General features: G+C 33.6%; 113 protein-coding genes and 1 pseudogene (2 of these 114 running past the window's edge). 42 read left to right on the top strand and 72 right to left on the bottom strand.

Annotated features, from left to right (window positions below; all coding sequences use genetic code 11):
• The 16 genes from MLC52_RS05510 to MLC52_RS05435 all read right to left on the bottom strand — a co-directional run.
• Positions 1-526: the start of a tyrosine-type recombinase/integrase gene (locus MLC52_RS05510; protein ID WP_434581571.1), read on the bottom strand. It extends 629 nt beyond the left edge of the window; 526 of the gene's 1,155 nt are visible here — the first part of the coding sequence; its start codon is at positions 524-526; its stop codon lies beyond the left edge, outside the window.
• 243 nt (positions 527-769) lie between these two features.
• Positions 770-1,048 carry a nucleotidyltransferase domain-containing protein gene (locus tag MLC52_RS05505; protein ID WP_434581570.1) on the bottom strand — a complete coding sequence of 93 codons (279 nt, stop codon included), beginning with the start codon at positions 1,046-1,048 and terminating at the stop codon, positions 770-772.
• A complete protein-coding gene (locus MLC52_RS05500) occupies positions 1,023-1,487 on the bottom strand; it encodes a Cthe_2314 family HEPN domain-containing protein (protein WP_434581569.1) in 465 nt (154 codons plus the stop codon). Before MLC52_RS05500 ends, MLC52_RS05505 begins: the two co-directional genes overlap by 26 nt.
• Before the next feature lie 85 nt (positions 1,488-1,572).
• Complete coding sequence (locus MLC52_RS05495) at positions 1,573-3,663, bottom strand: plasmid pRiA4b ORF-3 family protein (RefSeq protein ID WP_434581568.1); 2,091 nt, start codon at positions 3,661-3,663, stop codon at positions 1,573-1,575.
• Positions 3,650-4,009 (bottom strand): hypothetical protein, encoded by a 360-nt coding sequence (locus MLC52_RS05490; protein ID WP_434581567.1) that lies wholly within the window; start codon positions 4,007-4,009, stop codon positions 3,650-3,652. The genes MLC52_RS05495 and MLC52_RS05490 overlap by 14 nt, the downstream gene beginning before the upstream one ends.
• Positions 4,006-4,200, bottom strand: coding sequence for a hypothetical protein (locus MLC52_RS05485; RefSeq protein WP_434581566.1), 195 nt, complete (start codon positions 4,198-4,200; stop codon positions 4,006-4,008). Before MLC52_RS05485 ends, MLC52_RS05490 begins: the two co-directional genes overlap by 4 nt.
• 299 nt (positions 4,201-4,499) lie before the next feature.
• The gene (locus tag MLC52_RS05480) at positions 4,500-5,693 is read right to left on the bottom strand and encodes an ATP-binding protein (protein ID WP_434581565.1); all 1,194 of its coding nucleotides are present in this window, start codon (positions 5,691-5,693) and stop codon (positions 4,500-4,502) included.
• Positions 5,694-5,797: 104 nt separating this feature from the next.
• Complete coding sequence (locus MLC52_RS05475; RefSeq protein ID WP_434581564.1) at positions 5,798-6,730, bottom strand: helix-turn-helix transcriptional regulator; 933 nt, start codon at positions 6,728-6,730, stop codon at positions 5,798-5,800.
• Between the two features lie 2 nt (positions 6,731-6,732).
• Positions 6,733-7,662, bottom strand: a complete 930-nt coding sequence (locus MLC52_RS05470) for a 5'-nucleotidase (RefSeq protein ID WP_434581563.1) — start codon at positions 7,660-7,662, stop codon at positions 6,733-6,735.
• A 55-nt stretch (positions 7,663-7,717) separates the two neighbouring features.
• Positions 7,718-8,542 (bottom strand): SIR2 family NAD-dependent protein deacylase, encoded by an 825-nt coding sequence (locus MLC52_RS05465; RefSeq protein ID WP_434581562.1) that lies wholly within the window; start codon positions 8,540-8,542, stop codon positions 7,718-7,720.
• A 34-nt stretch (positions 8,543-8,576) separates the two neighbouring features.
• A complete protein-coding gene (locus tag MLC52_RS05460; protein ID WP_434581561.1) occupies positions 8,577-8,888 on the bottom strand; it encodes a hypothetical protein in 312 nt (103 codons plus the stop codon).
• Positions 8,889-9,213: 325 nt separating this feature from the next.
• The gene (locus MLC52_RS05455; RefSeq protein WP_434581560.1) at positions 9,214-10,479 is read right to left on the bottom strand and encodes a PD-(D/E)XK nuclease family protein; all 1,266 of its coding nucleotides are present in this window, start codon (positions 10,477-10,479) and stop codon (positions 9,214-9,216) included.
• A 386-nt stretch (positions 10,480-10,865) separates the two neighbouring features.
• The gene (locus MLC52_RS05450) at positions 10,866-11,189 is read right to left on the bottom strand and encodes a hypothetical protein (RefSeq protein WP_434581559.1); all 324 of its coding nucleotides are present in this window, start codon (positions 11,187-11,189) and stop codon (positions 10,866-10,868) included.
• 119 nt (positions 11,190-11,308) lie between these two features.
• A complete protein-coding gene (locus tag MLC52_RS05445; RefSeq protein ID WP_434581558.1) occupies positions 11,309-12,067 on the bottom strand; it encodes a hypothetical protein in 759 nt (252 codons plus the stop codon).
• Positions 12,068-12,488: 421 nt separating this feature from the next.
• On the bottom strand, positions 12,489-13,673 hold the full coding sequence (locus MLC52_RS05440; RefSeq protein ID WP_434579643.1) for an IS3 family transposase: 1,185 nt from the start codon (positions 13,671-13,673) through the stop codon (positions 12,489-12,491).
• Positions 13,674-13,738: 65 nt separating this feature from the next.
• Entirely contained in the window at positions 13,739-13,963 is a 225-nt protein-coding gene (locus tag MLC52_RS05435) for a hypothetical protein (protein WP_434581557.1), read from the bottom strand.
• Between the two features lie 234 nt (positions 13,964-14,197).
• On the opposite strand from MLC52_RS05435, the gene istA reads away from it, so the two are divergent.
• Both istA and istB read left to right on the top strand, forming a co-directional pair.
• Positions 14,198-15,739 (top strand): IS21 family transposase, encoded by a 1,542-nt coding sequence (gene istA / locus MLC52_RS05430; RefSeq protein WP_434579769.1) that lies wholly within the window; start codon positions 14,198-14,200, stop codon positions 15,737-15,739.
• Between the two features lie 41 nt (positions 15,740-15,780).
• A complete protein-coding gene (gene istB / locus MLC52_RS05425) occupies positions 15,781-16,533 on the top strand; it encodes an IS21-like element helper ATPase IstB (RefSeq protein ID WP_434579771.1) in 753 nt (250 codons plus the stop codon).
• A 96-nt stretch (positions 16,534-16,629) separates the two neighbouring features.
• On the opposite strand, the gene MLC52_RS05420 is transcribed toward istB, so the two are convergent.
• The 10 genes from MLC52_RS05420 to MLC52_RS05375 form a co-directional block, all read right to left on the bottom strand.
• The gene (locus MLC52_RS05420; RefSeq protein WP_434581556.1) at positions 16,630-16,932 is read right to left on the bottom strand and encodes a cyclic-phosphate processing receiver domain-containing protein; all 303 of its coding nucleotides are present in this window, start codon (positions 16,930-16,932) and stop codon (positions 16,630-16,632) included.
• A 16-nt stretch (positions 16,933-16,948) separates the two neighbouring features.
• The gene (locus MLC52_RS05415) at positions 16,949-17,428 is read right to left on the bottom strand and encodes a hypothetical protein (protein WP_434581555.1); all 480 of its coding nucleotides are present in this window, start codon (positions 17,426-17,428) and stop codon (positions 16,949-16,951) included.
• A gap of 27 nt (positions 17,429-17,455) precedes the next feature.
• On the bottom strand, positions 17,456-17,899 hold the full coding sequence (locus tag MLC52_RS05410) for a gamma-glutamylcyclotransferase family protein (RefSeq protein WP_434581554.1): 444 nt from the start codon (positions 17,897-17,899) through the stop codon (positions 17,456-17,458).
• A gap of 152 nt (positions 17,900-18,051) precedes the next feature.
• Entirely contained in the window at positions 18,052-19,479 is a 1,428-nt protein-coding gene (locus tag MLC52_RS05405; protein WP_434581553.1) for a PcfJ domain-containing protein, read from the bottom strand.
• Between the two features lie 62 nt (positions 19,480-19,541).
• On the bottom strand, positions 19,542-21,017 hold the full coding sequence (locus tag MLC52_RS05400) for a DUF2779 domain-containing protein (protein ID WP_434581552.1): 1,476 nt from the start codon (positions 21,015-21,017) through the stop codon (positions 19,542-19,544).
• Positions 21,004-22,410 (bottom strand): McrC family protein, encoded by a 1,407-nt coding sequence (locus MLC52_RS05395; RefSeq protein WP_434581551.1) that lies wholly within the window; start codon positions 22,408-22,410, stop codon positions 21,004-21,006. Before MLC52_RS05395 ends, MLC52_RS05400 begins: the two co-directional genes overlap by 14 nt.
• Position 22,411: 1 nt before the next feature.
• Positions 22,412-24,226 carry an McrB family protein gene (locus MLC52_RS05390; protein ID WP_434581550.1) on the bottom strand — a complete coding sequence of 605 codons (1,815 nt, stop codon included), beginning with the start codon at positions 24,224-24,226 and terminating at the stop codon, positions 22,412-22,414.
• 83 nt (positions 24,227-24,309) lie between these two features.
• On the bottom strand, positions 24,310-24,771 hold the full coding sequence (locus tag MLC52_RS05385) for a hypothetical protein (protein WP_434581549.1): 462 nt from the start codon (positions 24,769-24,771) through the stop codon (positions 24,310-24,312).
• 103 nt (positions 24,772-24,874) lie between these two features.
• Complete coding sequence (locus MLC52_RS05380; RefSeq protein WP_434581548.1) at positions 24,875-25,582, bottom strand: SIR2 family NAD-dependent protein deacylase; 708 nt, start codon at positions 25,580-25,582, stop codon at positions 24,875-24,877.
• Between the two features lie 180 nt (positions 25,583-25,762).
• Positions 25,763-27,904, bottom strand: a complete 2,142-nt coding sequence (locus MLC52_RS05375; RefSeq protein ID WP_434581547.1) for an AAA family ATPase — start codon at positions 27,902-27,904, stop codon at positions 25,763-25,765.
• 180 nt (positions 27,905-28,084) lie between these two features.
• Here MLC52_RS05375 and MLC52_RS05370 point away from each other — a divergent pair, with 180 nt between their 5' ends.
• The 3 genes from MLC52_RS05370 to MLC52_RS05360 all read left to right on the top strand — a co-directional run bounded on the left by MLC52_RS05370 (position 28,085) and on the right by MLC52_RS05360 (position 29,993).
• A complete protein-coding gene (locus tag MLC52_RS05370; RefSeq protein ID WP_434581622.1) occupies positions 28,085-28,414 on the top strand; it encodes a transposase-like zinc-binding domain-containing protein in 330 nt (109 codons plus the stop codon).
• 26 nt (positions 28,415-28,440) lie between these two features.
• The gene (locus tag MLC52_RS05365) at positions 28,441-28,743 is read left to right on the top strand and encodes a hypothetical protein (RefSeq protein ID WP_434581546.1); all 303 of its coding nucleotides are present in this window, start codon (positions 28,441-28,443) and stop codon (positions 28,741-28,743) included.
• A gap of 65 nt (positions 28,744-28,808) precedes the next feature.
• Complete coding sequence (locus MLC52_RS05360; protein WP_434579643.1) at positions 28,809-29,993, top strand: IS3 family transposase; 1,185 nt, start codon at positions 28,809-28,811, stop codon at positions 29,991-29,993.
• Between the two features lie 20 nt (positions 29,994-30,013).
• On the opposite strand, the gene MLC52_RS05355 is transcribed toward MLC52_RS05360, so the two are convergent.
• The 5 genes and pseudogenes from MLC52_RS05355 to MLC52_RS05335 form a co-directional block, all read right to left on the bottom strand.
• Positions 30,014-30,505 (bottom strand): hypothetical protein, encoded by a 492-nt coding sequence (locus tag MLC52_RS05355; RefSeq protein ID WP_434581545.1) that lies wholly within the window; start codon positions 30,503-30,505, stop codon positions 30,014-30,016.
• A 602-nt stretch (positions 30,506-31,107) separates the two neighbouring features.
• Positions 31,108-32,253, bottom strand: a complete 1,146-nt coding sequence (locus MLC52_RS05350; protein ID WP_434581544.1) for a Fic family protein — start codon at positions 32,251-32,253, stop codon at positions 31,108-31,110.
• Positions 32,254-32,418: 165 nt separating this feature from the next.
• Positions 32,419-32,682 (bottom strand): hypothetical protein, encoded by a 264-nt coding sequence (locus MLC52_RS05345; protein ID WP_434581543.1) that lies wholly within the window; start codon positions 32,680-32,682, stop codon positions 32,419-32,421.
• 113 nt (positions 32,683-32,795) lie between these two features.
• Positions 32,796-33,227, bottom strand: coding sequence for a hypothetical protein (locus MLC52_RS05340; RefSeq protein ID WP_434581542.1), 432 nt, complete (start codon positions 33,225-33,227; stop codon positions 32,796-32,798).
• Between the two features lie 482 nt (positions 33,228-33,709).
• A pseudogene (locus tag MLC52_RS05335) lies at positions 33,710-33,754 on the bottom strand (hypothetical protein); the annotation flags it as partial.
• Positions 33,755-33,909: 155 nt separating this feature from the next.
• Here MLC52_RS05335 and MLC52_RS05330 point away from each other — a divergent pair.
• Together MLC52_RS05330 and MLC52_RS05325 are read left to right on the top strand one after the other, a co-directional pair.
• The gene (locus MLC52_RS05330; protein ID WP_434581541.1) at positions 33,910-34,161 is read left to right on the top strand and encodes a helix-turn-helix domain-containing protein; all 252 of its coding nucleotides are present in this window, start codon (positions 33,910-33,912) and stop codon (positions 34,159-34,161) included.
• 2 nt (positions 34,162-34,163) lie between these two features.
• Entirely contained in the window at positions 34,164-35,669 is a 1,506-nt protein-coding gene (locus MLC52_RS05325; protein ID WP_434581540.1) for a HipA domain-containing protein, read from the top strand.
• Positions 35,670-35,869: 200 nt separating this feature from the next.
• Here MLC52_RS05325 and MLC52_RS05320 read toward each other — a convergent pair whose 3' ends face one another.
• The 10 genes from MLC52_RS05320 to MLC52_RS05275 form a co-directional block, all read right to left on the bottom strand.
• Positions 35,870-36,610 carry a zeta toxin family protein gene (locus tag MLC52_RS05320; RefSeq protein ID WP_434581539.1) on the bottom strand — a complete coding sequence of 247 codons (741 nt, stop codon included), beginning with the start codon at positions 36,608-36,610 and terminating at the stop codon, positions 35,870-35,872.
• 63 nt (positions 36,611-36,673) lie between these two features.
• Positions 36,674-36,883: a helix-turn-helix domain-containing protein gene (locus MLC52_RS05315; protein WP_434581538.1), complete on the bottom strand. Its 210-nt coding sequence runs from the start codon at positions 36,881-36,883 to the stop codon at positions 36,674-36,676.
• A 643-nt stretch (positions 36,884-37,526) separates the two neighbouring features.
• The gene (locus MLC52_RS05310) at positions 37,527-37,898 is read right to left on the bottom strand and encodes a hypothetical protein (RefSeq protein WP_434581537.1); all 372 of its coding nucleotides are present in this window, start codon (positions 37,896-37,898) and stop codon (positions 37,527-37,529) included.
• Between the two features lie 215 nt (positions 37,899-38,113).
• Complete coding sequence (locus MLC52_RS05305; protein WP_434581536.1) at positions 38,114-38,545, bottom strand: hypothetical protein; 432 nt, start codon at positions 38,543-38,545, stop codon at positions 38,114-38,116.
• Positions 38,546-38,560: 15 nt separating this feature from the next.
• Positions 38,561-38,941: a hypothetical protein gene (locus MLC52_RS05300; protein WP_434581535.1), complete on the bottom strand. Its 381-nt coding sequence runs from the start codon at positions 38,939-38,941 to the stop codon at positions 38,561-38,563.
• Positions 38,942-39,116: 175 nt separating this feature from the next.
• The gene (locus tag MLC52_RS05295; protein WP_434581534.1) at positions 39,117-39,707 is read right to left on the bottom strand and encodes a hypothetical protein; all 591 of its coding nucleotides are present in this window, start codon (positions 39,705-39,707) and stop codon (positions 39,117-39,119) included.
• Positions 39,708-39,881: a hypothetical protein gene (locus MLC52_RS05290; RefSeq protein WP_434581533.1), complete on the bottom strand. Its 174-nt coding sequence runs from the start codon at positions 39,879-39,881 to the stop codon at positions 39,708-39,710.
• A 70-nt stretch (positions 39,882-39,951) separates the two neighbouring features.
• Positions 39,952-40,323, bottom strand: a complete 372-nt coding sequence (locus tag MLC52_RS05285) for a hypothetical protein (RefSeq protein ID WP_434581532.1) — start codon at positions 40,321-40,323, stop codon at positions 39,952-39,954.
• Positions 40,324-40,557: 234 nt separating this feature from the next.
• Positions 40,558-41,394, bottom strand: a complete 837-nt coding sequence (locus MLC52_RS05280) for a metallophosphoesterase (RefSeq protein ID WP_434581531.1) — start codon at positions 41,392-41,394, stop codon at positions 40,558-40,560.
• The gene (locus tag MLC52_RS05275) at positions 41,384-42,196 is read right to left on the bottom strand and encodes a hypothetical protein (RefSeq protein ID WP_434581530.1); all 813 of its coding nucleotides are present in this window, start codon (positions 42,194-42,196) and stop codon (positions 41,384-41,386) included. Before MLC52_RS05275 ends, MLC52_RS05280 begins: the two co-directional genes overlap by 11 nt.
• A gap of 176 nt (positions 42,197-42,372) precedes the next feature.
• Here MLC52_RS05275 and MLC52_RS05270 point away from each other — a divergent pair, with 176 nt between their 5' ends.
• Positions 42,373-43,668, top strand: a complete 1,296-nt coding sequence (locus MLC52_RS05270; RefSeq protein WP_434581529.1) for an ATP-binding protein — start codon at positions 42,373-42,375, stop codon at positions 43,666-43,668.
• 135 nt (positions 43,669-43,803) lie between these two features.
• Here the strand turns inward: MLC52_RS05270 and MLC52_RS05265 are convergent, their stop codons facing one another.
• Genes MLC52_RS05265 through MLC52_RS05250 form a run of 4 tightly spaced genes read right to left on the bottom strand, consistent with a single transcriptional unit; the run spans position 43,804 to position 46,452 of the window.
• Entirely contained in the window at positions 43,804-44,334 is a 531-nt protein-coding gene (locus MLC52_RS05265; RefSeq protein ID WP_434581528.1) for a hypothetical protein, read from the bottom strand.
• 31 nt (positions 44,335-44,365) lie between these two features.
• Positions 44,366-44,683 (bottom strand): hypothetical protein, encoded by a 318-nt coding sequence (locus MLC52_RS05260; protein WP_434581527.1) that lies wholly within the window; start codon positions 44,681-44,683, stop codon positions 44,366-44,368.
• Entirely contained in the window at positions 44,652-44,894 is a 243-nt protein-coding gene (locus MLC52_RS05255) for a hypothetical protein (protein ID WP_434581526.1), read from the bottom strand. The genes MLC52_RS05260 and MLC52_RS05255 overlap by 32 nt, the downstream gene beginning before the upstream one ends.
• A 40-nt stretch (positions 44,895-44,934) precedes the next feature.
• Complete coding sequence (locus MLC52_RS05250; RefSeq protein WP_434581525.1) at positions 44,935-46,452, bottom strand: type IV secretory system conjugative DNA transfer family protein; 1,518 nt, start codon at positions 46,450-46,452, stop codon at positions 44,935-44,937.
• A 236-nt stretch (positions 46,453-46,688) separates the two neighbouring features.
• Between MLC52_RS05250 and MLC52_RS05245 the strand changes: the two genes are divergently transcribed.
• From MLC52_RS05245 to MLC52_RS05220, 6 genes are all read left to right on the top strand, one after another.
• Positions 46,689-47,702, top strand: a complete 1,014-nt coding sequence (locus tag MLC52_RS05245; RefSeq protein ID WP_434581524.1) for a GSU2403 family nucleotidyltransferase fold protein — start codon at positions 46,689-46,691, stop codon at positions 47,700-47,702.
• Between the two features lie 102 nt (positions 47,703-47,804).
• Positions 47,805-48,767: a hypothetical protein gene (locus MLC52_RS05240; RefSeq protein ID WP_434581523.1), complete on the top strand. Its 963-nt coding sequence runs from the start codon at positions 47,805-47,807 to the stop codon at positions 48,765-48,767.
• 63 nt (positions 48,768-48,830) lie between these two features.
• The gene (locus MLC52_RS05235; RefSeq protein WP_434581522.1) at positions 48,831-50,186 is read left to right on the top strand and encodes an ATP-binding protein; all 1,356 of its coding nucleotides are present in this window, start codon (positions 48,831-48,833) and stop codon (positions 50,184-50,186) included.
• Positions 50,187-50,267: 81 nt separating this feature from the next.
• Positions 50,268-51,338, top strand: coding sequence for an AAA family ATPase (locus MLC52_RS05230; protein ID WP_434581521.1), 1,071 nt, complete (start codon positions 50,268-50,270; stop codon positions 51,336-51,338).
• 21 nt (positions 51,339-51,359) lie between these two features.
• The gene (locus tag MLC52_RS05225) at positions 51,360-53,168 is read left to right on the top strand and encodes a hypothetical protein (RefSeq protein WP_434581520.1); all 1,809 of its coding nucleotides are present in this window, start codon (positions 51,360-51,362) and stop codon (positions 53,166-53,168) included.
• A 1-nt stretch (position 53,169) separates the two neighbouring features.
• A complete protein-coding gene (locus MLC52_RS05220) occupies positions 53,170-53,535 on the top strand; it encodes a hypothetical protein (protein ID WP_434581519.1) in 366 nt (121 codons plus the stop codon).
• Between the two features lie 7 nt (positions 53,536-53,542).
• Here MLC52_RS05220 and MLC52_RS05215 read toward each other — a convergent pair whose 3' ends face one another.
• The 3 genes from MLC52_RS05215 to MLC52_RS05205 are packed head-to-tail and all read right to left on the bottom strand — an operon-like array spanning position 53,543 to position 59,840.
• Entirely contained in the window at positions 53,543-55,486 is a 1,944-nt protein-coding gene (locus MLC52_RS05215) for a hypothetical protein (RefSeq protein ID WP_434581518.1), read from the bottom strand.
• Positions 55,483-58,941 (bottom strand): hypothetical protein, encoded by a 3,459-nt coding sequence (locus MLC52_RS05210; RefSeq protein WP_434581517.1) that lies wholly within the window; start codon positions 58,939-58,941, stop codon positions 55,483-55,485. The genes MLC52_RS05215 and MLC52_RS05210 overlap by 4 nt, the downstream gene beginning before the upstream one ends.
• Positions 58,941-59,840: a WYL domain-containing protein gene (locus MLC52_RS05205; RefSeq protein ID WP_434581516.1), complete on the bottom strand. Its 900-nt coding sequence runs from the start codon at positions 59,838-59,840 to the stop codon at positions 58,941-58,943. The genes MLC52_RS05210 and MLC52_RS05205 overlap by 1 nt, the downstream gene beginning before the upstream one ends.
• Positions 59,841-59,973: 133 nt before the next feature.
• Between MLC52_RS05205 and MLC52_RS05200 the strand changes: the two genes are divergently transcribed.
• Together MLC52_RS05200 and MLC52_RS05195 are read left to right on the top strand one after the other, a co-directional pair.
• Positions 59,974-61,194, top strand: a complete 1,221-nt coding sequence (locus MLC52_RS05200) for an exonuclease SbcCD subunit D C-terminal domain-containing protein (RefSeq protein WP_434581515.1) — start codon at positions 59,974-59,976, stop codon at positions 61,192-61,194.
• A complete protein-coding gene (locus MLC52_RS05195; RefSeq protein WP_434581514.1) occupies positions 61,191-64,787 on the top strand; it encodes an AAA family ATPase in 3,597 nt (1,198 codons plus the stop codon). Before MLC52_RS05200 ends, MLC52_RS05195 begins: the two co-directional genes overlap by 4 nt.
• Positions 64,788-64,905: 118 nt before the next feature.
• Here the strand turns inward: MLC52_RS05195 and MLC52_RS05190 are convergent, their stop codons facing one another.
• Positions 64,906-65,547 (bottom strand): hypothetical protein, encoded by a 642-nt coding sequence (locus MLC52_RS05190; protein ID WP_434581513.1) that lies wholly within the window; start codon positions 65,545-65,547, stop codon positions 64,906-64,908.
• A 403-nt stretch (positions 65,548-65,950) separates the two neighbouring features.
• Here MLC52_RS05190 and MLC52_RS05185 point away from each other — a divergent pair, with 403 nt between their 5' ends.
• The 3 genes from MLC52_RS05185 to MLC52_RS05175 all read left to right on the top strand — a co-directional run bounded on the left by MLC52_RS05185 (position 65,951) and on the right by MLC52_RS05175 (position 69,405).
• Positions 65,951-66,253 (top strand): hypothetical protein, encoded by a 303-nt coding sequence (locus tag MLC52_RS05185; protein ID WP_434581512.1) that lies wholly within the window; start codon positions 65,951-65,953, stop codon positions 66,251-66,253.
• Positions 66,254-66,536: 283 nt separating this feature from the next.
• Positions 66,537-66,725, top strand: a complete 189-nt coding sequence (locus MLC52_RS05180; protein ID WP_434581511.1) for a hypothetical protein — start codon at positions 66,537-66,539, stop codon at positions 66,723-66,725.
• A 991-nt stretch (positions 66,726-67,716) separates the two neighbouring features.
• Positions 67,717-69,405: a protein adenylyltransferase SelO gene (locus tag MLC52_RS05175; RefSeq protein WP_434581510.1), complete on the top strand. Its 1,689-nt coding sequence runs from the start codon at positions 67,717-67,719 to the stop codon at positions 69,403-69,405.
• On the opposite strand, the gene MLC52_RS05170 is transcribed toward MLC52_RS05175, so the two are convergent.
• Positions 69,402-69,863 (bottom strand): hypothetical protein, encoded by a 462-nt coding sequence (locus MLC52_RS05170; protein WP_418641325.1) that lies wholly within the window; start codon positions 69,861-69,863, stop codon positions 69,402-69,404. The genes MLC52_RS05175 and MLC52_RS05170 overlap by 4 nt on opposite strands.
• A gap of 118 nt (positions 69,864-69,981) precedes the next feature.
• Between MLC52_RS05170 and MLC52_RS05165 the strand changes: the two genes are divergently transcribed.
• The gene (locus tag MLC52_RS05165; RefSeq protein WP_151900501.1) at positions 69,982-70,302 is read left to right on the top strand and encodes a hypothetical protein; all 321 of its coding nucleotides are present in this window, start codon (positions 69,982-69,984) and stop codon (positions 70,300-70,302) included.
• Positions 70,303-70,305: 3 nt separating this feature from the next.
• Here the strand turns inward: MLC52_RS05165 and MLC52_RS05160 are convergent, their stop codons facing one another.
• The 16 genes from MLC52_RS05160 to MLC52_RS05085 form a co-directional block, all read right to left on the bottom strand.
• Positions 70,306-70,731 (bottom strand): bacteriohemerythrin, encoded by a 426-nt coding sequence (locus tag MLC52_RS05160; protein ID WP_151900502.1) that lies wholly within the window; start codon positions 70,729-70,731, stop codon positions 70,306-70,308.
• Positions 70,732-70,786: 55 nt separating this feature from the next.
• Complete coding sequence (locus tag MLC52_RS05155) at positions 70,787-71,866, bottom strand: ABC transporter permease (protein ID WP_346388675.1); 1,080 nt, start codon at positions 71,864-71,866, stop codon at positions 70,787-70,789.
• Entirely contained in the window at positions 71,866-72,987 is a 1,122-nt protein-coding gene (locus MLC52_RS05150) for an ABC transporter permease (RefSeq protein ID WP_434581509.1), read from the bottom strand. Before MLC52_RS05150 ends, MLC52_RS05155 begins: the two co-directional genes overlap by 1 nt.
• A complete protein-coding gene (locus tag MLC52_RS05145) occupies positions 72,984-74,606 on the bottom strand; it encodes an ATP-binding cassette domain-containing protein (protein ID WP_418641323.1) in 1,623 nt (540 codons plus the stop codon). The genes MLC52_RS05150 and MLC52_RS05145 overlap by 4 nt, the downstream gene beginning before the upstream one ends.
• 6 nt (positions 74,607-74,612) lie before the next feature.
• Positions 74,613-75,770 (bottom strand): HlyD family secretion protein, encoded by a 1,158-nt coding sequence (locus tag MLC52_RS05140; RefSeq protein ID WP_434581508.1) that lies wholly within the window; start codon positions 75,768-75,770, stop codon positions 74,613-74,615.
• Between the two features lie 10 nt (positions 75,771-75,780).
• Positions 75,781-78,831, bottom strand: coding sequence for an efflux RND transporter permease subunit (locus MLC52_RS05135; RefSeq protein ID WP_434581507.1), 3,051 nt, complete (start codon positions 78,829-78,831; stop codon positions 75,781-75,783).
• Positions 78,832-78,833: 2 nt separating this feature from the next.
• On the bottom strand, positions 78,834-79,541 hold the full coding sequence (locus MLC52_RS05130) for an efflux RND transporter periplasmic adaptor subunit (RefSeq protein ID WP_434581506.1): 708 nt from the start codon (positions 79,539-79,541) through the stop codon (positions 78,834-78,836).
• Positions 79,538-80,776, bottom strand: a complete 1,239-nt coding sequence (locus MLC52_RS05125) for a TolC family protein (RefSeq protein ID WP_434581505.1) — start codon at positions 80,774-80,776, stop codon at positions 79,538-79,540. The genes MLC52_RS05130 and MLC52_RS05125 overlap by 4 nt, the downstream gene beginning before the upstream one ends.
• An 18-nt stretch (positions 80,777-80,794) precedes the next feature.
• On the bottom strand, positions 80,795-81,364 hold the full coding sequence (locus MLC52_RS05120; protein ID WP_434581504.1) for a TetR/AcrR family transcriptional regulator: 570 nt from the start codon (positions 81,362-81,364) through the stop codon (positions 80,795-80,797).
• 100 nt (positions 81,365-81,464) lie between these two features.
• Positions 81,465-83,042, bottom strand: coding sequence for a sensor domain-containing diguanylate cyclase (locus tag MLC52_RS05115; RefSeq protein WP_434581503.1), 1,578 nt, complete (start codon positions 83,040-83,042; stop codon positions 81,465-81,467).
• A 7-nt stretch (positions 83,043-83,049) separates the two neighbouring features.
• Entirely contained in the window at positions 83,050-83,763 is a 714-nt protein-coding gene (locus MLC52_RS05110) for an ABC transporter ATP-binding protein (protein WP_151900512.1), read from the bottom strand.
• Position 83,764: 1 nt separating this feature from the next.
• A complete protein-coding gene (locus tag MLC52_RS05105; protein ID WP_434581502.1) occupies positions 83,765-84,910 on the bottom strand; it encodes an ABC transporter permease in 1,146 nt (381 codons plus the stop codon).
• Complete coding sequence (locus MLC52_RS05100; RefSeq protein ID WP_434581501.1) at positions 84,907-86,049, bottom strand: efflux RND transporter periplasmic adaptor subunit; 1,143 nt, start codon at positions 86,047-86,049, stop codon at positions 84,907-84,909. The genes MLC52_RS05105 and MLC52_RS05100 overlap by 4 nt, the downstream gene beginning before the upstream one ends.
• Entirely contained in the window at positions 86,046-87,299 is a 1,254-nt protein-coding gene (locus tag MLC52_RS05095) for a TolC family protein (RefSeq protein ID WP_434581500.1), read from the bottom strand. The genes MLC52_RS05100 and MLC52_RS05095 overlap by 4 nt, the downstream gene beginning before the upstream one ends.
• A 48-nt stretch (positions 87,300-87,347) precedes the next feature.
• Positions 87,348-88,646 carry an APC family permease gene (locus MLC52_RS05090; protein WP_434581499.1) on the bottom strand — a complete coding sequence of 433 codons (1,299 nt, stop codon included), beginning with the start codon at positions 88,644-88,646 and terminating at the stop codon, positions 87,348-87,350.
• Positions 88,647-90,617 carry a thioredoxin domain-containing protein gene (locus MLC52_RS05085; RefSeq protein ID WP_434581498.1) on the bottom strand — a complete coding sequence of 657 codons (1,971 nt, stop codon included), beginning with the start codon at positions 90,615-90,617 and terminating at the stop codon, positions 88,647-88,649.
• Between the two features lie 270 nt (positions 90,618-90,887).
• Here MLC52_RS05085 and MLC52_RS05080 point away from each other — a divergent pair, with 270 nt between their 5' ends.
• The 7 genes from MLC52_RS05080 (at position 90,888) to MLC52_RS05050 (ending at position 94,589) form a co-directional block, all read left to right on the top strand.
• Positions 90,888-91,241, top strand: coding sequence for a NifU family protein (locus tag MLC52_RS05080; RefSeq protein WP_151900518.1), 354 nt, complete (start codon positions 90,888-90,890; stop codon positions 91,239-91,241).
• A 1-nt stretch (position 91,242) separates the two neighbouring features.
• Positions 91,243-91,839, top strand: coding sequence for a flavin reductase family protein (locus MLC52_RS05075; RefSeq protein WP_434581497.1), 597 nt, complete (start codon positions 91,243-91,245; stop codon positions 91,837-91,839).
• Positions 91,840-92,583 carry a sulfite exporter TauE/SafE family protein gene (locus MLC52_RS05070; protein ID WP_434581496.1) on the top strand — a complete coding sequence of 248 codons (744 nt, stop codon included), beginning with the start codon at positions 91,840-91,842 and terminating at the stop codon, positions 92,581-92,583.
• A gap of 111 nt (positions 92,584-92,694) precedes the next feature.
• Positions 92,695-93,087: a c-type cytochrome gene (locus tag MLC52_RS05065; RefSeq protein ID WP_151900521.1), complete on the top strand. Its 393-nt coding sequence runs from the start codon at positions 92,695-92,697 to the stop codon at positions 93,085-93,087.
• The gene (locus tag MLC52_RS05060; protein ID WP_434581495.1) at positions 93,087-93,683 is read left to right on the top strand and encodes a hypothetical protein; all 597 of its coding nucleotides are present in this window, start codon (positions 93,087-93,089) and stop codon (positions 93,681-93,683) included. Before MLC52_RS05065 ends, MLC52_RS05060 begins: the two co-directional genes overlap by 1 nt.
• The gene (locus MLC52_RS05055; protein ID WP_434581494.1) at positions 93,683-94,132 is read left to right on the top strand and encodes a hypothetical protein; all 450 of its coding nucleotides are present in this window, start codon (positions 93,683-93,685) and stop codon (positions 94,130-94,132) included. Before MLC52_RS05060 ends, MLC52_RS05055 begins: the two co-directional genes overlap by 1 nt.
• A 16-nt stretch (positions 94,133-94,148) precedes the next feature.
• On the top strand, positions 94,149-94,589 hold the full coding sequence (locus MLC52_RS05050) for a heme-binding domain-containing protein (RefSeq protein ID WP_434581493.1): 441 nt from the start codon (positions 94,149-94,151) through the stop codon (positions 94,587-94,589).
• 205 nt (positions 94,590-94,794) lie between these two features.
• Here MLC52_RS05050 and MLC52_RS05045 read toward each other — a convergent pair whose 3' ends face one another.
• Positions 94,795-94,959, bottom strand: a complete 165-nt coding sequence (locus MLC52_RS05045; RefSeq protein WP_188109956.1) for a hypothetical protein — start codon at positions 94,957-94,959, stop codon at positions 94,795-94,797.
• Positions 94,960-95,114: 155 nt separating this feature from the next.
• Here MLC52_RS05045 and MLC52_RS05040 point away from each other — a divergent pair, with 155 nt between their 5' ends.
• Positions 95,115-95,399, top strand: a complete 285-nt coding sequence (locus MLC52_RS05040; protein WP_346388655.1) for a hypothetical protein — start codon at positions 95,115-95,117, stop codon at positions 95,397-95,399.
• Here the strand turns inward: MLC52_RS05040 and MLC52_RS05035 are convergent.
• The gene (locus tag MLC52_RS05035) at positions 95,380-96,366 is read right to left on the bottom strand and encodes an ABC transporter substrate-binding protein (protein ID WP_151900528.1); all 987 of its coding nucleotides are present in this window, start codon (positions 96,364-96,366) and stop codon (positions 95,380-95,382) included. The genes MLC52_RS05040 and MLC52_RS05035 overlap by 20 nt on opposite strands.
• Positions 96,367-96,508: 142 nt before the next feature.
• Between MLC52_RS05035 and MLC52_RS05030 the strand changes: the two genes are divergently transcribed.
• Genes MLC52_RS05030 through MLC52_RS05020 form a run of 3 tightly spaced genes read left to right on the top strand, consistent with a single transcriptional unit; the run spans position 96,509 to position 99,266 of the window.
• Entirely contained in the window at positions 96,509-97,291 is a 783-nt protein-coding gene (locus tag MLC52_RS05030) for an ABC transporter permease (RefSeq protein ID WP_151900529.1), read from the top strand.
• Positions 97,279-98,025: an ABC transporter ATP-binding protein gene (locus MLC52_RS05025; RefSeq protein ID WP_434581492.1), complete on the top strand. Its 747-nt coding sequence runs from the start codon at positions 97,279-97,281 to the stop codon at positions 98,023-98,025. The genes MLC52_RS05030 and MLC52_RS05025 overlap by 13 nt, the downstream gene beginning before the upstream one ends.
• On the top strand, positions 98,025-99,266 hold the full coding sequence (locus tag MLC52_RS05020; RefSeq protein ID WP_346388652.1) for an NnrS family protein: 1,242 nt from the start codon (positions 98,025-98,027) through the stop codon (positions 99,264-99,266). The genes MLC52_RS05025 and MLC52_RS05020 overlap by 1 nt, the downstream gene beginning before the upstream one ends.
• A gap of 93 nt (positions 99,267-99,359) precedes the next feature.
• Here MLC52_RS05020 and MLC52_RS05015 read toward each other — a convergent pair whose 3' ends face one another.
• From MLC52_RS05015 to MLC52_RS05005, 3 genes are all read right to left on the bottom strand, one after another.
• Entirely contained in the window at positions 99,360-99,647 is a 288-nt protein-coding gene (locus MLC52_RS05015) for a DUF134 domain-containing protein (RefSeq protein ID WP_434581491.1), read from the bottom strand.
• Between the two features lie 9 nt (positions 99,648-99,656).
• A complete protein-coding gene (locus tag MLC52_RS05010; protein ID WP_151900533.1) occupies positions 99,657-100,031 on the bottom strand; it encodes a NifB/NifX family molybdenum-iron cluster-binding protein in 375 nt (124 codons plus the stop codon).
• Positions 100,032-100,093: 62 nt separating this feature from the next.
• On the bottom strand, positions 100,094-100,792 hold the full coding sequence (locus MLC52_RS05005) for a c-type cytochrome (protein WP_434581490.1): 699 nt from the start codon (positions 100,790-100,792) through the stop codon (positions 100,094-100,096).
• 178 nt (positions 100,793-100,970) lie between these two features.
• On the opposite strand from MLC52_RS05005, the gene MLC52_RS05000 reads away from it, so the two are divergent.
• Genes MLC52_RS05000 through MLC52_RS04985 form a run of 4 tightly spaced genes read left to right on the top strand, consistent with a single transcriptional unit; the run spans position 100,971 to position 106,400 of the window.
• Positions 100,971-102,335, top strand: a complete 1,365-nt coding sequence (locus MLC52_RS05000; RefSeq protein ID WP_434581489.1) for a TolC family protein — start codon at positions 100,971-100,973, stop codon at positions 102,333-102,335.
• A gap of 1 nt (position 102,336) precedes the next feature.
• Positions 102,337-103,083: an efflux RND transporter periplasmic adaptor subunit gene (locus MLC52_RS04995; RefSeq protein ID WP_346388647.1), complete on the top strand. Its 747-nt coding sequence runs from the start codon at positions 102,337-102,339 to the stop codon at positions 103,081-103,083.
• 12 nt (positions 103,084-103,095) lie between these two features.
• Complete coding sequence (locus MLC52_RS04990; RefSeq protein WP_151900537.1) at positions 103,096-104,685, top strand: efflux RND transporter permease subunit; 1,590 nt, start codon at positions 103,096-103,098, stop codon at positions 104,683-104,685.
• Entirely contained in the window at positions 104,685-106,400 is a 1,716-nt protein-coding gene (locus MLC52_RS04985) for an efflux RND transporter permease subunit (protein ID WP_434581488.1), read from the top strand. Before MLC52_RS04990 ends, MLC52_RS04985 begins: the two co-directional genes overlap by 1 nt.
• On the opposite strand, the gene MLC52_RS04980 is transcribed toward MLC52_RS04985, so the two are convergent.
• A complete protein-coding gene (locus MLC52_RS04980; protein WP_434581487.1) occupies positions 106,397-107,026 on the bottom strand; it encodes a class I SAM-dependent methyltransferase in 630 nt (209 codons plus the stop codon). The two genes, MLC52_RS04985 and MLC52_RS04980, sit on opposite strands and share 4 nt — an antisense overlap.
• Before the next feature lie 279 nt (positions 107,027-107,305).
• Here MLC52_RS04980 and pgsA point away from each other — a divergent pair, with 279 nt between their 5' ends.
• From pgsA to rhuM, 7 genes are all read left to right on the top strand, one after another.
• Positions 107,306-107,860, top strand: a complete 555-nt coding sequence (pgsA, locus tag MLC52_RS04975) for a CDP-diacylglycerol--glycerol-3-phosphate 3-phosphatidyltransferase (protein ID WP_434581486.1) — start codon at positions 107,306-107,308, stop codon at positions 107,858-107,860.
• Positions 107,857-108,909 (top strand): RIP metalloprotease RseP, encoded by a 1,053-nt coding sequence (rseP, locus tag MLC52_RS04970; protein ID WP_434581485.1) that lies wholly within the window; start codon positions 107,857-107,859, stop codon positions 108,907-108,909. Before pgsA ends, rseP begins: the two co-directional genes overlap by 4 nt.
• 109 nt (positions 108,910-109,018) lie before the next feature.
• The gene (locus MLC52_RS04965; protein ID WP_434581484.1) at positions 109,019-109,645 is read left to right on the top strand and encodes a DUF1819 family protein; all 627 of its coding nucleotides are present in this window, start codon (positions 109,019-109,021) and stop codon (positions 109,643-109,645) included.
• Positions 109,642-110,223 (top strand): DUF1788 domain-containing protein, encoded by a 582-nt coding sequence (locus MLC52_RS04960; protein ID WP_434581483.1) that lies wholly within the window; start codon positions 109,642-109,644, stop codon positions 110,221-110,223. Before MLC52_RS04965 ends, MLC52_RS04960 begins: the two co-directional genes overlap by 4 nt.
• A gap of 11 nt (positions 110,224-110,234) precedes the next feature.
• On the top strand, positions 110,235-113,717 hold the full coding sequence (gene brxC, locus MLC52_RS04955; protein WP_434581482.1) for a BREX system P-loop protein BrxC: 3,483 nt from the start codon (positions 110,235-110,237) through the stop codon (positions 113,715-113,717).
• A gap of 9 nt (positions 113,718-113,726) precedes the next feature.
• Positions 113,727-115,316: an Eco57I restriction-modification methylase domain-containing protein gene (locus MLC52_RS04950; protein ID WP_434581481.1), complete on the top strand. Its 1,590-nt coding sequence runs from the start codon at positions 113,727-113,729 to the stop codon at positions 115,314-115,316.
• Positions 115,317-115,343, top strand: partial view of a RhuM family protein gene (gene rhuM, locus MLC52_RS04945; protein WP_434581480.1) — the 5' portion only. 804 nt of this gene lie beyond the right edge of the window; only the first 27 of its 831 coding nucleotides appear in the window; its start codon is at positions 115,317-115,319; its stop codon lies off the right edge, out of view. It abuts the gene before it with no gap.

Below are 115,343 nucleotides of genomic sequence, written 5' to 3'. Positions count from 1 at the left end.
CTATCTCATCTTTACTAAAAGGAGTGATCTCTTTATATTCTGCTTTTGGTATTTTAATATTATCAAATGGATTTTTTTTAATATACTCCTCTTCTAAAGCATCTACAAAAATTTGCCTAAAAATATTCCTATATTTTTTTAAAGATGATGCACTTGTTTTATCAACAATTTTATTTTGCCACTCTCGTAAATCAGTTGGAGTAATTTGAGATAATAATCTATTTCCAAAATCAGGAAGTATATGTTTTTCAAAATTAAGTTTATAAGCCCTCGTTACTTCTTGCTCTCTTTCATGTCTATGTAATTCAAGTGATTTATAGCCAAATTCTTTAATTGTAGGTACTATTTTCTTTTTTTCAGGATCAAACTCACCCTTTGCTATTGCTGCTTGAATTTGCGGTGCTATATCTCTCTGTACAAGCTTTCTATTTGCAGGAGTATCTTCAAGCTTTGTACTTCTTCTATATCGCCTACTATTAACTACAAAATCAAGCCATATTATATTTTTTCTTATATACAATCTCATACATAAAGTTTATCATCTTGTTACTTAGATTCTTTATATTGTAGGTGCATATCACCCCCTATTACTCGTAATAAATCATCTACTAAACAAAATATTGTTATTATATTCTCTTCCATAAGAATTCCTCTGCCAGGAGATTTTCTTATGGATAAAGCAATTTTCAAACCCTATTTTAACTAGCAATTTGGGTTAATGTAATCTTTAAAGATAATTGCATCTTTGCTACTTTTATACAGAAAATAATCAAATCCCTATCCCTCGTAATGCTTCTTGTTCTATAATCCTATCAAAATTTTTATGTAAAACTATGTCTACAGGTTTATGTAAAACCCTTTTTAATTTGGCAAGAGTTTTTAGTTTCTTTTCTAAAAGATTATGTTCATTTGAGATAATAAACAAATCAATATCTCCACCTCTTTTACTATCATCTAGTCTGCTTCCAAAAAGGTAAACTTGAGCATTGCCAAATTCATTAAAAATAGTATCTTTTATAATACTAATCTCTTTTTCGTTCAATCTCATAAAAACTTCGCTCCATTTTTTGTGCTATATTTACCAATACTGTACTTCTATTTATAAAAAGATTGATACTTTCTACCATTTCATCTAATTCTTCTGGATAGTTATGAGCTATTTTATTTCTAAGCTCTCGCAACTCTCCCCAAGTATCAATATCAACAATACCCTCCTTTTCTATTTCCCTGAGTATCTCGAAATAACTAATACCCTGTGTATTAAAACCATTATACTCAAGATATGTTCTAAAAACTTTAGCACCTAGTAGATCTTGAAGTTTTGAGAAGCGAAAAATAAGAGCATTTAAGGCAAATCTCTGGAGTTGATTGAGTTCTGCATAATCTTTTACAGGCAATAATGGAGTTAAAACATCTAAAGATTCAATGATAAGTGCAATATGTTTATTTGCTTCAATAAAGTATGTTTTTAATTTTATTTGTATCATTTTGCAACCTTATTTGACACTCTTTACAAGTATTTTATCATAATATGTTTGGATGATACATATTATCATCCAAAACACTAATGGTTTATAATTTTGTGTTGATTAGATCAATACTGCACTCATTTGGATCATAATCTCTATCATACCACTCTTTCATCTCTAAATATTCAGGATGATTTTTGTCACTCATTGTCTTTTTAAAATCCTCAAACCCCCATACGCCACCAACATCTTCAGGTGGTGTATTTCCCTGCGCATCGATACAGGCAGGATACTGCTGCCCTGCTTCTGGTGGAAAACTTTTTTTCAATACTATCTCATGTTCCCAATGATCTCCAAAATCATAGATATAAATAGCTTTTTGAGATTTTCTTTTAAACTCATCTTCAAGAAGAATATCTCTTGCCGATAAAATATTTTCCTCCCCAAACTCATCCTCATGATCTGCTATGAGTTTTTTCTTGATTATAAATTCAAAAAGATGTGCATCATCCCAGTTAAAAGCGTTTTGTATAACGAGGTGTAGATCATAAAAAGTAAAATTACTTGGTACTTGGATAGTTCTATATATCGTAGGATTATCAATACCCAGTAGTGTTATTTTAAACTCAAATATCTTCTCTGAAAATCCATCATTTTTTGGAGTTGGTAGTTTTTCATCATTTTGCATCATTGCGTTTTCAAGTTTGTAAGTGTAGAGTGAAAAAATTGCCAAGATATAAGAGCGGACAGTATCTTGAATTAGTTGTTTAAAATCTTTTGTAGTGCGTTTGAGTTTTTTAGACTCTTTTTGTAGCGCACTCAAATGCCCAAAAACCATCTCAATATCCTCAGCAACCTCTTTATTGAAATGTTGCTCAATTATTTCATCCGGATTACCCTTTGTGATATCTACACCATACTCTTTGGAGAGAAGCTCTAATAAAAAGAGGGGAATAGCCTCAAACTCTTTATAGATTAAAAATGGCTTTTTATTGCTATCTACTAAAAGAGTTACTGCTTCGATAAACTCTTGAAACTGCTTCATAAGTTGTTCTTTGTGTGAAGCGGTTGCATATTGGGTAAAAAGTAATACAGCAGTTTTTAAACCTTCATAGAGTGTTGTATAAAGTTTTGTTTGGTTTTCAGCCTGTGTGCCTATTATCATCTTTTGTTTTATAATATCTTCTACTACAAGAGATGTTGGTGGAAATGGATGGTTTGCTAAAGTGCTCATAAGATATACAAAATCATGAAATAGAGTGTTTATATCTAGATTTTTGTCTTGAATATCTTTTTTGAGTGTATGTACCAATTTTTTGGTAAGAAGATGATCTGTATTTGCAAGTTCCTCTATCTTAAGAAATTTCTCTAAGAGGGAAGATTTTTGTGCTTCGTATGGTTCAGATTCTTTTTTCTCTTTGTTAAATCTATCTCCTCTCTCTTCAAGTAACCCAAAGAGTGCGAAGAATCGTTTAAACAATCGAATCTCAACATAATGGACAAGTTCTCTTTTTGTAACTTTTTGCATCATCTCTTGAGAATCTAAAAGCTCACCATCTTGAAGTCTGATGTTTGTACTTTTTAAAAGTTCTAGGAGTACTGACATCTCTAATTGAGGATATTTACTAAAAAAAAGATCATTATAGCTTGCAGTACTGCGATATTCTTTTTTCTCTTGCGCAATAGCATTCAGGTAAAGCGGTGCTAACTCATTTAACAAATCAAAATTATCCATCCCATCAAAGTAGCCAAGATTAAGTGATAAAAAGCTATCAAACAGAACAATAAACTTTTCACTCGCTTTAAGTGCTTGATATGCTTTTGCCTTTGGGGTAAGAAAGAGTCTGTTTTTAGAAGTTTTTATAAGTTTTAGATTTTTTGCTAAAACTCTAGCTCTTTGTGCACTTATCGATTCATCTTCAATAAAGCGTTTAATGAACTTTAAAAATCTTTGATCCTCATAAGATGGATTAACCAAACTAATCTCTTGTACCAAAGCTGTCGGAAACTTTCCTTTGGTAGTTAATTTTAAACCCTTCTCATCTATACCATTTAAAAAAGTATCCATTTGATCAAGAATTGGTACTTGCAACTCTTTCTTATCTATATTTGTAAACTCTTCTTTAACTACAAGACCACCCAAATTTTTCTCTCTTAATGAACTAATAATTTTTTGTATATCAAACTTGTTCATTTTTCTCTCTCCTATTATCATCTCTAAATTGCTCAATTGTTTGTAGATTGTTTTGTATATATTGAAATTTTTCACTTGAAAGAAACTCTAAGTCTTTTAGAGAAATAAGATCTTCTAAGAGAAAAGTTATAAAATTATCTAGCATAATGGAGTATCTGTAATCATATTTAGCGTCAAACTCTTTTGCTGCGAGATTTAACATATCTCTTAATTTCCAAACATCCGTAGGGTCTTTTAGTTCTGTATTTCTAATACGATCTATTAAACGACTGTAATCATTCTCTTTGGCTTTTTCAAAGAGTGCTTTTGTTGCTTCTTTTTCTTTTTTTGAAAAAGTTATACTCATAGTTGTTCGTACCACTCTAGTACATCTGATTTTTTATCATAAGTATTGAGTGTAGCTCCTTTATCTTTTTTAGCATTTTCCCACTCAAAAAGAATTCCATTTTCAGTATAAACTCTCTTTATCCATGTTGTTTGAGTAATCTCTAATAATCTTCTGGTATCATCTTTTAAAAACTGCATTAATTCATTCATGACAAAGTTCTCCTTTTCCTAGTAGACTATTTTACCTTTTAAATACATCTCAAAAATTTCTTCGCCAATTCTAATATCAAGTGCAATATTTTAAGAAGATTATAACCAATTGGAGATTAAATCAAAAAGATTTTTACACTCAATTAATTGCAACTTATAAAATAAACTTCTGAAGCTAGTCCTGAAACAATATAAAAATATATACAAAATCAAGGCTAAAGATGATTGGGATTTCAGCTATTTGGATATTTAAATTCACTCATCTTCAAATATCCTTTAAAAAATTATAAATTATTTCATCAATACAAAAACCCAAACAACCAAAGGGGTATTTTATTCCCACTGCCTATCCCAGTATCATCTGCCAGCACAAAACTCTCAGAAATATCTTTAATCTGCTTAAAAGTTTTACTTTTACTACCTATTTCAAAGAGATACTTTGCATCAACTAAAAAATCACCCTGTTTTGCAATGTTAAGACGATTTTTTAATGAAACTTGATTTGCAAAAAAAGTCTCTCTAATTGTACCTAATTCACAATTATCACAATAAGCAAAAAGTAAATTTGTATTGTTAAGATAAATCTTGGCTGGCTTATTTGTTTTTTTAATTCCCTTCACATATTCATCTACAAGAATTAGCATCTGTCCATCGTTTAAAAACTCAATATAATCATAAAGTTTTGCTCTGCTAATCTCTGCTGCAGCAGCAATTTTTGTGTAGTTTACTTCAAATGACTTACTTTCGCAAACAACCTCCAAAAGCTTTTTGAGTTTATAGGTATATTTTTGTTCTATTAAACCCAAAGAGGTTAAATCTATGTCTATAGTTAAGTTGATTGTATTAAGTAAATTCTGATAATAAGATGTCTGCTTATCAAAATAAAAAGGATAATAACCTGTTTTAAGGTATGCCTTAAAATCATTGAGAATATCACTATTACTGCGGAGAATAAATTTACTCATATCTATATGATTTTTTATAATATCTTCTACTGTTGTTGCCTCATAAGTAGTTTTATATTTAATCTCAAGATATTCTCTAAAGGAAAATCCATTGAGATTATAGAGTGTTACACGCCTGCTTAGATCACTTTTGGCATTTAAAATGGATGTAGCACTACTCCCTGTAAAAATTACTTTTATTTCATAAAGATCATAAATACTTTTTAAGTACGAACTAAAATCATTATATCTATGTATCTCATCAAGAAGGAGATACTCTCCTCCATCCTCTACAAATTCTTCAACTATTTCAATAAGATCAACACCTGAGAGAAATGGATAGTCCATAGAGATATAAAGTGCTTTTTTGTTCTCTTCTTCTAGCTCTTTAAGGTACTGAAATAGTAGTGTAGTCTTACCAACACCTCGTGCGCCAAAAACCGCAACCATTTTATCATCAAAATTTATCTCACTGTAAAGATACCTTTTGTAAGTAATAGTATGTGCTCTTTTTAATCTGTTTTGATAGGTGAAAAGTTTTTTTAGCATCTTGAGCTCCAAAGTGTAGTTGTCTATAGTCGTTAATAATTATATCAAAAAATTCAATATTTGTATATGGCTATAGACAATTACAATATTTAAGTTTTAAAAGTCTACCTTAGTAAATTACTACTATTTGTCAAATATATTGCCAAATCCTCATGCATTATTTCTTTTACCCATTCTGGTTCCAAGATATGAAGATGTGGTATCCAATATTTTACTAAAGGAAGTATCTCCATCTCATGAGTAATTTTAACACTAAACTCCATTGTTCCATCTTCACTTAGCGATTCTATCTTTTGAGTTGGAAGTGGTCTTCGTTGGAAGTATTTTGTGGCAGCTTTATCTGCATAGAGTTTTACTTCAAATGGCTCAACATCTTCTTGAAACCAGATACTGATTGAATTTTCCAGTAAAGACTCTATCTTACTATCTGTTGTAAATGTTCTTTCAAGAATCTTTGGAGTAGATATATTTTTGAGATAGTACTTTTTTAGAGTATCTCCTCTGAGTGCTATAAGATACCAAAAGCCCTCAAAATTCACTATTTTTAAGGGCTTGAGAACAGTTTTATATTTTGGATGTCTTTCATCATCATACCAGCACTCTACCTCCCTCTTCTCTTTTATAGCACCCTCTAATACCTGAATATCTGCAAGTCTATCGCTGATATCTTCAATATTGAGTTTAGTGTAGATTGGATTAAAATCTTCATTTTTTATTTTTGAGAGAAGCTTGTGTGCTTTTGTGGAGAATTTACCACCAATACCCTCTGTTATCTTCTCAATAATATCTAGGACTATTTCATCTTCGAGTGATTTAGTTTTCTCAACTCGAAAGCCATCTTGCATCTTCCATTTTTTCTTCTCTTGATAGATAGGAAAAGAGACTAGTCGTTCATTAAAATCTCGCTGTATTGTTCTCTCACTTGTATTGAACTCTTTTGCAAGCTCTTTGACTGAGAGAGCCTCTCCATCATTGAGTTTTGAGAGGATGATGGTGAGTCTTGTGAGTATTTTATCGTAGTCGTGTTTGTATGCCATAGCTACACTCCTACTTTTTTAGTTTTTTCTTCTATGCTCTTGTGAATTACTTTTGCACTAGGGACGACAGTTTTAGATTTATCAAGATGAACATCTTGATCATCAAAGAATATATCTGCACCAAATGCTTCAAGTATCTCACTTTTTTCACTACCACCGAGAAAAAAGGCTTCATCTACTCTTACTCCCCATACATTTAGTGTTTGAATCACTCGTTCATGAGTTGGTGCTGATCTTGCTGTTACTAATGCGGTTCGTATAGGAGAAGTTTCATCTGGAAATTTCTCTTGAATTTTAGCGATAGTCAGGAGGAGTTTTGCAAAGGGTCCTCTTTTTAAAGGGTTGTCTTTATTTTTTATCTCATGCTCTATAAAAGCCTCTAAGCCTTTTTCTTTGTAGATAAGTTCAGACTCTTCACTAAAAAGCACTGCATCACCATCAAAAGCGATGCGAACTTGATCTCCCAGTGAGCTATGTATATCTTGGTGGGCTGGGAGGATTTTTGCAGCAGCTACACCGTTTTGAATGGCATTGATTACATCTGAATCATTAGCAGATAGAAAAAGATCTACTTTAAAAGCTTTGAGGTAGTGGGAGATATCTCTTCCACTTGTCCAGCCTGAACGGAGTATCTCAAGGTTATATTTCTCTATTGATTTTGTTATACGAAGAGAGATGGAGGCATTGTTTTTAGAGAGAATGATCACTTCTACTTGTTTCTCCTCTTCACTAAAGTGTTTGTTTATTTTAAGGAGATTTTCTACAAGGCGAAAGGCTGTACCTTTTTCTAAAAGAACATTTTCATTTTCAAGTTGATACTTATAGTAGGCATCAACACCAGATTTTTGGAAAATATCGTTCTCTTTTTCTAAATTAAAAAGTGCTCTTGAACTTATTGCTACTACGAGTTTGTTTTGGAGATTGTATGACATCTATTTTGCTTTTCCATAATAATTATTAAATTGCTGATAAAGTATACCATATTGTTTATTCGTTGATAATGATTTTTTTAATACCATCAAGTCCACCCTCTTTAATGCTATATCCCAAGTAGGGGTTTAAATAATCATCTCTTGGATTGATTCTTATAAGTGTTGCATTTTTATATTTTTTTGCAAGCATCTCTCCATGATTTCTTATGGTTGGGATTGCTATTCCTGCACCTATCTCTATAATTACAATTTTTTCCTGTTTATCTATTACTTCTTCTCGCCATTTGTAGTAACTATCTTCTTGCTTATCGCTTCTTGTGCCAATCCAGTTCCAATCTCCAAACATCAAGATATTTGGTCGTGCAACTGCACCACAATTTGGACATTTTGGGATAGTATGTGCATTAAAAAGTTCCATGTCAATATCTATATTTGCTAAAGGTGCTTCCCATATCTCTTGAGTACAGTTTTTTGAACATTGAAAGTGTTGAATAGATCCATGAACTTCTACAATTTTTTTCTTATCAAATCCAGCTTTTTGAAACTGTCCATCTACATTGGAAGTAAAGACAAAATAGTTATCATTTTTCTTTTTGACCAAATCTAATAACATAGAGAAACCCTCATGAGGAGTAGTCTCTCTATAGAGATTTAATCTATGTCCATAAAAAGCCCAAGCAAGTTGTGGATTAGTATCAAACCATTTAGGGTTTGCCATATCTTCAAAACTCTCTCCTAGCTTTTTTATAGCTGGATATGCTCTCCAAAAACCTTCATTTCCCCTAAAGTCAGGCAATCCACTATCAACGCCCATTCCTGCACCTGCTGTTATGAGTATTGCATCTGTGTTTTTTACTAATTCTATAATTTTGTTTTGCATATTATTTACTCCAGTATTTCACATACATTTATTTTTAATGTTGTACCGTTATACATTCCAATTCTTTATTTTTACTTTTCATGTATATTTGCCAAAATTCATCTTTTGACAACAAAGCTGACTTATCATGTTCATAATCATCCAGTCTTAATATTAAAGCTACATCTTCTTGTTCGGCTTCGCAATCTGTAAAAATTTCTGCATGAATAATATCACGATATATGTGCAAAATGTGAATGTAACTTTTTTTATTGACACTATAATCACATTCCTGCATCAATATATTTAATTCTTCCTCTGTAAAAATTTTTAATAATTTTGGATGATATTTAATTTTTAAACTCATTTTAAAAGACCTTCTATTTTGGCTATCAAAAATCTCTTTGTGTCTTCTATAGATACTTTACTCATTATAAATTCCTCTTTAAGTTTTTAAAATTATAAGTTTTTAAAAAGACAACTTTATGTCTGTTTTTTAAAAAATAGATTCAATATGGGTGTGTAAGTAAAGCTAAAATAATAAAGCTAAATAATTGAGTCCAATCAAAAATTAACTATTAGTTGGAATTAAACACATGAGGTTAGAGATAATAAATGATTTGAAGCTATAACATTGAAAGTTTTATCAGTCACAATGTAAAGTGTGAATTAATACTGTTTTGATAAAAAATTTATTTGGAATTTTTTACTTTTAATATTTCTTCTGCTTTTAAATTAATATTATCAAAAGAAGCTTCATACACTTCTTCAAAGTTAGTTTTTATTTTTTTGAAAGTTATGAAAATATGGTTTGCTACTCTATCTGGTTTTAAATCTAATTCAACTAAGTAATTATCTAAATTTTTGTATATCGTATTATTTCTATTATCTCTAAAATAATCCCACTGCAAAGATGTACTAGTCTTTGGTTTAATATTTTTTAGTTTTGGGAAAATATTTCTTATGTCTTCTAAATTTATATTATTATCATCTTTTAAAAATGCCCAATAAAAACTATTCATATTCTTTTTTTCAAATCTAGCAACAAATTTAATTTTCCAATCATTTTTAAAAATTTCTAATCTTCCATCATAACTATTATTTAAATTGCCAACTACTTGTATTATCCAAGATTCTTTTTTTAAATCAGAATCATTCGTAAAAAGTTCTATTAGTTTTTCAGTTAATATATTTTTAAAAAAATCCTCTTTAATTCTTTTTTTTTGCATCCAAAAATCTTTTGTTAATATTTCTAATATTTCAAAAGTATTTTCATCTCCATCTTTTTTTAAATATTCTCTTAAAGTCATAAGTTTACTCTCATATTGATTTGTAATTTGTTCTATTATATCTTTATATTGAGATAATAAAATTGATAAATTTGTTATATTAGATACTTCATGCATGCATTTATTAATCCAAACAAGCATTTCATCTTGAAAAGATATTTTAGTATATTCTGAACCATTTGAACTTTTTTTAGAAGCATTTTTTCCATTTAATGTTAAGTAATAAATTTTTACCTGTTTTGAAGTGTCTTTATTGTTTCTTCTTAGCAATTCTTCTTCATAATGGCTAATTTGAGATGGTTGATCCTCTGTGTAATGATTAGTTTTCATCTCAATTCCAATATAATAATTTGAACTTTCTATAGTAAAATCTATTCTTCTATTATTATATGTTAAATCTTCTCTTTTAATAGAAATAATATCTCCAAAATCTTTAATTTTTAAAACTTCTTTTATAAAAATATTTAAAAATAAATCATTTTGATTATGTTTTTCTTGAGGGTTTAACAAAGAAAAAATTAATTGCGAATGTAAGCCAACTTCTTCATGCTTGTTTCTTACAATTGATAACATATTATAATCATTAATTCCTCGAAGTTTTTTATGCTCTGTATCTAATAAAAAATCATTAATTTTTTTAAAAAAAGTTTGATATTCATCTCCAAGCATTAGTATCTCTATTATAATTTAATTTTTTTAAACAATAATAATTCACCATAAGAAGCAATTTTTCCATAAGCTAAACTATTTTCTTCAAAGTTTTTAATTATTAGTATATCTTCTGTTATATTAACTTTTTCTTTATTGGAATATTAATTTTTATATTTAATATCTGAGCTTTCGCACCTAATTAATAGCACCGTAGTCGCTGATAAAGGCATTTAACAGCAATTTGTCATATCTCTGGACACATACTTTTCTGTTTTCAAGCCCCCCCCTGTTTAAGGGAGTTTAGAAAAGTCAATATCAAGTGCCAAGAGATATAAGACATTTTATTAAAATGCCTTGTTTTAGTTGTTTCGCATAAATAGTTGACCAAAATTAGGTGCGAAAGCTCAGTTAATATTTAACATCACTTTTTCTTGCAACGATAATGTTGTTTTTACATCCAGGAGATATTCATCCTCAAATTCTCTAAAAAAAAGTTTTCTCTCTTCCTCAAACATTTTGTCATAGTTTGTATCTAAAGCTATAAGTTCAATCGTCTCTATAGTTGCATGAAATTCTTTTGCTATAAAAGCATACTCTTCATGAGAATATTTTGTTAATAGGTATATAACAAGCATTTTATACTTATAATGTTCATCTTTAGTAGGTTCTTTAAGGGTTGCAGGAGCAATTTTAAATGCTTTTCTAAACCTACTTAAAACTTGTCTCATGGAAAATTGCTTACGATAGTAGAGTTCCATGTTTTTATAAGTATGTGTTATTATACATCGCCAACTATTTTGAAAATTCTCAGTTTTAAATTTATAAGAAGCATATATCATATCTAAACTCATTTAAACTGCTTTTTTGTAATATACATTACTACTCTGTCATAAATATCTATAGATAGATTAAAGAATGTTTCCTTTACACCACTTTTAGTATCTGTAGAATTATTATTTTTCATTATTATTATATGTTTCGTTATTTTTTCTATTTTTTCTAATGCTGTTTTTGCTTTTTCCTGTCGCATTTTACCTTCAAAATCAAAAGGCATTACAACTGCTACATATACTTTTTTATTTAATAATTGTAAATATTGTACTATTTCGGGTGTAGTTCCACTACCAACTCCTCCACCTAATGCTACAACTACAAATATTTTTTTGTAATTTTTGACTTTTTTTCGCAATTTATTTTTTGCAATCTCATCAAATATCTGCATGCCACATGCTTCATTTCCACCACATCCAAGCCCCTTTTTTTTATCATAACTCAACAATATCTTATGTTTTGATTTTGTCTGTTTTAATGCTTGAAGGTCACTATTGAGCATAATAAATTTGTGCCTAGAATCTACACTCATTATATCTTGCAGTATATTACAACCACCGCCACCAACACCTACGAAACAACTGCGTTTTATCTGTAAATAATCAACTCTTTGTTGAATATTATTAAGAGTTTCTCTAATCTGATCTACTTTTTTAGTATCACATTGTCCTAAAAGATCAATTTCATAGTTTATATATTTAATTCTATTTGAAATATATATCCACAATTGTATCAATCCAAGGCTAACTATAGCTATTGCTATCCATATATACATTGTTTTTCTCCTGTGTATTCAAAACTTACTAAATTTTACAAGAACTTTATGACAGCATTGTGTCCGCTTATGTGAAAATAGTTATTAAAAAGCAATTTCATATTATTTTTTATAAAATTACTTGTTCTCGATATTGGTATTTTGGGATTACATCAATCCATACTATAGAAATTTGTAAAATTTCATTCCATGCTAGAGATGTATCATCATAAAGATTATGAAAGAGCCAGCAATGGTGCTGATTTAATAATCTTTCATCTTTGAATATACTCGTTGTATTGTGATTTTGATTATCACCTATTCCACCAAGATTCAAATTTTTATAACTAGCTACTAATTGATGTAAAAGATTGTCATTTATAATGCCCCTAAAAATCAAGACAACTTCTCCAGAAATTTAATTTCATCTTCATCTGTTACCCTATGCCACATTTTTTAGATATTCAAGATAAACATTCATTGGTTTTTGATAGTTTATACTTGAATGAAATCTTTTAAAATTATATTTGTGTATATATGCTGCTACTCCTTCTTTTAAATCTTTGATTGTTATATAATCATTTATATAGATATTGCTGTGCTTGAGAGTTCTGAAGAATCTCTCAATTACGATATTATCGATACTTCTGCCTCTGCCATTCATTGATATTTGGATATCATGTTTTTTGAGTAATTGGGTGTGCTCATAACTTGTATACTGGCTCCCCTGATCAGAGTTAAATATCTTAGGCTTAGGATACTTTGCAAGTGCCTCTTGAAGTACATCTGTGGCAAGTGTTGCATCCATACTGTTAGAGATTTTATATGCAAGCACAGCTTTACTGTGCCAGTCGATAATAGCAGCAAGATACATAAACCCACCATTGATGCGAATATAGGTAATATCTCCACTCCACACTTCATTTGGTGTTGAGACATACACTGTTTTTTTCTTGCCGTTTTGAGTCCAGTACTGCTTGAGCAAATATTCATATACTTGATGTTGGGGATGTTTGATACTTGTGACTCTTTTCTTTGTTGGATATATCGCTTGTATCCCTAAAATCCCCATATATTTGAGCACTCTATTTCTTCCAATATTGTAGCCATCCTCTTTGAGTTGTTCATAGATGAGTCGATACCCATATTCTGAATTATCAGTAGCGATTTCATCGATTTTATGGAGTATTTTTATATTCTCTGCACTTATAGGCACGGGGTTATAGTAAAAACTACTTCTACTGACACCAATAAGTTCACACTGCTCTGATATTGAAAGTTGTTTATGCCTGGACTCTATCAGAGCTCTTTTTTCAATCAAGTCCAAGCTCTTTAACTTTCCCACTGCCCACTCCGCCTTTACAGTTGCCTTGCCGAGTGCTTTAGCCAACTGCTCATTTTCAGATTTAAGCTCTTCTATCTCATCTTTATAGGCTTTGGTAGCTCCGCCAACATCAAATGCTAAAGAAGCATTTTCTAAAAACTGCTGTTTCCATTTCCCTAATGATTGTGATGTTACCCCATACTTCGAGGCTAATTGACTTGTTGTCATCTCCTCTTTTAGCATCTCTAAGACTATTTTTGTTTTTTGTTCAGCTGTGTAAGTTTGACCTTTTTTTCTACTCATAATTTCATCTCCATAATTCTTATTATTTTAACTTTTTTGAAAATAAATCTTACTGAATTGTTGTCTTAGATTTTAGGGGCATTATAATTGTCATCATAATACTCAACAATTATTTCTAGTTCCCAATCAGATATATTATTTGCATTGCTTTGTACCATTTTTTGAATTTTTTCATATTCTTGTTTTACTAACAGAGAAATTTTCTTTTCTATAGAGCAAAGTTTGATATTTATTTTATTAATTTTTTCTATGTCGTTTGTTGTATTTTTAATACTATTTGCTTGTTGCACACACCTTCCTCACTTTAAAATAACTTGCAAAAAACGCACCTAATCGGACACCCATAACGTTTTAGTTCGGACACCCGTGACGGTTTTAAATCGGACAGTGATGACGGAAATGATTCGGACACTTTTACTAAAAAAGCGTCAACACAGATTCGTTTAAGAAAGAGATATTTTCTAAATTCAAATACACTCTTTGTAAATTTATTTACAAGGGTGTTGAAAATGAGGATTATATCTATGAGATCAGTTCGTGATATTGTAAAGTACCATAGTATGGGCTTGTCAATCAGAAAGATACATGACGCTACAGGAGTAGCCAAAAGTACCGTTGCAGATTATATCAAACGGTTTAAAGAGCTTGGATTGTCAATAGAGCAGATTGATGTTTTAGATGATGATGCACTCAAACTACAGTTTTTCCCCGATGTAGCCAGTGTCGTTGTCTCACGCAAAGCGATGCCAAACTTCAACTATATCCACCAAGAGCTCAAACTGCGCAAAAAAACCAAAGTGACCCTCTATCTGTTGTGGGAAGAGTATAAAGAGGATAATCCGGATGGGTATCAGTACACCCAGTTTCGCGTATACTACCGCCGCTTCGTCAAAAAACTCAACCCCTCCATGCGCCAGACACACCTTGCGGGTGAGAAGATGTTTGTAGACTACAGCGGTGTTACTATGCCAATACACAACCAAAGAACCGGTGAAGTGGAGTATGCACAGATATTTATAGCCGTACTAGGGGCTAGTGGATACACCTTTGTTCATGCTACCCCAAGTCAAAAACAGGAGGACTTCATCTACTCCCATGTCAAGTGCTATGGGTTCTTTGGCGGAGTGCCAAGAGTGGTAGTTCCCGATAATCTCAAAAGTGCCATCATCTCCAATAATAAAAACGGTATCGTCGTCAATGAGAGCTATGCAGACCTCAATCGTCACTATGGCGTCATAGTAAATCCAGCACGCCCAAGAAAGCCAAAAGACAAGCCAAAAGCAGAACAGGGTGTCCAAGCGATTCAACGCTACATTCTCGCACGCTTTCGTCACCATAAGTTTTTCAGTGTCGATGAGCTCAACGAAGCTATAGCGGAGTTGCTCGATAGATACAATAATAAGATTATAAAACATCTCCAAAAGAGTAGAACAGAGCTCTTTAATGAGCTCGATGCACCCTATCTTAATCCACTGCCTGCAAACAGCTATACCTATAAACAGTTTAAGATCGCAAAAGTGCATCAGGATTACCATATAAGCCTTGAGAAATGCAACTACTCTGTACCTTACAAATATATCAAAGAGGAGGTAGAGGTACGATACTCCACACAAAGTGTCTATATCTACCACAAGAACAGACTCATCGCTACACATCCACGCCTGCGAAGAGTTGGTGAGTGTTCGACACTGCATGAACATATGCCAAGTAAACATCAGTATGTAAACGAGAGTATGAATCCGCAAAGAGTGCGTTCTTGGGCAAAAAATATAGGTGAATTCAGTAGTGTGTTTGTGGAGGATGTATTTGCATCAGTAGAGTATCCACCACAGGCGTATAATAAAATAGTAGCCATCTTATCGTTGGCAAAACTCTATGGTAATACAGAGCTGGAGTTGGCGCTGATGTATGCCACAAAGCACAACACCACAACCACAAAGTCGATCAGATCGATACTCGATAAAAAGCTCTATCTGAGTGAGAGTGCCAATAATGTGCAACCATCATCACACTACGCACTTTTTAACAACCACTCCAATATCCGCGGTGCAGATGAGTACAAATAGAAATAATAATCAAATAATAAAAAGAAAACAAGGACAAAAGAATGAATCACACTACCGTTATCAACAAACTGACAGAACTTGGTTATAAGGGCTTTAAAGAGGCATATTTGCAACAGATGGAGGATATCAACTACGATTCTATGGGGTTTAGTGAAAGACTCTATCAGCTTCTTGATGCGCAGGATATATTTTTACGCAATAAACGCATCATCATGAATCACAGACTCTCAAAAATCAAAGATAAGCAAGCAGCACTCGATGCTATAGATTACACACCACAAAGAGGGATCAACAAAGCACAGATCAGATCACTATCTTCACTCAACTTCATCGATGCCAGACAGAACATCATCATTACCGGTAAAACTGGGACTGGGAAAAGCTATCTCGCTCAAGCGTTTGCCAATAAGGCTATATTTGATGGGTACAAAGCCTACTATGTAAGAACCCCTTCATTGCTTGAGGAGATAAAAATTGCAAGGTTGGATGGCACTTATACTAATCTGCTTAAAAAGTATTCAAGATTTAAACTGCTGATTCTTGATGACTTCGGTGTGATACCTATGGGTGAAGATGATGCAACGAATCTCTTTGAGATCATAGAGGACAGAACGCAGATTAATTCTACAATTATCACTTCACAGCTTCCTGTAAGTGAGTGGTATAACTATCTCAACAACAACACCATTGCAGATGCAATTTTAGACAGAATTGTTCACTCCTCCCATAGGATAGAACTGAGTGGTCCATCGATGCGAAAACTCAAATCGAGCATCAAAACTGACGAATATTAAAAAATCATTCGGACACTTTATGCTAAAATGGCGTTACAGAAAATATTCCCTTTCTTGGTGTCCGATTTAAAACGCGTTGGGTGGCCGGATGCTCCGTCATATGCAATAACTCTCTAAAAGGGTAGTTATTTTCTTACTCCCCTCTGGATTCTGAGAATGAACTTTAAATGTAAAATCATCTGGAAAACAATGGGTTTTTTTTATATCTTGTTGAACAAGCCATTTAGCAAAGTCATAACCATTTTTAAAAGCCTTTCCTTTAATATCAAATCCTAAATCATAATCAAAAGATATGAAATTTGGAATACCAAAAAGTTTTACTACTATGTAGGCTTCTTGATAATTTCTTACTACAACAGTATAATCTTCTACTGGTGTTCTAAGATCATCTAAATACATACTTGTTATTTTGTAATTAATCATTATAATTATCCCATAATGTATATATCATTTTTTCTTTTAATTCTTCATCGATATTTTTTAAATTATTACCTACTGAAATAATACGATGTAAATTTTTTAAATATTTTAAATCTGATGGTATAAAAGTAATTATATTTTCAGATATATTGATACTTTCTAAAAATTCGTAATTTAAAATACCAAGTGGAAAATTTTCTAAAGAATTTCCACTTATATTAATCCATTTTAAATTTTCCATACAAACTATATCATCAGGAATTTCTCTTAAATTATAATTACTTAAATCAAGATGCCTCATTTGTATTAGAAGTTCTTTATCCCGAGGAATTCCTCTGTATTCAGGTTCAAAAATTTCTCCCCAGTTTGGATTGATTTTCTGTGGATTATCAATTTTATATTTATCCGCCCATACCCATAAATTATAGATCCAACTACCTTTTATTACAGTTTTATAATAGTTTCCATTTTTCATTTTTTTCTCCAAGTTAAAGTTAGATTTTTATGTAAGTGCTACTCTTAATGCTTCCAAAAACTCATCGTTTTTTTCTCCTACATATTCAAATTTTGTTGTCCATTTGTTTAGTGAAATATCTTTTTCGATTCCAGTGTTATTAGTTTTAAAATATATAAAAGCATTATAGTTTTTTTCTTTACAAGAAACACTGATTTTTTTACGATAATAGTAATCAAGTGCACCTTCATATATATCAATATCTTCAATTTTTGTACAAGTGAGTTTATATAATTCTCCATATATTGCCCATATTTTTTCTGATTCTATACAATAAGGATATCTAAAAGAATTTGCTGGATGCAAATTATACATATTTATGGTAGTAGCATTTCCAATATAGCAATCATTTTCCAAGCGACTATGATTTCTGAAATTTTTTTTCATCGATCCATACACAAATAAAAAAACTTCTTTTTCTAGTTTTTTCAAAATATCCCCTCTTAATTGATTTATAATTATTTAAAAGTATATTTTATATATTTGACATCTTTGTGTCTGTTTTTTAAAATATAATGATATTAATGGCTAAAACCAATAAATCGATTTTTTGTTCAACCACTTAATTTAAGTTTAATTAATGTCTAATACTCTTTTTTGATGGTTAATTTTTTAGCCCAAGCACTTATTAAAAGCATATCTTGATTATTTATATTGCCATTATATTTTGCTTTTGCTTGTACTATTTTATTATTTTTGATTTCAATTGCATATGCTAGTTTCGATGATATAAATACACCATATATTATGCTTGTTTTATTTTTTATAATACTACTATATCCAGCTATGCAATTATGGAGGTATTCACCCCACAAAGACAACTCATGATAATCTTTTGGTAATATAAATCTAAGATGCTCGATGTCGCCTTGCATAGCAAGTTCATACTCTTCATATTTAAATATATAGTTATTGTTTTTTATAAAAAGAGCATTCTTTCCAATTCTTACTAATTCATTATGAATATTATCTGCATTAAATTTTACTTTTTTAAAATATTTATTAAAAATGTTACTCTTATAATTTGTATAATGCTGAATCATTCTGAATATATCTCTCCACAATAAATATTTCATATCATCCATATCCTTCATAAGAGTTTTTACTATAAGCTTTTGACTATAAAATTTTTGCAACCATCTTAAAAATAATATTCCATTTGAAGTAGAGATATTTTCAAATATTTCTTTTATTAAGTCATTTTCAAGTAATTTAACTATTAAATTTACATCATCAAAACTTCTTGTAATTATAAAATCGCTTTTTATATCATATTCATGCTCTATACTTTTTTGCACATTATTGTAAATAATTTTTTTAATTGATTTAGCTTTATAATTATTTGATAGTTTTATAATAAGGTCATTAATAGTATTAAATTTTGTAATATCAATATCTTTTGAACATAAAAGGAAAAATTCTATTTCACTTTGATGTTTATTTTTTAAAAAATATTTTATCATTTGAAAAGTTTTGACTTCATCGATTTTTATATCTGTTATTTTTGGAAAAAGCCATTTTAAGTCAGGTATCATATTACTTGATATCTCTTTTAACAAAGCATTATTTAAAAGTTTATCCAAATATCTATCTATTCGATTAAAATTATTAAAGATAGGTGTTGTATTTGTTTTCATTTTTCCATCTACATTCAAGAAAATATTACCTAGCAGTTCCTTTTTAAAAGTAATATTATTATCGTCCTTATCATTATATGGTATATATAGATATATTGCCGAACCCCAACCATTTTCAGTTGTAAAAGATTCAATCTTAAAATTAATATTTTTTATTTCGTGAATTAAAAATTTATGTTTTTTAATAGCATCTAATGATAAAAAAAGATCATTAGAACAGTTATAACAAAGAAAATTATTAATTTCATAATAGTTTATATCATTAGAGTAATAGGAGCTTTTTATAATTTGTACATCTCCACAATTGCAGTAAGTATAAATTTTTATTTTTTTTATATCCTTTGATATTATTACCCAACTATTGTTTTTATTCATTTATATACCCTATAAGTTTTTAAAATTATAGGATCTGTAAAAGACAGCTTTATGTCTGTTTTTTATTTTTTTAGTAAGTAATGTAAATTCTCCCAAATCCGAACCATTGCCAAAGTATCTAGCCGGCAATAAGCAAGTAAGTCTTTCTTTATATCAGTTAATTTATTTTTATCTTTAAGTAAATATAAGTTTGCAAAAGTATCCATCGCATCACCACCATTTTGAATACTTCCAAGCTTTTTATAGTCTAGTTCATCATCATCTGGAAACAGTGTAGGCAAAACAACTTTTATGGAGTATTTTCCATTAAATTTTGGATGATAGTAATGTTTGTGCTGAAATGGATGTGCAAGATCTATAAATCTCTTATTCAGAGCTAAAAGCTTATCCCTCAAATCTGAAAAGAGTGAAGCCAAGTTTTTAATCTGTGTTATTTCAAATGATTGGTTAAAAGCGATGATTGAACCAGTTGGTGTAATATCTTTAAGCATATGCTCTGAAAGAGCTCTTCTTGGATCACTATTTTCATCTCCTAAAAACTCTTTATGCTCTAATTTTCCATTTTCATGCAATATATGGAGTGAATACTGAAAAGGCATCTGTGCATAAGGTCGTTGATTGTCAAATCTTGGTATGGCATTTTGAAAAGTCTCAAAATCAAAGAAATTTATAGGATATTCAATCGTGTCTAAAAATTCTTTTATTTTAGGTTTATTTATTTTTATTTTTTTTGACTTATGATATTGTACCTGTAATGATGCATTGGTACCTAAATGAAAATCATCAGGTATGTCATCTATACTTAGTATCCCTTCTTCATACAGTTTCCACTGCTTTCCCATTGCATACGAGAGATTAAAAACAGAGTTCTCTTTAGGTATATGTGCCCAACAATAAGAGCTAAAATCACACAAATAAGGATCACTACAATGTTTACCAATATTAATATCTGGCATATCACGCTCAAGCATCTCTTCCATCTTTAGCAATTGAGACGGTATATCTTTTTGTTTTTCTAAAACTTCATCGGTAATGTCATCAATAGTAAACAACTCTTTAACATCAAGTGCACCCTCTCTAACATACTGATTATTTATATGCACTACGTAAGCACGATTGAGCTTAATGGCATTTGAAAGAGCATACCACTGAATAGCTGTGTCGTTTTTATGATACTCTTTGGTATAAGTGGAAGCTTTTACTTCATAAATATCCCAAGCATCCCCATTTTTTACTAAAATATCAGCCATTGCAAAGATCCCATTCTCTTTAAAAGTCGCCTCATAAATCACTTGAGTATTATTTGCAATAAGCCCTTTGGTTTTTTCAATCATCCCATCAAAATTATCGTTATCAAAAACTATCTCCACACCATTTGGAAACAATTTTTTTGCTAACTCCCCAACTTCATACCCTTTGTTAAATAAAGACTCTTGTGCGCTATCTGGAGTATCGCAAAGCTCTGGTTTGTGTTTGTAGAGCCATAGAGATTTATAGCATTGTAAGCCTCTAATGTATTGTGATTTAGAGAGGGTCATGGTTTAGCTCCTTTTTTAATGCTTTAATAAAATTCAATTCTTCTTGCTTAATCTGTTCTAATGTAGTAAAATTTTCATTCTCAAGGTTTTCAATATTAAGATTTAAAATACCAATTTTATGCTTTTTGTTTTTATTAAGCACTTTAATCTCCTTGCCTTTAATAGGAGATATGAATAGTCCTAAACAAGGCTTATCATTATTTGCAAAGTTGTATAAATAGGTCATCATCTGATATAAATCTTCACGTGATACACCATCTTTTGCTGTTTTACCAAGCTTGTCATACCATTTATATTTTGCATCTAAAATAGCTACAATCTCTCCATCTTTTTCAATAATAATATCTGGTCTAACTTCTCTGTAATTACCTTCTATTAGATATTTTCCACCTCTTTCATTTGGTGAATATACCTCATATTCAGACAAGTTTTTTTGCAAAACTTTTAATAAATAATTCTCCCACAGTTCAGCTATGTCTAAAAAATATGAAAATCCATCACTATTTGAAGCTTGATTATCGCTACTTTTTGATTTACTCTTTATTATCAAAGAACTTAGTTCCATAACTTTTTTATAATAAATATTTAATTTTGAATATCTAATATTTTCGATCTCTTTAAGGTTAACTATTTTTTGTGTAACTCCAAAAGATTCCAACATCAAATCATATTCTGCGATTTCTCCAAGGATTCTCCCAAAACCTTGATCTTTTAGAAGTTTATATACATATCTAATTGTTTGATTTATGGTTGTATCCATTGTTAGTTTTCTATAATCACAATAAAACTTGCTCGCATCAAAAAGATTGTGTTTTATATGTTGAGAGATATTTAATTGTCCTCGATAAGTCGAAAGATTTTTAGATATTTTTTGATACTCTTTTGGTATCTGACTTTTTGTTATTGCTTTATCTAATGTGGCTTTAAACATAATGACTATTAGCCAAAGATTGCTGTTTTGTTTCTCTATTATGCTAGATGAACCTTTAGGTAAATATATGCCATAAGCATAAGAGAGCAAGTAGTTAAATACCTTACTTCCAAACCGTGGTTTTATCACGATATTTACAGTTTTACCTGCTATTTTAGTAGAATAAAAACCTATATAATGAGAAGTATAAAAAGTAGCATTATTAACAACAGCTACTTGTTTCGCATAAAGTAAATTTGAATTATTTATTTCATACCAAATTAACTCATTTATAAAAATCTCTTTATTTTGTTTTTGTGCTAGTGAAAAAAATTCAACTTCTTTATTTGAAACTGAATTTCTAAGCTTATCCACTGCTTGACAATATAATGCAGTTTGGCCCCCTTCACATATATGGTGCTTTTTAAAATATTCAGATTTTATCTCTGCACTGTATTGACTATCTTTTAACTCTAAAATCATATTAATATTTTAAAAAGTTTTTTTTTAGAGCATTTAATTTTGATTTTATACCATCATCTTCAAGCTGCATTCCCAAATACTCTTCTAAAAGTGGTTCAATATTATAAAGCCAAAGTTTTTTAAGCTCAAATCTTGTAATTATTTGAGGTTCTTTTTTCTTTAACTTATTTTGATCCAAAAAGTCTTTAATTCTTAAAAAGTATGCTTGCCCTATTTGATAATCTTCACTCAAACCTAATTGTGAAGTGATAGATTGATTTAGCTCAACACATTTTTGATAGTAGTCATCCAAAGAGTCTTTTTTAACAAACTCAGACAAAACATCTTCAATCACTTCTAATTTTGGCATAAGCTTGAAAAAACCAAATCTTCTCCTAAGTGCCAAATCGAATGTAACCAAGCTTTTATCAACATTGTTCATCGTTCCTATAATATATACATTTTTTGGGATAACAAAACTTCCAAAGTGCGGTAGATTAATCGATTTTCCTCTATACTCAAGTGCATAAAGCAACTCACCAAATACAGCAGATAGCTCTGCACGATTTATTTCATCTATGATGAAAATATATTTTTTATCTTTATTTTTATTAGCATCATCGCAAAACTCTTTAAATACACCCTCTCTTAATTCATAAGATATAATTTCGCTAGTTAACTTCGGTGAAATTCCACCTATAAAATCTTGATAGGTATAGTTTGGATGAAATTGTATTATTTGATAATATCCTTTGGTGTTATCTTCTCCTTTTTTATTTGAAAAAAGGTATTTTTCTAACTCATCATCCCCAATATCTAACAACTCTTTTACAACCTGCTCACTCTCATAAGTTTTCCCAGTTCCTGGAGGTCCCCACAATATAACAGCTCTGTTTCCAGTTTGCAAAAAATCTGCTATATTTTTGATATCTGGTTCTTCTATGCAAATAAGTGAGATGAGCTTTGATAACTTAAAAATAATTTCTTTTTTCTTATCATCAGTTTTTGAGCTAAACTCATCAACAATCTCTTCTAATATTTTATCTGATATTTTTTTCCATACATTTTTGAAATTATCAAACTTCATATTTGTAACAAGTTCAGGTAATTCGTTTTTTTCTACACCTTTTATTGATTCAAAATCTTTTTTAATGCTATCCAGGATAGTTTTTCCAAACTCTGTATCTAAAAAATTTCTAAATGCCATTAAACTAATAGGATGTAAAACTTCCTCTTTATTTGCCCACATCCATAGAAACTTTGGGGGAAACTTTTTTTCTAAATATTTTTTTGATGATTCAAACTTTTCCTTATCATCCTTACCCGACAAATCTTTTTGCCAACTTAAAACAATCTTTGTATTACCAACAATTTCATCAAATGTATTCTTTTCACATAATTGTAAAAAATATGCTATTTGAAAAAAATAATTATTGCTTGCAAAGTTTCCATTTGTTCTAGCATAAATCCCTCCAAGTTTTATAGAACCGTTGTAATCTGGAGATGTAATATTATTAGTGGTAATTCTATATTTTTCAATTGGTTTTCCATTTTCATATCCAGCTATAAGTTTCCAGCTGTTTTCAATTTGTTTTTTTTCATCATTGTCTTTAGCAATATTTATCATATTTGAATAAGAAACTTTTGAATTTCCTTCAGTAACTCCTTTATGCTGTCCAACAAATGGATTATCCATTTCATTTCTATATATATTAATTGGATGTTTCAAAAAACTATCAACAATCATCGTTATTTCATCAAATCTTTGCGATATTTCACTTCTTTTTGAATAGTCTTTTTCATATAAACTTTTTAGTTCTTCTTTTGTTAGTTCCATCTTTTACTCCAATTTTATATATAAAACATTATTAGTTATATAATGCTATCTAATATAGTATAATTTTAACTGAATATCTTAATTTATCTCTCGAAAATATCTTTTGAAACCAATAAAACAACTTCAACATCATCTATTCCCATAGATTCATTAGATGTTGTTCCAAAAATTATATCTGCATCTTCGTGTGCATTTTCATCTATAATTTCTATTGCTTCACTTACTTTTGATAGATTTGCATCTGGATGAAGTATAAATTTTACAAGAAAGCCAGTACATTGTTCTAAATCACACAAGCTTAATTTTGCATCTGTTATAGCTAAGTATAATGCCTCTTTTGGTTTTCCTTTTCCTTGCCCAAAATAGAATTTATCCTTATCAGATAAAATAGTTTTTATATCTGCTAAATCAAAATCTATACTATCTTCTTTACTTTTGATAAACAGCCCAATATTAGCTGTTATCTTCTTTTTTGTTTGTTTTGAAAATGTTAAATTTTCTATAAACTCTATAATATCGCTAATTGCTTTATTTTGCTTACTCATTGGATTCCTTTGTTGTTTTCAAAATCTTTAGAAATTGTTCGATTTGTTCCTCTTATATATTTTTCTCTAAATCTTATATTTGGATATTTTTATTTTTTAAAAATTACTGTACATTTTGAAGATACTTAATGATATCAGCCACTATTTCATCAATTGCCTCAGTTGCTTTTCTATAAATAACTTTTGTGTATAGTTTATCATTTATAGCATTGCTATATTCAAGATTGTTTAAAATAGAATATTTAACATCACTCACAGATAATAAAAAATCAGTATTGATAACATTTCCACTTGAACCAATAATTACAAATATTTCACAATCATCTATTTCTTTAAACAGTTCTCTATATTTAGGAACTGGCTCTCCAAAAAATACTATATTTGGTCTTAAAAAATTTTTGCAATTTGGACAGATAGTATGACTTTGAATCGGTTTATAGCCTATATCTTGTATATATCCACATTGTTCACAATTTATTTCAGTAATAAAACCATGTAAATGCAATACTTTTTGACATCCAGCTTTTTCAAATAAATCATCTACATTTTGAGTGATAATTTTTATATCGTTTGGATACTTATCTTGAAGTTTTTTTATTTCATAATGAGTTTTATTTGGCTGCTTATCTTTTAACGCAACTCTTCCTTTGTTATAGAATTCTATAGTCATATCTCTATTTGTTTCTAAACAACCTGCTGTACATACATCTTTTATATCATATTCTTCCCAAAGACCGCCAGTATCTCTAAATGTAGATATACCTGATTCTGCACTAATTCCTGCTCCACTAAATATTATTACTTTTGCCATTTATATCTCCTCGTATTATTTTTAACCGTTGTTAAAATATTTTTTGTTTTATACTTCATTCATAATAAGTTTTCCTCCAAATTGTGATAATCATAAGCTTTAAAAATGACACCTTATGATTAGCTTGATAGTTTTAAAAGTACCCCCTATAGGTCAACATCTAAATGTTTAATTTTCTTATTATAAAAACCCCATAACATTACCACTAACCTCATTCTTCACAGCCACCTCATTCTCAAGCCTTTGGATAAAATCTTCAACACTTTTAAGAGGATTAAATCTATTTTGTCTTGCAACAGCTGCAAAGTCCCCTGGTGCAAGATTTCTCAAAGATTTTACTTTTTGTTTTTGCATATCTGTAAGTTTTTCAAACCCAAACTCTTTTACATATTCGTTAAAGAGTTTAAGTGATTGTTCTGGTTTGAGATACTCAAACTCTAGTTTTAAATCAAATCGTCTTAAACTCGCTTTATCAAGATTATCCATCAGGTTTGTTGTAGCGATAAAAACACCATTAAAGTTTTCCATCTGTACCAACATCTCATTTACCTGTGTAACTTCCCATGAGTTTTGAGCCTGTGTTCTATCACTTAAAAAGCTATCAACTTCATCAAATACAAGTACTGCCTCCTCTTGCTCAGCCTCTTTAAAAGCATTGGCGATATTCTGTTCGGTACCTCCTACCCATTTACTTATGAGGTCACTTCCCTTTTTTATAATGCATGGTTTATTGAGTTGTTCAGCTATATACTTCCCATAAGCACTCTTTCCTGTTCCTGGGGCTCCATAGAGACAAAGCCTTGCGTTTTTACTCTCTTTTATTCCAAGTGTAAGCTTCTCTAAATCTGTACTTGTGTTGATGTAGCTCGGATTATAAATATTTTTCGCAATCTCTATGCCACTACCTTTTTTTAACTCTTTATGCCCCTGGGCTTTTAGCGTATTGCTTACAAGATGTATAAATGCATCAGAGTTTTTCTCTTCACCTATAACTTCCAATACTTTAGATGCTCGTGTGATAAGTGCTGGAGCTACATCTTCATGCTCTGCTAATGTCTGAATACTTGCCGTATCAAGATGCCCATTACTATAACTCTCTATAATTTTTTCCCGTTTAGATTTTGGAGGAATTGGCAACTCTATACTCATATCAAATCTTCTTACAAGTGCAGGGTCTATGGCATTGATATTGTTAGTAATCCAAATAGTTGGAATTGTATTTGTTTCTAACACTTTGTTAATCCATGCTTTATCTTTTTGACGGCTTGAACCTCCGAAAAGCATACTAAAAAAACTACTTCCACCACCTTGAAAGATATCTTCTGCTTCATCATACATTAGAAGTGTCTTTTTATCTCCTAGAAGTGCTTGAGCTGACTTATAGGCTTTTAGTCGTCGCTCTCCATCAATCGATTCATCCTCTTCATCTGTGTAGCTTACTTCAAAAAGATTAAGTTTGAGTTTTTTAGCCAACGTTTTAGCAAGTTCAGTTTTTCCTGTTCCAGGTGCACCATATAGAAATATATTGACACCCTCTTGTTTTTGTTTAATACTTTTTTTAAGATAAGGTAGTAACAGATTAATATCTTCTTTGATATGCTCATAATCTTTAAGTTTCAAGCTTCCTTTGGAGCATCTACTTACTGATTCTTTGAGCATTACAGATATATCTTCATCCAGATTCAAGAGATTATCTATGAAAGTATCACTAATTGAATCGAGTTTTCTATCGAGTGAATTTGTATTTCGTTTATCTATAATCACTAAAGAAGATTTGGTAAGTTTAGCTTTTGAAGAGAGCGCTTTTTTTACTTCATCTTTTGGAATATTTAATATGATACTTAAAGCCCTTTTAACTTGTGTCGTATTGAGTTCATGTCCCAAAAGTTCTACAGCATCATCTAAAATCTCATACTGTTTTATTAAAACACTAAACTCTAAAATCTGCTCTTCATAACAATTTAGATCCATCAATGAGGAGATTTGCGCAATATTTTTTGCTAAAGTTTGATGTGAAGAGAATTTCTTTTGATTTTCGAGTTTTTCGAGTTTTTGCGCAAAGTATTCTAGTACATCATTTCGAGTAAACTTTTTCTCTGCATCATCATCTTCTAAAAACTGATTTCCATCTAAAAAAGCAAGAATATTATCTTTGGAAACATAGTCATCTTTATCTATGAACTCTTTGTGTCCTCCCAATTTTAGAAGTATACGGAGTGTCCATAAGCTTGCTTTATCGATAAGGGTTTTATCGATGTAGTCTTCTTTTTTTATCTCAAGCGTATAATTTCTTTTTCGGCGTCTTCTTCTTGTAATCTTCATCAGATACTCCTCAAATTTTATAGAAGAAGTATATGATTATGCTATGACAGCTTTGTGTCTGGTTAAATATTATTCAATAGGACTTAATTAAAAAAACGGGTGCTTAAAACACCTCTTAAAGTATGGTATATTGGGAGTAAACAAAGGTTTATTTACAAATGATTGTAAAAAAGCTCTAAAATATGTATAAATTGTCAATCTAAAAATGTTATTTCTAAGGGTATAAGAAGAGGAATTAAACGATATTTTTGCAAGGACTGTAACAAATCATTTAGTTCAAATAGGCGTCCAGAACAGCTCCAAAAAATAATCTTCGAAGAATACTTTTTACACCGTCAAACTCTCAAACAATTATCAGCAAAATATAAAAAATCTATACCGTGGATTATGAAGCAAAGAGACGAGTATCTTGTCGAATGCAAAGTACATAACCCAAGAGCTGTAAATCTTATTTGCGATGCTACTTTTCATGGAAAAAGAAAGGACAAATTAGGCACTTTAGTTTTCTAGGTGCCCCTTGAGGGTATAAAGACAACGTGTCAAAAGAGATACTCATTTGGAAGCATATTCAAAGTGAAATAGTTCAGGACTACCGATATTTAAAAGAAGAGCTATTGGCACGCGGATATACAATCACAAGTGCTACTTTAGATGGCAAAAGAGGCTTATACAAAGCCTTTAAAGATATTCCAATACAAATGTGTCACTTCCATCAGAAGAAAATTGTACAGCGATATTTAACAATGAGGCCAAAACTACAAGCTAGTAAAGATCTCAAGAAAATAGTTTCACGATTAACTCAAACTACAGAGAAAAATTATAATGCCCCTAAAATCTAAGACAACAATTCAGTAAGATTTATTTTCAAAAAAGTTAAAATAATAAGAATTATGGAGATGAAATTATGAGTAGAAAAAAAGGTCAAACTTACACAGCTGAACAAAAAACAAAAATAGTCTTAGAGATGCTAAAAGAGGAGATGACAACAAGTCAATTAGCCTCGAAGTATGGGGTAACATCACAATCATTAGGGAAATGGAAACAGCAGTTTTTAGAAAATGCTTCTTTAGCATTTGATGTTGGCGGAGCTACCAAAGCCTATAAAGATGAGATAGAAGAGCTTAAATCTGAAAATGAGCAGTTGGCTAAAGCACTCGGCAAGGCAACTGTAAAGGCGGAGTGGGCAGTGGGAAAGTTAAAGAGCTTGGACTTGATTGAAAAAAGAGCTCTGATAGAGTCCAGGCATAAACAACTTTCAATATCAGAGCAGTGTGAACTTATTGGTGTCAGTAGAAGTAGTTTTTACTATAACCCCGTGCCTATAAGTGCAGAGAATATAAAAATACTCCATAAAATCGATGAAATCGCTACTGATAATTCAGAATATGGGTATCGACTCATCTATGAACAACTCAAAGAGGATGGCTACAATATTGGAAGAAATAGAGTGCTCAAATATATGGGGATTTTAGGGATACAAGCGATATATCCAACAAAGAAAAGAGTCACAAGTATCAAACATCCCCAACATCAAGTATATGAATATTTGCTCAAGCAGTACTGGACTCAAAACGGCAAGAAAAAAACAGTGTATGTCTCAACACCAAATGAAGTGTGGAGTGGAGATATTACCTATATTCGCATCAATGGTGGGTTTATGTATCTTGCTGCTATTATCGACTGGCACAGTAAAGCTGTGCTTGCATATAAAATCTCTAACAGTATGGATGCAACACTTGCCACAGATGTACTTCAAGAGGCACTTGCAAAGTATCCTAAGCCTAAGATATTTAACTCTGATCAGGGGAGCCAGTATACAAGTTATGAGCACACCCAATTACTCAAAAAACATGATATCCAAATATCAATGAATGGCAGAGGCAGAAGTATCGATAATATCGTAATTGAGAGATTCTTCAGAACTCTCAAGCACAGCAATATCTATATAAATGATTATATAACAATCAAAGATTTAAAAGAAGGAGTAGCAGCATATATACACAAATATAATTTTAAAAGATTTCATTCAAGTATAAACTATCAAAAACCAATGAATGTTTATCTTGAATATCTAAAAAATGTGGCATAGGGTAACAGATGAAGATGAAATTAAATTTCTGGAGAAGTTGTCTTGATTTTTAGGGGCATTATATATTTTCCTTTAAAAGTTGTGTCTAATTTATTAATTAAATCGAATAATTTTAATTCTTCTTCTTGTTTTTTTAGTTCTAAAAGATCTTTAATATTACGTTTTTTAATTTGGAAAAATTCATTTATATCTCCATCATTTTCTTTAGTAGTATAAAGACCAAGTTTTGTTTCAGATAAAATAATTACTTTTATTAAAAAATCTATCGTTATTTTCTTATTTAAAATTTCATTTATTTTTTTATTTAAAACCTCAATAGTTAAAATTTTATTATTAGATAAAACTTCAACAATATCAATGTTGCCTGACGTATTTATTAATAAAACATTACCAATGTTAATATTTTCTCTTTCTATTCCTAAATGGAAATTTTTCATATAATTTTCTTTATCATGAAATATATTTCCATTAGCTAATGACTTTTTATTATATTCTGTTAATGTATTTATCATAATTGTTTCCTTTAATATAATTATATCAACTAAACTTAAAAATATTTAAATTAGATATTTAAATTTTGAGAAAAATTTCGTTTTTTCGTAATTTCTATAATGTCCCCCTTTGTCAAGACCAATTCTAAATTTCTTTTTATTCCAATCACTTATGCTACCTTTGGTAACACTACTTTATTGTTGTAACCTTTGTTATTGACACTTTTGAAATAAACCTCATTAGGTGTTAAATATCCTATTGAGGAGTGTAATCTTTTTGTATTGTAAATTTCAATTGTCAACGGTGGAGTTAAATTCACAGTTTTCGCAAGAAATATTACGAATCGCAACCTTAAAGTAATTCTATCTACTATGAATTTTTCATTATTTTTTAGAGATAAAAAGGGTTTATGAGCTATCTTATTGAGTATCCCAAGGCATTAACAGCTTTTAAAATATTACAATAGATATATTTACAATATAGCAATTTTCTAATTTAGAGAGGGTTTTTTCTACTGATACCAACCTCTTTAGACAACGCTACTTAAGGTATTTTTCTCTCTTTTCGGAGTTGCTTTATTTTACCTCCAATCTCTAATACTATCATCACTTATCTCCTACAATTAAATATCCAATCTATACCTAATATTCCGACCGCTACTTCCCTCTATCTGCTTGATACATCCCAGCTCTACAAGATGAGATATATCCCTTACTGCTGTAGCTTTACTTACTTTAGTAAGGGAGATATATTTTTTGGTACTTATCCCACCCTCAAAATTCTCACTTCCCATATCTAAAATTTTATTTATCACTTTTATTTGTCGGTCATTAAGTGCATATTCTCTATATTTATCCCAAAACTTTGTTTTTTGCACAAGGTATTCTATACTTTTCAAGCCACTTTGCATCGCACTTTTTAAAGTATTAAGATGCCACTCTATCCATGGGGTTATATCAAACTCTCTATTTTTTAATAGATTTGTTGTTCTATCCAAAATATCATAGTAAGCTTTTCTATCACTATTAATAGCTGTAGAAATAGAGTAAAGTTTAAACTGTGTAAAAGTTGTTCCTTGTGAAAGAATATAGTCTGTGATTGCTCTTGCAACTCTTCCATTTCCATCTTCATAGGGGTGAATAATAACAAACCATAAATGAGCGATAGCACTTTTTATATAGATGTTTTCATCGCTATCATTACAATATGCAAAAAGTCTTTTTATATCTTCATCTATCTTGACAGCAGGAGGGGCAAGGTAGTGTACTCTCTCATGCCCAATTGCACCAGAAATTACTTCCATATCATCATTTGTTCTAAAAGTAGCTACATTTATTTTATATAGTTTAGAGTATTGATGCTCAAAAAGGCAGTTATTCCATCCATGAAGTCTCTGGAGTGTTAAAGGCTGTTTGTTTAAACTACAGTCTATTAGTATCTCTACAAGACTATCAGTTATAGCTGTTGCATAACCATCACTTCTTGCATCAAATTCTTTATCTAATCTCTTTCTTAGAGATGAACGAACACTCTCTCTTTTAAAAACTTCACCCTCTATAAGAGAAGTATTTATTGCTTCATCTGTGAGTCTATCTATCTCTATTTTTCGTATATCATCTTCATTAAAAAGTTTTGAGTAACCATCAAGAACACCTCGTAAGTATTCTATTTTACTTATAAGTGTTGAGAGCTTTTCTTTATCATAAGAAAATACAGGATAGTTTTCATGTTGCCATATCCATTTTCTAACTTTTTCATGTGAACTCATATTTTTCCTTTGAGTCGATTAGTTAGTATAATAGTATCATATTTTGAGTCGATTACAATATAAAAAAGATTAAAATATGTTATGACATTGTGAATTACTCCGTCATAAATGGCTATGGTTTACGGAACAATGGGGAGCTTAGAGCATTCATCCCATCTGTGAACCTCACCGCTCAACAGGAACTCGTCTTGAAAAAGTAACATATTCGTCACCTAACAATCTTTGAGCTTGCCTTAAGAAAATCTGCCCTCTGTCCTCCATCCTGATTATTTCCTCTTTTCCTCTGTCTCCATATTTATCCATAACAGCCAGACAAAACTCATCACTAAGTCCTTCGTGTGGTTTAATACCTTGTAATGCCAAAAATTCAAACTTGTTATTGTCATCATAGACATCCCAATCTTGTAATGTTATCTCTTTTATTATCATAATTAAAATCCCTTTATCTTTTTTATATAAAAATACAAAACCTTAAACAATCCCACAAAATATCACTGTTGACTATCAGCTAAAAAGATACAAATAAATACATTTTTCTATTGCTAAGCCACATTTAAAATATTCGCAGCCTGTTGCAACATGAGATTCATAGCATTTTGAGTATGCAGCTCTGGGTCTTGGAGGTAGCGTAGCAGTTTAGAGGAGTAGATGCCATCGTTATTCTCTCCAAGTTTATCATCTGGGGAGAGTTGCATCTTATCCGAAAAAAACTTACTGATGTAATCATCTTTTTTTGGTAAAGCTTTTGTTGAGTAGAGTTTATCTGTCATTATTGGTATTTGGTCGTATTGGTTGGCGGTTATCAGGTTTGGGTCTTTGAAAGGGTAGAGGGTTTCGGAGAAAATTGGCACTTGAAAATTTGATTGGTATTCCGGTGGGCGGGTTGCGAGGGCTTCGAAGGCTTCAGTTGCGTCTTCTTGTTCTTTAGTTTGGTCTGATGATTGATTGTTTAAATTTGCATTTGCTAATCCCATAGTTTAAATCCTTGTCTTAATTACTGTCGCTATCATTAGCTTTGGCAACTACAATAAATCTGTTTTCTAAATCTTCATCTATGCGTATTGTTAATGTGCTGTTTTGTACTTTCTTTTTCATATCCTTTTACCTCTTTGTATTAAAATTACACAATCTTTGCACTTACAAATAACTTAAAAAGCATAATCCTATTTCCACGAACAGAGGATAAACTTCCACCAATAGAGGATATTTTTCCGTGAAAATACTCCATTTTCGTTGCATTATATAGTATTATCTCACTAGAAAATATATCTCTAGACGAAATGTCTTTTATTCTTTTTTTTGTGTTGCAAAAAAAGAGAAGACATTTCTTTAAACAAGAGCAGAGAAAAGTAAACTTTTCTCTAAAAGCAAAAAAAATATATTGGAGTGTGTAAAAGCTCAAAAGGGGTGTATTGCAAGGTTATGGCGGCGGCTATATTTTGCTGTGAGAGCATTTTTATGTATTTGATTTTTTTCTGTTACAGTCTTTGCAAAGCATTTGACAATTATCAGCAGTCGTCTTTCCACCTCTAAGGTGTTATATGGTCTGCTTCCATTTCATTTATTTCATTATATTAATACTTTAATATATTTTAATTGACTTTTGTACTATTTCTTAGCTATAATAATATAAAAGTATTAATATAAGGCTCTTTGATGGCAAAAGGTAAAAAAGTTGTAGCAACCCCAAAAGTCACATTTACTCACATAAAAGATGAAGAAGATTTTGCAAAAGTGATTAAAGCAAAAAGAACAGAATTGGGTCTTAGCATCATGGAAACTTCTTCATTTTGTCAAATTACTAATGTTACTTTGCAAAAACTAGAAAAAGGTTCTAAGGGTGTTCGACTCTCTACCGCACTACATGTTGCAAAAATGCTTGGTATAAAAATAAAATTTGAGGATTGATTATGGAAAAAATATATATTCACTATAAAAAAATTCTTGTGGGATTACTTGAATATGACCCTTTATTAAAAAATTTTAGCTTTGTTTATGATGATAACTGGATTAAAGAAGGATTTGAGTTGAGTCCATTTTTAAAATTCAGTGGTTTTGAGGAGTATGCTTTTAAGCTTTTTATTGAAAATCTGTTACCAGAGGGAGAGGGTTTGGAAGAGATGAGTGTTTATTATCAAATCTCTAAATCTGACAAGTTCTCTATCCTTAAACATATTGGTGCTGAAACAACAGGTGCATTGACTTTTACAGATACTAAAGAGATTAATATACCAACAAGTTTTAGAGAGATACCATTAGAAGAGTTAGAAGAGAGAGTATCTCAAAAAGATGCTCAATCTATTATACTTTGGGATGACAAATTAAGGTTAAGCCTTGCAGGCGTTCAAGAAAAATTAGCAGTTACAATTATTGATGGTGTGATTGGTTTAGGGGAAGGAGATATTTGCTCTACTCATATTCTTAAATTTAATCGGAAGAATGAAAATGTAATTTTAAATGAATATCTATCTCTTAAACTTGCAAAAGCAGTAGGCGTAAATGTTGCAGAGGTTGAGTACAGAAAATTGGGAAATGAGAATGTTCTGTTTGTAGAGAGATTTGACAGAAAACTTGTCAATAATAAATATGTAGAACGACTACATATTATTGATGCTACGCAAGCATTAGGTTTTCCATCAACATACAAATATGAACGATTATACAATTCTAAAGATATAAGAGATGGAGTTTCATTTGAAAAACTGTTTAATCTGGTTAATGAAGCAAAAACTCCTCTTTTATTTAAAAAAGAGTTAATAACATGGAATATGATTAATCTTATTTTAGGTAACAGTGATGCTCATGGTAAAAATATATCTTTTTTTGTAGATAAAGATGGTTTGGTAATAGCTCCTTTTTATGATATTGTGAATGTAACTATGTATAAAAATAAGTATGCACAAGATATGGCAATGGCAATAGATGATGAATTTGAATTTGAAAAAATAGGAGTATTTGATATGCTTGAATTTTTACAATCGAATAAAATATCAAAAACTCAATACTTTAATGATTTTAAAAAATTAGCTAAAAAAATACATAAAAACTTAGATTTTAACTTTATTGAAAGTAGTTTAAAAAAGGAAGAAGAAGAATTTATACAAGACTACAGAGATAATATCATAAAAAGATTAAATCGCTTAAATGATATTATAAATAGAGTAAGATTTGATTTACCTTTTGAAAATGAAAACTATGAAGAATTTTTTGATAGCTATGAAGATACTATACTTAAAAGAGTTGGCAAATATGAATACTCCAAGCAAGAAGCTGTAGAGAAATATTTATTGTCAATAGAAAGTAATTTAATTCCATTTTATGATATTAGAGAAGAAACAAAAGAGACGATTAAAAGAGATAGTGAGAATTATTGTGAAATGCTCAAAGTAAGCAATTTTAAATCACCTATACGGTGATACATACTAACTCAACCTCCTCAAAGCACCCATATTGAGGAAGGAAATTAACACATCAAAAACAAAATTATACCCTTTTTTTGCAATAGTGTCAAACTAACTCAGAATAAGTACAACCAATCCACTGTCATCAAAAGTATATCCATTTATAAAAAATTCTATATAATTTTATAAAATAAGATATTATATCTTACAAAATATCACTGTTGACTACTTTCTCCCAAAATAACATTTTGTACGCATCTGTCAAAATATATCAAAAAAGTATGTATTTTTTCACAAAAATGCTTTTTTGATATATTTTGATAGATTTCACTATTTTCTATATCAAAAAAATCTACTCTAATATCTCCAATAAATTGTTTTACCGTTTCAGCAGAACCTATTGACTTACTCTCAAATATTGTATCAGGAACAGCCCTGCCCTCCCTTTCTTCTCTCTGCACTGTATATTGCTTGGCAAATTTGAGAGATCGATAACAAAAAAAGATTTTTATATCATAGCCCTTTTTCTTTGCCCTATCAATATTGCTTTTTTGTATCTTGTAGTCTGAAAAATTTCCATCTAAGATAAAAGAGATGTTATGTTTAAATGCATAATCTACCAAAATACTAACACCTTTGGAACTTGCTTTTTGAAACAAATGAGCATTTTTACCACTATAGCCATCACATAATTTCCTTACATAATCAGTATTAATAACATCAATCTTTAGACTCTCTTTTAATCGTGTTGCAAATTCACTTTTTCCAGCTCCAGGGCCTCCCGCCATAAGTATCAGCTCTTTACTTTTTTTCTCATATTCAAATATCTTACGTGGTAAAAATCGTTTCATCTTTTTTATCTGCTCAAAAGCATTTTGTGAAATATCTTCATCAGTTATAGTAAAAAGTCTCTCAATATCATTTTTTGTAGCTTTTATTATATCTTCTAAGCACATTTTTTATTCCTTTTTTTTAGTCAAAAATGATATTTTGTAGTACTTTATCTTTTTGTTTGAAATTCATTTGTTCATTCTTACTTTGATTGCTTTAATAGGGTCTGGTGCATCTATAATCCAATTTTTTTCTTCGTATTTTTCTATAAGCATTACTAAAACTTCAAGTTCATCACTAAGTGGTGTATCAAGTTTAGGACTTAACTCCATTAATTCATCAACTCTTTGCAGTGCAGTATCATAATCTTGTTCAGTTTTAATTGGTTTGATCTTCATTTTCATATCTTTGCATTTATTTCATTATATTGAGCATGAGTACCTACAGAGTAATCATATTAACTTTTTTGCAACACTATACTATGCCTCCAAAGCTGTTTTTGAATCTGGGTACTTTTCATAGAATTGTACTACATTTCTCCTCAAAAAATACAGCCATATTTTCGTTGCATTTTTCCTCAAAACTCATCACTTAAAAAACGAATTTTCTATCAATTTTTGAGATTTATTTTTCACAAAAGAAATTTCGTTTAAGGTTTGCTCCGAAAATTAACTTTTATAGTAGGTTGTTCTCCAAAGAGGAAAATTTGAGATGTCGTCAGTATGGGGGTTTGAGGTACTTTAAGGTTTCTTCGCGAACCCCCTACTGTTTTTGTCATTTTTCTCAAGATGGTAGTAAGGGGTTCGACCCCAATTTTTCCTTTTTTAGGATAACTTTTTCCTATATAACTTTTTTGAGGGAAAAAAGAGATTTTTTATCTCCGAGTTTTTATGTCAAAACGGGCACTTGGAAATTCATTGGTATTCCGGTGGGCGGGTTGCGAGGGCTTGGAAGGCTTCAGTTGCGTCTTCTTGTTTTGGGTTTTGTTTGGATTTTTCGGGTATGTATTCATTAAATTGTGCCATTGTTTAGTCCTTATTTTTAAGAAAATCTTGTTGTGTTTTGGGTTGCACCGATGCTTCTATTGAGTTTTTGTGACTCTTCTTCGATTTTTGCATAGGTTTCTTGGATGAATTTTTTTGCTGTCTCTACGTAGGAGATTACGGCTTCTGCATTGCCTACTACTGAGTCTGTCAATGAGTCATGAACTTTCATAAGATTATTTGCATCATTGTCGGAAACTTTGTCTATAAATGTTTCTAGCTGTTTTAACATAGTTACAAGTTCTGCATGGTCTGTTTTGGTTGCTTTGGCTTTTAGTTCTTTCTCCATTGCTTCCATTTTTTCCATCATCAACTGTACTGTCTTGTTAAGCTCTTTCAATTGAACTTCTATGCTGTTTTCGTTTATCATCGGATTTCCTTTTTTGTGGGTTTTTATAGAATTATATATTAATTTTTATAAATCAATTTTATCATTTTGTGATATTTTCGCATTAGATTTATATCATAATATCATTTTTTATATCTTGTTTTATCTATTTGTGTATTTTTGCATCTTTTTATACTTTTTGATACAAAAGATTATTTATCAGCTAAAAAGATACAAATAAATACATTTTTCTATTGCTAAGCCACATTTAAAATATTCGCAGCCTGCTGAAGCATAAGATTCATAGCATTTTGAGTATGCAGTTCTGGGTCTTGGAGGTAGCGTAGCAGTTTTGAGGAGTAGATGCCATCATTATTCTCTCCAAGTTTATCATCTGGGGAAATTTGCATCTTATCCGAAAAAAACTTACTGATGTAATCGTGTTTTGGTATTGCTTTTGTTGAGTAGAGTTTGTTTGTCGTTGGGGGTACTTGGGCGTAATGATTGACGGTTGTCCGGTTTATGTCATCGTTCTCAAGAGAGTAGAGGTTTTTGGATATAATTGGCACTTGAAAATTTAGCAGGCAATCCGGTGAGCGGGTTGCGAGGGATTGGAAGGCTTCAGTTGCGTCTTCTTGTTTTGGGTTTTGTTTTGGTTTGTCAAATGAATTATTATTTACTTGTGCCATTGTTTAGTCCTTGTTTTAAGAAAATCTTGTTGTGTTTTGGGTTGCACCGATGCTTCGATTGAGTTTTTGTGACTCTTCTTCGATTTTTGCATAGGTTTGTTTGATGAATTTTTGTGCTGTTTCTACATAGGAGATTACGGCATCTGCATTATTGTTTATTGTTCCTGCAAGTGCATCAAAAGTATTTTGAAAATTATGAGCAGAATCTTCATCCATTTGTTTTAAGAATTTTTCCATCTCTTTTAACATAGTTACAAGTTCAGCTTGGTCTGTTTTTGTTACTTTGGTTTCAAGAGCTTCTAGCTTTTTATTCATTGCTTCCATTGTTTCCATCATCAACTGTTGTGTTTTAGCAAGCTCTTTCAATTGAACTTCTATGCTAGTTTCGTTTATCATCGGATTTCCTTTTTTGTGGGTTTTTGTAGAATTATATATTAATTTTTATATCATAATATCATTTTTTATATCTTTTTGTAATAAAAAGGTGACCGAATTGTTTTACAATTATTAGCTGTTTTGGTGCATTTTTTGCAGCACTTGAGATGTAATGTTTGAGAAATAATACCAAATACTATTGATAATGATTTTCAAGAATTTCAAAATATGGTCGTATCATTTTAACACTTTCATTCTCATCGTTCAGCTCAATTGGAAAAAATAGATTATTTTCATAAAACTTAATAAGTCTATCATCATTAACTGCATCAAGCAGTATAAATCTGCCACCCAAAGCATGATGTGCTTCATCGATAACATCTACACTATCTTCTAAAATATACTCACCTATTTTAAACTTTTCATATTTATCAGATTTACCTAGTTGCCCGATTAAAAAGCATGGTATAGTTTTAGCATCATCTTTATAGCCATCAAGAAGTTTGATAGTTTTTGCTGAGATATTATTAGTATAAAGCATACTGATTGCTATTGTAAAATATGCTGCAAGCTCTTTAGTTTCATTATGGATATAAAGGTAGGTTCTTGATCGTAGATGTTTTTCAAAAGTGAGAGTTCTATTGTGTAAAAAATCTTCAAGATCTCTGTTTCTTGTGCAGCTAAAAGTTTTAAGAAGTTTTTTTACTTGAGAAGTTGATTGATGAAAATGTATTATTTCTGAGAGTTGAAACAGGGAGAAAGTATTGTCAAACTGCTCTCTATTCATTTAAGCAAATAGATCGGTTAATGAGAGTTTTCTTTTTGCAGTTTTTTTTAACCCAACTCTTTTGTTTTTATCAAAATCTTTTACTTTTTCAAAACTTTTTTTGGAAAATGCATTCATTATAAATTTTTCATTTTCTGGCTGTAATACTGTTGGTTCTAAAAATGCTTTTGTCATAGTCTACTCTCCCCTCTAATTACTGCATATTATAGCATATTTAAGGTTCTAATTTTATTTGCCGTTGTCATTAAGAAAATTTTGTTGTGTTTTGAGTTGCACCGATGCTTCTATTGAGTTTTTGTGACTCTTCTTCGATTTTTGCATAAACTTGTTTGACGAATTTTTGGGTTGTTTCGTGGTAGGAAATTAGGGCTTCTGTGTTGCCATTTATCAAGTCTGTAGTTTTTTCATAAGCATCTGTAAGATTACTACCATTCCATTCATCCATTTGTTTTAAGAATTTATCCATCTCTTTTAACATGCTTACAAGTTCTTCATTGTTTGCAGTGGGGGTTTTAGCTTCAAGTTTTTTTTCAATTGTCTCTATTTTTTCCATCATCAACTGTTGTGTTTTGGCAAGCTCTTTCAATTGAACTTCTATGCTGTTTTCATTTATCATCGGATTTCCTTTTTTGTATCTTTTTGTAGAATTATATAGAAAAAACTATAAATCAATTTTATCATTCTTTATATCTTGTTTTATCTATTTGTATATTTTTGCATCTTTTTATACTTTTTGATACAAAAGATTATTTATCAGCTAAAAAGATACAAATAAATACTTTTTTCTATTGCTAAGCCACATTTAAAATATTCGCAGCTTGTTAGAGCATCAAATTCATAGCATTTTACTTCAGATCTCAAAGCTCTTCATTATAATACCCTCTCCATAGTTGCTCTCATAAGGATAACCAAGTGGATTACATAAGAAATTTACATCTTCCATCGTGTACTCTATAGAATCATGCGTATGTCCAAATACCCAATATTTTATAAAACCATTTTTGTAAAATTTACTTCCATCAAATGTAAAAAATGTATTTATAGGGCTGTTATGATATTTTTTATCTATATGCTTCTCATCAAATGACGGATTTACATGCGTAATCATAACATCACAATTTTTATATATATTTTCAAGTTTTTTCATCTCAAGAGTATGAATCTCATCAAACCTATTGATTCCCTTGATTAAATTACTATCGTTTATGTTTTCACTCCACAATAAATTAATATCGCTATTATCAAGACTTGGAAAGTACTTTTTTACATAACTTCCATCATACCAGCTATTTGCACCGCCAAATTGAACTCCATCTATAGTAACAACTGTACCATCCAAGCAATGCAAATTTTCTTCTTGATTGATGCGCTTTTGCATATCTTCAATGCGTAAAAAAGAGTTGTTCTTAAAAGCATACTTTGCTTCACTTCCTATAAGATAATAGTCATGATTTCCAAGAATACAGACTATATGTTTGTAGAAATTTTTTTGCAATATTTTTAAAACTTCTATGTTCTGTTTATTGTTATGTCCGATATCACCGGCAACTATTAAAATATCTCCGATCTTTTGAGTTCCTCTATTTGTAAAAATACTCTCAAAAAAAGAGATGATATTTTCACTTGTTGTTAGATGTGGTTTAAAGTAAAAATCAAGATGTAAATCACTTAAAATATCAACTTTCATATTTTCCTCTTGTCAAATCTTTTTTTACTTCTTTATCAATATTCTTGATACCTTTTTTCAATCTTAAAATACTGTCAAAAAGGTCACCTACATCTAATATACCATCTCCTTTAAAAGCAGGTTCATTCACTAAGAGAAAATCTACAAAATCAATATTAGAAAATTTTTCCATAAATCTCTTTGTTGTTTTTGATGATAATACCTCTTGCTTATGAGTAATAATGAAACCCAAATCATAAACATCTCTTGCACTGCTCTTACCCTTTTCCAAAACATCCAATTTCATATTTGCCAAAGCATCAATATTATCTATATCCATCGCTTGTGAAAAATTACTCTTATCAAAAGTGGTGTTATTATTTTTTACTGCGAGTGCAATCTCTTCTCTTCGAGCTTTTCTTTGAGAGTATAATTTACTTCTAAAGTCATATTTTCCACCTTTTAAATAACTTTTAAATAACTCCAAAAGCTCAATCTCTTCTTCATCATCTAAAGCAGGTCTGAGCATCGTTTCAATTTTTTCCTCTATCTCTTTTTCTTCATTTTCATCAAAGAGAAACATATCTATGCGCATATTTGGAACACGCCGTGCAATCTTAATATTATGATAGAGATAATCAAGATATGCACGAATCGGAGTTGCGATATTATTTTCAATGCCCCATGAACTCCATTTTTTTACACTCTCATGGTATTGACGTTCATAATTAACACTTGTTGTGTGCCAATCGTAATGATGATAGTTAAGGGCTGGAATGCTTGTTAAGTAGTTGTTGAATTTGACCATTAAAAATCTCGACACTCTATACCTACAAAATCTATTAACAAGATAGCATATCTATAAGCACGAGCAGTCGTTCCCTTTTCATAAGATTTATTGTTATGGATATTATATAGTAAACTATGTCATTCTCCTACACTTTTTATTTTTAGATCTCTTTTATTTATACAAAGAAGATATATGCTATAATCTTCTTTATGAAAAAGAAAGAACAACTAAAACAAATTATTAGAGATTTTCATCTCAGCGAACCATTTGATGTAAAACCAAGAGATTTGGAGTTACCTCTTAATACTCAAAAGATTATTACACTCATTGGTGTGCGTAGATGTGGAAAGACATCTATCTTGTATCATAAAATCAATAAATTGGCACAAACAATAGATAAAACTAAAATTCTCTTTTTAAACTTTGAAGATGAACGATTAGATTTACGAGTTGATGAGTTGGATTTGGTACTACAAAGCTTTATGGAACTTTATCCTGAGCACAATTTAAAAGAGTGTTATTTTTTCTTTGATGAAATTCAAAACATTAATGGTTGGGAAAAGTTTGTTCGAAGAGTTTATGACACTGTTTCAAAAAATATCTTTATAACTAGTTCAAACTCAAAACTACTCAGTAGTGAGATTGCAACAAGTCTTAGGGGTCGTACACTTGTGTTTGAAGTTTTTCCACTATCATTTAGTGAGTATCTTTCATTTAAAAATGTAGAGGTAGATCTCTACTCTTCAAAAAGCCTGGCATATATAAAAAATGCTCAAGAGAATTTTTTAAAAGATGGAGGATTTCCTGAAACTCTTTTTTTGGATGCACCCTATGCCACTCAAACACTTCAAGAGTACTTTAATGTTCTTCTCTATAAAGATTTAGCCCAAAGATACAGCATAACTAACACTGTAGCACTTAAGTTTTTTCTTAAAAGAGTTATAGCATCCTCGACAAAACAAATCTCTATCAATAAAATATATAATGAACTCAAATCAGCAGGGATAAAAATAGGTAAAAACACACTTTATGAGTTTTTAGAGTATATCCAAAATATCTACTTTGCACTTACACTCCACAAATATGACAAGTCGCTTGTTAACAAAGAGTTAGGAGAAAAGAAAATTTACACTATAGATGTTGGATTGAACAATGCCATAGAGTTTAGATTTTCAGACAATGTTGGAAAAGTGCTGGAAAATGCAGTTTTTTTAGAGCTACGAAGAAAGTATGATTCTCTTTTTTATTTTCGCAACTCCAAGAGTGAATGTGATTTTTTAGTCAATGAAAAAAATAGAATAACACAAGCGATACAGGTTACTTATGATATGAGTGATGAAGTAATAAAAACGAGAGAGATAAAAGGTTTAATTACCGCTTGTAAAGAGTTTGATCTTAAAAATGGTGTAATTATCACATACGATAGCGAAGATCAGGTAGTTTTAGAAGATATTCAAATTGATATAATTCCATTTTATAAATGGGTAAAAGTATTGCTATCTTAGACTCTATAGAATTATATACGTATCCAAAGAGTCAATATTCATAGAACCATTTGCTGAGCTATTTTTGCCATTTATAAACCCTCTCTTGAAACTTGAAATTTTATCAAAATTCAAGTTTAAACAAAATTTGAAGTACTACCTATTTAATGACTCTTTTAACCTTCTTAGTTCATCTAACTTTTCTTTTTTAAAAAAATCAGAATTATCAATATGAAAATTTTTTAGCATTCTAAACTTATAAATGCTATATAAAGTTTTGAAAATGATAATATCCTCTACAATTTCATAACTATCCACCCCTGATGTACGAAATAATACAACACCATATTTACCAAAAAAATAGATTTGCCCGCTCGATAAAAGTATTTTGCCATCTCTCATCTTATTATACTCAAGTATCTCTTTATTGGTTGAGTCAATCAAAATAGCATTAGAGTCCTCATCTACTACATCAAGCTTTTTATCTCCTTTATACTCTTTTATTATAGTTTCGCCATTATCGTTCAAATCTAGTATCATATATTTTGACTCTACCATACCTGATATAATGGAATCTATGAAACTTCTATCATACTCACTGTTGTTGTAAATATCATCTATCTTTATACTTTTATGCTTGTATAATTCACTAATAACCCTTTGAGCAAACATGGTGGTACGCAGCATCTCTTCTCCTTTTTTACAATTTTAATGTTCATTAACAGTTGTTTGTAGTAGCTCTGATTTGTTGTGCTATTTCAAACCTCTTTTTAAAATCTTCATAACTTTGTCTATCCTCTTCTATTTTTTTCTCAAACAAAACTTGTAATCGTCCTAAACTTTTCTCAAGATCTTTAGCAAGAATTTTAATCTCTCTTTTTTCAAAAAAGCCCAGTTTCTTTTGAGGAATTGATAGCGTTTTATTGATAACATCAAGAATATGTGTTGTCTCTTGCTTATAAGATGGTTGTTCTTCTAAAAGTGTTTCATACCCTGCTTTAAGATTAAGTAATCTTTGGTGTAGTGTTGGTTTCATAGTTTTTTTCCTTTGTCATGTTATTATAAAATTCTGGTTCAAAAAACTCTAAAAGATGTTGCATCTTATTGAGTCTCTTTTGAACAAAATCTCTCATTTCATTTTCTTCAAAGAGATCATTTTTAAGCATATACTCTAAATCTTTTGCTTCTGCTTTTATATTACTAATCTCCTCTTGAATCTCTTTTTGACGGTTTGTTATTCGTTGCATTATGTCTCCTTCTGGTTAAATTTTCACAAGAGCGTCAAACTCAAATACTTAAAGTTCTTTCTGAAGATAATAAATTGTCATACAATAGATAATCCTCAAAACATTCCTGTTTTATATGTGCAGGAACAAACTGCAAGCAGGTACTTTCGTTTGTATTTATATCAATAACATCAACTGTTTGGTCTTTTTCAAAAATTTGATGTATATAATTCACTACAAACTGCGATGGTAATACACCATCAGATAGAAAAGTTTTTGTAAAAAAATCACGATGAATATTATTGTAGTCTGCTTCTGCGCTGTTTAGCTCATCATCCAAACACTCTTCAAAGTTTTCTATTGTATGAAGTGTATCATCGCAATATAGTTGATGTTGCTGCGTCATATCATACTTGTGCGCAAAGTTTCTTTGAAGTGAGAGCCACTTATTGCCGCCTATTTTTTCTACAAACTGTTCTTCGTTTTGGAAAGAAAATATCAACTCTACTTCTGCTTCACGCAAGATGTCATTACGAATTTCATCACCTGTATTAATAACTCTATATGCCTCATCTACAAACATTGAAATTGGTATGAGATCTTTATGATTTTTATTTTTTATTCTATGAAATAGCTGATCATTGATAGCATCAAAGAAAAGCTCTATCATCGTATCATCAAAACCTTGTGTATCTATAATGAGAATTTTATTGCTATTTATTATCTCTTTGAGATTACTTTGAGAGTTATTTAAAAAAAATGTTTTTGCATAGGCACCTATGATGTTACCTACCATCTGAAAAACACCATTATCTCCACTTGAGGCATCAGATGCTTCTTGGCTTAGTTTTTTCTCTTTCATAAATTTACTATGTTTTTTAAATCCCTCAAATTTTGCATAAAAAAGTGTAACTCTACTAGTTATCTCCTTTGGAGGCATATCATGCTCTTCAAAGTGTGCAAAGAGATCACCCTTGATTCTATTTAAATGATCCGTCATTGTAGCAATGAACATTTGAAATTTTTTAAAAGTTTTAATGTTGTCAAATATATCATATAAGGTCTCAAAAGATATTTTTTTTGTTAACAACTCTGTAAATGAATTATCGTAAGTTTTTTTATAAGCACTAAAATCTGTATTTTCACTGATCCACTTGTTGATATCGTAGAGACTATTTGCTACACCTATTGTACTTACAACCCACTGGGATGTAGTGTTTATCCAGTAAGTATCTTGTGACTTTTCAGAATTTTTCATAAATGCTATGAGTTTGTTTGTATCGAGTTCCTCTAAGAGATTGATAGAGGTTCCTGTTGGCTTACCTATCTCTACTACATCTTGCAGACGGTTTGCCTCTTTAGCAAAATATTTTACATAACGATGTTCATGTCCTTTATAGTCAAAGAAAACTATTCCATGCCCTTTGTTGATACGATCTTTTAGATTTGGACGGATAACCGATGCAGTTTTTCCGCTTCCTGTTATACCTGTTACATATGCATGTCTAAAATCAACAGGGATGATATTTGAACTACTACTTGACTCTAAATTATTTTTGATAAATCCCAATCTTTCCATTGCAATCTCCTGATGTTTATTTGTGAAAGTATAGAATTATTTTTAACTTTTGTCAAGCATTTCTTATTATTTACAGATATGCATACTAAAACAAAATAAAAAGAAGGAAAATTACTTGAAATCAATTACAATAATACGGCTATATTTTGAAATATCTATATAATATTGTACTATTTTTGCAAAAATAATGAAAAAAGAGTACAATATCTTTTAAAATATCGTTTTCAAGGGCTTTAATGGACTTTTATTTTATAGATTATAGTGATGATCAGAGAAAGACATATATCAACTCTGAGATGCAGTATAAAAGCTACTTGGAAAAACAGATTCGCTACAACAAGTCGTTTCGCTTTCGTATGGGGTGGAATAAGTCTCAAGGTAAAGAGTACTTATTTAAAGAGTGCTTAGATACCAAAAAAAGAGTCTCGCTTGGAAGAAAAAATGATAAGACTGTAGCAATATATGAAGCCTTTAACAAACAAAAAAAAGAGCTCAAAGCCTCTTTAAAACAAAGCAAAGAACTTTTACTTAAAAATGAAAAGATAAATAAGTTTACTAAAATAGCAAGAGTACCCAATGTGTTAGTTAATCTCTTTCGCCGTATCAATGAGCTTGGACTTGATGAGAAAGTTATCATCATCGGTACAAACTCCCTGTATGCTTATGAGGCTTATGCCGGAGTGTTTATAGAGGAGCAACACTTAGCAACATTTGATATAGATGTTTTTAATAAGCGAAATAAAAAGATAGCTTTTGCACTTAAAGAGAAACTCCCTCAAAAAACTTTAAAATCTCTTTTAATAGATGTAGATAAAAGTTTTAAAAAAAGCAAAGAGGCTCCCTACAGGTTTGTCAATGATGATGATATAGTAGTTGAGATTATCACCCCTATCTCAAAAAAAGAACAAAAGGCAGATGAGCTTAACGGTGTTTTAAATCTGGAGATAGCAGGTACAAAATGGCTTGAAAACTCAAAACTGCACAAACAGATGCTTATAGCTCAAAACGGTAAGTGTGCTTTTGTAAATGTGATACACCCATTAGAGTATGCCGTCTATAAAAATTGGCTTGGCAAACATGAACGAAAAGATCTGATAAAAAGACAACGAGATATTAAACAGTCTCACTTGGTTACCGAACTGATACAAAGATATATCCCTGTGATTGATATAGAACAAGATTTACAAAAGATTCAAAACATGTCAAAAAGTGCTATAAAAGAGTACAAGGATGAGATACTTAAATCGTAAAAGTTACATAGTTATAGCTTACAGCTATTATATTGCATTTATTATTATTTTCTGATATGCCATAAGATTGTGTTATACTTTTACAAAAGAAAAGGGATTCAGATGAACGATAGCAATTTATCAAAAAAGTTTTTAGTAGCGCAGCAGGTTATAGAAACTTGGAAAATATCTAATGATTACAAATACCTAATGTATAGTTTTTTAAAACGGATGTATGATGAAGATATAGATTACTTCTTTCACAATATGCTACAACCCTCTTTAGGTGCAGCGCGTCTTCCTGTTAGATTTATGCATAAAAAAGAGTTTTTAAGTTCACTGAGTAGTCAGTTGCTTGAGTTTGTAACCAATGGAGTTGCTCAACAATGGAAGAAATCGACTAGCATCACTCCTGTAGATGAAGATGTACAAAAGCATATTGAGAGTGGTTCAACTCATGCATATTTTTATGAGATTTCCAACACAAATGAGCTTATATGTGTAGATATAGGGGTAAAGATTCAAGACAAAAATGCACTCTCAAAAAAGTTTGCAAAAATAAAAGAATCACTACAAAAAAATGAAGATACAAAAAAGTATACATTAAGTGATATGATCTACCTTATAAGTGATAGCATCATACCCTCTTATCTTAAAAAAGAGCCTACTATAGAAGATGTAACTATCTGGGCAGCATCTATAGGGATAGTTGGTAGAGGGATGTATGATGCAGACAAGATTATATTTATCCCAAATGGTATGGAGTTACAAGAGATACACAAACTCAATGCGATTGAAAAGATTGTAGGGGAAAAATATGATGCTATCGTCGTAAGTGCTGTAAAAAATAGACAAATACAAAAGGATGAGATAGAAGCACTTTTTAATGCCTTTATAAAAGAGGATCATAGTGATGAAGATATAGATATGAAGATTATGGAGTTTTACAAAAGTCAATCTCAAAGTAGCAGCTATTCACCAGAGGCATTAACACTCTTTGTTAAATTTCTTTTTGGATTAAAGCCTGTAGAGATTAGCTACTTTTTGAAGAATTATCAGCTTTTTGAGAGTTTGATACAGATATAAATGGCAAATTGATAATTAATCGTTTTTATATTATAATAATTAAAAATATATAAAAGGATAGTAATGTTTGTCAATAGAAGCAACGAATTACAGACATTGGAGCAAGAGTATAAAAAGAATTCCTTTAGATTTACTGTTTTATATGGAAGAAGAAGGGTTGGTAAAACAACGCTTTTAAAAAAGTATATCGATAAAAAACCTGCTATCTATTTTTTAGTTACTTTAGAGAGTGAAAAAATTATCTTAAAAAGATTTCAAAGTATAGTAGCTGACTTTTTTGAAGATGATTTTTTGCGAGATATTGAGCTTAGTGACATACAACAACTCTTTAGCTACATTGCAGCAAAAAAGCCTCAAAAAAAGCTTGTCATTATAATAGATGAGTTTCAATATCTTACAAAAATAAACAAAGCAACTCCATCACAATTTCAATACATTGTAGATGAGATACTTCATAATGCAAATATTCATCTCATACTGTGTGGCTCTATCATCTCAATGATGTATGAGCAAACACTCTCTTACAACTCCCCTCTTTATGGACGACGAACAAGTGCAATAAAATTAGAAGCTTTAAAGTTTGAGTACTTGCACCATTTTTTTAAAAATAAAACCCAAAATGAGCTTATAGAACTCTATGCCGTTTTATACGGAGTCCCAAAATATCTTGAGATGTTTGACGATGCAGATAATATTTTTGATTCTATTGAAAAAAATATCCTCTCAAACAACTCCTATCTCTATGATGAACCAAGATATATCTTACAAAACGAAGTAAACGAACCCATTACCTACTTTACAATACTAGAAACAATAGCATCAGGAGAACATAAACTAGGACATATCGCCTCTAAACTAGGGAAAAATGTTCAAAACATCACCTCATTTATCTCTAAACTCACAGAACTTGACATTATCTATAAAGATGTACCTATTACAGAGAAAAATCCTCAAAAGAGTAAAAAAGGACTCTATTTCATAAAAGATAACTTTTTTAGATTTTGGTTTTTATATGTGTTGAGTAACAAGAGTCAACTAGAGATAGGTAACAGTGCATATGTACTTAAAAAAATCAAAGAAAACTTTAATGGTTATGTTGCTAAAACTTATGAAGATTTAGCAATAGAGTATACACTCAAAAATTACAATCTTTTAAAATGTGGAAGATGGTGGAGTAAAAGTGATGAGATCGACCTTGTAGGGATAGCCGAAGAGTATATGGTCGTTGGTGAATGCAAATACAGCAACAAAAAAGTTGGAGTAGACATACTCCAAGCACTCAAAGAAAAAGCAAAAAAGATAGAACTATCATTACCCGTAAAAAAATATCTTCTGTTTTCCAAGAGTGGATTTACACAAGATTTAGTAAAAATGGCAGATTTGGATGAAGCTATAGTGTTGGTTGAAAAGCTTATTTGATACTGTTTGGTAACAATAGTGAAGTAAAGCATAATTTTTTTATGTTAAAATATCACAATAGATTTATAAGAAGGTGTAGAAATGGCAGATGAAAATATAACAACTGATAATACAACAACGAAATATGTGCAAAAAATTTTATTTGGTAGTCCAGGGACAGGGAAGAGTTATAAGATTTTAGACGGTGGGAGTAGTATAAAGAATGGTTTGAACATTGAAAGCAATGAGAATATATTTAGAACCATTTTTCATCCAGAGTATAAGTATGGCGATTTTATGGGTAAGCTTTTACCTCATACTGAGGGGGGTGGTATAACATACAAATTTTACTCGGGTATATTTTTAAAAGCCTTGGCAAAGGCTTATAGAAATTTTCTTGATGGAAACAAAGAAAATGTGCTACTTATTGTCGATGAGATCAACAGAGGAAATACTGCTGCTATTTTTGGAACGGTTTTTCAGCTTTTAGATAGAAACGAAGATGGCTGGTCAAGCTATGAAGTTAATGTATCTGACTTAGAATTTAATGCATTGCTAAACGCTATGGATATAGCAAAAACTTCTAAAACTACATTTGCTAAATGCAGTGATGATGCAGAGGTAGTGCTTCCCGAAGATTTGAAATTCTTACTGAACGGGGAAATTAAAATCCCACAAAACCTATCAATAGTTGGAACGATGAACACAAGTGATGAGTCTATCTACTATATGGATTCAGCTTTTAAAAGAAGATGGGAATGGGAGTATATTCCTGTTGATGGAGGTATTGCTCCTAAAATAGGTGAAATTTCATTACAAGATTTAAAAATAAGTGACTGGGATGTAAGTTACAAAAATATCAATGATTTTATACTTGAGAATGATAAATATGTAAGAAAAGTTGAAGACAAGCTTATAGGAAAATGGTTTTTAAAAGAAAATGAGAGAGACCTAAAATCTGTGCAAAACAAACTGATGTTCTTTTTATGGGATACTGTATTTCAACGAGATAAAACTCCCCTTGAGGAGTTATTAAATAAAGGTATCAAAGAAGAAGATAAAGTTACCCTCAAAACTTTTGGCGATTTTGCAGATCATGTAGGTGATTTTTTAAAGAAGCGTAACATAAACTATGACACAGCACAACAAAAGCAAGATGATCCACAAAATTAATAGCCATAAAAAGATTTTAGCATGATAACATTTTCAAAATTAAAACTTGAGATAGCTACGGGTGCCTTTGTTGGTGTCAAAAAGCAAGATGGTACTTACACTTTTTACTTGCCTAAGGGGTATGAGAGTGCTGTAGAAAAGTTTCAAGAAGATCCTGACTTTAAAAAAGAGACTTTTTTTAAATATTATCAGTTGATGTTGAAATATAAACAAAAAAATCCAAAACAACGAGATGGTTTGGATGAAGGCGAGGGAAAAGGTGGGGAGTCTGAAAAACACCCTATCTTTTATGATAACCTCAATATAGAAAATCTACTAAACAACTTTGAAGATACTGCCATTTTAGGCTTTAACACTAAAATGGCTCCAAGTGAAGATGTGGACTACTCTAAAATTGGGGAGTATTTGCATGATGCATATTTTGACAAAAATCATGCACCTATAGTTACAGAGATCACAAAGCCATCTAATGTTGTTGAGATCTCACCGCAAGATATTGTCCACATGTACTGCTTTATATACAGAGATATAAAAAAACAGTTTCAAGAGGAGATAGCTGAGTATATAAAAACGCTCTCTCATGCATTTACAGACAAATACCTCTCACCCAATGCATCTTTTTTTGATAAGAGTGCCGAGATGACATACAACATTTGCAAAGATGCCTTAGAGACCATAGAGAAACAAACAACCATAAAATCACCAGAGTATGAACTGTTTTACGATGCTATTTACAAGTTTTTATATGCCACCACAGATGAAGATGGCATTGTGATGGGCATAGAAAATTTCCATGCCATCTGGGAAGATCTTTGTTTTGATTATATGTTTAAAAATAACGAAGATGAGATTTTATTTGCGGACTATGAAAAAAAGGCAAATTGTTTTAATAGGATGTATTGTAAAGAACATGCTGAAGATGATTACCCTTTTGTATTGGCTTTTGGAGAGGATAAGAGGGAATTGTTTCCTGATTTGGTTTGTTATAAACCTATATTTTTCTATACTCAACGAACTGGGAGTCCATATAATTTCAATTCCGAACCCAAAGAAAAACTTGAACTATATATCTCTGAAAATCTAGAAGAGCTAAAAATAAAAGAATGTTATATACTGTTGGCGTCTGCCTTGAGAGATTCAGAAGAATATATACGATTTCAGCTTATTCAATATAAAAAACATGATCAGCAAGAAGACCAATTTAAATTAATTACTTGGTCTGTGGAAATAGATAAAGAAAATGAAGAAGACGGAAATCCTGATCAAGAAGAAGTCAACTTTTATGCAAAAAAACATTTTAGACATTCTGAATTATTATCATATATTCTAGAGAATGTAGATGAAATTAATAAAGAAGAAATATTGGGTAAAGTGTTAGAAAACGATAAAAACTATAATGCAAAAATTAATGCTTCAAATTATGATAAGTTACAAGAGGCTCTGATAAGATTAGATAATTTATCTCCTAAAGATCAGTCATCAAAAGATAAATTAAAATACTTAAAGAAAAAAATTATTGAAGAAATTAATATTCAATTGTGGTTGGATGAGCCGAATGAAAATATTTTAGACTTAATTGATTTCAAATACAAAACAAAAGAAGATATTACAAAAGCTGATATAGGAAAACAAAAACTTTATGCAGTAGCATTAAAAAATAATCCTAAAAACATGTTTGTTCTGCCAAAATACGAAGATGGTGAACATAAAGATAATCTTGTGATTGAAACAAATAGTGATTTTACTACACAAGATAGAGTGAAAATAAACGATATTTCAATAGAGTACTGGAACATCGGCAAACTACTCAATGACTATATAAAGGACTAAAATGAAGTGTGGATATTCAGCGTATTTGGATTTTTGGCTTGTTCATAAAAATGAGCTTAATAAAACTAAATATAAAGCTTTTTTTAAAAGTTTATCTAATGGTGAAGAAATTGATGAAAAAAATTTTTATCTTGAATATTCTCCTATTTTTGGTAGCGAAATTTGTGACCTTGAAGTTTTTTATGAAAAATATATATTTAATGCATTATACAAGGGGGAAAAAGAACTCCCCCTAAAATTTCTTGTTATAGCCGAAGAGGAAGAAAAAGTTCCAAATATTACCATAAATGGCAAGTGTATCGTCGAGTTTATAAAAGTCTCAGAAAATGTCTTTTACACCAAATTAAAGGAACTATACAAAAGATGAAAAATAGTTAAATTTCTCCTTGAGATGTAATTTTAGTTTTGTAATACTCTCTCACATATTTAAGAGGATATGGCAAAACAGTAAAATCTCCATTTTTTACAAAATACTCATCTAACATCGGTAAAATGGTGTTGAGAAGATTTTTTCCTTTATAGGCATAAACTTCTCGTATAGGACTTGCTTTTTCAATGCTCTCTGGAATGTTACTCAATCTGCCTACATAGTATTTAGACTCCTCTTCGCTGTATCGGATGCCCACTAATGATTCTATGCAGTGTCTGTTCTCTTTTTTGCCTTTAAGACTTACTACTAACTTTTTGCTGGTAAATTTTTCAAGAGCTTCTTTAAAAGCGTTATTATTTTTACCCAAGTGTAGTGATGTTAATAACACTTTACCACTTAATGGATCTTTGAGTTTTTCAAGCTCTTTTAAAAGCTTTTCTTTTAAATCTGCTTTTTCATCTGCATAAACACTATCCCAAAGCTCTATAATCTTTTTGTAATACAAATATTTTGGTTGATTATACTCTTGAAGCAATCGCCCAATCTCTTGAATTTTTGGTAAAGGGAACTCTTTGCTTTTTACAATATACCCTATATCGTCTGCACTAAATAGTATCGCTTCCAAATCTCTATTGTTACTCATAGAGTAAAAAGCGATCTCCATGCAAATGCTTTGTTCTTCATTTGAAAGCTCGGCATACTCTATATGTTGTCCCTCTATAATTGCTTTGTAAAATTGATATTTACTCTTACCTTTTTCATCTTTGATTTTATGTGGATAGACAACTGTTATTTTATTTGTTAGCTTATTGTATGGCATTAAAAGGGTTTGATTGGCTATCTCGTGTTTAATAACAAGCTCTTTTAGCAATACATAAAGTAATTTAGTGTTTTTTATAACTTTTTTTAGAGTTTCAATAGTAATATTTTGAACTATGCTCTTTTTATCTTGATGAAAAAGAGCATAGGGGTCATCTATATTTTTGCTCTTATAATAATCTTCATCGTATGTGATAGTGAGATTATAACTGTTTTTTTGGATTTGATTAGAGATATTTACATGTAACGAATCTCCCAGATAGTTTACTATTTGTGCTTGTAACTCTTCTATCTCTTTTGTTAGGTCTTTATCGGTGTAATTTACAATATAGATCGATTTTAACATTGCTATGGCTTGTTTTACTTGATTTTCCAACTTCTCTTTTCTAACTTTTTCATCACTACCGTTAGCATAAAGTTTTGTATTTATCGTATGAAAATCGATTGTAACTATCTCACCAAAACATCTTTGCATCTCTTTGAGATATTGTATGAGGACATAGACTTTACTGTTTTGAATCAAATCTTTTTTGCTGTTTTTCATAAGCCCTAAAAATCTATAGGAAGATTTTTTATTGCGGTAGTTGCCTTTTTTATAGAGTCCTTCTTCATCAAACGCCCTAATGAGTTTGTTTTCATAAATTTTATACCCATCTTTTTTCTCTTTAGATTTTATAAAAGTTGTTGTTTTTAAAGAGAGAAACATATCTCTGTCAATAGAGATATTTACCGCTAAAAGTTTACTAGATTGCACATCAACAAGATAGTAAAGCCCATACACATCACTTTCTATCTCAAAATAAGCTGACTCCTTTGCCAAAAGAGAGTTTAACAATCGAAGTAAAATATACTCTTTTTCTCTTTGTATCTCTGTGTAATGTAACTCTGTCATTTCATAGCTATCAGCATACTTTCTGACCAATCCACTTTCACAAAGTACAACCAGTGTATATTTTCCATCGACTGCGTGAGCTAAGGGCTTTATATTTTTTCTCATTTTGGAGTAAAATAGCTGATACTCTTTTGCATTTTGACTGCTGTTGCGAATTTTATATATGTGGTATCGCTCTAAGAGTTTTCCATAGTTTATTTTTACACTAATCTTATTTGTTATTGTCTCAAGTCTCATTTGATAAAATCCTTTATGTATTGCATCATTTGTTTATCTACAATAGGGGTATTTTTGTTTGTAATATCGATTAAAAAAGGGACTATCATAATATTTTTATCTACAAAAGGCTTTTTGCTTTTGCCTGCTGGTATCTCTGCAAAAATATTGATAATCAGTGCTTTATTGGCATCCAAACTGGCAAGTTTTGCTGCTGCTTTATCTCGTAGCTCTTTTTGTGTGAATGTTTCTATGGTTTGTTGGGAATAGTATTTAAAATCAAAATAACAACTATCATCTTCTAGTTTATAATCAAATCGTTCATACTCATCGCCATTATTTACATTAAAACTATGCAGATCTACACCACACTCTTTTTCAACAAGATATTTTCCAATAACTTCTCCCAATGCACCTTTATAGAGATTGTTAAAAGCGATAGGGGTCATTAGATGATCATACTTAAACTCTAAGCAAATATTATTTTGTTTTACACACTCTTGAAGTTCTTGAGTATTTGCAATAATATCAAGCATTACGCTCTCTGGAGAGACCTTTGTTTTTTTAAAACTATCTTCAAAAAATATTTTAATTTCTCCATAATCATCTTTTTGTTCATAGTAGTAATATTTATTGTCTCTATATTTTTTTGGCATTTTTGAGTAGCAAAAATCAAACTCTATTGCATCTGTATTTACTGTTGGATTTTGGAGTAAATATTTTCTTGTTTCTTCCCACTGTTGAACAGTATGACTATCAACATTTTTCTCATTTCCATAAAAAACATGTAACATATAGTTGATTTTTTGCCTTGTTCTGATATTTCGTTCTTGAAATCTGTTTATGCTCTCTTGTACTCCCCTACTCTCTTCATCATTCATTTCAATTTCAAGATTGTTTGTATAATCTATAAGTTTCTTTACTGCAGGGAGTAAAGTTTGATTTGTTGTATCAAAATTTTTTACCGAATGGAGAATGTTACCATCTAAATAAATAAACATTTTTGAACTGTCTTTATCGGTACGATACAATCTCCCAATCGCCTGAATAATAGTAGTCATAATACTGTTGTGGCTATCATTTAATTTTAAATATGACATCATGCTTGGCATTTTGTTTAAAATGTTTTTTAGATACCTTCTATACTCTGAAACTGGAAAATATCCTCTATAAAAAAGTGATTCAACTTCAAATATAGCTCTCACCTGTTTTTCTTTTGTAGTTCTATTTTTATCATCTTCAAAACCTCTTTGAGTAAAAGCTGTCGGTTTATCTAAATAAATTGCATCATAGTCTTTTTTTATACCATCTCTTTCATACTCTAAATTTGCTCCAATACCTATGGTTTGGTATGTGCTAATAATAAAAACTTTTGATTTTTTCTCTATCTCCCTATTAAACATCTCTTGATATTTCTCTTTATTGTCACTATCGGAGTTATACATGTAAAACAATCTATGTTCATGCACTAATCTACTTATAAAATCACTATGAAGCTCCCGTTTTAAAAGTTTTAATTGATCTATCCATTGTTGAATTTTTGAATTAAAAATCTCATAATTTTGTTCCATCATGATATAGATCCACTTTGCAAGATTCTCTGGACTAAATATGAGTTCTTTTTGTCTTAAAAAGGCAGGAAGTAAACACAAAAAACTCTCAATTTCATCATGGAGTAAAAACTCTCTATACGCATCAACTATTCGCATTAATCTTAAAAATTGAAACTTATCTGAATCTTTTAACATCAGTTCAATTTCATTACGTGATGAGTCTTTATCACCAAAATACTCCTTAACAATTTCAACTGTATTTTCTCTTATATGAGTATGCTTAATCTCTATTTGCCTATTTTTTTGATTTTTTGCCTCAATGTACAAAGCGTCCATCGCATCTAATTCCTCTTTACTTGGGATTATAAAATTTACTTTTGATGCCAAATAAGATAGGTCAAAATTTCTCATAAGTGTATTAATTGTAGCTGTAGCTGAAATACCAACAACAAAGAGATGATTGCACAAATTTTTCATAAAATTTTCTGGGCTATCGTTGAGTTCAAAAAACTCAAAATTATTTGTTTTTGAATCTCTATCCATTTGTGAAATATTAACAATTTTAAAGCCATCTTCATAAAGTTCATCCCTTGATGATTTAAAACCTTTTTGTGTCTCATACAAACCATTCACGATGACATCTTGTAAATACTTATAGTGCCTATCCTCGATTGTGTAACCAAACTCCTTGATAATATCATTGACAACTCTCTGAATTATCTCAACATTTGTTTTTTTCTCATAAAGAGGTATATTATTATCTTTTTGTTGTTGATAAATAAAACTAACCTCTACCTTTACAGCACTTCGCATCATTCCAATAAAACGACGCAAAAAACGACTTACATCCCTCAATAAGTTTGCAAATGAAAGATCCCCCTCCTTTGCAATAATATTTATATGGGTTGATTGATTCTTTTTTGTATCTATCTTTGTTGCGTTATCTTTTCCATATACGACATTTGAAAGTGTGGAATCCATCAAGATAGATTCATTTTGCATCTCATTTTCAAATTTATACTTAAATCCATATCGAATTGAATATTTATCATATATATCTTCACTCATCTGTTTAACTTCTTGATAAACAGTTTCATCAATTTTATACTTTTTATGAAACTGTTTGGTTTTGAATGTGCTTACAATACTTTTAAACAGATCTAAAAATTCATAAGAACTTTTTACCTTATTTTGTATAATTGTTTCTAATAAAATCTTTTTTTGTGCATCAAATTCATCAAAAAAAAGCACACAGTTTTTGAAGTGTTTGTGTGTATAAAGAGTATAATTTCCATCAAGACCAAACATTGGATAGTAGAGCTTATGTGTTGTCATAAATATAGCTTTATACTCATGCAGTTTTATAGTAGGATATAAAAGACCCACTTCATATAAAAACTGTTCTTTATCTTCGATTTCATCAAATTTATAGTATCGATATATCTCTTTTTTTAATGCTCTGTTGTTAGATTCAACAGCATCTCGAATCGATTTTTCTTTTTTTAAATCAGGCGATTTTTTGATTAACTCAATACTATCTTGCAATGAGTTGAATTCTTTAAAATTTGGTAAAATTCTAAAATCTTTTATCTTTTGTGGATGTTCTATAAAAGCATCAACGATTGACTCAAAATTATTTTTGAGCATAATTACCTTGGGTTTATCTTCATCATTTAATATTTTTACAAGCTTGTTGTAGCTGTCTTGTAAATTATGTTTTGTATTTACAGTATAAATAACTGTAGTATTACTCTCTTTTTCAAGACTTTCTTTCATATATTGGATGGTGGCATGTGTCTTTCCACTACCTGTTTGTAAAGGAAAAAGAAATAATCCATGTTTATCGCTCTTGTTTTGGGGAATATACTTATAAAGCAAACTCTTTGCATATTCTGTTGTAGGGTATTTGTTGTTACTGTTCATCATGCCTCCTCATAATTTTTTAACAAAACATCCATATTTTTTTGAATTATTCTATAAACTTTTTGTGCAAGGTTTGGATTGTTTTCAATACAAATATATGGCATCCACTGTTGCACCAGTTTAATAACCTCTTGCAAGTTGTTATAGTACATCTTCATTACAACCGCTCCATCAGCTTCTTCTAAAATAAAATCATATTGCTCTTTGCTAAATTGTCGCTCTCTTTTAAAATAATTGGCTGCACTTGCCGTGAGTTTTAATGTAACAAACTTCTCCTTTGTAATCATTCCATAGGCATTCCCAATACCCTCTATAAAAAATTTTTCACCCTTTAACCACTCTACGGGAGTGATGTTGTGCATACTGTTTACTGCAAACGATCTATACTCACCAATATTGTTTTTGTTTTGCTCATCATAGCTTCCATAAAGATAGTAAGAATTTTCCGATGTATTGATTTTATGGGGTTTTATATATTTTATTTCCATAGGCTTTTTATTGCCTATATACTCAACTTTTATGATACAGTTTGAACATATTGCAACTTCCAACATAATAAGCTTTTTAGTCAAAGAAGAGAGTACTTGTGTTGGTATCATTGGCAAAAGAATCTCTTTATTTTCTTTAAGAATATTGCTAATTGTTAAAAAGTCATCTTTTGCAATTTCATTGCTTATACTGTTTTGCAGTAATCTTACTACTAAATTATGGTGAATATACTTGGGTAACAAAGTAGCAAAGCGGTAAGCGGATAATTTTTTATCATATATAATATCTTCTATTTTAGCAATAGTATTTTCAATCGTTTTTGTCGTAACATTGAATTTATTCGCAAAATAGTGTTTGTTTTTTACTCCGCTATAAAGCTCTTCATAAATTGTAGCAATACGCTCTTGCATATATTTTCCCTAACAGATTATTTTAGAAAAATAATAACATATTTTTTCTATTTAATCAACAATATATAGAAATTTATTGACATAATACTTCTATTTTGCTATCATTTTCTTAATAAATCTGCAGGAATATACGATGAAAAAGAAAAAACCACTTAAAATACTTCACACATCTGATTGGCATTTAGGTCAAAAATTTATGGGAAAAAGCAGAGAAGAAGAACACCAAGCATTTCTTAGCTGGCTCTTAGAAACAATAAAAAAACACAACATAGATACACTCATAATTGCAGGAGATATTTTTGATACAGGAACACCTCCAAATTATGCTCTTGAACTCTACTACACTTTCTTTAAAGATTTACAAAAAACACCTTGCACAACAACTATTGTAGTAGCAGGAAACCATGACTCCATTGCAACACTCAATGCACCCAAAGAGGTTCTTAAAATAGTTGATGTACATGTAATCTCCAGTGGAGAGGAGAGTGATGATGAACGCATTATTAAACTTTATGATAATGAGAAAAACCTTGCAGGTGTTGTGTGTGCTGTGCCATTCTTACGAGATGGAGTAATACGAAAAGGACTTGGTGGTCAATCTTATGAAGAAAAAGAGATGGCATTAGTTGTAGGGATGCAAAATTATTACAATAATATTGCTGATTTGGCACAAAATGCTCTTGATGGAAATAGAGATATACCAGTAATCACTACCGGTCATTTTACAACCGTTGGAGGAAAAGTCAGTGATTCTGAAAGAGATTTATATATTGGCAATACTATGAATATTCCAAGTGGCTTTTTAGCTGAGCGTTTTGATTATGTAGCACTTGGTCATCTGCATAAAAGTCAAAAAGTTGGTGACACTTATGAACATGTACGATATAGTGGCTCCCCTATTCCTTTGAGTTTTAGCGAGGCAAATAACCAAAAAAAAGTAACAATTATTACTTTTGAAGGAGTAAAAAGATCTATACAAGAGGTTGATATTCCTCTTTTTAGAAAGCTTTACAGACTTAAAGGATCAAAAGAAGAGATTCTTCAATCTCTTCAAAATATTGGAGATAAAGAGGGATGGGTTGAGATTGAGATTAGCGATGATGATACCTATACTGCCCTCCAAGAGATACAAACATATGCCGATGAGAACAATATTGTAATATTAGCTAAAAAAATAGCACGCTCAAGTGCTTCAGCAAAAAATATAAAAATGCAACTCGTTGATCTTGATACAATTACCCCATTTGAGATATTTCAAAAAAGATTAGAACTTGATGCAATGGATGATGCAAAATTGCGTGATAAATTGATTCAGAGATTTAAAGAGATTGAAGAGGAGATAGTTACAATATGAAAATTTTACGATTAAGATCAAAAAATATCAATTCACTTAAAGGAGAAAATGAGATAGATTTTATCTCTTTTTTAAAAGGCAACTCTTTATTTGCAATTACAGGTGAAACGGGTGCCGGAAAAACAACACTCCTTGATGTGATTAGCTGTGCACTGTATGGACGAACAGCACGACTCTCAAAAGGTGCAGAGGTTCATGAAATTGTCTCTAGAGGAACAGGCGATGCGATGTGTGAAGTGGAGTTTGAAGTCAATCAAAAACTTTACCGCTCAACTTGGACACTTCGCAGAGCAAGAGGAAAGGCTAACGGTAATTTTCAACAAGCAAAAATGGAGCTTATCTCACTTCCTGATGAAAAAATCATTGAGTCAAAAACAAGCAAAGTACCAAAAGAGGTTGAGCAGATTACAGGACTAGATTTTGAGCGTTTTTCACAATCTATGATGTTAGCTCAAGGGGGATTTGATGCATTTTTAAAGGCTGAAGAGAAAGATCGCTCTAAGCTTTTAGAAAAGATTACAGGAACTCGTATATATAGTGAAATTTCTAAAATGGTCCATGAAAAAACAAAAAGTGCAAATGAAAAAATAAACTCACTCAAAACTCAGCTTGAGAGCATAGGATGTCTATCAGAAGATGAAAGAGAAAAACTCGAAAAAGAGCTTGAAGAAAAAAACAACAAAAAGCAAGAGGAAAAAAAGAAAAAAGAGCAACTCCAAGAGGCTTACAACAAAAAGCAAGAATTAATCTCTTTACAAAAGCAGCTAGAAACATATACCAAAGAAAATGCACAAATCCAACAAGAGATAGAACAAAACAAAGATACATTTAAAAAGCTTGAACTTGCGACAAAAGCATTGCATCTAAAAAGTGAATATGAAGAAAAAAACAGATTACAAACTTCTCTTAAAGAGAGTGAAGAAAAATCAAAACAGCTTCACATAGAAATTGAGGAGCTTCAAAAAGAAAAAAATATACTTGAAACTAAAAAGAGAGAGATCACACAAAGCCATACGCAAGGAAAAACAGAGTTTGAGAGGGAGAGTAAGAAAATAGAGCAAGTAAAAGTATTACAGCAAAAACTACAAGAAATAGTTACTCAAATAGAATCAAAAACATCAGATATTGCAAAAAACGAACAAGCAATTACTGATTTAGAAGCTAAGTTACATATACTCTCTCAAAATAAACAAAAAATTGCAAATGAACTTTTAGAATCTGAAAAATTTAAAAATGAACACAACACAGATGCTGCACTCACAGCAGATATAAAAGATCTTTCTACTTTACTTGAAAATTACGAAAAAAGTTCTCAAGAAATTCTCGATATAGAACAAAGTATTGAGAATATGCAAAAAGAGCAAAAAGAGATTCAAAGTAATTTAGATCAGCAAAACAATGCATTTGAAAAATTAAAAAATAGTGTAGATTTGATAGATAAAAACTATCAAGAAGCTAATGATAAGCTTAAGGAACTTGAATCTCAAGAGGAAGACTTCACAAAATCAAGGCAAACCAACAAAGAGATACTTTTGAAGATTGAAGAGCATGCAAACGATACTAAGCTGCTAAAAATAGAAGAAAGCAACCTTCAAAAATACCAAAATGATATCAAATCTCTAAACAAAGAAATAAAGACTCTCAACGATACAATACAACTAAAAGAGGAACATCTCAAAACACTTAAAGAAAAAAAAGAGAATGAAATACTCATTCAAAAATATGAAGAGGACAGAAAAAGACTTCAAAAAGGGGAAGCATGTTATTTATGTGGATCTACAGAGCATCCTTACATTGAACACAGCCTCATATCTGCACTCTCAGATACTGAAAATAAAATTACTACACTTGAAGATGAACTCTCCCAAGAAAAACAGAAATTAAAAAACTTAGAGATGGAGCTGACTAAGATAACAACACTTGAAGAAACTTCAAATCAACAGTATCAAAAAATTAACGACAAAATAACAACACACAATGAATATTTTAAACACCACAATATTACACCTACACAAGAGAGTGAAAAAAATATCAAAAAAGAGCTTGAGGAGATAGAAAAATATTTTTTAGAGTTAGCTGATTTACGCAAAAAACAAGATGAGCTGCTTAAAGAAAAAGAGAACCAAAATAAAACTCTACATGAAAAAGAACAATACCTTAATACGCTTACAAACAACGCATCACAACTTGAAATTAATCTCAAAAACAAGCAAGAAAATCTACAAAAACAACAAAATAAACTTAATGAAGATTCTCTAAAATTAAAACAATACTGGGAAAAATATAATCTAAATTTTGATAATGACTCGCTGCAATTAGGATTAAAACAACTTATGCAGCGAAAAAAAGCCTTTGAAGACAATGAGAAACTCATTAAAGAACTCACACAACAATCTACTGACATAGATTTAAAAATCAACACAGGCACAAGTGCTATAGAGAGCAAAAAAGAGCTACTTACTCAACTTCAAAAAGAGCTAAAATCAGCTAAAACGCGAGCGCAGGCAACAAAAGAAGAGATAAAATCTGTTTTAGATGTAGAAGATGTTGAGATTTACTTTACAACACTCAAACAAAAATGGAGTACAATAGAAAAATCTTACAATAGTATAATCAATGATTACAATATAAATAATAATAATCTTGAAAATAAAAATATGTTATTGAAAGATCAAAACGAAGAGCATAAAGAGATACAAAAGAAAAATGAAGAGATAAATAAAATATTTACTCAAAAATTACAAGAGTATGATTTTAAAGATGAAACAGTACTTGTTCAAGCCCTACTTCCAGAAAAAGAACTCGAAGAGTTACAATCACTGCATAATAAAATACAGACCAAACTTACTGAAATAAAAACAAGAAAAAAAGATGCTCATGAAAAACTTACAGAACTTCAAAAAAGTGATATAACAGAAAAATCATTAGATACACTTCAAGAAGATATAAAAAAACATGAGATACTTTATAATGCCCTTCTAGAAGAGATTGGTGGAGTTAAAAACAGACTTGATACAGATACAAAAAATAGAAAAAATCACAAAGAAAAACTTAATGAACTTTCAAAACTACACAAAGATCAAGCAGTTTGGGATAAATTAAATGAATTTATAGGCTCTGCTGATGGAGCAAAATTCGCAAAATTTGCCCAAGGAATTACACTTGATAACCTTGTATATATCGCAAATAAACATTTGGTTTCACTCTCTGATAGGTACTCTATCGTACGATTACAAAAAGAAGCACAACAGCTACAAATTGCAATAATTGACAGGTATCAAGGTGATGAAATACGCCCCTCTAACACACTCTCTGGTGGAGAAAGTTTTTTAGTAAGTCTTTCACTTGCACTTGGATTATCAGAACTTGCAAGTCAAAAAATATCAATTGATTCACTATTTCTTGATGAAGGTTTTGGGACACTTGATACTGAAACACTTGACGTTGCACTTAATGCCCTTAATATGCTTGAAAGTCAAGGAAAAATGATTGGGGTTATATCTCATGTTGAAACTATGAAAGAAAGGATACCATTACAAATCAGAATTCAAAAAAATGGAGGAGGTGAAAGTTGTATAGAAATTATTTCTTAAATAGTTAAAAAAACAGCCTGTTGGAGCATGAGGTTTATAGCATTTTAGTATGCAGTTCCGGGTCTTGAAAGTGATTAATTATATCTAATATTGAGACTTTAAAAGAGAGAACAAAAATTTAAAAAACAATATTTAATTTTTTTAAAATAGTGTCTACAGAATTTGACATTCTGGCAAATGATGGTAAGTCTTCATATTTTTTAAAAAGTTTATTTATTTCATTTAATTTTTCATCATCATTTAGTTTAGAAAAATTTGAATTTGAAAAAATATAAATGCCAATTATATGGTATATTGATTCCAATTTATCTTTTGCATCATCTTTTTCATTATATAAAGCAATTAAATTATCTGGCAAAACATTACTTAAAAAAAGCAACATGTTTTTATCCCAATTTTTAAAAACAATTTTTGAAGCCTTGTAAATAATTGAAGTCTTTATAATTAACTCCTTATCTGAAACTTTTCTATTAAGATTAAAATAATTAAAAAAAGTTAGAAATAATTGTTGAAAATCAACAATGTAAAAATAAGATGAAAATAGTGATGGGTCAACTTTAGACTTATTAAAAATAGAACTTTTTAGTTCGGCTAAAAATGAAAAATAAAAAACAATAAAATAGCTGTTAGCTTGGGATAAGGAGTAATTTGAAGTATACTCAGAAAAATTATTCAAATAATCTATTTTTTTACTTTCATAAATTTCATCCAAAAAATCAAGTGATTTATTAATTTTGGAAATCTCCCCTCTATTTAGCAATTCTTCAAGATCTTTGATATCAAATTTTTGTAGAAATTTGACAATCTTAACATCTTCCTTAACATATTTATAATACGTACTTAGCCCAATTTTTAATATTTTTGAAATAATTTGAGGTTTATTAATGATAATTCCTTTTATAAAATATATTGAAGTATATCAAATTTAAGATTAAAATAATTACATATAATATAGAAATATTTTTACAATAAAAGAAAAAAATAAAGAAAAAATATATTAATATGTATTTTATAAGAAAAGTTTAAGTGTATCTACTATAAGATATTAAAAGTTAATTATTTGCTAATTAATAAAATACAATATACTAAAAGAGAAATATAAGTAAAAATGGGAAAAAAATTTATAGTGAAAACATATGTTTTCGTAAATAAGAAGTGTAAATATGTCTGAGAAAGCTAAACTCGACTTAATCCTAGATGTTGTACTTGATTTAAAATTAGAGCTTGAACTTTTTAAACCAGATCTTACAATCGAAAAAGAAGTTATACATTTTCTTGCTATTGATAGACGTACATTTAAAAAGTACCTTTCTGATGGTCGCCTGATCGAGGGAATTCACTTTTTTAACGAAAATAATAAAAAAATTTATGTTCCGTCTGAAATAATCAAATTTAAAAAAGGTGGTTGTCGTCCACCTGTAACCAATCCTAAAGCTCAAGCAGTTTTAAAAAAGTTTGGGCTTTAAATTATTCAAATATTTGCCAATTTTTTGGGATATATTTGAGTAATTTTCAAGGAACACTTGGTATCTGTTCCTCACTCAATCACTTTTCATTGTTCAAAAAACCGATAGGCGTATTATCAAGCGTCTGATGAAGTAGATATATCATTTATGAGTAATATCATAGTTAAAAGGCATAATGAGTACCTGATATATTGAAAAAAGAGTAGAAATTGATACAGTTGCGGCTGGTTCTCACAGGGAAACTAAAAGAGGAATCGACTACACGCAGATAGTGGCGCTGTGGATGATACTATGCTCTCATCACCTTCTCATACCTGACCTAAACCAAAAACTCTCACATATTTGGCATGGAACAAACTGTACAGCACAACCGACAGCTGGGTATGCTCTTGCTGAGCGTGTAAAAGGCGAAGAGACGAATCGACCGACCGATCGAAACGACGGAATTATAACATATTTTATGATGTCTTAAAATCAAGAACGCAGAGGTCTGCCTGATTTTTTGCGACTCTATATGCCCTTCAACAGTTCCTTTCTCCCGCCTCACTCCGGAATTTTTGTTTAAAAGAAAAATTAAAACCGCTTAACATCATTAAGAACATGGCAAATTGTAAACAACCTGCTCTTCAAGCTTCCAATTCAAGTTGCAATATTCTTCTTCCCAAGAGATACAAAAGACTTTAATTTCAACTATTAGGATAGAGTATATCCAAGCACTAGGGCTATATCCAATCTTTTACCAAGTGCAGATATAGCTGATTTTAATGTTTGTGATGTCATTAAATGGGTTTTGAGGATTCAATAGTCTGTCAACAACTGCCCTACTTGTATTCATCATTTTAGCCATTTTTGTTTTTATTATATTTTGTGCTTTCATTTCTTGTTCAACAGTAAAAATAACCCTTGCTATCCTTTTGTCGGATATACTACTTCTAACTACGATATAGTTTACTATCAAGCCTTCTGCATACAGACATACCAATTAGGAAAAGCATATTCTACTGTCTTTATATCATCACTCACTATTTTCTAGCTTCTTTGCTTGCACTCATTAAACATTCTCGCAATAGTGAAATAATTTTTTTATAGTCATACTGTATCAAAAAATATATATTTTATCAAGAAGTATAAATAGTAATTCACCTAGACATTATGTGCCAGATTTGTGCCAAATAATGCTTAAAAACGCTACATTTTAAGCTATTTTTATTAGTTTTAAAGTCCTAAAAATCCTTAAATATGCCTATAGATAGGAGTTTTACATAAAACATAAGGATAATCGTAATAGACTCGTATTTTCACTCAATATTCCTTCATATATGGCTAAAAAATCTCTAAAATCAGTGTTCATATTGTACTCAAAACATACACTGTTTATTATTAGAAAAGAATAGTTTTAATAATTTATCTCTTACAAAGCTATTTGGGATATAAAATATTATATTTTAAATGAAGGACAATATATGCAAGATATAAAAACACTCAATGATCTGGCACAGTTAGCTGAGTATTCTCTAATGGACAGACTTAATCCTGATCCAAATGCTACAGCAGACGGTGCAGATCATGCACCAAGACAGGTATTCAGCGGGCACTATGTTCCTGTAAAACCTACTCCTATAGAAAATCCTGTTTACATTGCGCACAGCAAAACCTTCTTTAAGGAACTTGGACTGCATGATGACTTGGCTACATCTGAGGATTTTATACGCATGTTTTCGGGTGATACTTCACATCTAAAAGAGCCTTTGCGTCGTACCGGTTGGGCAACGGGGTATGCCCTTTCCATCTACGGTACGGAGTATTATGAACAGTGTCCTTTTAAAACAGGAAACGGGTATGGTGACGGACGCGCAATATCTGTTTTTGAAGGGGTCATAAATGGCAAACGCTGGGAAATGCAGCTCAAAGGCGGAGGGAGAACCCCTTACTGCCGTGGAGCTGACGGTCGTGCGGTACTGCGTTCAAGTGTTAGAGAATTTTTGGCACAAGAACACATGTATGCCCTCGGTGTTCCCACATCACGCTCTTTAAGTTTATATATGTCAAAAACCCAAACAGTAAGACGGCCCTGGTTTATGAACGGTTCTTATTCAAGGGATCCGGAAGTCATGATAGAAGAAAATGTTGCCATCACAACACGTGTTGCCCCCTCTTTTCTTCGTGTGGGTCAACTTGAACTTTTCGCCCGACGGGCACGTAAAAGTGAACATCCAAAGGCGATGGAGGAACTTGAGATGCTTGTCTTGCACCTGATTGAAAGAGAATACAGTGATGTAATAGATAAAAATTTACCTCTGGAAGAAAAAACAGTGCTGCTTGCCCGTGAATTTCGCTCCCGCCTTACTTCACTTGTAGTAAACTGGATTCGTGTCGGATACTGTCAGGGAAACTTCAATGGTGACAACTGTGCTGCAGGCGGTTTTACCCTTGATTACGGTCCGTTTGGATTTATAGACATGTTTGATCCAAGCTATCAACCCTGGACGGGTGGCGGAGCACACTTTTCATTTTTGAATCAACCTCAGGCCGGGGAACAAAATTTCAAAATGTTTTGTAAGGCACTTCAGCCTTTGCTCAAGGCAGATGAAAAGCAGAGTAAACAATTGGATGAAATTATGAACGGTTTTTCCAAAGTCATGCAGACTAAAATGATACAGATGTGGACTGCCAAACTGGGTCTAAAAACCTTTGACGCAGCCTTGTTTAACGAACTGATAACACTGATGATGGAGACTTCGGTCGATTATACCCTCTTTTTTCGTGAACTCTCTGACATACCTGATAATATTTCCGCAATTGCGAAAAGCTTTTACGGTGACTCTCTATATGATCAAAAGATTATAAAAAGCTGGACCGAGTGGTTGGAAAAATGGAAAGCAAACATTAACATTGATACTCCGGAGTCCCGCAAAAAACTCTCAAAAGAGATGAAACAAACCAATCCGAAATATATTCTCCGTGAATGGTTCCTAGTTCCGGCATACAAAAAGGCCCAGGAGGGAGATTATTCACTTATAAAAGAGCTGCAGGAAGTGATGAATGATCCCTACAGTGAACAGTCATCGGAGACAGAAGACAAATACTACAGAGAGAAGCCTGCTGAACTGTTTGATGTCGCAGGAATATCTCATGTAAGCTGTTCTTCCTAAAACTGCATCTCCACTTCTTTTTCTTTGAGTTTTTGAATGTAGAGCAGAGCATTTGTAAAGGCATACTGGTCTACTTCCTCTATGCCTGCTTCTTCACATTCTACCAAGTAATCAAAACCGTCGAGTTCAGTGTTTTGCACTTTTTTCAAATGTATTACATAGAGTAACAAGTCGGCTAAATCACTTATAGGGATTATCTCTCTGTAGTTTTTGCTGCACGCACTTATATAATCGTCGCATATGCTTTCATTTGACATTAAAAGTATCCAGAGAATAATTTTATCTACCTTTTTTGGTGCATTCGCCCGAGCTGAAAAATCTTCATAAAGTGCTTTATTTTTGGCTATCTCATCAAGCTGTTCATGAACCTGTGCTGTTAAAAAATCAACTCTTTCATCTGTCAGTTTTTCATTTTTATAGCCATCTAATACTGATTCTGCAATTTGGTATGTGTGCATTGTTTTCTCTTTTCTCTTTTTTATTTTAAAGTCAAATTATACCATTCAAACAAAATATTTTTCTTGAATTTTTTGGCTATAATCGACCAAAAGAAACATTTTAAGAATAGGAGTAACAATGTATCCAAATAAAAAATTAAGAACAGGCTTTTGTATGAAAATTGAGGGTGTTTTGCTGAATCGTCCGGACTTGCATAATATTGCGGCAGAATTAGGGGTAAACCCAGGTGATGTACTTACAAAAAATCAAATCCTTACGATTTACAATACTTCTGAAACATGCCAGGAAATTATAAAGGATAACGCATTGGCAACATTTGTCGCAATGGCTCTTGATATTTCGCCCCAAAACATCACTGATATCAAAGAGGTTGTAGAAGAACCTGTAAAAATTGAATTTGATCTGAGTGATTTTGAAGACGACGAGGATGATGAATAGGTTTTACAAACCTTTCATCTTTTTTGCAAGATAATTTGCAGTCGGGTAATCCACTGTGTTTACATGTAAGACTATCCATTCGGGTGCTCTGCGGATAAAATCAGTAATTTTTGAAACCTTTTTATAGTTTTTCCAATTTTTAAGAGCCATATTCAATTCTTCCAAAAACATGTCATGTGCAGTCTTGTGCATGTCATAGGAAGGAAAACTATACTCTTGCATCAGACGTTCTTCGTTTGCAAAGTGTTCATGAACATGCTTTACATACTCCTCGATTTTTGCTTCAAGTTCTTCGAGTGTCGCTTCCCCCCGATCGTAAGAGATCGCAAGATTATCTATTGCATTTAAAATTTTAATCTCATTTTCATGAGTTTTTTGCATCTCCTCCACATCCATATCTTCAACCTGCTCAATATATACCAATGCCATAAAAAATCCCTCTTTTTCTTTTATTATAGTAAAAAATTCAAAACAGAGCCTTAATTTAAAACAATTTTCCGATTTTTTTAAAACCGTACCAATACAACAGCGTTCCAAGAAGAAGAACTCCGCTAAAATATGGCCACAAATCTATAAACTCCGTTCCTCTGAAAAAGATGCTCTCTGTTGCTTCTATGTAGTAGCGAAGCGGTGAAAACAAAGAGAGTGTCTGAAATACCGGGTGCATAGCATAAACAGGGGTCCATGCACCACTGAGAAAAATCAACGGCATCATAATAATAATAGAAAGCTGTGCCACCTGCATCACATTTTTGGACACAGCCGCTACAAAGAGTCCTATGCCGGCACTCGAAACAGAATACAAAAATGTCAGGAGCATAAATGCCCAAAATGAACCGTTAAGCGGTACATCAAACTGGCCAAAAAGCACAAATCCCAAAGAGAGAACAACACCTGCCATGACAATGAGTACCTGAGAAAAACTTTTTGCCAAAATAATGATTTTGGGATTTATCGGAGTAAGCAGCATAATATCCCAGGTACCGTCCTCTTTTTCTTTGACAAAAACAATGGCCGTCAAAATGACTATCAACAGGGTTATAATTGAAAGCAGTTCTGTCAGTGCCATAAAACTGTGATTGTCAGCATTTTGATTAAAAAGTTTATGTGACTTTAATTCAAGCGGAAAGTTTACAGATTGAAAGTCAAATACAATATTTTGCAGATACATAAATGTCGTGAGACTTTGCGATGCTGCAGTAGCATCGAGCAAAAGATTGATCTGTGCTTTTTTCCCGCTCTTGTAGTTCTTTTCAAAATCAGAGTCAAAGAGTATTCCGACCATAACTTCTTTGTTAAAAATAGCATTGGAGAGTGCTTTTTGCGAAAGAAAGGCAACCGGTGGTTTAAACTCCGGTTGATGCAACCGTGCAAGTATTTTTTGGCTTACTCCCCCTCCTGTTTTGTCAACATATCCGACAACAACATTGCGCGGTTTTATCTGTATGCCGGAACCGGCTATGTAAACATCGAGTGTAAACGAATAAAGTACAACAGCCACTAATCCTATAGAGCGTAAAAAACTCAGCAGTTCTTTGGAGACAATCATCGCAAATATTCGCATTATCTCATCTCCTTTTTCAACAATAAGGTGCCGACAGTAAAAAGTCCCACAACAAACCCGACAAGTATCAGCAGATACATGATAATTTTTTCAGACGCCAAACCCTGTCCTATCAAAAATGTATCATAAAGAATATGCGTATAATACATCACCGGAAACATGTGCGCTTCAATATATGACTCGCCACTCATGGAAGATATCGGCATCAGCATACCAGAGTATAAAAATCCGGGAATTATGGTAATAATAATTGTCAAAACAACGGCAACAATTTGTCTGCTTGTAATGATAGAAATAAGCATACCGATAGAGAGACTGATAAGAATATAAAGTTCACTGCTGAGCCAGTAGAGCATAAAACTTCCCCGAAAAGGAACATCAAACAGATAAACTGCAAGCAAAAAAAGTATAAAAATATTCACAGAATGCAGTAAAAAAGCAGGAAAAAGTTTTGCAAGAAGGAACTCTCCTTTACTCAAAGGCGAAGCATAAAAATTAAAAATGGTCCCTCGCTCTTTCTCTTTTACTATAAGAAGTGCTGCCAAAATTGCAGGAGCCACCAAAAGCACAAGCCCTATGAGTCCTGGAACTATGGCATCTTCATCCCGCATTGCCTGATTGAAAAGCGTACGCTGATTTAACACTATAAGCCCTTTTGCAGACAAACCGCTTCTTTGTGCCACTTCGCTTACCCCGTCAAGCACACTCCCCTTGATATACCCCTCAATAGTAGTAGCCCTTGTCGGAAAAGAGGCATCCACAAAAACACCGATCTCACTCTTTTGTCCGTGTAAAAGTTGTTTTTCAAAAGAAGAGGGAATGATTAAAACTGCATCGGTTTTAGCCTGTTTTATAGAGCGCAGTGCCTCTTTTTCACTTACATGTAACACCTTTGCATTAAAGTATTTGCTATGTTCAAATTTTGAAATCAGCATTTGTGAAAATTTGCTCTGGTCATTATCAATAATCAAAATTCTTGCATGCGTTACATCCATACGGATTCCATAGCCAAAAAGCAGTACAATCATACTCGGCATCAAATATACCATCACAATCAGACGCGTTCTGTAAAGCTCCATAAATTCTTTCAATATATAGGCTTTAATGGTTATTAGTTTCATTCTCTATCCTTATAATATGTCAAGAAAATATCTTCAAAATTCTTTGCATCGGGATGTGTTTTATAAAAATTTTCTATGGTATCGTCTGCAATCTTTTTTCCCTGTTTGAGGAGTACCACTCGATCACAGTACTCCGCCTCGCTCATATAGTGTGTGGTTATCAAAATAGATATATGCCACTGCTCTTTAAGCTTTTTAAGTATCTCCCAAAATTGTGCTCTTGCAATGGTATCCACGCCGCTTGTAGGCTCATCCAAAAACAGCACAAGCGGTTCGTGCAAAAGTGCCGCAGCTATGGAAAAACGCTGGTTGACACCCAGAGGAAGCGCAGTTGGCAATTCATCCATATACTCTTTAAAGCCGAGTTCATTGGCATACTGCTCTATTCTTTTCAAGGCAGTCTTGAGAGGAATCTGATGCATATTGGCAAAATAAATCAGATTTTCTCTTACAGTCATGTCATTGTAGAGTGCAAAATGCTGACTTACATAGCCGATTTTGGACTTGAGCGTTTGACGATCATCTCCGCTGCGGATGACTTTTTCAAGCAGGGTAAGTGTGCCCTCGTCTATCGGATACAGACCCAAAAGCATTTTGATAAATGTGGTTTTTCCTGCGCCGTTTGCACCCAAAAGACCCAGAATTTCACCCCGTTTGAGTTCTATGTCTACATGGTCATTTGCCGTAAAACTGCCAAATCTTTTTGTAATGCCATATGCCTGCATCACAACAGGCGGTATTGCAATTTCTTTGTCTCGTTTTGCTATGACGACCTTAGGCAGGAGCTTTTTCTTTTGCAGCGCGTTCACAAAAAAGAGTCCCTCCAGAGTAGGTTCTGCCTGCTTTACATGTAAAGGCTGCAGCGAATATGTTCGCTTGTTAAAACCAAGGCACTCTTCTTTACATGTAACCTCTTCATAAACATACGGACGGATAGAGTCTATAAGCTCTTCATTTGTTCCGCTGGCAATGATTTCTCCTTCGTCAAAAAGAAAAATTTTGTCCATTTTGGAGGCTTCTTGCATATAAGCGGTGCTCACTAAAATTACTGTTCCTTCTTCTTTGCGTATGCTGTCCAAAATCTCCCACAGTTCCAAACGGCTCAAAGGATCCACTCCGGTTGTCGGTTCATCCAGAATAAGAAGTTTCGGACGGTGCAGCAGTGTGCAGATAAGTGAGAGTTTTTGCATCATCCCGCCACTGAGTTTACCGGCTTCTCTCTCAACAAAAGCACTCAGTCCTGCCATATGCAGCAGTTTTTCTCTATATGCAAGAAATTGTTCATCTTTTGCAACATTGCGAATATCGGCAAAAAACTCCAAATGCTCCCCTACTGTCAGAGTATCATAAAGAACAAGCCCTATTCCCTGTGGCATCAATCCGATAAAAGGTTTTACTTTTTCTGCCTCTTTGGGTGAATGGTACGCGATACCATCATAAACAATCTCACCCTCAAAACGGATAACACCGGCTACAGCATGCATAAGGGAGCTTTTACCTGCACCGTCTGCTCCTATAAAACCGATAATCTCTCCACTCTCTGCTGTGAGCGAGGCATTGTCTATGCCTGTTCTTTTTTTGTAAGAGACCCGGATATTTTTTACTTCAAGAAGAGACATCTTGTTTTAGAGTACCGGAATGTCATTGAGTGAATTTGGCAGACCTTTGCCATCAAGTGACACAACTCCCACAGCCGGTATACCGAGTTTTAACAAAGGGTCAATTGCCAGTGGTTTGAGGTGTACGGCAAACACTCTTTGAATTCTGTCTGAACGCACACTGACCTCTTTGGGCGTAAATTCCGCTTTTTGGGCAATACGCACTACTTTTGCCTGTATCGGATGATTTGGATAGGCATCAAGAAATATTACCGCTTTGTCACCCAGTTTTATTTTTCCGTTTTGCAGTGTGTCGACAAATATTTTCAGATACAACGAGTGAGGATCCAAAAGTGTGGCTACCGGCATACCAGGAGCTATTACCTCTCCCTCGTTGGCGATTTTTTCTACCGTAATTCCATCAACAGGTGAAACAAGTGTCATCTCCTGAATCATCGCTTCTATCTGTGCTTTGGATGCTTTGAGGGCTTCAATACCATCTTGCAGGGCCTGAATATTTGCGGCAATGGCAAAAAGTTTTTTCTGTGATGCCTGCGCATCCAAAAGTGCAATACGAGCCAGAGTTACTGCTGATTTTATTTTTTTCAGCTGTTGCTGCAGTGCGGAAAGCTTTTTGTTTTCTGTATCCATTTTGAGTTGTGCAAGTTCCAGTTTGTGCTTGTCAATACTTTTGTTTTTATACAATCGTTGAGAGCGTTTGAAATCTCTTTTTGCCTGGGCAACGACATCTTTTTGTATCAAAATATTTTTTTCAAATACCTGTTGCGAGGCTTGGGCTGAGACAAGCTGTGCTTTTGCTTTTTTCTCCAAAAGCGGAATTGTTTTCTGTGCAATTTTTTCTTCAATTTTTTGTGCTGCGAGTTGCTGTTTTTTTGCCTGAATCTGTGCATCAAGCCCTGCTTTTTGTGCTGCAAGTTCTTTGCTCTTCAAGACACCCACAACCATTCCTTTGCTCACAGGTACACCGTCATCAACAGATATTTTTTCCAGCCTTCCTGCATATTTTGCATTGAGATTTACCAGATCACCGTCCATGCGGCCTGTCCCTTCAACCAAATTTGCAGGAAGTGTTTTTGGATGCAGTTTTTTATAGATCATTCCGCCTGCTGTAACCAATAAAACAGCTATCACAACACCCAACCAATATTTTTTCAGAACCTGCATAATCTACTCCTTATTCAGTATCACTCTGTATTTTTTTCTCATACCACTTTCGAAGCCACGCATCAATCGGATTTATCATTTTATAAATTACAGGCACAACAAGCAATGTTAGCACCATTGAACTTAAAAGACCGCCTATGATGGCTATTGCCATCGGTGCTTTTGTTTCACTTCCCAAAGAGTTGCTCAGTGCCAAAGGAAGCATCGCAAATATCATCGCAATTGTTGTCATCAAAATCGGGCGCAGTCTTTTTTCTCCCGCTTCAAGCAGTGCTGCATTGGCATCTTTTCCCCGTGCTACTGCTTCATTGGCAAAATCAACAAGAAGTACGGCATTTTTACCGACCATCCCCATAAGCAGCATAAAGCCTATCATCACAAAAAGACTGAAATGCAAATGTGTCAGATACAAAGCCAGCATAACCCCGATAATACTCAGTGGCAATGCCATCATAATGATAACAGGCTGAATAAGCGACTCATACAAAATCGCCAGGATGATAAACATTAAAATTACAGACAAACCAAGAGCCACACCAAAGGCTTTGGCTGTTTTTTCCATCTCTTCGGCAAAGCCTGTAAATTTATAGTTTACACCCGGTGGCAGCAATGTGTCTATTTTTGCACGTGTATACTTGACAGCGCCGCCCAGATCAAGCCCAAACAGATCAGAATAGATAGTCACCTGTCTTTGTCTGTTATAGTGATAAATAGAAGCCAGAGACCTTGCCTTGTCAAATGTGACAAGACCGTCAAGAAAAACCAACTTTCCGTTTTTGGCTCTGAGTTGGATTTTTTTGAGATCATCTATGCTTACACGGTCCTTGTCAGGCAGTCGCAGGGTAATTTTGTACTGTTTTCCGTTTTGCTCAAAATAGGAAATTTCCAAATCACTTGAAAAGGCAATGGAGACAGCCTTTGCTATCTGTGCTGCACTAATCCCCATTCTGTTGGCATTTTCACGTACTATATTGATGTCAATCTGCGGTTTGCCTTCATCAAGATTACTGTCAATATCAACAAAGCCTTTTTTCTTCGCCAGATACTCCATCAGGTTTTTTCTCGCCACATCAAGGTCAGCAAAAGAATCCGATGTCAGTACAATTTGATACGGTACACTCACCCCGGCACCTTTGATGTTTGGAATTGCCGCTGCTGTAATAAACATCTCTTTGGAAAAGGGTTTGAGCTTTTGTCGAAATTCCTGAATAATCTCTTCTTGATTCTTTTTTCTGCTGCCTTTAGGCGTAAGTTTGACATAAATGAGCGCTTTGTTTTTCTCGTGTACACTGTTATAGCCTACACTCAAGGTTGTAAAAACAACATTTTTGTCAGCTCTGATTAAATTTTCAATCACTTTGGACTCCCGTATCATTTCATCCAAACTGATGCCCGCATCGGCTCTGAGTTTTACTTCAAACTCTGCTTTATCCTCTTTTGGCAGAAAATCCATACCGATTTTCGGAAAGAGAGAAAGCGAGGCAACAAACACCCCAAGAACAAAAACAAGTGTAAAAAATTTAAAACGAAGCACAAAACTCAGTGTTGCAGCATATAATTTGTCTATACGCTGAAAAATCGGTTCTGTAATATTGTAAAACCTGCTCTCTCCTTTATGCAATACTCTTGCACTCAGACTCGGCATAAAACTCATCGCAACCGTATAGGAAATAATTACCGCAAAACCTACCGTCATCGCAAAACTTTCAAAGAATTTTCCGACAATTCCGCTCATATGCGCAACCGGAAGAAAAACAGCAAGCAACATTGCCGAAATCGCAAGAATAGCAAATGCCATCTCTTTCACACCATAGAGTGCCGCTTCAAACTTGCCCATGCCTGCTTCCATCTTTTTGTAGATATTCTCCAACACAACAATGGCATCATCTATGATAATCCCGATAGCAAGCGTTAAACCGATGAGTGTCATTTTATTCAGGTTATACCCCATCAGATTCATTAAAGCAATCGTACCCAGGATAGAGATTGGAATAGAGAGTGCCGAAACCAGCGTAATAGTAAAGTTTCTCAAAAAACCGAAGATGATAATAACTGCCAAAACTGCACCGTAAATAAGGTCAAATTTCACATCTTCAAGTGAGTGAATGATGAAAGGCGTTGTATCCTGGAGCAGTTCTACACCATATTTTTCGCCAGCCATTGTTTTTAACTGCGGCACGGCTTCTTTGACGCGTTTTACTATATCTATCGTATTTGTTCCTGAAATTTTTTGCACTTCAAGCATAACACCCGGTATACCGTTGTATGACGAGTAGCTTTTTGCATCGCTCAAAGAGTCTGTTACCGTTGCCAGATCTTTGAGCCTTAAATCATCTTTTATTATAATGTCTTGAAGTTGCTTCACACTCAGAGCATCCGCTTTTGTTTTTAAGATAATCTCTTTTGTTTTGGTGATAAGCTTTCCGCCACCGATTTTGACATTTTCTTCGGCAATAATATCATTCAACTCTTTGATTGTAATGCCAAACTTGTTGAGTTTATAAATATCTGGGAAAATTTTTATCTCTCTGTCTTTGTAACCGATGATATTTATAGCACCGACACCGTTGATCTTTTGAATAGCCGGTTTTACTTTCTCATCGGCAAATACCATCAGGTTTTGCAAGGTATCTTTTTTTGCTGTTAAAAAAACATTGATAACAGGAGCCCCGCCGATATCGAGTTTACTGACAAGTGGCGTTTGTGCATCTTTTGGCAAGATAACAGCTGAGACTTTGTCTCGTACATCATTGGTCGCTTCATCAATATTGCGTTCCAGGAAGAATTTCACCATAACAACAGATGCGCCGTCACTGCTTGTGGATGTGATGCTGTCCACTCCGCCTATACGGGAGATGGCTTCTTCTATTTTTTCTGTGACCTGTGATTCTATCGTATCTGCTTCAACACCCGGATAGATTGTTTTGACTGTCACTATAGGAAAATCAACATTCGGATAGAGTGCCGAGGGCATGCTTTTAAAACTCATATAGCCAAAAATCACCAATGTAATGACATACATCAGTGTTGCAATTGGTCTGTTAATCGCTAATTTGTACATCGTTATTTTCCGTCAACCAGTATCATACCGTCACCAAAAAGCCCGACTGTAAAATCTTTTGCCTCTACTTCCGCTTTTATCTTTCTGTTGTCAAAATTTGCATACGGATAGACTTTAGAGATAACACCTGTGTATGTCTTGCTGTCTCCGTCTATCTTATACTCAAAGGTTTGTCCGACTTTTACAATATCATGATATTTTTGATCAAATTCCAATATCAGCTTTCTTGCATGAATACTTTGTATTTTAAAAACAGTTTTAAGCATCAAACCGCTTACAGCATCGCCTACTTCTATGCTTTTGTCATAAATGACACCTGCAAAGGGTGCTTTTAAAATAGTTTTTTCATACAAAGCCTGCTGATAGGCAACCGATGCTTTGGCATTTTCATAATTGCTGAGTATTTTGTCATATTTGCTTGCATCTATAAGCTTTTTGATTTTTTCCTGTCTTTTGAGTTCTCTTGAAGCAAACTTAAAAACTATTTGTGTTTTTTCAAGCATTGCTTTTATATCTTTGTTTCCCAGTTTTGCCAGTATTTGGTTTTGGCTCACTATAGAGCCGATATCGACATTGACTTTTTCTACAATTCCGCTCGCAGTGAAAGCCAGATTGGCACTTTTTTGTGCTGTCACATCAAATGTTGCATAAATCTTTTGCGCATAAGAGAGACTCACCAGGGTGATTAAAGCTATAAATATTTTTTTCATTTAACAAACTCCTCTAAATTTTTATTGTTGTAATAGTAATAAATGCCATAGGCTATTTCCAAATCATTGCGTGCTTTTTCATACCTTGCTTTTGCCTCTGTTTTTGCCGAGAGCGCATCAAGATAGACGACATTGTCCACTATGCCTGCATTGTATTTTTCTGTGATAGTTTTTAAAGCACTTTTTGCCGCTTTGAGTGCACTTTTTGAACTTTTAATGTTGAGTTTGGCTGTATGAATTCTCTCCTGTGCCAACTCTTGCTGCATCTGTTGCTCTTTTGATTTGTAAATAATCTGTTGATTCAGTGCATCAGCCTGCAGTTTGAGTGCCTCTTTTTGCTCTTTGAGTGTTCCAAAATCAAAAAGTCTCAAGCCGACTGTAGCCATCAGCTCATTTTGTTTGTCAAGGTAGGCAATGGGAACTCCCCCAAAAGTCGGCTTATTTTGATACCCATAAAACGAATAGGTATCTTCTATACGCAGAGTAGGATAATAATAGCTCGCAACCGTTTCGCCTAAATTTTGCAATGCTGCTTTTTTGTACCTGAGTGATTGGATACTGTCAAGGAGTTCTTCATTTTGTGCTGCTCTTTTGTCAAACTGCGAATTTTCCAAAGTGTTTATTTTTTTTCCGACTTTGAGTTCAAGTGCTTTATGCAGCGCTGTAATTTGAAATTTTGTAGATTCTATTGCATACAAAGTACTGTCGTATGCAGATTGGAGTCTGTCCACATCATCACTTGTAGCAAGATCAGCTTCATAAAAATGTCGCACTCTTTCAAGTTGTGCTTTGACTGCTTTGGAAGCTTCTATCGTTGCACCCAAAGAGGCCTGCAGACTTTTGAGATTATAATAATCCTCTGTTATGGCAAGAAGTGTCAATTTTTTTGTCTCTTTATAACTGAAAGAAGCAGATTTTCTTTCATTCTCTTTTTGTTTTTTTGTATTTGATTTCTTTCCGCCGTCATATATGTCAAACCCGATTTTCGTCCTTGCTCCGTATGTTGTTCCCGGGAAAAAAGGACTCGGTTTATCATCTCTTTTATAAAAAGCACTCACATCTACCGTAGGGAAGTAATTGCTTGCGGCACTTTGTACCTCTTTTGCTTTTGCATGTACTGCTATTTTGGAGGCATTGACAAGATTGTTATTTTCTTTTGCAAATTCCAAAAGTGATTTCAGGTCATCTCCAAACAAAAGAGCAGGGACAACAGTGAGTAAAAGTAGTTTTTTCATAATCATTTCTCCATTAAATCAAATATCTATTTGCGTATCTATTTTTTGTTTTAAATCTTCTATGGCACTTGTGGTAACACTCATAATAAAAGTACCCTGAGCAAAAGCAAAAATACCCATAACCAACTCTTTTGCTTCACTCTTTAACTCGTTTTTTTCTATACCCTCTTCTATGATATTTTCCATCCATTTTTCATAAAGCGTATAGCATTCTGTTTGAAAAGCCACCATCTCTTCATTTGTACTGCTCAGAGCAATGGCAGTAAACTGCTTGTATATTTCACGCAGTTCCTGATCTTCATCGGCATAAAAAAAGCTAAAGAAACTTTTGACTTTTTCCCGTGTGCTTACATGTAGTGAGAGTTGTTTCTCTTTTCTCTCGTTATGCTCCTGCATCAAAATCTCAACCAGTTCAAAGACTATCTCATCTTTGTTCTTGAAATATTCATACACAGTGCCTTTGCCTATGTTGGCAGCTTTTGCAATCTGAGAAATTGTTATATTGTTAATTCCGTCTTTAAGAATTAACGCTTTTGTTCCAAGAGCAATATCTTTTTTTTTCTGTTCTTTGTCAACTATAATTGCCAACACAACCCTCCGAAAATATTTTTGACCGACTGTCGTTCAATTATTATAGTAGTATTATTGTTAATTTTTTCTTAAGGGCAATGGAGGTACCCTGAATATATCAGACTTCGTAGAGTGTAACCCGGTTTTTTCCGTTTTTCTTGGATTTGTACAGTGCTTCATCTGCCACTTTTATCATTTTTTCCAAAGAATCCGCCATCCCGTATGCTATGCCAAAAGAAACTGTATATCTGATTTTCATATTGTTGTATGTAATGATGTTGTTTTCAAAATCTTTTCTTATTTTTTCAAAAAGTTTTTCTGCATCCTCTTTGGAAATATCATCAAGAACAACGCAAAACTCTTCTCCTCCAAACCGTGCAAACAGATCATATCTTCGCAGATTTTTTTCTAAAATCTTTTTAACTTCTATGATAGCCAAGTCACCTGCATCGTGACCATAAGTATCATTAACACTCTTAAAATCGTCAATATCCATCATCACTACAGCCAGCTTGGTATGTTTTCGCAGCGCTTTGGAAAAAATTGCCCTGGCAACTTCAAAAAAATACCTTCTGTTGTAAGCACCGGTCATATAATCCAGTATAGTCTGCATTTTGAGTTTCTGATTGATAATTTTTGATTTTTGATACAAAAAAACCAAATAAAGGCTCAAAAGCATTAAAAGAAAAATAGGAAAGGTATATAAAAAAGATTTAAACCAAAGAGTGTGTGCCTGTACTCTATAAACAAAGTGCAGATGTACATACGGGAGTCTTTTGACAAAAATATATTGAGAGTCTTTGTATTGCAGAGATTCTAAAGTGTCATTCATATTTTGTATGGAGAAATCCAGAAAATCATCTATCTTGTATATCTTGCTTCGGTTGAAATCCTGTATCAGATTATGGCTTGCCACTATCTGGTTCTTGTTGTTATAAATCACACTTTGATTATTAAAATAATCCAGACGTGAAAGCAGATTGTCAAAATTGTTCAATGTTATATCCACATCAAGTGTCCCCAAAAAATGATTTTTGTAATACAAAGGCTTGCCGACAGTCACCATAAGCCCTTTGCCTATGGCATCCATATACAAAGGTGTCAAAAAGAGTTTTTTTTGAGGATTGGCTTGGGGAGTTGCATCATGATAGAAAGGTTTTTTCTCAACCACAGGGGTAAACTGAAAATCTGCAGAACAAACATAAGGGTAAAGAACCGTAAAATGATTTTTGGAATAGTAATAAATCCAGGCAAAATTTTTATTTTGTTCAGCAACCAGTTGAAAAAACGGAGTGAGTTGCAGTGCCGCCTCCATCTCCTGAAGCAGTCTTTTGTCCGAAAGTGCTTTTTTGCCAAAACCCAATAAGTTTACTTCTTTGTTTTCATCCAGTGCATAGGTGCCGTTTTCATTAACATACTTTACATGTAAAGCCTCATTTGGCTTGAGATTTTCTTTATTTTTAAAAATCTGCTTTGCGGCTACATGTAAATACTCTACCGCATTGATACTCATACGCATTTCATGTTCAATACTCAATGCCATCTCATTTGCATTTCTAAAAATATTTTTCATCTGCATTCTGTTAAACTGCAAAAAAAACAGCATATTTAATAAAACAATAATAAATACAGTAATTATAAGTTTTTTATTATCCATACCTATCCATTTCGTTTGAATAAGTATATCTAATCTCACAAAAATATCAAAGTATCGTATTTTCCTGGAAACTTTTTGAAGAGACAACTTTTTTGTTTTCTATTTTCAAGATTCTGTCACACAGCGGCAGCATCGCTTCATCGTGTGTCACCATGATTACCGCCACATTCTGTTCTATAGCTATCTTTTTGAGCATTTTTACAACATCAACAGAACGCTTGGAATCAAGTGCTGCTGTCGGTTCATCTGCCAGTATAATCTGGGGTTTGTTTGCCAGAGCCCGTGCTATGGCTGCTCTTTGGTTCTGTCCGCCTGAGAGTTCTGAAGGCATAGAATAGGCCTTGTCCGCAATTTCAAAGTACTCCAAAAGTTCCATTGCTGTTTTTTTGCTCTCTTCTTCTGAAACACCGTTTACCTGAGGGACCAAAGTAATATTTTCCAAAATATTCAAAAAAGGAATCAGATAATGCGCCTGAAAAATAAAACCGATTTTTTCCCGTCTTATTTTTCGCGTCTCATTAGTCAGCCATTTGTTCTCATATACCTTTTCATCTCCCAGCCAAATGACGCCGCCTGTCGGCTCTTCCACACAGCCTATCATCATAAGCAGTGTTGTTTTTCCGGCACCGCTCGGGGCAACAAGTGCTACAAGCTCTCCTTTGTCTACACTGAAAGATGCACCGTCCAAGACCTCAACAAGAGAATCTCCCTTGCCGAAATTCTTCACCAGATTTTCTACTCTAATTGCCTGTTTGCTCATATCAACCGCCTATTGCCTGTGCAGGGTCTGCTGAAATTACTTTTTTTACACCTATCAGAGAAGCCAGTATGGATGCGATGACAACAACAATAAAAAGAGCAAAAGCATCCGGTGTTTCCAGTACAACCCGTTTTGGAAATTTTGTATAAATAAGATGTGCAAAAATATTGCCGGATATAAAAGCCAGAACTCCCATAATAAGTGTCTCCTGTACGATCATTTTGATAATCATGCTGTTTGGTATACCGATAAGTTTCATGATAGCTATCTCTTTCATTTTTTCCAGCGTCATCGTATAGATAATCAGCGCAATAATAATTGTTGAAACAATTACCAAGATAACAGTAAACATACCAATCTGTTTTGATGCCATCTTTATAAGGTTTTTTGTCAGTATCGTTTTTTCCTCTGCAGCGGTAAATACTGCTTTGTGCTTCCATTTTCTTATATTTTTGGCAACTGCATCTGCATCATATCCGTCTTTTTTTGTAGCAATGACAGCATTGACCATATGCGAGTTCACACCAAAAATGCCTCTTGCTCTGTCATTTCTTATACGGGCATTGGAATACAAAAACTGTAACTGCTGTGCATCTTTGAGACTGATATATACCAAAGGATCGCCGCCTGAAGAGACGGTTCCGTGTGTTACACCGACCACATGGTAAATATCCCGTCCCAAGTGTATTGTATCGCCCAGTGCAAACCCTGTTTTGTCCGTCACAACCATTTCATAATGATTTCTGAGAAGCCCCCGTCCGCTGAGCAAACGTTTTGGGTTAACAGGGTTGATATCGCCAAAGGGATCAAATCCCACTGCAAAGACACGGACAGCGCCGTTTTTTGACGGAAGCTGCAGATTTTGAAATGTAATCCCTTCGGCTTTGTCTATTCCTTCAATAACCTTTACTGTATCTTTGAAATCTTCATGTATCCGTGAGGCTTCGGCAAAAGGACCAAGGGTGTTTTCCTGTACTACCCAGAAGTCAACACCCACATCATCCAAAAGTACCTGCGCATCTATAATCATTCCTCTGTAAACACCCATCATAACAAAAACGATACCAAGCAGCATGCCTACACCTATCGCAGTGACGATAAACTTTCCAAAAGTATGGGCTATCTCTTTTTGTGCTAGATTTATCATTTGTAAATTCTCATACCTTCACTGAACGATTTTTTGGTTTTATCCGGGACCAAGAGTCTGAGAGTCGTATCCAGATTTTTCACAGCTGCTTCTTTGTCTGTTATAGCCGTTATATTTACATGTAAGAAGTGTGCATGCCCCTCTTCTTCTATCCAGACACCGGCCTTTTTATCTTTATAGACAATCAAGTAAGCAGGTATTTTGATAACATTTTTCAATGTTTGTGTTGTAATGAGTACCTCTGCCTGTTCATTGATATAAAAGGGAGTCGGCACAGCATAAAAACTGACATCAACTTCTCTTTCTTGCGTAACAGCATCACTCTGTGCGACAATGCGGCTTACATACCCTTCAAGCCTCTTATTGCTTTGAGAACGCAATGTCACAACGGCACGCTGTCCTGTTTTGACATCTCCGCTTATCTTTTCATCTATATAGGCTTTAATCCATACGGTTTTCGGGTCAACTATTTTCAGTATAGGCTGTGTCGGCAGAACATTTTGTGCAACCTCAGCCTCTTTGGCAATGACATAGCCGTCAATTGGCGCATAAATTTTATAACGTGAAAGCTTTACATGTAAAGCCTCTACAGCCTTTTGCAAACGGACCACTTCTGTTTTTGAAGAATTTATATGCGCCTGTGTTGCCTGTATATTTGCCTCAATGCTGTCCAGGTCCGCCTTGGCTTTGTCATACTCTGATTGGGAGACAAAAGCTTTTTCTTTTAGTTTTTTATACCGTTCATAGGTCAGTTTTGCCAAAATTTTCTGTGCAGCCAGGGATTTGAGCTCTTTTTGTGTTGCTTTGAGTTCAGACTTTGCTTTGTATACCGACATTTTTGCCTCTTCAATCAACTGGGGCAGATCTACACTGTCTATAACGGCAAGCAGATCACCCTTTGCAACCCACTTTCCCTCATCTGTATTTATCTGCACAATTTTTCCGCCTGTCTGTGCGGTGATGGCATAAATATTTTTTGCTCCTACTTCTCCTATTCCAAAGACCTCTTTGTTTAAATCACCCCGAGTCGGATGCACGGTTTCAAATGTATGTTTTGGAATAAAAACTTTGTTATAAAATACAATTGCGGCTACCACACCCAAAACAGTAAAAATTATATATTTCATTTTTGTACTCATTTTATTTTTCCTTGTAAATAATCAATTCTGTCTATACTCAGCGTTTTTGAGTAATAGGCCTCAAGCAGTCCGAGTTCTGCCTCTAATACCAGAGAACTCGCATCCAAAACTTCTATATAGGTAGAGAGTCCCTCTTTGTATCTTCCGTCAAGCACTCTTTTTGTCTTTTTTGCCGAATCCAGCTGTGCTTTTTTTGCTGCTATGGTCTCATCATATCTGTGTATATCCAAAACAAGATTGCTTATTTCTTCTTTTAAAGCGAGTATTTTTGAAGCTTTTTGCTCTTTGGCGACCTGCAGTCCTATTTTCGCATTTTGTGTCTGTGCTGTCAGTTTTCCTCCGGCATACAAAGGAATGTTCAGCACAACACCGACAAGCTGTGTATTATACAGATTTAAAGAGCTGACACGATTATACGAAGCGACGGCATCAAGCGAACCATAATGGGAGGCTCTTGCAGATTTATGCAACAAAGCATTTTTCTCTATGGTTTCATCATAGATCTTCAATTCGGTATTTCTCTCAAGTATCTCTTGTACAGTATTTTGAGTACTGTCAAACTCTTTTTTTAAAACATCAGCTTCCAAATCGACATTCTCCTCTATTGTCTCTCCCATGTAAAGAGACAAAGAATTTTTTGCTTTTGCATAAAGAGATTTTGCAATGGCCAGATTGTCTTTTGCCGCATATACCGCTGACAAAAAACGGCTTGTATCTGCTTCGGTCTTGAGTCCCTGCTGCAAAAGTGCTTTTGCCTGGGCATAATAGGCCTCTTTTACATGTAAGTCCGCTTCTCGTACAGCAATCGCTTTTTTTTGGACAACCATCAATTCATACAAAGATTTTACTTTTGAAGCAAGCAATGCCTGAAAATCTTTCAAAGAAAGTTTCGAGATATCTTCATCAAGTCTGCTTGCATCTATCTGCAAACTTGTTTTGGAAAAATCCCAAATTTTCTGTTTGACATTTACTCCTATATTCCATCCTGTATCATTAATTGTATTAAACTGTCCGTTGACAGGGAAAATATAGGTCTGTGTCGGGTTGTATTGCGCAGACAGATTCACCTGGGGCAGGTATTCTGCACGTGCAGATGTATACCCTGTATGCGACTGTTTTATTTTCAACGCAAAAGATTTTGCATCAGGATGGTTTTGCAGTGTTTTGTCTATACTTTCTTGTAAAGTAAGTGTTTTTCCCTGCAAAGAGAGTACCAGGAACAATAAATTTATATATGCTAACTTTTTCATACACAAAGTATAGCTTTTTCGTGTTAGCACAATGTTAAGAGCGCTTTTTTATTGAATGATTTTATACTTCCTGTTAAAAAAGTGGCCTCTGACATATCGTCCGTAGATCAGTTCAAAGAGACCGGAAATAATGATAAAGCCCATAAAAATAACAACTGCTCTCGGGTTTGATGTGTATGTATGAAAAAGCAGGGTGCAAAGCGCCAAAAAACTCAATACAGATGATGTCAGCAAAACAAAACGGTTTGCCTTGATCTCTTGAGAGAGCTTAAATGCACTGATATTGACAAGCAAAAATATCAACAAAAACCCTGCACTGCCTATAATGGCAATTTCTGTCAGATCAATGCTGTTTGCCAAAACCAGACTCAAAAGAGTGGTATACAAAACACCTTTAAACGGGACACCCGATTTTTTGCCCTCATCCATTAAAGCTCTTGGTAGCTTGCCGTCTTTTGCTATTATGTATCCGAGTCTTGCATTGCCGTAAATTGTAGCATTGATTGCAGAAAATGTTGACAACAGTGCTGCAAATGCCACAAGGGTAAAGCCCATCTGCCCCAAAGAGGGTTTTGCCGCTTCTGCCAGGGCATAATCTTTTGCCTGCATCAAAATATTTTCCGGAACATTCCCTACTGTGATGACCGCAATCAAAATATACAAGGCTATCACGATAATAACAGACGCATAAAAGGCCCGAGGCAGATTCTTATTCGGATTTTTGATATCCTGGGCAGAATTTGCTATAAGCTCGAACCCCTCATACGCAACGAAAATGATCATACCTGCTGTCACGATGGAAAGAGCAGAACCCCAGTGCACAGGAGACATACGCTCTGTATCTACATAAAAAGAACCTGCCGCAATAACTAAAACCAGCAAGGCAACTTTAATAACAACGATAACAGTCTCACTCTTGCCAACAAACGAAGCACTGACCAGGTTGATAACTGCCGGGATGATGATAGAAACAATAATAAGCCCGTGATGAAGCCATTGCGACTTATGTGTAAAAAACGTTTCGCCGTAAGAGGCAAAAGCTGTGGCATATAAAGATATTGTCACCAAATAACTCAGCCACAGCATCAAATTGACACTCCCCGAGAGGATATTGTCGCCAAAGGCTTTGTCTATGAAAGTAACCGTTCCGCCCTCACTTTGATATGTTACAGAAAGTTTCGCATACGAATATGCCGTCAATATTGCTACAACACCGGCTATGGCAAAGGCAACTGCCGTTGCCCCGTGTGCCAAAGAGACCGCTTCTCCCAAAACAGCGAATATACCGCCGCCTACCATACCGCCTATACCGATTGAAATCGCGCCTAAAAGTCCTATACTTCTCATTTATCTCCTTATGAAATCTCTGTTTATTGTTTTTATTATCCTGCTGATATTTTTATCTTTTACAAAACATCTTCTCAGGGTACATGCCAAAAAATCATTATACTCTTTTGCTTCACGCAGCAGATAAGGATATTGTACCGTTTGCAGTATTTTAGCATTTTTGAGCAAATTTCCTTTTGTACTTTTCACGACGACAACACCCAGCTTCTGCATTAAATACGCCTGTGCCAGTGCCGGTGCATTTGACTCTTCTCTTATAAGCTCTTCTTTGAGTTTTTCCATACTGCTTTGAAACAGTTTTTCATATTGAAAAGAGGCTTTGAGCGATGCCAGTTTGATTATGTTTTGCAGCATCTTTGAAAGCGGTGATGTATAATATTTGTCATTTATACCGGCCTTTACATGTAAAGCGTCACTTGAGAGATACCATATACCGTTTTTGTAAAACCTGTACTTTGCCTGTGCTGCCAAATACTCGGCAAAATCAAGTTTGGCAGTATCGTAATCAACTTCATACCCGCTGATAAGCGCTCCAATCAAAAAACTGTAATCTTCCAGCAAAGCTTTTTGTCTGGGCACAGCTCCCTCTATGGTCTGATGATACAACTCCCCTCGCACAAACATCAGATGTTGCAAAGCTTTTAAATTTTTTTCTGCTGTGTCTGCGTATCTTTTGTCAAGAGCAGAGGCTTTGTACAGTGCTTCTATCATCATAGCGTTCCAGGCCGTGTTTATTTTTGTATCTATAAAAGGGTATTTTTTCTTTGCTCTTACATGGTACAGTATCTCCTTAAAGGATGCAAAACCGGGAGGCCTTTTGTCTGTATCAAAATTTATATGTACGCGGTTGTTGAAGTTTCCCTCTGTGCTAAATCCCAGAGCATCCTGTATTGCATTGGCATAAGGATTATTTTTGAGCGCCCTGTCTATTTCATCTGGGCTGAATGTGAAGTATGCCCCCTCTTTGCCCTGGCTCTCTGCACTGCTTGCACTCCAGTAAAGATTATGATGCAAAAAACGTTTTTGTACCATCACTATCGTCTCTTGCACCACGCTTGCATAAAGCTTTTTATGACTTTTTTTATAAGCTCGGACATACAGACCAATAAGCTCCGCCTGCGTATAGAGCATCTTCTCAAAATGAGGAATCTCCCAGTTTGCATCCACACTGTATCTGAAAAATCCGCCGCCTACATGGTCATACAAACCCCGCAGTGCCATAGTGTCAAGCATTGCAAAAGAGTATTTTTTCAATGTTTTGTCTGCCGTTATATCCGCTATATCCATCATCAAAGCAAGTTTGGAGGCCTCGGGAAACTTTCTGCCTGTGCCAAAACCGGTATAAAGTGTATCAAAAGATTTTTTGAGAGAATTTTTGAGTGTAGTCAGGGAAACATTTTTGTCTTCTGTATCTGAGAGTTTTACTCTGCTTGCCACTGCCTTTTGAATCCTGTCTGTTTCTTGTCGGAGCGTTTTTTTGTCGGTATATAATTTTGACAACTTTCGTATTAAATCCGAAAATCCTTCAGAATAAAACTCTTTTTTTGGAGGAATATATCCTGTTATATAAAAAACCTCTCTTTGCGGTGTCATAAAAACACTCAGAGGCCAACCGCCGGTCCGTTTATGCACATGCGCAAAAATATTTTGGTACAAAGCATCAACCTGCGGCATCTCTTCACGATCAACTTTTACCGCTATGAAATATTTGTTCAAAAGCTGTGCGATTTTTTTATTTTCAAAGGATTCTCTCGCCATCACATGACACCAGTGACAGGTGGAATAGCCAATAGAGAGAAATATAGGTTTGTCTTCTTTTTGTGCCTGCAAAAATGTTTTTTTCTTCCAGGCATGCCAGTGCACCGGATTGTTCTCATGCTGTTTTAAATAGGGCGATGTTTCGTATTGTAAATCATTTTTTGCGCATAACAGTGAAGCAACACTCAGAAACAAAAGAAATAATATTTTCATATTTTATTGTACAATAATGTTGGAAATAAAATGCTTTTAGCGTGACTTGTGAGAAAAACTAAATTTTTTTCTGTAAACTGAGTTTTTAAAGACATACAGCCCGCACTGAAGTACGGGTTCCGAAAAGTCTATTCATCGGAATCGGTACTTTAGTGCCGACTGTGCGTCTTTGCTAAATTTGAAATTATTTACAGATATATAATTATATAAACTAAGATAATTTTAATTATAAGCAACTATAATTATAAAAATACTCAAAAAGGTTTTATCATGCAGTTTTTAGATGAAGATATTTATAATGCAGTACAAAACTACCTGCCAAAAGTAAGCGAATATGTCAATTCACACGGTGGCGGTATAGAACTTCTCGGCACAAAAGACGGTGTTGTCTACATCAAACTGACAGGAGCTTGCGGAGGCTGTTCTATGAGTCTGATGACAACAAAAATGGTCGTACAAAAAAAGTTGCGTGAACTGATTCATCCCGAACTGCAGGTTGTCAATGTAGACGGAACTCCTGAAAACGAAATGCCAAAAGATGCCTACACCGGTCCAAAAAAAGAAGAGCCAACAGTTGAAAAACACGGCTTTTTGGATAATGTAAAACATATGGTAGGTCTCTAAAATGGTGGTGGATTATGCAGACAAAGCACTTACACAACGCTATCAGCTTATGGCGCAGACCATCATCCCAAGGCCAATTGCCTGGATTTGTACGCAAGATGCAAAAGGCACTCTTAACATTGCTCCTTTTAGCTATTTCATGGGGCTCAGCTCTGAACCTCCTACAATGATAGTCAGTATAGGGCATAAAAATGACGGCAGCCAAAAAGACACGCTTAAAAATCTGCGTGAACACAAAAAATGCACAATATGCATGGTAGATGAGGCACATTTACAACAGATGCATTTTAGCTCCAAAGAACTTGATAACACGCAAAGTGAAGCAGAAATTTTTGGCATTGAGACAAAAAGCATAATCAAAGACTTCCCACCAATAGTGACTGATGTACCGAGTGCCTTTTTTTGTGAACTCTACCAGGAGATAGACCTCAAAGGCTCAAAAACCATCCCGCTTGTCGTAGAGATAAAGTCCCAATATATTGATGATGAAATCATTACAGACAAAGAGAAACTCACGCTTGATTATGAACCGCTCGCCCGTGTCGGCAAAAGCTACGCCCTGCTCGGCAAAAGAATCAATCCTCCAAAAATACCATAAATGCATGACTATATTCTCTTTGGTTCTATCACCCTTATACTCGCTACAGTCTTTTCTATGGGCGGAGCGGGTTCGGGTATAGCGCTTATTCCGATTTTACATTTTTTAGGACTTGATTTTACTGTGGCTAAAGCGGTCGGACTTTTTGCAGGAGCATCTACCACTGTGACAGCAAGCATTATGAATATCAAACGCAAAGCTGTTGAGTATGCCTTTGTCTTGCCTATTGCTGTGACAATGCTCCTTTTTGCACCTCTTGGCGCATATTCCAGCAGTTTTATCAATGAAAACATAGTCAAATTTTTCTTTATGCTCTTGCTTTTTTACTCTGCAAGCATGATGATGTTTGGCAAGAAAAAAGCTCTTTTTTCCGCCCACTCAAAACTCACACTTTTGCTTGTCGGTGCTGTGATTGGGTTTATTGCCGGACTTTTAGGTGTAGGCGGAGGCAATATCCTCATTCCGCTTTTAACTCTTCTTGGATTTGCTCCCAAAAAAGTAGCCGTTGCGGTAAGTTTTGTAGTGCCTTTTTCGGCACTCGGTTCCTTTTTTACCTATGCCAGTTATGTACCTTTGGACTGGATTCTTTTGACGCTAGTTGCTCTGTGTGCCGTCATCGGTGGCTACATTGGAAACTATCTTATGCACTTTAAACTCGAGCAGTCTCACATTAAAAAAATTATGGCAGGACTTTTGTATCTCCTGGCATTTAAAATGCTTTGGCATTTTACAGTAACCCTATAAATAATGACAATAAATATCTCTGCTTTCACTTTTGTCAGCCCTCCTCCTTAACATTCCCCTAACACAAACGTTTTATACTAACAGTAAAATTTTACATACGGAGTTTATATTATGAAAAGATTACTTATACCGACACTGTTCCTAACAGGGAGTCTTTTTGCACAAAGTGCGCAGGAGATTATTCAAGACAATGGCTGTCTCTCTTGTCACGCAGTTGCAAGCAAAAAAGCGGCTCCCGCATTTGCAGGAATAGGAATGCGAAACAAACGTTTTGAAGGCGAAAATGCGAAAGAAGTGATTATGGCAAGTATCAAAAACGGCTCTCAAGGGAAATATCCAAGATTTTCTGATACTGCTATGCCCTCGTTTGCAAATCTGACACAAGAGCAGTTAAGTACCGTAGCTGATTACATCTTGGCACAATCTTCTCAAGCAAAAGGGATGATGGGCAAAGGTGGCGGTATGGGTCGTGGACAAGGGATGGGAATGGGAGGGGGTATGTAATGCAATATCCTCAATTTTTTGATACTATTGACAAAATAGTTTTGTATGATGACTTGAGCCGGTTTTTAGGTGTAAATGACGGCATACTTGATTTTTCCTACGCCGACATTGTCAAAAGTGCAGGACATAGTTGTGCAACTGTTGCAGGGGCTTATCTCATGGCACTTGAGGGCTTAAAATCACTCTATGGCGCTGAGTTGCCACAAAGAGGCTACATAAAAGTAGAACTTGCAAAAGAGCCGACTGTTGAAAATACCGGTGCTGTCGGATGCGTACTTTCAAACATTACAGGAGCAACTACAGACTATGGTTTTGGTGGCATTCCAACAGGAAAATACAATCGAAGAGGCACACTTTTTTATGGTGTAGCGATGGATGCTGATGTCTGTTTTACCCGACTAGACACAAATGAAAAAGTATATGTAACCTACACACCTCAAAAAGTTGTCAATCCTATGGCAATACTCAAAAGTGCTATAATGCCTAATGCAAAAAAAGAAGATATAAAAAGCTTTCCTCAGCGTTTTCAAGAGATGGTGAAAACTGTTTTTGAACATAAAGACGAAGTGATTACAATTACAAAAAAGGATATCTAATGTTTACAAAATCAAAATATATACTCAGCGCTGCACTTTTAGGCTTACTTGTCAGTTTTGCACCTGCTTCTCAACTTGAAGCGGCTCCTGTGAAAAAAGCCAGCAAACCGTTCCTGATTCAAAACCCTGGTTTACCGCATTTAACAATGTTGGTCAAAAAAATGTGGAATTCAGAAAAGCTTGCCTTAACCAAAAAACAAAAAAAAGAGCTTTTACAGGTACGCAAAGAAACCTTGCGCAGTGTTATGAATCTTAAACAGAAGATTATGCCATTAGAGCAAACAATTGTCCAACTATCACAACAGGGGGCTTCACCGCAAAAAATGAAAAAACTTGTTGATGAAGTAGCCAGATACAAAGCTCAGGCAACAATGACACACCTTAAGTGCATCTATGAGACAAAAAAGATTTTAACCCCCAAACAGTTAAAAACTCTTTTGCAAAAATAGTATAAAAATATAACAAATGAAAAAAATCTTATTAATCGGATTTGAATTATTTATTGCAATACAATTTATACCGTACGGAAGAGATCACACAAATCCGCCTGTAGTTGCTCAAGTGCAATGGGACACTCAAGAGACACAGGATCTTTTTCAAAGAGCCTGTGCAGATTGTCATTCCAATGAAACAAAATGGCCTTGGTACAGTAATATAGCACCGCTTTCATGGAGTATCTATCACCATGTTGATGAAGGTCGTGAACATTTCAATGTTTCCATGTGGGGTGTTCAGAAAAAGAACAAAGGTGATGAAGCGGCCGAAGAAGTTGAAGAGGGAGAAATGCCTTTAGCATCTTATCTAATAGCACATCCAGAGGCAAGACTTACAAAAGAGGAAAAACAAGCACTTATTGCAGGACTTAAAAATACTTTTGGAAATGAAAAAGATGAAGATGAAGAGTAATTGCCCTCTTAACATTACGCTAACAAACGTATGATAAAGTTATCAGCGTGGATAGTGTAGATGCTTCTGCTATGGACTTGCAACAATATACACAAAGTAAGTATTCATATGATTGTTGATGGTTATACAGGTGGATAATTTAAAAAAAGAGTTGGAAAGATTTACGAAAGAAACTGAAAGTAGTTTCTTTCGTTAGATAAGAAAACTATTTTTTCTTTTTTTGAGCTTTTTTCTTTGCTTTGGATTTAGCTTTCTTTTTATCAGCTTTTTTCTTGCTCTTTTTCTTTGTATCTTTTTTCACAGCTTTCTTTTTTTCGGCTTTTTTCTTTGCCTTTTTCTTTTCAGCTTTTTTTTCAGCTTTTTTTGCCAACTTTTTCTCTAACTCTTTTTTTGTATCTTTTGCCATTGTTTGACCCTTTATGCAGTTTTTCATTACTATTAGTAATAAATTATAGCTATTATATATGATTTCAGACTACATGTCAATAAAATATAGAGTTAAGCTATAAAAGACTATACTTCCACATGACATTTATAGAATTTAAAAAACTACTTTTAGATGCGGAGATCAGCCTTCCAAAATTTTCAAAGCTTATAAAAGTCAGTGAAAAAAATATACAGGCATATAAAAAAAAAGGTGAAGTGCCTAATGCAATAGCAGTAGTAGCGCAATGTTTTGCAACAATGCATCAGAACCGTATAGATTACAAAGAACTTATCACGGCTCTTGAGCTTAAAGCAAAAACAAAAAAAGGTGCAGGGTTTGCAAAAACAAAAAAATTAGATTTATCTACTCACTCTTCGGACTAAAATAAAAACCATTCTGTGGTAATTGACCACCAATAGTTTTAGGATTGTTGTTTTTCAAAATTTCAAAGAAAAATTCCAAGTCTTTTTGTGCATCTTTTGCATTAACATCATTCAATTGAACATAGTCCAGACTGTCTGCTACAGCTTCAGGCACCAGCATTGGAATATATTTATGAACCAACTCTCCAGCTTCTTTTGGATGTGTTTTATACCATTGAAGCGCTTTTGCATACTCCTCATTGAAACGTTTGATGAGATATGGATCTTTTTTGCCAATAACCGCCATGCCGGCCTGTGGAATTTTGGCTTCAATATGAAAAACTTTTCCCCACTCTTTTTGTAAATCTGCACTTCTGTAAAGGTCAGGCGCTATAAGTTTCAACGGAAAAGAGTTTGTTTTTCTCAGTGCCATAGAGATGGCAGGTTCAGCCAAGAGTGCATGATCGACTCTGCGCATTATAAGCATCTGCATAGCATCTATCGGTGAGTTTACATAGCGAAGTGTAAAGTCTTTTTTCGGATCAAGCCCCTCTCTTTTTACAATCTCTTCAAAGACAATGTCAGGCATATCGGCACGAAAAGGCATTGCTATCTCACACCCTTTGAAATCTGCAAGAGTCTTTTTGGTTTTATCTCTTGTTATCATTCCCAAAATACCCCACACAGAGACATTGAGAAGTTTTATATCTACACCTTTGTTATAAAGGTTTGCTGCTACATTGGTAGGAATTGCTATAAAGTCAGCACTGCCGCGAAGTGTGAGAGCACGCAGTTCATCGGGCGATTTCCACATAATAAATTTGACATTTGTTGCCACATCGTTTAATGCACCTGTTTCAATCATCCTTAAAAGCGGGTGGCTTACAGATGCCATAGGACCGCTTAAAACCAAAGTATCTACTTTTTTTATCCCGTTTGCCTGTAGAAAAAGTACGAGAGAAACTGTCAGTAATATTTTTTTAATCATAATAAAATCTCCTTAACTGGTTTATAGATTTTATCAAAAAAGACTTTAACCACAACTGAATTTGATAATTACTTTCATTATACTTACTTTAAGCTTAATTATCATACACTTTAATATTAATTATCATTTAAAGGAGTCTTGTTTGAAATTCTTACTTAAAATACTGAAAGATTTTCCGGCTTACTTATGGAGCGGATGGGGAGCTGTTGCTTCCATTCTGCTCTTTATAGCTTTGTGGGATGTTGGCAATCAGGTATATGGCAACTTAGTGTTGCCATCACCTCTTGAAACATTTAAGACACTTTATACCATGTTGCATGACAAAGAGGTATGGGAGCAGATTGACATTACCCTCTACCGCGCTTCTGTTGGCTTTGGGCTCTCTTTGTTGTTTGGCTCTGTCTTGGGACTCATCGCCGGCTTCTTTGCAACGGCGTCTATGATGAGTCGTCCGGTTGTCACCATACTTGTAGGCATGCCTCCAATTGCCTGGATAGTTTTGGCGATGATTTGGTTTGGAATGGGAGATGAAACAGTTATTTTTACCATCATAGTTGCTTCTTTTCCCATTATATTTGTAGGTGCCCTGCAAGGTACAAGAACACTTGACGGTACTTTAAAAGAGATGGCTGAGAGTTTTCATCTGCCATGGCACATGAAGTTTACAGATGTCTATTTTCCTCATATTTTTTCCTACATTTTTCCTGCCTGGGTAAGCGGACTTGGTATGGCCTGGAAAATTGTCATCATGGCGGAACTTTTAGCTACAAGCGATGGGCTTGGTGCTTCCTTGGCAGTGGCCAGAAGCCAGTTGGACACTCCAACGGCATTGGCACTTGTAACCATAATGATAGGTTCGCTGATGTTTATAGAGTATATCATTTTAGAACCGATAAAAAGAGAGGTAGAGTTATGGAGAAGCTAGAAGTAAAACACTTAACACATCATTTCGGATTTACAGAGATTTTAAGAGATATAAATTTTACACTCAATAAAGGGGAGATACTCTCAATAGTAGGGCCAAGCGGAGGTGGAAAAACTACACTTCTGCATTTATGCTCCGGACTTTTGGATGTGCAGGAAGGGAGTGTTGTCAATACATTCACAAGTACTTCCTTTGCATTTCAGGAAGGAAGACTGCTTCCTTGGAAAAATGTACTTGACAATATTGCCATTGGACTCCTTGCCCGTGGTGAGAAAAAAAGTACCGCAATAGAAAAATCCAGGGCAATTGCACTGAAATTTGGACTCGAAGAAGAAGATTTTGAAAAATTTCCAAAAGATTTAAGCGGCGGAATGAAACAACGCGTCAGTTTTGCCCGTGCTTTGGTTGTCAAACCCTCTCTTCTGTTTTTGGATGAGCCCTTTTCAGCATTGGATATAGGTCTGAAAAAAGAGTTGCAAACACATCTTATAGAAATAAGTCAAAAAGAAAATATCTCTATACTTTTTATAACGCATGATATGATGGAAGCTATTCGTCTGAGTGATGAGATACTTTTACTCAAAGCCGATCCTGGACATATAGTCAAAAAATTCAGCTTTGAACTTCCTCAAGATAAAAGAGATGATGCCTTTGTATATGAGCAGAGTGTAAAAATACTGCAAGACAAAGATATCATAGAAACATTTGAACTAAATTCTTTGGAGTTAAAATAATGCAACATAAAGAAGAAAAATTACACGCTACAAACCACTACCTCTATTATCCTGATGAAGAGAATATTCCGTCCTATTTAGCCTATGGATTTCGCCCTGTCTTTTTACTTTTGGCTCCCTATTTTATACTTTCGATGATATTGTGGGGGTTGGTTTGGAGTGGGTATTTGAGTATCCCGTTTATGGACAATGTTCTTGTTTGGCATGTCTACGAGATGCTTTTTGGAGTACTTACTGCCGGAGTCATGGCGTTTTTAACAACCGGTTTGCCGGAACTTTTCCCCGGAATGGTACCTTTTGTCGGCAAACGGCTCAAATATATTATGCTTTTATGGATAGCCGGTCGCGTGAGCTTTTGGTTTATAGATGTTACAGGCGTCTATCTTGCTGGATTTTTAAATCTTGCCATGCTTGCCTGGCTTATCTGGTTTGCAAAAGATGTTGTTTTAGATAAGCTCCAACGACATGCCTCTTTGGGCTACATTTTACTTGTTATTTTTGGTCTTGAGAGTTGGTTTTTTCTAACAATGGCAGAATTAGTGCAAAGTGACCCGATGAAAATTTTAAAGCTTTCCCTTGGTGCGATTGTTGTACTTGTTTTACTTGCAATGCGTCGTGTAAACATGGAAGCAGTCAATGAACTGATGGAAGACAAAGCAATTGATGATATTTATATATCACGACCGCCACTTACAAACTTGGCTATATTTTGTGTCACGCTCTTTAGTATTGTTGAATTTTTATACCCTGCAAACTCTGCACTTGGATGGATAGGATTGGCTGCCGGTGCTGCTGTTTTGGCGATTACGAGTGATTATCATCTCAAAGAGAAGTTTATACTCAATCAGCCTTATGTTATTTATCTGTTTTTGATTTTTCTTATGCTTGCTTTAGGATATGCTTTTATGGGATGGAGTATTTTGTTTAATGACGGAGTTGGTATCTCGAGTTTTAGGCATTTTATAACAGCCGGTGGGCTTGGACTTGCCTATTTAATGGTCATGATAACCATAGGATGGATTCACACGGGAAGGCATTTGACTTCAAACATTTATACCCATTTAATGGTATTTTTCATCATTATTGCTACATTGATGCGTTCACTTATACCTTTTTACGAAGCAGACGCAATGCAACTCTATTTATGGTCTGCTCTTCTTTGGAGTGTTCCGTTTATGCTTTATATCAAAGTATTTTTCGGTTTTTTGCTCAATCCAAGAGCCGATGGAATCAAAGGCTAAAAGGATTTGACGGTTTTATGTCAAGTCCGTAACCTATGTCATCGGCGGAGTTAAATTCAGCAGTTTTTTGTATTGTTCTTTTTATTTTTTTCCTTACTTTTTATCTGTTTTTATGTTTAATGCTTTTTTGTGTATCAAAGCATCTGCTATTTTTTTTCTTGCCGACTCTACAAGTCGTGAAAATGTTGTACGAGAGATGCCCATTGTATCTGCACATTCCTGTTGGTAAAGTCCCTCATAATCAGACAAACGAATAGCCTCCATTTCATCTTCGTAGAGTTCAATATATTCCAAATCAATACCACGAATACCACAAGGCTTAAAACAAACATCACTGTGATCTGCCCCGATATTTCGTAGTTTTCTTCTTCTTCCAACCATTCTTCTGCCTTAGATAACACCACTTAAAAAGTTTTTAACAACTTCATCAGCAGTTGTACCATGTTTTTGTCTAATTTTTTTTACTTTTAAACCTATAGATTCTAAAGCTTCTTTCATATTTTCACCAACAGCCTGTACTAAAATAATGTCACAATCTTTTAAAGCCTCTACATCTTTTCTATGAGAATTTGTATGCTCCTCATGTTCCATTTCTGAATGCTTATGTTCTTCATTGTGTCTGTGCGCATGATGTCCACCATCGTGATGCTTATTTGGCACCAAATCAACCATTTTGTCATCATCATATATTGCAAAATAAGCACTTTGCCCTGTTCTTTTTACTATGGTTTGTTTGTCTTCATCTACTGCTAAAACTATTTTCATCAATATTCCTTATAATTATTATAATACTACATTAGAATTATATAGAACATATGTGCATAATGTCAAGTCTCATTAGCAATCCACTTACTTAATGTTTCAATATCATCATTGCTTATCTTTTCACCAAATACCGGCATTATCGCATTTCTGTAACCTTTCCACTTTTTAGCAGAACCGTTTTTAATGCTTTGTGCTATCTGCGTAATATTTTCCTTGTATCTTTTAGCAATTTTATTAAAAGATGGTCCCACTAAATCTTTGTTTATTTTATGACAAGACAGACAGTTATGTTTTAAAGCAATTCTTTTTCCTTTTGGCATTGCATTCAACCTGTTTTGCAAATCTTGTGCTGCTGTCAAATTTTTTATTGTAAAATGTTCAAACATATATTCAGCAATCGCTTCAAGTTCATCTTGCGTAACTTTACCTTTTTGCGAAGGCATTACTCCATAAGTTCTTAAGCTCTCTTTATCACAAAAAGATTTTGAAGCACTTGGATTCACAACATAGTCTTTTACAAATTCTACAGCTTTTGGAATCTTGTCACTCTCACTGCTTGCTTTTATAAAATCTTTTATATGAAATGCAACCGCCATCATCGGCGGTGCTTTTTCATCCTGAAAAGTTTTTGGAGGCAGGTCAGTATTGTGACACTTGCTACATTTTTGCTCTAAAAGTTGTTTACCGTTAAGATTTGAATGAGATTTTGGTTCACATGCAGTAAAAAACAGTATACTAATTAAAAATATATATCTATACATTAATTATCCTTATGATTTTCATAAGTATTATATATCATTTTTGTAAATATTAAAAGCGTCTTCTGTTGCAGAACAGACCATATTTCAATAAATGTGATATAAATGTGATATATGAAAATGAAATATATGTTATAATTTAAACTTAAAATTATTATAACTATGAAAAGGATGTTGGAAAATGAATAGACTGATAAGTATTTTTGCGTTTTCTCTGCTGTTACATGTATCAGCGTCAGCGACCGAGGCATTGACACTGGATCAAGCACTACAGCTTTTGAAAGCAAAAAATCTGGAAATTAAGGCAGCCAAATTTGATGAACGCTCTGCAGAAGAGGATATTGATGCAGTGTCAGGAAAAAACTGGGGAACACTGACATTTATACAAGATGCAGCGCGTTCAAATGATGCGGGAAATGTCTTTGGATTTAAACTGACTTCGCGTGAGGCAACTTTTGGGGATTTTGGTGCTGAAGAATTTATGACGAATTTAAACAATGGCGTAAATCCATATATCACACCTCCACAAAATCTAAACTATCCGGGTTACCGAAACTTTTTTCAGAGCAAACTCAAATATGAAGTGCCTCTTTTTACAGGATTTATGCTCAGTTCTTACACTGACATTATGCAAAAAGTCAAAGAACTGAAATCTTTGGACAAACACAAGATAGAAAAACAGAAAAAATATGAACTCAAAAAAAGTTTTTATGACATGGCACTGCTTGATTCTTCTATAAAAAATCTCAATAAAATTTTAGACAATATACATATATTGGAAGAGACAACAAAAGAGATGATAGCTGTAGGCTATGCAAAAAAAGTAGATTTGCTTGAAGTACAGGCAAAAAAGGGAAATGTTGAAAGACTCTTGGTACAGATGCAGTCCAACAAAAAACTGTTATACCACTACATCAGTTTTTTACTCAATCAAAAAATTGAACATATTCAGACACCTGCAACAGAAGTGCGCATGCCACATATAAGTGATGAAGAGATTTTAGCGCGCAATATTGACCTGCAAAAAGCGGCAACAGGACTCAAAATCACAAAAGATATGCTTAAGGTCTCTCAGGCAGCCTACTATCCGACGCTTGGAGCTTTTGGTGAAGTCTCCACTGCGGACAATAGCTTTTTAGGAAATGCCGACAAACACAAAGCCTATACCATAGGTGCACGCCTGAGCTGGAACCTTTTTGACGGCGGAATTGATGCGGCAAAAATCGAAAAATCAAAAATCGAAAAACTTAAAATGCAGTCACAGCTGGAACTTGCAAAACAGGGAATTCTTTTAAAAATTGCAAAAATCCGGACACAGATAGAAGGGGTTGATGTCGAAATTGCCTCACTGAAAAAAGAACTGGAACTTGCAAATGCCATTTATGAAAATTATGAAGGCAGATATAAAGAAAAACTTGTTTCCATGAGTGATGTTATCATAAAACAGTCTGCACAGATTGAAAAGATACTGCAGCTGCAGATAGCAAAGAACAAAAGAACAGAAAAAATACTTGCACTTGAAAAATTAGCAAACGGAGAAGACTAACATGAAAAAACTACTACTATTACTGGCACTGGGCGTTTCACTTTTAGCGGAGAGTTTAACACTTTCGGGAAGTGTGATTTCGGATAATCAGAAGATGATCACAAGCCGATTTATGGGTTTTGTTACCAATGTAAACACAAGCGAAGGGGAAAAGGTAAAAAAAGGCCAAATTCTTTACAGTATAGATTCACGTGAAATTGACTCGGCAAAACGTCAGGCAGAGCTTTCACTGCAAATGTATCAGAACCAGTACACGAATGTCAAACTGAACCTGGAACGCTACAAGAGACTGCTGAAAAAAGATATGGTCTCAAAATATGAAGTGGAAAATATGGAACTTGCGGCAAAAAATCTGCAGGATATGATAAACATAGCCAAAGCAAGACTCCAGGAAGTGGAAAATCAATACAAATACTTACATGTAAAGGCTCCAAACGACGGTGTTGTTGTTGCCAAAAACATCAAAGTCGGAGAGATGGCAATGCCCGGTATGCCTGCAATTGTGCTTTCGGATTTGAGTGATTTAAAAATTTCGGCAGAGATTGCGGAAAGTAATTTAAATCTCATTCATCACGGGAAAAAAGTCAAAGTGGAGATTCCTTCTGTCGGTGTCAAAACAATCGGAACGATTACGGCAATCATTCCAAATTCCAATCCGATGACGCACACATTTAAAATCAAAGTATCATTCAAGACACTGAACAAATCAGTCTACCCTGGTATGTATGCCACTGTAACCATTGACTAAAAGGGGAAAAATATGAATCATCATAAGCCATATACACCTAAAGATGTCGCAGGAAAACTGGCAAAAACATTTTTAAGAAATCCTCTGACCTCTGTTTTGGGAATTTCACTGCTTGTTATCGGTTACCTCGCCTTAATGATTATGCCTCGTGAAGAAAATCCGCAAATGGTTGTCAGCGGATCTACCGTCATAGTAGCTCTGCCGGGTGCCAATGCCAAAGAGGTAGAAAAAATCATAGTCAAACCCTTAGAGAGAAAGCTCAAAGAGATTAAAGGGGTAGAACACATTTACGGCACGGCTATGGACAATGTCGGGATTGTCAATGCAGCCTTTTATATCGGAGAGAAGAAAGAAGATTCAAATCTCAAAATCTACGACAAAATCATGCAAAATGCCGACATGTTTCCAAAAGGGGCCATGAAACCGATTATCAAGCCTTTGGATATTGACATTGACATTCCCATTGTAAGTGTTGCCTTTTATTCCCATGACAAAAACATGTCTCAAACAGAACTCTATGACAAAGTCAAGCAAATCCAGCACCATATAAACGGTTTGAACAATGTTGCCGTTACAGCACTCAAAGGCGGTCACAAACACCAGTTCAACATAGAAGTGGATTTGAACAAACTCTCAGGCTATAACCTCTCTATGGGACAAATCACACAGGCTGTACAGGCAGTTTCCTATAATGTCCCTGCGATTAAAAACAAAACAAAAGAGAATGAAATTGTCATGGTTGGCGTAAAAAATGCCATAGAAGATGCAAAAGATGTCGGAGACATCATTGTTGCACAGTATATGGGTTCTCCAATTTATTTGAGACAGGTTGCAAAAGTGACAAACTCTTATGATATTCAAAACTTCAAATCGGCACTTATCAGCAAACGAGAAAAAAACGGAAAATTTATGCCTTTTGAAAACCAGGTGACACTTACAGTCTCAAAACTCCAGGGAACGAATGCCGTCATTATTGCAGATGAAGTCAAAAAAGAACTGCAAAATTACAAAAGCGAACTGGACAAAAAAGGCATCAGCTATGTCATTACCAGAAATGACGGAGAACGTGCAAATGATGCAGTAAACGAACTTGTAATGCACCTGGTTTTATCTATTGTAATTATCGCGATTCTTCTTATATTTGTACTTGGATGGAGAGAATCACTCATCGTAACCTTTACGGTTCCTGCAATTTTGGCAATTACTCTGTTTGTTGCCTATTTGAGCGGTCAGACCATTAACCGTATTACTCTTTTTGCATTTTTGCTTTCTTTGGGGCTTTTGGTTGATGCTGCTATTATTGTTATTGAAAATATTCACAGACACTACCATTCTGTCGAATCTGCCCATGAAAGCAATGATGAAATTATGATCAAAGCAACAGATGAAATCGGTGCACCGACAAATATCGCCACACTTGCCATCATCATGACAATGGTGCCTATGGCATTTGTCGGAGGCATGATGGGACAGTTTATGAAACCTATTCCTGAGAATGTTCCCGTAGCACTCATTGCTTCGCTCTTTGTAGCTTATATATTTACACCTTACCTTGCCGTGAGAATTTTAAAACGACCAAAACATGACAAAGGAGCGCATTAATGTTTAAGAAATTTGAAAAACTTGTACTGCAAGGCATACAAAGTTCTGCGCAGAGAAAATTGATACTTATCGGTACATTAATAGCATTTATCATCTCTATTTTAATGATAGCACCGACTGAAATTGTCAAAGCAAAGATGTTGCCGGGAAAGAACAATGATACTTTTACCATCTATGTGAAACTGCCAACAGGCAGTTCGATACAACAGACCCAGCAAGTGACACAATGTGTCAGCAGTTATATTACTCAAGAAAAAGAAGTGCGTGATACCGAAGTATTTTTAGGCATGGGTGCACCTCTTGATTTTGCCGGACTTATTAAAGGCAGTCAGTTTAAAAACTCTGAAAATGTTGCAGAAATTGTCGTAAATATCACAAAAAAACATGACAGAGAAGAGCCTTCTTATTTGATGGTACAGCGTCTGCGTCCTGTTATTCAAGATGCTTGTGAAAAGCTCTATCCAAATACACATATCTCTTTTGTAGAACCGCCTGCCGGTCCTCCGACACTCTCGGCTATTGTTGCTGAAATATACGGTGACAATGCGCAGGGCATAAGAAAGCTGGCAAAACGTGTTGAAAAAGTTTTTCAAAATACACAGGGGCTTGTTGACATTGACATTATGGAAGATGACATATACGATAGTTTTGAAATAATTGTCCATACAACAAAAATCGCAAAATCAGGTCTCACTGTCAAGCAACTCAACAATATTTTATACCTTGCTTTTGAAGGGATGGATATATCTGTAAAAAATTCAGACAAATACAGCGATCAGATTCCTCTCTTTTTACGCCTGTCGGACTCTTCAAGAAGATTTAGCAAAAAAGATTTGGACTCTGTAAAAGCAAAACTGGCTTCACTCAAACTCATGAATAACAAAGGCATGATGGTACCTGTTACGGAACTTGTCACCGTAATTCCTAAAAAATCAAATCCGATGATCATGAGTAAGGATTTGCACCAGATGACCAATGTTTTAGCCGAAACTGATATGGTTTCTCAGGTTTATCCTCTGCTTGATGCAAGAAATACAATTATCAACAGTTTTGGTGATGAATACAAAGTAGAAAAAACAGGTCTTTTTGATTTGCAACTTACAGACAAAGCAACAGGAAAAGTCTATAAACTCATTTGGGACGGTGAAATGAAAGTCACAATGGATACGTTTAGAGACCTGGGCGGTGCTTTTATTGCGGCTCTTATCCTTATCTTTTTACTGATGGTTATCTATTATAAAAGTTATACACTCAGCGGTATCATTCTTTTAGGTTCTTTTCTTTCTATCATCGGTGTCATATTCGGTCACTGGATTATGGATATTTTTACAACCGACACCTTCTTTTTAACGGCGACATCCCTTATCGGATTTATTGCTTTAATCGGAATCAGTTCACGTAACTCTTTACTGCTTATAGACTTTACAAAATCACTCATGAGTGAAAAGGGAATGCACAAGGCCGAAGCGATTGCCTATGCAAGTGCGACACGGGCAAAACCTATTTTCCTGACAGCCATCGCCATTATGCTCGCTTCTACACTGCTTGCAAAAGATGCCGTCTTTGGAGGACTCGGTGTTGCTCTTATATTTGGTACGGTAGCGGCAGTGGTGGCTTCACTTATCGTAGTCCCTGTTCTGCTTTACATGTCAGACTTGGAAAGCCATTTCCATTTCCATGAGAAAAAAGCCGTTTCAGTTGAAGATCCTGTCTAATTAGACAGGATTATCAGCCTTTTTTCTATAAAAAGGTTTGAAAATCCAAACTTTTTTTCTATCCACTCAAAGGTCTTTTTTGTATAAAAAAAGACATGGGTCGGATCATTTTTATAATACCACGAAGAAAATTCTACACGTTCATCATAGATGTCTGTCATCAGATACAATTTTGCTTTTTCTTTTAACATGGATTTTAAAAGTGCAAACTCTTTTGCGGGATGGTAAAAATGCTCTATCACCTCACACGAGGCAATATAGTCATACTTTTTATCCAGAAGCTCTTTGTTTGGATGAAAAAACGGATCATAAGGACTGATATCATAACCTTTTTCCTGCATGACCTTTGTAATGATTTGTGAGGTCCCTGCCCCAAAATCAAGTCCTTTCTCCTCTTTTAAAAAGTCTTTTTCAATATTTGCGGTAATGGGAGAAACAAACTTTCGATACCCTGCATCTTCGGCATTATCATCATGGAGTTCATAGCGTTCTTTTTCGCTTTGTGCATCCGGCAAGTCTGTTTCATCAACAAATATTCCATGACAGACCTTACATGCAAAGTACCTTTGATTCTCTTCGTATAGCAAACCTGCACTGTTTTGGCATAAGGGACATATTTTCTTCATGCCTAATCTTAGTCTATTAGGCTTTAATAAGTAATAAATAGATAAAATCTCATTACTAAAGTTTTCGGAGCCTAGGTTTTAGCCTTTAAAGACATATAGCCCAGACTAAAGTCTCAATAACATTCGGAACCGGTACTTCAGTGCCAGCTGAGAGTGGCAAGATTATTGCAACAGCCACTGAAGTACCGGTTCCAAAAAAATGCTTAACTTAATGGTAGTGAGACTAAAGTACCGGCTCCCAAAGGGATACTGAACTTAAATGACATTAAAAGGAACTTTTTGCTTAATTTGCCGAATTTATTAGCATCTTTGCGTATTCTCATTGCGCCTGTGATGTTTTGGATTATACTCAATCCCCAAATTTTTACCGACAACGGGTTTGATATAACATGGAACTACTATTTTGCCTCGCTTTTGTTTGTTTTGGCATCTGTGACTGATTTTTTTGACGGCTATATCGCAAGAGAGTGGAATCAAATGACAATGCTCGGTGCCATCCTTGACCCGCTTGCCGACAAGATGCTCACACTCGCCGCATTTTTGGGACTTATGGTTATGGGAGATGCTTCGCCCTGGGCAATTTACATCATTATAGTTCGTGAGCTTTTCATCACAGGACTTCGTACTGTTGCCGTAAGCGAAAACATAAGCGTCAAAGCTTCCTGGTCCGGAAAAGTAAAAACAGTGGCACAGATGATAGCCATAGGCTTTTTACTGATGCACTGGCCATATGGAGCGGCACTTCTTTGGTTTGCCGTATTTTTAACTGTTTATTCGGGCCTGGAGTATCTTTGGGGATTTAAACAAGCGATTGTAAAGGAGCACAAAGCATGAGTTGGATCGTTTCACTTTTAGTCCTCTCCGGACTTATATTTTTCCATGAGCTTGGGCATTTCACCGTAGCACGCCTGATGGGTGTCTATGTAGAAGTATTTAGCATAGGTTTTGGAAAACGTCTTTTTACTTTTCGGGCTTTTGACACAGAGTGGAGTATTTCAGCCATTCCTCTTGGCGGCTATGTCAAGATGAAAGGTCAGGATGATGCGGACCCGAGTAAAAAAAGTTACGATGCAGACAGCTACAATACAAAAACGCCTCTGCAAAAGATTTTAATTCTTCTGGCGGGTCCTGCGGCAAATTTTGTGCTTGCATTTATACTCTATTTCATTATAGCACTTGGCAATCCTCAGGTTTTAGCCCCTGTTGTAGGAACGGTTGTCAAAGACTCCCCTGCCTATGTCGCGGGTCTTGAGTCCAATGATACCATTATGAGTATAAACGGCAAAAAAATCACTAGCTGGAAAGAGATGGCACAAATGATTGCAGAGGCAAAAGGCTCTGTTGCACTGCAGGTGGACAGAAACGGCTACCTGAAACTCATAACACTCAAACCAAAACTGCAAACCGCCAAAAACATGTACGGAGAAGATGTCAAACGCAAAATGATAGGCATATCGGCTGCGGGTGTCATGCATGAACAAGAACTCGACTTCGCAGACAAATTAAAATATGCCACCGATCAGACTGTTTTTGCCTCTACTTTGATTTTTACCGGTTTGAAAAAACTCGTGATGGGGGATGTCCCGGCTTCTGAAATGGGCGGAGTTATCTCCATTGTAAAGCTCACATCCGATGCAACGGCAGTAGGCTGGATGAGCGTTTTATTTTTTGCGGCATTGATTTCTGTAAACCTCGGGGTACTGAACCTGCTCCCTATTCCGGCACTTGACGGCGGACATATCATGTTTAATTTATATGAACTCCTCTTTAGACGGGAACCAAGCGAAAAAATAGTCATTAACCTGACAATAGCCGGCTGGGTCATACTCTTTGGTCTGATGGGACTCGGAATTTTTAACGATATTAACAGGTTGGTAGGATAATGTCTCTCTCATAGAGTGAATTTTAATCACACATATATATAAATAATGTTATTATGAAGGTATAGAATATTTTTATAATAACATTATTTAACTTATTGGTGGAAATTCATTGGCTTCAAAATACCTTTTATCATATACAGCAGTATCATTACAAGCTTATGAGGCTGAAATTATTGCTAACATTTACAGAGAAACTCTTGATTGGGAGAGTGTCGCCAAAAGTGTTGTAGATGATGATGCCTTGCAAAAAGGGACAATATCTACAAGAAAAAGAGAGTTCACAGAGTTCAAAAAAAGACTGCAGACTTTAACACCAGAACAACTCGCATATTATGAGCAAGCTTCAAGCAGTGATGTTAAAAACCTTACAATGCTGAGTTGTTTTAAGCTCTATGCTTTTATCTCTGATTTTGCAAGAGAAATTATAAGAAACAAACTCCTTCTTTTTGACTTCCAACTTATAAACAGTGACTATGAAGCATTCTATGACAGCAAAAGAGTTGCATACGATAACCTAAACACTATTTCCGAAGCAACGAAATACAAACTGAAACAGGTAATGTTCAAGATGTTTGAACAGGCAGGATTTATAGACAGTGTTAAAAACAAAAATATTCAAAAGCCATATCTTTCACAAGAGCTTATTAAACTCATTGTAAAAGATGACCCAAAATATCTTGGAGCTTTTTTGTGCAGTGACAACGAGATAAATGAATACATAAAGAGATATCAATGAAACTAGAATCGCTAGAGTTAAAATATGACAAACTCTTCAATAACTTAAAAAAAGAGAGTTTCCTATCTATGAGTGCCTTAGGCGGAGAGATACCATTTTATATAGTACCGTATAACCCGGAACAGGAGAATGATATAGTGCAAAAAACCAAACAACTCAAAGACCGTTTGGGGCGTGAAGGAATCAGTACTTATGAAATTAATCTGTTTGATTTATCTCTCAGTATGCTTGAGCAAAGAGGTATATTAGAGAAAATAATCGAAAAAGAAAAAAGCTTGTCAAAATCCAAACTCTTTAAAACACTCCAAGGTGTTCTTGACAGTGAAACGAAACTCATACCCCGTATTGAAGCATTGGCGAAAGAGAATCCTTCTGCCATATTGTTTTTGACAGGCGTTGGTCAGGTGTTCCCGTTTATTCGCTCGCATACCATACTCAACAATCTTCAAAACTACATCAAAGACAGACCAACTGTTATGTTCTTTCCCGGAACATATACGACGGAGTTGTCTCTCTTTGGCACATTAAAAGATGACAACTATTACAGAGCATTTAATCTTGATACTTTAAATTTGTAAGGAAACATATAATGATTGAAAAACTATTTAAAAAAGACATACACAGAAATATAGAAGGTGTTGTTAAAGCGGATAATCTTACTGATGATGCAGTATTTCAGGAAGTTGATGAGTATGTCATCACAAGAGACTTAAACCAAAAGTTAGATGACTTTTTTAGTGAATATGCCTCCACCCTTGGTAAAAATACGCAAAACATTGGTGTATGGATCTCCGGACATTTTGGTTCCGGTAAGTCCCACTTGCTTAAAATTCTCTCTTACATCCTTACAAACAAACGGGAACATTCAGACCTCATCGGGGAGTTGTTTCTTGAAAAGATAGATGCTGATGATTTTGAACTCAAAGCAAATATTGAAAAAGCTCTGTCTTCACCCTCTGAAACTATTCTGTTTAACATTGACCAAAAGTCAGACATAGGCAGCAAGAATCAGGATGATGCGATTCTTGGTGTATTTATGAAAGTATTTAATGAGATGAGAGGATATTATCCCAAGTTTGGCTATATCGCCAAGTTTGAAAGTGACCTTGACAAACGGGGAAAATTTGAAAGTTTCAAAGAGAAATTTCAAGAATTCAGCGGAGAGAGCTGGGAAAGTGGTCGTGAGACAATCTTTTTAGAAAGTGACAACCTCGCCCGTGCTCTAGCAAGTGTAGATGGTATCTCAGAGGAGAGTGCAAAAGACTTAATAGACAAATATGAAGAAAACTATTCACTGAGTATTGAAGAGTTTGCCAATGAAGTAAAAGAGTATATTGCCGCAAAAGAAGCCGGGTTCAGATTAGTGTTTTTTGTGGATGAAGTTGGTCAGTACATCGGTGACAACACAAAACTCATGTTAAATCTGCAAACCATTGTAGAAACATTAGCAACTGTTTGCGGTGGCGGGGCCTGGGTCATTGTGACTTCACAATCTGCTGTTGATATGCTTGTAAATGCCAACTCTGCCATGCAAAATGACTTCTCTAAAATTATGGGTCGTTTCAAAGTAAAGCTCAATCTCACAAGCCAAAATGCAAATGAAGTCATCCAAAAAAGATTGTTGGAAAAAACAGATGAAGGGAACAAAGATCTAAGTGTTATTTACTCCAAAATCAAAAATTCTCTCTCTTCTGTCATCCATTTTACAGACAGAAGCAGACAGTACCAAAACTATAAAGATGGCGAACACTTTGCCCTTGTATATCCGTTTGTTCCTTACCAGATGGATCTGTTTCAGTCTTGCATTACAGGACTGTCTGCTCACAGTGTTTTTCAAGGCAAACACCAGTCAACAGGTGAGCGAAGCATGCTTGATGTTGTGCAAAACATTGCAAAGAAAATTTCATCGCAGAGCATAGGAACCATAGCAACATTTGATATGTTTTTTGATGGTTTGTCTTCTATCATTCGAGGAGATGTACAAACTCAGATACAAAAAGCAACAGATGTACTTGAGCCTTTTGAGGCTAAGGTTTTAAAAACTCTTTTTATGATTAAGTATGTCAAAGAATTTACACCAAATGTGGATAATATTTCTACTTTGCTTGTTGATACTGTCATTGACGTAGATATCAGTGAGATCAAAAAGAGAGTGCAAGCTGCACTAAACACTCTTATCAACCAAACATATATTCAAAAAGTCGGGGAACAGTATGAGTTCTTGACTGATGTTGAAAAAGATATAGAAAAAGAGATAAAATCTACTGATGTTGAAAACTCTGAGATTGTGAGTGTGCTTGTAAGTTGGATTTATGATGACATCATTAAAATCAATAAAATCAGATACACACCAAACAGGCAAAACTATCCATTTGCAAGAAAACTTGATGATGCTATAGTCAAAGGCAGAGAAGAAGAACTCATCTTAAATATTATGACACCTCTCAATTCACAGGACTATAATGAAGAGAAATTAATCCATAAATCTCTTGCGGATAGTGGCCTGATATTGGCACTTCCAAGTTCTTACGATTTTTCATCAGATTTGGAACTTTGGGTAAAGACTAATAAATATATTCCTCAAAAACAAGGTGGTGGTGTTTCTGATAATGAAAAAAACCTGCTGTTTAATAAATCTAACGACAATAACAAACGAAGAGAAAAACTCCAAAACGACCTAAAAGATTTCATCAGTGAAGCGAAGATTTATCATAATGGTAAAGTATTGGATATTACTACAAAAAATGTAAGAGCGAAAATAGAAAATGCTTTTGAAACACTTATAACAAGTACTTACTCTTACATAGGACTACTCTCAAAAGTATATGAAGAGAGAGACATAAGTACAGTGCTTAATCAAAGTGATGATTTGCTTACAGGAAGTGATGATGCGCTCTCTCCTGCTGAGACAGAGATACACACTTACATCCAAAGACAGAAAGCTGCACATAAAACTATAACTATATCTGACTTGCTTGAATATTTTTCTATAAGACCGTATGGGTGGTATCAAAATGCGATACTCACACAAATAGCTTCTATGTATATGAAGCAAAAGGTTGATTTGAAACAAAACTCAACACCGTTAAATAAAAAAGAAGTTTTAGCCGCTCTTACAAACAACAGGCAGTTCAATACTATTGTATCACCAAGAGTAGAAGTAGATGCCAAGAAGATAAAACAGACAAAAGAGATACTCTCAGAACTTTATCCGAATGCTTCATTTAACTCCGCATCAACAAGAGATATTTATGATGTGGCAATGAATGAAACAAATACGCTTATAACAGCATGCAGGAACTTCATGAACCTGAATTATCCTTTTAACAGTGCATTTCAAGATATTATTGATATTTTAACTCCATTGGAAAAATTAACACCGGACACTCTCTTTGATGAAGTTCCAAATATGGAAGATGCTTTGCTTGATGCCAAAGATGATCTAATAGAGCCGATTATGGAGTTTATGAACGGAGAGAAGCGAAAAATATATGACAGAGTGAAGAAGTTTATAGATGAAAACAGCAATAACCTAAGATACATAGACAGCCCGCAAAAGAAAGTGCTTGAAACACTTTTGACACTGGACAAGCCCTACACCGCAAATCATATACCAAAAGCAAAACAAGCACTCAAAGATGTAGAAGATTTACTGCAGCCTCTCATTGAAGAAACAAGAACGGAGGCGATAACTAAAATAGAAGCAGTGATAAAAGAGCTGCAAAAGAATGAGAATTTTGAAAAGATACCAAGTGAAGACAGATATAAAGTCATAAGACCAAAACAAGAACTTATAGAGAGTATAAACCATACTTCAAGCATTGACACCATAAAACAAAGAACCAACAGTGAAGCACTTGCAGATGAACTCAGCCGTGGTCTTGAAAAAATATTTGAACTTATACCAGAGGAAAAGATAGTTACTCCAAAACAAGCAACTGTCCGCCTTGCATCATTAACACCTCGCAACAAACTCACACTGAAAAACAGTGATGATGTAAATGAATACATTGAGAAGCTAAAAGAAAATCTTCTAAATGAAATCAATAACGATAAACAAATAATTTTATAAAGGGCAACTATGAACAAATCAGCACTGAAAAAATTCGCCACATCTATGAGACTTGAACTTATAAACCTCGTAAAAACAAAAATAGACTTCCTGCTCTCAGATGCCTACAAAGAGAACTTGGCAGTTTATAACACCAACAAAGCTTCAATTCAACAGATAGAAGAGAGATACGAAAAAGAAAAAGAGGATTTCATAGAAGAAGTTGCCTATACCTGGTTCAACCGTCTTGTGGCTCTTAGGTTTATGGATGTAAATGAGATAACTTCAAGTGCTGTTATCTCTACGACAGAGGAGCAACCGATACCTCAAATGTTCATAGAAGCAAAATCAGGCAACATTGAAGAGAGCCTCAACCTAAACAGAGAGCTGTTCTTTGACCTCATAGACAAAAAAGTAGCTGGTGTAAAAGACAGTGACAACGAAGCCTATAAAATGCTCTTTATCTCTACATGTAACCAGTATGCAAACATTATGCCGTCTATGTTTGAGCGTATTAGTGACTATACTGAGCTACTGCTTCCCCAAGATATGTTAAGTCCGAACTCTATAAGAGCAAAAGTTGTAAGCTCTATGAGTGAAGAGGATTGTCAAGATATAGAAGTGATAGGTTGGTTGTATCAGTTTTACATTTCAGAGAAAAAAGATGATGTCTTTGCAATGCTCAAAAAGAACAAAAAAATCACTCCAAGCAACATCCCCGCAGCCACACAACTCTTCACACCACACTGGATAGTGAAGTATATGGTGGAAAACTCTCTTGGAAAATTATGGATGCTAAACAACCCGACTTCAAATCTTAAAGAGAATATGAAATACTACATAGAAAATGAAGAAGAAACAACTACATTTATAAAAGTTACCTCACCAGAAGAGATAACTTTTTGTGATCCTTGTTGCGGGAGTGGTCATACGCTCACCTATGCCTTTGATCTGCTCACAAAAATCTATGAAGAAGAAGGCTACAACAAAAGTGAAATCCCCTCTCTCATACTCCAAAACAATCTTTACGGTTGTGACATAGACAAAAGAGCATCAGTCCTCGCCAACTTTGCACTTACCATGAAAGCACGACAGTATCATAAACGATTTTTCAAAAAAGATGTAAAGCCAAATATAGTAGAACTTCAAGATTACAACAGTGATGAGTTCAAGGGAATCAAAAACTTTGGTTCTCTTTTGGTACCAGAGAGTAATGCAGAAGAAGATGTTTTTGCAATGCCAAATTCAAGAGAGTATGAGATACAAAAGAAGATACTCTCATCTGAGTTTCATTGTGTGGTTACTAACCCTCCTTATATGGGTTCAAAAGGTATGAACAAAGAGTTGAGTGATTTTGTGAAGAAGAGATACCCAGACAGCAAGTCTGATTTGTTTGCTGTTTTTATGGAACGAACATTGGAGCTTACAAAACCACATGGGTTTATGAGTATGATAAATCAACATTCTTGGATGTTTTTAAGTAGTTATGAAAAACTTAGAGTTAAAATCATTAAAAATCACCGCATAGATACTTTGGTTCATTTAGGACCAAGAGCATTTGAAGAGATTGGTGGAGAAGTTGTTCAGAGTGTGGCGTTTGTTTTGCAAAAGGGTGAGTAGATGGAAAATATAGTAGTTTATAGTAGT

This window comes from Sulfurimonas sp. NW15 (genome assembly GCF_051132285.1).
Taxonomy (GTDB): domain Bacteria; phylum Campylobacterota; class Campylobacteria; order Campylobacterales; family Sulfurimonadaceae; genus Sulfurimonas; species Sulfurimonas hydrogeniphila.
Note: the sequence above shows the minus strand (reverse complement) of the source record. Positions and strands in the feature narration are given on the sequence as shown.

Coding starts and splice junctions, on each gene's coding strand:
- MLC52_RS05505 (WP_434581570.1), bottom strand. CDS start 1,048: ATGAGATTGAACGAAAAAGAGATTAGTATTATAAAAGATACTATTTTT.
- MLC52_RS05500 (WP_434581569.1), bottom strand. CDS start 1,487: ATGATACAAATAAAATTAAAAACATACTTTATTGAAGCAAATAAACAT.
- MLC52_RS05495 (WP_434581568.1), bottom strand. CDS start 3,663: ATGAACAAGTTTGATATACAAAAAATTATTAGTTCATTAAGAGAGAAA.
- MLC52_RS05490 (WP_434581567.1), bottom strand. CDS start 4,009: ATGAGTATAACTTTTTCAAAAAAAGAAAAAGAAGCAACAAAAGCACTC.
- MLC52_RS05485 (WP_434581566.1), bottom strand. CDS start 4,200: ATGAATGAATTAATGCAGTTTTTAAAAGATGATACCAGAAGATTATTA.
- MLC52_RS05480 (WP_434581565.1), bottom strand. CDS start 5,693: ATGCTAAAAAAACTTTTCACCTATCAAAACAGATTAAAAAGAGCACAT.
- MLC52_RS05475 (WP_434581564.1), bottom strand. CDS start 6,730: ATGGCATACAAACACGACTACGATAAAATACTCACAAGACTCACCATC.
- MLC52_RS05470 (WP_434581563.1), bottom strand. CDS start 7,662: ATGTCATACAATCTCCAAAACAAACTCGTAGTAGCAATAAGTTCAAGA.
- MLC52_RS05465 (WP_434581562.1), bottom strand. CDS start 8,542: ATGCAAAACAAAATTATAGAATTAGTAAAAAACACAGATGCAATACTC.
- MLC52_RS05460 (WP_434581561.1), bottom strand. CDS start 8,888: ATGAGTTTAAAAATTAAATATCATCCAAAATTATTAAAAATTTTTACA.
- MLC52_RS05455 (WP_434581560.1), bottom strand. CDS start 10,479: ATGCTTGGAGATGAATATCAAACTTTTTTTAAAAAAATTAATGATTTT.
- MLC52_RS05450 (WP_434581559.1), bottom strand. CDS start 11,189: ATGAGACAAGTTTTAAGTAGGTTTAGAAAAGCATTTAAAATTGCTCCT.
- MLC52_RS05445 (WP_434581558.1), bottom strand. CDS start 12,067: ATGTATATATGGATAGCAATAGCTATAGTTAGCCTTGGATTGATACAA.
- MLC52_RS05440 (WP_434579643.1), bottom strand. CDS start 13,673: ATGAGTAGAAAAAAAGGTCAAACTTACACAGCTGAACAAAAAACAAAA.
- istA (WP_434579769.1), top strand. CDS start 14,198: ATGAGATCAGTTCGTGATATTGTAAAGTACCATAGTATGGGCTTGTCA.
- istB (WP_434579771.1), top strand. CDS start 15,781: ATGAATCACACTACCGTTATCAACAAACTGACAGAACTTGGTTATAAG.
- MLC52_RS05420 (WP_434581556.1), bottom strand. CDS start 16,932: ATGTATTTAGATGATCTTAGAACACCAGTAGAAGATTATACTGTTGTA.
- MLC52_RS05415 (WP_434581555.1), bottom strand. CDS start 17,428: ATGAAAAATGGAAACTATTATAAAACTGTAATAAAAGGTAGTTGGATC.
- MLC52_RS05405 (WP_434581553.1), bottom strand. CDS start 19,479: ATGAATAAAAACAATAGTTGGGTAATAATATCAAAGGATATAAAAAAA.
- MLC52_RS05400 (WP_434581552.1), bottom strand. CDS start 21,017: ATGACCCTCTCTAAATCACAATACATTAGAGGCTTACAATGCTATAAA.
- MLC52_RS05395 (WP_434581551.1), bottom strand. CDS start 22,410: ATGATTTTAGAGTTAAAAGATAGTCAATACAGTGCAGAGATAAAATCT.
- MLC52_RS05390 (WP_434581550.1), bottom strand. CDS start 24,226: ATGGAACTAACAAAAGAAGAACTAAAAAGTTTATATGAAAAAGACTAT.
- MLC52_RS05385 (WP_434581549.1), bottom strand. CDS start 24,771: ATGAGTAAGCAAAATAAAGCAATTAGCGATATTATAGAGTTTATAGAA.
- MLC52_RS05380 (WP_434581548.1), bottom strand. CDS start 25,582: ATGGCAAAAGTAATAATATTTAGTGGAGCAGGAATTAGTGCAGAATCA.
- MLC52_RS05375 (WP_434581547.1), bottom strand. CDS start 27,904: ATGAAGATTACAAGAAGAAGACGCCGAAAAAGAAATTATACGCTTGAG.
- MLC52_RS05360 (WP_434579643.1), top strand. CDS start 28,809: ATGAGTAGAAAAAAAGGTCAAACTTACACAGCTGAACAAAAAACAAAA.
- MLC52_RS05355 (WP_434581545.1), bottom strand. CDS start 30,505: ATGATAAATACATTAACAGAATATAATAAAAAGTCATTAGCTAATGGA.
- MLC52_RS05350 (WP_434581544.1), bottom strand. CDS start 32,253: ATGAGTTCACATGAAAAAGTTAGAAAATGGATATGGCAACATGAAAAC.
- MLC52_RS05345 (WP_434581543.1), bottom strand. CDS start 32,682: ATGATAATAAAAGAGATAACATTACAAGATTGGGATGTCTATGATGAC.
- MLC52_RS05340 (WP_434581542.1), bottom strand. CDS start 33,227: ATGGGATTAGCAAATGCAAATTTAAACAATCAATCATCAGACCAAACT.
- MLC52_RS05330 (WP_434581541.1), top strand. CDS start 33,910: ATGGCAAAAGGTAAAAAAGTTGTAGCAACCCCAAAAGTCACATTTACT.
- MLC52_RS05325 (WP_434581540.1), top strand. CDS start 34,164: ATGGAAAAAATATATATTCACTATAAAAAAATTCTTGTGGGATTACTT.
- MLC52_RS05320 (WP_434581539.1), bottom strand. CDS start 36,610: ATGTGCTTAGAAGATATAATAAAAGCTACAAAAAATGATATTGAGAGA.
- MLC52_RS05315 (WP_434581538.1), bottom strand. CDS start 36,883: ATGAAGATCAAACCAATTAAAACTGAACAAGATTATGATACTGCACTG.
- MLC52_RS05310 (WP_434581537.1), bottom strand. CDS start 37,898: ATGATAAACGAAAACAGCATAGAAGTTCAATTGAAAGAGCTTAACAAG.
- MLC52_RS05305 (WP_434581536.1), bottom strand. CDS start 38,545: ATGGCACAAGTAAATAATAATTCATTTGACAAACCAAAACAAAACCCA.
- MLC52_RS05300 (WP_434581535.1), bottom strand. CDS start 38,941: ATGATAAACGAAACTAGCATAGAAGTTCAATTGAAAGAGCTTGCTAAA.
- MLC52_RS05295 (WP_434581534.1), bottom strand. CDS start 39,707: ATGAATAGAGAGCAGTTTGACAATACTTTCTCCCTGTTTCAACTCTCA.
- MLC52_RS05290 (WP_434581533.1), bottom strand. CDS start 39,881: ATGACAAAAGCATTTTTAGAACCAACAGTATTACAGCCAGAAAATGAA.
- MLC52_RS05285 (WP_434581532.1), bottom strand. CDS start 40,323: ATGATAAATGAAAACAGCATAGAAGTTCAATTGAAAGAGCTTGCCAAA.
- MLC52_RS05280 (WP_434581531.1), bottom strand. CDS start 41,394: ATGAAAGTTGATATTTTAAGTGATTTACATCTTGATTTTTACTTTAAA.
- MLC52_RS05270 (WP_434581529.1), top strand. CDS start 42,373: ATGAAAAAGAAAGAACAACTAAAACAAATTATTAGAGATTTTCATCTC.
- MLC52_RS05265 (WP_434581528.1), bottom strand. CDS start 44,334: ATGCTGCGTACCACCATGTTTGCTCAAAGGGTTATTAGTGAATTATAC.
- MLC52_RS05260 (WP_434581527.1), bottom strand. CDS start 44,683: ATGAAACCAACACTACACCAAAGATTACTTAATCTTAAAGCAGGGTAT.
- MLC52_RS05255 (WP_434581526.1), bottom strand. CDS start 44,894: ATGCAACGAATAACAAACCGTCAAAAAGAGATTCAAGAGGAGATTAGT.
- MLC52_RS05250 (WP_434581525.1), bottom strand. CDS start 46,452: ATGGAAAGATTGGGATTTATCAAAAATAATTTAGAGTCAAGTAGTAGT.
- MLC52_RS05245 (WP_434581524.1), top strand. CDS start 46,689: ATGGACTTTTATTTTATAGATTATAGTGATGATCAGAGAAAGACATAT.
- MLC52_RS05240 (WP_434581523.1), top strand. CDS start 47,805: ATGAACGATAGCAATTTATCAAAAAAGTTTTTAGTAGCGCAGCAGGTT.
- MLC52_RS05235 (WP_434581522.1), top strand. CDS start 48,831: ATGTTTGTCAATAGAAGCAACGAATTACAGACATTGGAGCAAGAGTAT.
- MLC52_RS05230 (WP_434581521.1), top strand. CDS start 50,268: ATGGCAGATGAAAATATAACAACTGATAATACAACAACGAAATATGTG.
- MLC52_RS05225 (WP_434581520.1), top strand. CDS start 51,360: ATGATAACATTTTCAAAATTAAAACTTGAGATAGCTACGGGTGCCTTT.
- MLC52_RS05220 (WP_434581519.1), top strand. CDS start 53,170: ATGAAGTGTGGATATTCAGCGTATTTGGATTTTTGGCTTGTTCATAAA.
- MLC52_RS05215 (WP_434581518.1), bottom strand. CDS start 55,486: ATGAGACTTGAGACAATAACAAATAAGATTAGTGTAAAAATAAACTAT.
- MLC52_RS05210 (WP_434581517.1), bottom strand. CDS start 58,941: ATGAACAGTAACAACAAATACCCTACAACAGAATATGCAAAGAGTTTG.
- MLC52_RS05205 (WP_434581516.1), bottom strand. CDS start 59,840: ATGCAAGAGCGTATTGCTACAATTTATGAAGAGCTTTATAGCGGAGTA.
- MLC52_RS05200 (WP_434581515.1), top strand. CDS start 59,974: ATGAAAAAGAAAAAACCACTTAAAATACTTCACACATCTGATTGGCAT.
- MLC52_RS05195 (WP_434581514.1), top strand. CDS start 61,191: ATGAAAATTTTACGATTAAGATCAAAAAATATCAATTCACTTAAAGGA.
- MLC52_RS05185 (WP_434581512.1), top strand. CDS start 65,951: ATGTCTGAGAAAGCTAAACTCGACTTAATCCTAGATGTTGTACTTGAT.
- MLC52_RS05180 (WP_434581511.1), top strand. CDS start 66,537: ATGATACTATGCTCTCATCACCTTCTCATACCTGACCTAAACCAAAAA.
- MLC52_RS05175 (WP_434581510.1), top strand. CDS start 67,717: ATGCAAGATATAAAAACACTCAATGATCTGGCACAGTTAGCTGAGTAT.
- MLC52_RS05170 (WP_418641325.1), bottom strand. CDS start 69,863: ATGCACACATACCAAATTGCAGAATCAGTATTAGATGGCTATAAAAAT.
- MLC52_RS05165 (WP_151900501.1), top strand. CDS start 69,982: ATGTATCCAAATAAAAAATTAAGAACAGGCTTTTGTATGAAAATTGAG.
- MLC52_RS05160 (WP_151900502.1), bottom strand. CDS start 70,731: ATGGCATTGGTATATATTGAGCAGGTTGAAGATATGGATGTGGAGGAG.
- MLC52_RS05155 (WP_346388675.1), bottom strand. CDS start 71,866: ATGCGAATATTTGCGATGATTGTCTCCAAAGAACTGCTGAGTTTTTTA.
- MLC52_RS05150 (WP_434581509.1), bottom strand. CDS start 72,987: ATGAAACTAATAACCATTAAAGCCTATATATTGAAAGAATTTATGGAG.
- MLC52_RS05145 (WP_418641323.1), bottom strand. CDS start 74,606: ATGTCTCTTCTTGAAGTAAAAAATATCCGGGTCTCTTACAAAAAAAGA.
- MLC52_RS05140 (WP_434581508.1), bottom strand. CDS start 75,770: ATGCAGGTTCTGAAAAAATATTGGTTGGGTGTTGTGATAGCTGTTTTA.
- MLC52_RS05135 (WP_434581507.1), bottom strand. CDS start 78,831: ATGTACAAATTAGCGATTAACAGACCAATTGCAACACTGATGTATGTC.
- MLC52_RS05130 (WP_434581506.1), bottom strand. CDS start 79,541: ATGAAAAAAATATTTATAGCTTTAATCACCCTGGTGAGTCTCTCTTAT.
- MLC52_RS05125 (WP_434581505.1), bottom strand. CDS start 80,776: ATGAAAAAACTACTTTTACTCACTGTTGTCCCTGCTCTTTTGTTTGGA.
- MLC52_RS05110 (WP_151900512.1), bottom strand. CDS start 83,763: ATGAGCAAACAGGCAATTAGAGTAGAAAATCTGGTGAAGAATTTCGGC.
- MLC52_RS05105 (WP_434581502.1), bottom strand. CDS start 84,910: ATGATAAATCTAGCACAAAAAGAGATAGCCCATACTTTTGGAAAGTTT.
- MLC52_RS05100 (WP_434581501.1), bottom strand. CDS start 86,049: ATGAGTACAAAAATGAAATATATAATTTTTACTGTTTTGGGTGTGGTA.
- MLC52_RS05095 (WP_434581500.1), bottom strand. CDS start 87,299: ATGAAAAAGTTAGCATATATAAATTTATTGTTCCTGGTACTCTCTTTG.
- MLC52_RS05090 (WP_434581499.1), bottom strand. CDS start 88,646: ATGAGAAGTATAGGACTTTTAGGCGCGATTTCAATCGGTATAGGCGGT.
- MLC52_RS05085 (WP_434581498.1), bottom strand. CDS start 90,617: ATGAAAATATTATTTCTTTTGTTTCTGAGTGTTGCTTCACTGTTATGC.
- MLC52_RS05080 (WP_151900518.1), top strand. CDS start 90,888: ATGCAGTTTTTAGATGAAGATATTTATAATGCAGTACAAAACTACCTG.
- MLC52_RS05075 (WP_434581497.1), top strand. CDS start 91,243: ATGGTGGTGGATTATGCAGACAAAGCACTTACACAACGCTATCAGCTT.
- MLC52_RS05070 (WP_434581496.1), top strand. CDS start 91,840: ATGCATGACTATATTCTCTTTGGTTCTATCACCCTTATACTCGCTACA.
- MLC52_RS05065 (WP_151900521.1), top strand. CDS start 92,695: ATGAAAAGATTACTTATACCGACACTGTTCCTAACAGGGAGTCTTTTT.
- MLC52_RS05060 (WP_434581495.1), top strand. CDS start 93,087: ATGCAATATCCTCAATTTTTTGATACTATTGACAAAATAGTTTTGTAT.
- MLC52_RS05055 (WP_434581494.1), top strand. CDS start 93,683: ATGTTTACAAAATCAAAATATATACTCAGCGCTGCACTTTTAGGCTTA.
- MLC52_RS05050 (WP_434581493.1), top strand. CDS start 94,149: ATGAAAAAAATCTTATTAATCGGATTTGAATTATTTATTGCAATACAA.
- MLC52_RS05040 (WP_346388655.1), top strand. CDS start 95,115: ATGACATTTATAGAATTTAAAAAACTACTTTTAGATGCGGAGATCAGC.
- MLC52_RS05035 (WP_151900528.1), bottom strand. CDS start 96,366: ATGATTAAAAAAATATTACTGACAGTTTCTCTCGTACTTTTTCTACAG.
- MLC52_RS05025 (WP_434581492.1), top strand. CDS start 97,279: ATGGAGAAGCTAGAAGTAAAACACTTAACACATCATTTCGGATTTACA.
- MLC52_RS05020 (WP_346388652.1), top strand. CDS start 98,025: ATGCAACATAAAGAAGAAAAATTACACGCTACAAACCACTACCTCTAT.
- MLC52_RS05015 (WP_434581491.1), bottom strand. CDS start 99,647: ATGGTTGGAAGAAGAAGAAAACTACGAAATATCGGGGCAGATCACAGT.
- MLC52_RS05010 (WP_151900533.1), bottom strand. CDS start 100,031: ATGAAAATAGTTTTAGCAGTAGATGAAGACAAACAAACCATAGTAAAA.
- MLC52_RS05005 (WP_434581490.1), bottom strand. CDS start 100,792: ATGTATAGATATATATTTTTAATTAGTATACTGTTTTTTACTGCATGT.
- MLC52_RS05000 (WP_434581489.1), top strand. CDS start 100,971: ATGAATAGACTGATAAGTATTTTTGCGTTTTCTCTGCTGTTACATGTA.
- MLC52_RS04995 (WP_346388647.1), top strand. CDS start 102,337: ATGAAAAAACTACTACTATTACTGGCACTGGGCGTTTCACTTTTAGCG.
- MLC52_RS04990 (WP_151900537.1), top strand. CDS start 103,096: ATGAATCATCATAAGCCATATACACCTAAAGATGTCGCAGGAAAACTG.
- MLC52_RS04985 (WP_434581488.1), top strand. CDS start 104,685: ATGTTTAAGAAATTTGAAAAACTTGTACTGCAAGGCATACAAAGTTCT.
- MLC52_RS04980 (WP_434581487.1), bottom strand. CDS start 107,026: ATGAAGAAAATATGTCCCTTATGCCAAAACAGTGCAGGTTTGCTATAC.
- rseP (WP_434581485.1), top strand. CDS start 107,857: ATGAGTTGGATCGTTTCACTTTTAGTCCTCTCCGGACTTATATTTTTC.
- MLC52_RS04960 (WP_434581483.1), top strand. CDS start 109,642: ATGAAACTAGAATCGCTAGAGTTAAAATATGACAAACTCTTCAATAAC.
- brxC (WP_434581482.1), top strand. CDS start 110,235: ATGATTGAAAAACTATTTAAAAAAGACATACACAGAAATATAGAAGGT.
- MLC52_RS04950 (WP_434581481.1), top strand. CDS start 113,727: ATGAACAAATCAGCACTGAAAAAATTCGCCACATCTATGAGACTTGAA.